Below are 112850 nucleotides of genomic sequence, written 5' to 3'. Positions count from 1 at the left end.
CTTCCCGCCGTCCGCCACGACGCGGCGGATGAGGTCCCAGATCATCAGGGTCTCCTCGTAGGCGTTCGCGGCGTAGAAGTCCGCGGGCGCGCCGTACGCCTTCTCGTAGGCGTCGGCGAACAGCTTGGCCAGCGGATTGGACGGTTTGGACGCGTCGAAGTAGTCCATCGCGAACTTGAACCCGTCCGAGTCGAGGACGCCCTTGGACGCCTTGACCGCCTCCTGCGTGAACTCGATGCCGAGCATCTCGCCGTCGATTCCGGCGCTCTTGGCCTGGGCCGTGAAGGCGCCGGGGGCCGCCCCGCCGAAGGCCACCCAGAGCAGGTCCGGCTGGTTCTTCCGGACCTTCGCGATCATGCTCGCGTAGTCCTGGGAGCTCGGCGAGACGGTCTCCCACAGCCCGTTGAAGGTGAGGCCCGCGGCCTCGATCTTCGCCTTCATGTCGGCCTGGATGGCCGCGTTCAGCGGGCCGAGGTCGACGCCGACCAGCCCGACCGTCCGCCCCTCGGGGTGAGTCTTCTTGAACCACTCCAGGGCGCCGGGGACCGCGTCGGACGGCGCGACCTCGCGGGTGCCGTAGAAGTACTGGGTGCCCTTGGTGAAGACCTGGGCGCCGCCGACGCCGTCCAGGCTGAGGATCTTGTTCTTGTCGGTGTCGGCGAGCATCGCGCCGAGCCCGTCCCCCATCGAGGTGATCTTGGCGGGGACGCCCTCGGACGCCAGCTCGGACGCGGCCTGCTTGGCGGCGACGGGGTCGGGGCCCTTGATGTCCTTGACGCTCAGCTCGATCGCCGGCCCGCCGGCCGCCTTAATCTGCTTGGTCGCGAGATCGATGGCGTTGCGCATCGACTCGCCGTTGCTGGCGGACGGCCCGGAGAGCGTGAGCGCGGCCCCGAGCTTGAAGGCGACGTCGCCGCCGAGGTCGGCGCCGTCCTTGATGTCGAGGACCTTGACGAGGTCGGCGGCCTGGGTCTTGGCGTCCGCGGCGCTGACGCCGGCGTCGCCGGAGCCGCAGGCCGTGAGGGTCGCCGCCGCCGTCAGGGTGGCCAGGACGGGGGCGAGCAGCCGCCGGCGGCGGCGATCGCTGCGAAGGGTGGGCATTGTCTTCTCCGTTTCGCTGACCAACGCCGCGGCGTTGCCAGGAACCATTCACGCCCGGATTGATCCGTATCGATCGCTACACTGATTGGAACGATCGCTACAGGGACGCGCTGTGACCGTACCCATGATGTGATGGTCGACACAACCCCCCGCCGGGGCCGGGTTTCCGAAGGCCAGAGGAGAGACGCACGGATGCGGAAGACGGCGCGACGCCATCAGCAGGGCGAGGAGTCGAGGCTGCGGATCCTGGAGGCGACCCTCGCGATCGCCGCCGAGCGCGGCTACGACGGCACCTCGATCGCGCTGGTCACCGAGGCCACCGGGCTGCCGGCCAGCTCCGTCTACTGGCACTTCCGTAACAAGGACGAACTGCTCGCCGAGACGCTGGAGTTCAGCTACCGGCGCTGGCGGGAGACCGCCCCCACCTGGCAGGAGCGGGTCGGCATCGCCGACCCCGCCGAGGAGATCCGCGACCGGCTGCAGCGCGCCTCGCACGCGATCACCACCCGGCCCGAGTTCTGGCGCCTCGGCCTCATGCTCGGCCTGGCGAACCGTCCTAAGGAGCCCGCCGCGCGGCGCCGCTACATCGAGGTCCGCGCCGAGACCCGCACCGCCATCCGCGACTGGTGGGAGCAGGTTCTCCCCGCCGACGACCGCGCGCGCGAGGTCGCCGACCGCCTGTCCCGGTTCCACCTCGCCGTCATGGACGGGCTCTACATCGGCGTCCACTCGGGCCGGAACTGGAACCTGGAGCGGCTGGTCGACCTGATCGCCGCCGGCGTGCACGCCCAGGCCGCGGCCTGGCTCCGCGAGGCGGGATGATGAGCACCATGTCGTCCACCTCCCGTCCCGCCGACGACCGGGAGATCTCCCGGGACCGCATCCTCAAGGCCGCCGCCGAGATCGCCTCGGAGTGCGGCTACGAGGGCACCACGATCTCGCGGGTCACCAAGCGGTCCGGCCTGCCGGCCAGCTCCGTCTACTGGTTCTTCCAGGACAAGGACCACCTGATCGCCGAGGTCGTCCGGCACAGCTTCGAGCAGTGGATCAGCGCCCAGCCGCGCTGGGAGCGCGACCCGCGCGACGAGCGCCCGCTGGCCGAGGGGCTGCGCGCGATCCTCTCCCGCTCGGTGCGCACCCTGCGCGGCGCGCCCGACTTCCTCCGCATCGGGCACATGCTGCTGCTGGAGTCCCGCGAGGTGGAGGCGGAGGCGCGCCAGTACTTCCTCGCCACCCGCGACGCGGTGTCCAACAGCATCGCGGCCTGGTTCACCTCGTACTTCGACACCGAACTGCAGGCCCGCCGTCCCGAGCTCGCGATGGACCTGGCCCGCATCGTCCTGGCCTCGACCGACGGGCTGTTCCTGGCCCACCAGATCCACGACGACGGGGACCCGGACGACTTCGTCGCCATCGTCGTGGCCATCGTCGAGCAGGCGATCGCCGACGCCGGCTGAGCGTCCCCGGAGAGCACCACGGTTGTCATATGGGGGTCGCGCATGGCAATCTCTGTAGCGATCGCTACAGGGAGGACGCCATGCGACTGACAGCCAGCGACGCCGGCATCATCGACCCCGCCCGTTTCCGGCAGGTGCTGGGGCACTACCCGACCGGCGTCGTCGTGATCACCGCGCTCGACGCGTCCGGCACGGCCATCGGCATGACGGTCGGCTCGTTCACCTCGGTGTCCCTCGACCCGCCGCTCGTGGCCTTCCTGCCCGACAAGGGCTCCAGCTCATGGCGCGCGCTGCGCGAGTCGGGCGAGCGCTTCTGCGTGAACGTCCTGTCCGCCGACCAGGAGGACGTCTGCCGCGCCGTTGCGATGCGCAAGACGGACAAGTTCCACGACATCGGCTGGCGGCCGTCCCCCGCCGGCAACCCGGTCATCAACGGCGCGGTCGCCTGGATCGACTGCGCCATCGAGCAACTGCACGACGCCGGAGACCACCACATCGTCGTCGCCCGCGTCCTGAACCTGCAACGGGGCGACGGCGAGACGCCCCTCCTCTTCCACCAGGGCGCCTACGGCACCTTCACCCCCACCGACCCGGCGGGCCGTTAGGAGATCCAGCCGCCGGCGCGCGCCTGGTGCAGGGCCTGCTCGGCCTCGCGGGTGTCGAGCATCTCCAGCCCGCGGACGGCCCAGAACTGCGACGACTCGTCCAGGCTCTCCAGCTGCCCGCGGAACACCTCCAGCGCCTTCGCGGACCGCGCCTCGGCCAGCAGCTCCAGCAGCCAGCAGCGCAGGCCCTGGTCCCGCTCGGCCGTGAACTCCTCGATCAGCTCGTCGACGTACGCGTCGGCATGCTCGCGCAGAAAGTCGAACGCGTCCTCCCGGCCCCGGGGTTCCGTCCCCCGCATGGCCTCCATGGCTTGATCAAAACGCCGCCGCGACATGCCCCGACCCTACGACCCGCCACCGACACGCGCGGACGCGGTCAGGCGGGCCAGGCGCGGTCGGCGGTGCGCTGGATCAGGCGCACCGAGTCCGCCGGGGTGAGGCTCCGCCGCGCGAGCCAGTCGAAGACGCGGCGGTGCTCGTGCGTGACCGTCTCGTCCTGGACGAGGCTCAGCGGATGGCTTTCGCTGTGCACGACGGCGGGAAAGGTGACCTCGAAGGAGGGCGCGAACTCCAGGAGCGTGAACGCTTGGAGGGCGGCGCTGTGGTCGGCGTCCAGCGGCAGTATCCGCAATTCCATATTGGGCAGATCCGCGAGTTCCACCAGCCGCTCCAGTTGCCGCCGCATGATCCCGGCGTCGCCGATACGGTGCAGCAGCACGGCCTCGTCCAAGATCACTGACAAGCGCAGGGAACGCGGCGCCCGCAGGAGTTCCTGGCGCTTCAGACGTACCTGAAGATCGCGTTCGATGAGCGCCGCCGGTGCGGAGACGATCTGCGCCCAGCCGAGGATCAGGCAACGCGCGTAACTCTCCGTCTGCAGCAGCCCGGGCACCCATTGCGGGTCATAGGCGAGCGCGACGTCGGCCTCGTCCTCCAGCGCGCAGTAGGCGGCCTGATCCTGCGGCAAGCCCGGATAGCGGGCCCACCAACCGGGGCTCGCCGCCTCCCGGGCCAGGGCGAGCAGCTCGGTCAGCGCGTGCTCTTCGGCCTGGTAGAGCCGCAGCATGCGCTTGATGTCGGACTCCCGCACCCCGATGCGGGCCGTTTCGATACGCGAGACCTTGCTGGCCGACCAGCGCAGACGCCGTCCGACCATCTCGGTGCTGAGACCGCTGTCCTCACGCATGCGGCGCAGCGCGACACCCAGGCGTCGCCGGCGCACGGACGGAGCTTGCGTTGTCGGCACGGCCCACTCTTCCCAAGGGCGGCCAGGAATGGCGACGACCACCTGGCGTCACGGATCTTGAACTGCTGGATAACGGACGACTGTCCCGATACGAAACCCTCGGTGCATGTTGCACTGCAGATATTACATTAGAACTCGTCCGAACAGAGTGAGAATTTCAAAACGGCGTGTCACCACATGGATAGATTTGCATGAACGACCAGGTGCATCAAGCCGTGCATGATGCACGGGCGACACGGGTCGGGCATATTGGGGGCAAGGGGAGTAAGTCGCCGCGGGCGCAACGGCCCGAGGCGAAGCATTGTGTCGCTGCCCGTGATCGCGATGGCGCGGTGTCGGGACATGCCACCTCCGCGGTGGCGGCCTCTGCGTCGTGGACGACTCGTCCGCCGACTGGGGATGGGAGGACCGAACCTTGCCCCTCTGCGGCCCCCTTCACCGGAGCATCCTCGCGCTCGACCTGGAGAGCTCGTCGACCCGCACCGACCTCATCAAGGTCGAGCTGCGGAACCAGCTCTATCTGCTCCTGCATCGCGCGATGCGGGCGGCGGGCATCGAGGACCGATGCTGCGAACCCATCGAGGACCGCGGCGACGGCGTGCTCCTCCTCGTCCAGCCCACGGACGAGGTGCCCAGGTCACGCCTACTCGACCCGCTCATCCCGGTGCTCGCGCGCCTCCTGGACGATTACAACGCCGCTCTGCCGCCCGCCGAGCGTCCCACGCACCGGCTGCGCATGCGCGCGGTCGTCCACGCCGGCGACCTGCTCCGGGACGACCACGGCCCGTTCGGCGCCGAGATCGACGCGGCGATCCGGCTCCTCGACGCCGACGCGGTGCGCTCGGCCCTCCGGGACACCAGCGCGCCCCTCGCCCTGGTCGTGTCCCAGCAGATCTACGAGGCCATCGTCATCCACGGATACTCCGGCCTGTGCCCGCAGTCGTACGAGCGCGCGGTCGAGGTCAACGTCTGCGGGCTGACCCGTTACGGGTGGATTCACATCCCCGATGTCAGCGAATCGGACGCGCTCGACTCTCTCCCCGTGCTTACGGAGTTCACGTAACAATTTTGCCCCCAGTTCGCCGATTAGACCACAAGCGCCTTGCGTGGACCCCCCATCCTTAGTACTAGATGCGGCCGCGCTCTCCCCATGAGAGCGCGGCCGCATTTGTCCACTCCAGATCAGGTAGTCCCCGCAGAGGAATTCTCATGCACATGGCAGCCGCAGACGGCGAACCACCCAGAGCACGCACTAGCCCAGCAGGTCAGGGCCCAGAGCAGAACAAGTGGCGCAAGAGCCGGTTCTGCGGGGCGACCAGCGGCTGCCTCGAAGTGAGTCCCATGGGCGCCGGGCTGACCGGCATCCGCGACAGCGTCCTCGACGAGTCGAGCCCGGTCATCATTCTCGGCCGGGACGTGCTGACCGGCTTCCTCGGACGCGTCAAAGCGGGGCAGCTCGACCTGAAATAGAAAACCAGACGAACGCCCTTCGCTCTGAGAATTGCAGAGGCCCGGAAGCCCGCATCGTGCGGCTTCCGGGCCTCCGCGTGGGAGCAGGCCGGCGGGTCGGCGGGTCAGCGGAAGTTGACGTCGCTGCAGATGTAGTACGACTGGTCCATGTGGGACGCCTGCCAGATCGTGAAGACGACGTGGCGGCCGGTGCGGCCGGGGGCGCTCACGTTGTCGATCGCGTAGTTGTTGCTCGGGGCGTAGCTGCCGGTCTGGCGGACGAGTTCCAGGTCGCTCCAGCGCAGCGGCTGGGTGAGGGCGTCGTAGCCCTGCCGGGTGACGTAGACGAGGAAGTAGTCGGCGCCGTGGCTGGCCTGGTCGTACAGGTTGACCGAGAAGGTGGTGCCGATGTCGGTGGTCTTCCACGCGCCGACGGCGTCCATGGAGCGGTAGCGTCCGCCCTCGGTCTGGCCTCCGCTGCACAACTGGCCGTCGGGCAGCGCGGCCTGGTGGTCGCCGCCGACGCCGTTGCGGTAGAGGCCGTTCCAGTTCCACATGGCGTTGGGGTTGTCCTGCCATGCCTGCCAGCACATCGGGTCTTCCTCCGCCATCGCGGGGTTCTGGAAGTCGTCGCCCCAGCGGTCCCAGCAGCCGTAGTTGCGGGAGGCGGGGTCGATCACCGAGCCGTGGGCGGACGCGGTGTCCACCCACAGGATCGGCAGGAGCAGCGCCGTGAGGAGCAGTGTGAGGGCACGGCGTATCCGGTTGTGACGCATCGCGCGTTCTCCGTTCCGGTGGCGGGGTTGCCGGACTGGAAGCGCTTCCACGGGAAGGCTAACCCGGCGCGCGACCATGCGTCATGCCGCCCGTGAAAGCTTTCACGGCAAGGCCGCGGTCGTCGTGACCCAGGTCGAGACGTGGAGCAGGCCGCGCCGGGTCAGCCGCCGGCGCGCAGGCCGAGTGCGGGGGCTATCACGTGGTCGATGTAGCCGTTCAGGAAGTCGGCATCGAGGTCTTCGCCGAGGAGGCTCTCGCCGCCCAGCGCCCCCATCAGCATGTGGTTGACGTAGGGCAGCGCCTTGCAGTCGGCCGCCACCTCGCCGCGGGCGACGGCACGCGACAGCATGGTGTTCAGGGCGGCGACGCCCGGTTCCACGACGGTCTGGCGGACGGCGGCCATCAGCCGGGGATCGCGGTGGACGGCATGGGTCAGCGCCCGGTTCGTCCCGCGGTCGAAGGCGGCGATCTCGTGGAACCGGGCGATGTAGGACTTCAGATCGCCGAGCAGGCTGCCGGTGTCGATGGTGTCGACGTTCCGCGTGCCGAGCGACCGCACCGCCGCGACGATCAGTTCGGGTTTGCCGCCCCACTGCCGGTAGATGGTGGCCTTGCTCATCCGGGCGCGCGCGGCGACCGCCTCCACGCTGAGGGCGTCGTAGCCGACCTCGGCGAGCTGGTCGAGCACGAGGGCGAACAGTTCGGCCGCGCGGTCGGGGGAGACGCGGCTGCGCCGCCTGGCCGCGGGGCTAGCGTCCGAACCCACATTTCCTCCGGCGATTTGCTCAGCGGGCTTCGTCAACACCGCGCGAACGGGCCCTTACAGTGAGCCCACCTTAAAGAAACGCCAGCGTTTCGATAAGGAGCGCCACCGCGCACTCCGCCGCCCCCTGAGGAGCCGTCATGAGACCTGCGATGCGCCGTCCGGTCACCGCCGCCTCAGCCGCGAACGAGCGTACCCCGGCGCCCGCGCGGCCGGCCCGGGGACGAGCCCGGAAGGCGGGCGCCGCGCTGGCGGTGGCGGCCCTCACCGCCTCGCTGGGCACGGTCGTCGCGGGAGACGCCGGACGGGCCGCCGCGGACGCCGAGGCCGGCTCGGCGGTGCCGCGGGCGGAGTGCGGTCCCGGTTCCTCGCCGGAGACCGGGTTGCAGGGACAGGTTCCGCTCGCCGACCGCACCAGTGGCCGGAGCAAGCTCGGATACCGGTGCAACCTGGAGCTGCTCAGCCGGTACCAGGGACAGGGGCAGGGGACGGTCGGGGCGTCCTACGGCCGCTGCCAGTACCTGGGGACGATCCTGCCGAGCGTCCTGACCGCCAAGCACAAGGGCGTCAACGTCGTCGACATGTCCGATCCGCGCCGGCCGAGGCTGAGCGATTCGCTGGTCAGCCCCGCGACGGTCGGCGGCACCTGGGAGACGCTCAAGGTGCACCAGGGGCGGGGGCTGCTCGCGGCCGTGTCGGTCGGCGCCGTCACCGGCGGGTTCTTCGTCTCGGTGTACGACGTCAAGACCGACTGCGCCCACCCCCGGCTGCTCAACGGCGTCCACGGCACGGCCCTGACCATGCCGGGGGCGTTCCCCGGCCACGAGGCGAGCTGGTCGCCCGACGGCCGCACCTACTGGACGACCGGGCTGCTCGGCGGCGCCATCGCGGCCCTGGACATGACCGATCCGCGCTCGCCCGAGGTGGTCTACAACGGGCTCACCGGCATGATCAACCACGGGGTGAACGTCAGCGCGGACGGCAACCGGATCTACGTCGCCAGCTCCAGCATCCCCGCCGGGGTCACAATCTTCGACTCCAGCGACGTGCAGCGCCGCGACCCGCACCCCCAGCTCCGCCGGGTGTCGGAGACGACCTGGAGCGACGGCATCGTGACCCAGTTCGCCCAGCCGTTCACCGACCGAGGCAGGCCCTACCTGCTGGCGGTCGACGAACTGGGCTCGGGCGGGGCGCGGATCTTCGACATCTCCGACGACCGCCGCCCCCGGCTCGTCCGCAGGCTCAAACTGGAGATCAACCGGCCGGAGAACCTCAGGGTGCGCGGCGCCGACACCGCCAAGAACGGCATCTTCGGGTACGACTCCCACTACTGCACCCTGGACCGGCCCGCCGATCCGACCGCGCTGGCCTGCGGCTGGGTGCAGTCGGGCATCCGGGTGTTCGACATACGCGACCTGACCCGTCCGCGCGAGATCGCCTACTTCAACCCGCCCGCGCAGGTGGGGCGGCGCGGCCGGCTCGTCAACTCCGCGCACGCGTTCGTCCCGTTCGGCGCCTACTTCTCCGACATCGTCAGCGACTACCCCGGCAAGCCCGCGCCCTACACGGGCGAGACCGACATGACCGCCGACTGGTGCATGTCCCCGCCGCGCTTCGACGGCGACCGGCTGTGGGTGTCGTGCGACGACAACGGGGCGCTGCTGCTGCGCTTCACCAACCGCGCGTACCCGCTGCGATGAACTGGCGGCGGGGTGCGGGACGGTTCTTCCCGGCGGCCGGGTTCATGGTGATCGGGGCCGCGGCGGCGATGCTGCTGTCCGGCACCGGCCGCGCCCCGGACGAGGCGCGGGCGGCGACCCCCGGCTCGGCCGACATCGGCTTCGGCCAGGACATGATCGTCCACCACCAGCAGGCGGTCACGATGGTCCAGACGGCCGGCGGCCGGCTGAGCCCGCCGGTGGCGCAACTGGCGACGGGGATCGAGCTCAACCAGCTCAAGGAGATCGGCCAGATGCAGGGCTGGCTGTCGCTGTGGAACGCGCCGCAGGTCTCCTCGGGGCCGCCGATGACCTGGATGACCGGCGATCCGCACCACGGGCACCACGGCCACGGCGCCGCGAAGGGCAGTGCGGTGATGCCCGGCATGGCCTCGGTCGGAGAGATACGGCGCCTGGGAGAGGTCAAGGGGGCCGACGCCGACGCCTGGTTCCTCAAGCTCATGATCCGCCACCACGAGGGCGGGCTGCTCATGACCACCGCCGCCGTCCAGCGGACGACGCTCCCCCAGGTCCGGTCGGCGGCCACGCTCATGACGGCCGCGCAGCGCCGCGAGACCGCCACCATGCTCGGCCTGCTGTCGGCCATGGGGGAGCGCCCGCTGCCGTCGCCCGCGTCCGGCTGACCGGCGACCGCTCATCGAGGTTCGCCGGGCCCCGGCGCGTCCCGGCGGGCCGGGACGCGCACGGCCAGGCGGCCGTCGGTCATCTCGTGGACGCTGTCCACGGCGGCCAGCTGGGCCTTGTCGTGGGTGACCATGACGGTCGCCACGCGCTCGTCCCGGGTCAGGCCGGCGAGGAGCGCCACGATCTGCTCGCCCCGGTGGTGGTCCAGGGCGCTCGTGGGCTCGTCCACCAGGAGGACCTGCGGGTCGTTCATCAGCGCGCGGGCGATGTTCACGCGCTGGCGTTCGCCGCCGGAGAGCTGGTGCGGGCGCTTGTGCTCCATGCCGGTCAGGCCCACGGCGGCGAGCAGGTCGCGGGCGCGGCCGGCGGCGTTCCGGTGGCCGGACATGTGCGCCATGACCGTCAGCTGGTCGAGGGCGGTGAGGGACGGCAGGAGGTTCGGCTGCTGGAAGACGATGCCGATGTGGTCGCGGCGCAGGCGGGTGCGCTGGGCGGGGCCGAGGCCGGTCACGTCCCGTCCCCCGAGGGAGACGGCGCCCGAGGCCGGGAGGATCAGGGTCGCCGCCACGGCGAGCAGGCTCGACTTCCCCGAGCCGGACGGCCCGACGACGGCGGCGAACTCGCCCGGCCCCACGGCCAGGGACACGCGGTCGAGCGCGGTCAGCGTCCGGTCGCCGTCGGGGTAGGTCAGGACGACGTCGGTCAGGCGGAGGCTCATCGTGCCGCTCCCAGCGCGGTCAGCGGGTCGACGGAGGTGATCTTGCGGATGGCGAGCGCGGCCCCGGCGGCGCCGAGCGCGATCATCGCGGTGACGGGGACGAGCGTGGTGCCGGCCGACACGACGAACGGCACCGCGCCGCCGAGGGCGAGGCCGGCCGCCGCGCCGACCGCGCCGCCGAGGCCGGCCCCGGCGAGCAGCACCAGGACGGCCTGGGCGAGCGCGTCGCGCAGCAGGTAGCCGGTGCTCGCGCCGAGCGCCTTGAGCACGGCGACGTCCCCCCGGCGCTGGATCGTCCAGACGGTGAAGAACGCGCCGATGACCAGCGCCGAGATCGCGAACAGGAAGCCGCGCATGAGCTGCAGCGACCCGTTCTCCGCGGAGTAGGACGGGATCTTGGACACGGCGTCGCCCGGGGCGAGGGCGGTGGTGCCGAGCCGCCGGTCGGCGGCGCCGAGGTCCGGGTCGCCGGTCGTGTGCAGCAGCAGGACGGTGGAGCCCTGCGGGTCGGCGGCCCGCCAGTCGTCCATCCGCAGCCAGGCGACCGGGTTGTGGCTGTACGACGCGGCGTCGCCGATGCCCGCGACGGTGAGGGTCCGGCCCGCGACCTCGACCTGGGCGCCCGGCCTGAGTCCGGTGGCCTCGGCGAGGTCCCGGGAGAGGGTGACCTGCCCCGGGGGCGGCGCGGCCTTGCCCGAGTCGACGCCGAACAGGGCGACCGGCGTGCCCTCCCCCAGCCGGTTCATGCCGATGCCGAGCGGTTCGGCCCGTACGCCCGGGACGTCCTGCCAGCCGCGCAGGGTCCGCTCGTCGATGCGGCTGGTCGCGAACGAGTCGCCGCTCAGCACCACCCGGTCGGCGGGCAGTCCGGCGACGGCCGAGCCGCTGTCGCGGGCCAGCCCCTCGGTGAGGCCGGACAGCATCGTCACGAGCAGCGTGATGAGCAGCACGACCGACCCCATCAGCGCGAACCGCCCCTTGGCGAAGCGCAGGTCACGCAATGCCACGAACACCGTGGATCCCCCCGTCCCTTCGACGTCCCATGCCTCCAGCCTCGCGGGACGGGACGCGCGGCACATCGTGCGGCGGCACCGCCGCTCCGCCTCCTTCCGGACGGCCCGGATCAACCTTTCGATCGATGTGACCTGGGGGTTCCTCGCTTACGCTGGGTGAGAAATGAGGAACGATCCGTTCTCCCCGGCGATGCGCCTGCTCGCCTGGGCCATGCACGGCACCTTCCTGGTCCTGCTCGCCATCGCCCTGGCCCGCAGCCTGCGGGACGGCCCGGTCCTGGCGGGCGGGCTCCTGCTGGGGACGCTGTACGCCGCCGGGGTCGTCCAGGGCACGCGGCGCCGCCCTCGGCCCGGGCCGGCGCGGGCGTGGCTCGCGCTGCTCACCGCCGGATGGGCGGCGCTGGCGCTCGCGTCCCCCGCGTTCGTGTGGCTGGCCTTTCCGCTCTTCTTCCTGTACGTGCACCTGCTGCGGCTCGCCTGGGCGCTGCCGGGCGTCGCGCTACTGACGGCGGCCGCGGTCGGCGCCGTCGCCTGGCACGGCGACGGGCCCACGCTCGCGGAGGTCCTCGGCCCGAGCGTCGGCGCGGCCGTCGCGACCCTCATGGCCCTCGCCTACCAGGCGCTCTACCGGGAGAGCGAGGAGCGCCGGCTGCTGATCGGCGACCTGGTGCGCACCCGGGAGCGGCTCGTCCGGGCGGAGGGGGACGCGGCGCGGCTCACCGAGCGGGAGCGGCTGGCCAGGGAGATCCACGACACGCTCGCGCAGGGCATGTCGAGCATCATCCTGCTGCTGCGCGCCGCGCAGCGCGACCTGGACGCCGACCGCGACGCCGCGCGGGGGCGGCTCGCGGAGGCCGAGGAGGCGGCGGCGGAGAACCTCGCGGAGGCGCGCAACTTCGTCCGGGAGCTGGCGCCGCCCGTCCTGGAGCGGTCGTCGCTCACCGACGCGCTCCGCCGGATCACCGAGTCGGCGGCGGCGCGGTCCGCGTCCCGGATGCGGTTCGAGACGTCGGGCGTGCCGCTGGACCTGCCCACCGAGTACGAGGTGGCGCTCCTCCGCATCGCGCAGGGCGCGCTCGGCAACGCCGCGCAGCACTCCGGCGCCGGCAACGTCGGGGTCACGCTGACCTACCTCGACGACATGGTCGTCCTGGACGTCTTCGACGACGGGCGCGGCTTCGACCCGGCGGCGCCGGCGGGCGGCTACGGCCTGCGGGCCATGCGGGAGCGGGCCCGCGCGCTCGGCGGGACGCTGGACGTCGAGTCCGCGGCGGGCGAGGGGACGGCCGTCGTGGCGGCCCTCCCCCTGCCCGGCGGCGACGGGGGCGGCCGATGACCCCGATCCGGATCCTGCTCGTCGACGACCACCCGGTGGTGCGCTCCGGCCTCCGCGCCATGCTCGCCGACCAGCCCGACTTCGAGCTGGTCGGCGAGGCGGCGACGGGCGAGGAGGGCGTCGCCGAGGCGCGGCGGCTGCGGCCCGCGGTCGTCCTGATGGACCTGCGGCTCGGCGCGGGCATCCACGGCGGCGAGGCCACCCGCCGCATCACCGCCGGGCCGGACGCCCCGCGCGTCCTCGTGCTGACCACGTTCGACACCGACTCCGACATCCTCGCCGCGATCGAGGCGGGCGCCACCGGCTACCTGCTGAAGGACGCGCCGCCGGACCGGTTGTTCGCCGCGATCCGGTCGGCCGCCGCCGGGGACAGCGCGCTCGCGCCGAGCGTCGCGTCCCGCCTCCTCGGCCGCATGCGGACCCCGGCCGCCACCCTGACCGCGCGGGAGCTGGACGTCCTCGGCCTGGTCGCCGAGGGGCTGTCGAACCGGCGGATCAGCAAGCGGCTGTTCCTCAGCGAGACCACGGTCAAGACGCATCTGGTGCACATCTACGCCAAGCTCGGCGTCGACTCCCGCACCGCCGCCGTCGCCGCGGCGACCCGCCGGGGGCTGATCCGCCCGTCCTGACTACCCGCGCACCGGCGCCACGCCGGGCTCCACTCCCGGCTCGGGGACGACGGGCGCGGGACGGCGCGGCCAGAGCGCCCGGTCGCCGAGCAGCCGGACGATCGCCGGGACCAGCAGCGGCCGCACGATGAACGTGTCCAGCAGGATCCCGATCGCCATCGCCATGCCGAACTGGTACAGCTCGCGGATCGGCTGCGTCATCAGCACCGCGAACGTCCCCGCGAGGATCAGCCCGGCCGAGGAGACCACGCCGCCCGTCCGGGTGATCGCCGCGCGCAGCGCCTCCACCGGGGGCTTGCGCGCCGCCTCCTGCCGGTACCGGCTCATGATGAAGATGTTGTAGTCGACGCCCAGTGAGACCAGGAAGATGAACACGTAGGCGGTGACCCGGTTGCCGATGCCCAGGTCCCCGCCCAGCCAGACGGTGACGGCGACGGTCAGGCCGAGCGTCGCCAGGAACGACAGGACGAGCGTCGCGAGCAGGTACAGCGGCGCCAGCACCGACCGCAGCAGCCCGGCCAGCACCAGCCCGACGATCAGCAGCACCAGCGGGACGAGGACGAGCATGTCCCGGTCGAGCGCCGCCTTGATGTCGGCGGTCTCGGCGGTGGGCCCGGCGACGAGCACCCTGGCCCGCGCGATCCCCGCGTCCCGCGCGGCCGCGGCGGCCGCGTCCTGGAGCGGCTCGACGGCGTCCATCGCGGCGGGCGAGTAGGGGTTGTCCTTCAGCACGACCGTGATCCGCGCGGCCCCGCCGCCGGGTGCGATGTCGCGCCGCGGGTCGAACGCCGTCCGCGCCGCCCGCGGGGCGAGCTTCGCCCGGACGGCCTCCGCCTGGCCCGGGGTGATGCCCGTGCCGCGCACGAGCAGCGTGGACGGCGCGATCTCCCCCGCGCCGAGCTCCCGGTCGATCACGCGCTGCCCGGCCGCCGAGTCGGTGCCGACCCGGAAGCCGCTGACGAAGTCGAAGCTCTCCTTGTACCCGGTCATCCCGAGGCAGAGCACCGCCAGCAGGACGAGGGTGCCCGCGAGGACGCGGCGCGGCGCGGTGACGACCAGGTCGGCGGCGCGCCGCCACACGCCCCCGGCCGCCGCGCGGCGGGCCACCGCCGCCTCGGAGAACGGCCAGAACACCGCGCGTCCGAGGAGCAGGACGGCCGCCGGGATGAAGGTGAAGGCGACCACCGCCATCACCGCGACGCCGAGCGCCAGGTAGGGCCCGAACCCGCGCAGCGCCGGGGACACCAGGGCCAGCAGCGCGAACATGGCGAGCACGATGGTGGACGCGCTGGCCAGCACCGACTCGGCCGTCCCGCGCAGCGCGGCGCGCATCGCGGCGAACCGGTCGGGGGCGCCGGCCAGCGCCTCCCGGTACCGGCTGGTGATGATCAGCGCGTAGTCGGTGCCCACCCCGAACAGCAGCACGGTCATGATCGAGGCGGTCTGCGAGCTGACCGTGAGGGCGCCCGCGTCGGCGAGCAGCGCGCCGAGCGACTCGGTGACCCGCATGGCCACGCCGACCGCGAGCAGCGGCACGAGGGCCAGCAGCGGGGACCGGTACACCGCCAGCAGGATCACGAGGACGAGCAGCACGGTGCCGAGCAGCAGCACCTTGTCGCCGCTGGAGAAGACCTTGACGGTGTCGGCGATGATCCCGGCGGGGCCGGTCACCGCGACCGTCGCCGCCGGGGCGGCGTCCTTGACGGCCGTGCGCAGGCCGGCGACGGCGTCCTCGAAGGCGTCGCCCGCCGGGTCGCCGGTGACGGGGACGATCACGACCCGCGTCCGCCCGTCCGCCGAGGTCAGGCCGTCCCCGCCGGGGACGCAGTCGGTGCCGGGCTTCGTGCCGCCCTGACCGCACACCGGGGACACCGGCATGCCGAGCCCCGGCCGCGTCCCGGCGGCCCGGGTCACGGCCGCGGCGGCCGCCGGGCCGTCCTCGGCCCGCACGACCACGACCGCCGGGAGCGCGTCGCTGCCGGGGAAGGCCCGCTCCAGCTCCCGCTGCGCCACCGACGAGTCGCTCGCCGCCGGGGCGCTGTTCCCCGACGAGTCGTCCTGCACCGACTTGAGGTCGGGCGCCAGCCCGGCGAGCGCGCCGGTCAGGACGATCCAGAGGACGGCCGTGAGGGCCGCCGAGCGTTTCGAGGCGAGCATCGCCCGCAGCAGAGCCGACATGGGCACCTTCGTCAGAGGAACGGGGAGTTTTGGAAACAGGGTGTCGCTATAACTGCGGATACCATATCCCCATCCGCGTGCGGAGCGGTCAGGGGGCGGGGAAGCGGAGGGACCGGCGTGCCGAAGATCAACGCGCCGACCGTCCGGGAGCACCGCAGCCGGATGGAGGCCGCGCTGGTCGACGCGGCCGAGGAGATCCTCCTCGAAGGCGCCCGGCTCACCGTGGGCGCCGTCGCGCGCCGGGTCGGCATCGCCCGCTCCAGCGTCTACAAGTACGTCGACACGGTGGACGAGCTGACCGAGGCCGTGGCCGCCCGCGACTTCCCGCGCTGGACCGCGGCCGTCCGGCAGGCCGTCGACGCCGCGCCCACCCCGGTGGAGCGCGTCCTCGCCTACGCCCGCGCCAACATCGCCGAGGGCTCCCGCGGCGACCACGGGTGGCGCGTCGGCCTGGCCCGCGCGTCCCTGTCCCCCGAGGCCATGGGCCGCATCATGGCGCTGCACCGCGACCTGGAGGCACTGCTCAGCGGGTCCGTCGCGGAGCTGGACGTGCGGCACCCGGACCTGCTCCAGTCCGCCGTCCAGTCCCTCGTCGACACCGCCATCCGCGCCATCGACGCGGGCAAGGACCCCGCCGCCGTCACCGACTTCACCCTCGACGCGATCGCGGCCGTCGTCGGCGGGCCCGGCTAGGGCAGCAGGCGCCGGTCGTAGGCGGTGGCCACCGCCGCGGCCCGGTCGTTGGCGTCCAGCTTCGCGTAGATGTGCGTCAGGTGGGTCTTGACCGTGGCCTCGCTGATGAACAGCTCGGCGGCGATCTCCCGGTTGCCGGTGCCGCGCGCCACCAGCCGCAGGACCTCCAGCTCGCGGGCGCTCAGCGAGCCGCCGCGCGGGTCGCGCACGCGCGAGACCAGGCGGGACGCGATGGCCGGGGACAGGACGGTCCGGCCCTCGGCGGCGGCGCGGACGGCGTCGAACAGGTCGTCGCGCGGCGCGTCCTTCAGCAGGTAGCCGGTCGCGCCCGCCTCGATCGCCGGGATCGTGTCGGTGTCGGTGTCGTAGGTGGTGAGGACGAGCACCTTGCAGGGCAGCCCGCGCCGGGCGAGCTCGGTGATGGCCTCCACGCCGCCTCCGCCGGGCATCCGCAGGTCCATGAGGACGACGTCGGGGCGGAGCTGCTCGGCGAGCGCCACGGCCTCGCGTCCGTCGGCGGCCTCGGCCAGGACCTCGAACCCGGTGGTCGCGGCGAACATGCCGCGCAGCCCGTCCCGGACGACGGGGTGGTCGTCGACGATCAGCAGCGTGATGTCAGGCATGGCGGATCAACGGTACGCGGGCGGAGACGGCCGTGCCCCGGCCGGGCTCGGACTCGATCTCCAGGGTGCCGGCGACGCGCTCGGCGCGCTCGCGCATGGCGGTCAGCCCGAAGCCGCGCGCGGGGCGGGCCGCCGCGGTGAAGCCCCGGCCGTCGTCGCGGACGTCGAGGGTCACCTCGTCGTCCATGTAGGAAAGGGTCACGCCGACGCGGGCGGCGTGCGCGTGGCGGGCGGCGTTGGCGAGGGCCTCCTGGGCGATGCGCAGGAGCGCGGCCTCCAGCTCGTCGTGCAGGGGCTCCGCCGTCCCCGTGACGGTGAGCCGGGCCCTGCCCTCGGTGATCTTCTTGAGGGCCTCGGGGAGGGTGCCGTGCTCCAGGTCGGCGGGCGCGAGGTCCTGCACGGACCGGCGGGCCTCGCGCAGGCTCGCGCGGGCGAGGCCGGTGGCGCGGCGGACGTGCTCGCCGTCCTCGGCGGCCTGGAGCTGGGTGATGATTCCCGCGAGGCCCTGGGCGATGGTGTCGTGGATCTCGGCGGCCAGCCGCCGCCGCTCGTCGCTGACGCCGGCCTCGCGGGCCTGGACGAGGAGCTGGGCCTGGAGGCCGGCGTTCTCGGCGAGGGCCTGCTCCAGCCGGGCGTTGGCCCGTTCGAGTTCGGCGATGGTCTCGTCCTGGACGCGGGTGCGCTCGGCCTCCCGGTCGGCGAGCGCGCCGAAGATGAAGACGAGCCCGGTGTTCAGGCCGAGGAGCCCGGCGAACCCGGCCGCCTGGGCGAGGCCCGCCGGCGGCAGGCCGCCGGACTGGGCGCCCGCCATGGTGACCGCCGTGATGAACGCTCCGGGCAGAGCCCAGCGGCGGGTCAGGTAGTGCTGGGCGTCGAAGTACCCGAGGACGGCGTAGACGCAGAAGAACGGGTTCAGCCACGACATGGCGAAGGCGAGGACGGTCCGGGTCCAGAAGTAGACGTGCCCCGGGATCTTCCCTCCGGCGTGCAGGACCTGGAGGGCCACCGCGGTGACCAGGAGGGCCGCCGCCGCCCGCTCCTCCTCCGCCGACATGACCTCGTCCCGGATGAGCAGCGCCAGGAAGGTCGCGAGCGGGAGCAGGCCGAACGGCCCCCAGCGGTAGAACCGCTCCCATTGCTCCTGAATCGTTGCCACTGTGCCAGTTTGTCCTACTCCCACCGGAACCACCGCACGGCGGCGGCGATCAGGACGGCGGCCCACACCCCGGTGACGCCGAGGTGCGTCCAGTCGGGCCAGGCGCCCTCGGCGGCCTGGTTCAGGGCCTGCGACGCGGCCCCGAACGGGAAGTACTCCACGACGTCCCGCAGCAGGTCGGGCATGGCCTGGACGGGCACCCACACCCCCGCGAGGAACATCGCCGGGAAGAAGACGACCGAGCCGACCACGGTGGTGGCCTTGGTCGTCGGCGTGACCGCCGTGACCGCCGCGCCCAGCGCCAGCGCGGCGAACGCGCCGAGCAGGAGCGCCAGCAGGTAGCCGGCCGGCCGGCCGGGCAGCGCCACGCCGAAGGCGATCCGGCCGACGGCGATGACCAGCAGCGCCGACCCCAGCGCCGCGGCGGCGTGCAGGACGATCTGCGCGGCCAGCAGCGAGCCGGGCCGCACCGGCGTGGTCGACATGCGGCGCAGGATGCCGCGCTCGCGGTAGCCGGACAGGACGGGGGGCAGCGCCTGGATCCCCGCCATGATCAGCGCGAGCAGCACGTTGACCGGGACGTACAGGTCGATGACCCGGCTCCCGCCGAGGGAGGGGTCGGGGTCCCGGAACGACGGGATCAGGCCGAGGATCGTCAGCAGCACGGTGGGGAAGGCGACGATCCAGAACAGGGTGAACGGCTCGCGGGCGAAGAGCCGGAATTCCGCTCTGAGGACGGCGGTGGACGCGGACACGTCAGTTCTCCTGCTCTGCGGTGAGTTCGAGGAAGGCGTCGTCCAGCGTGGAGTCGCCGATCCGCAACTGGTGGGCGGCGACCTGCCGGCGGGCGAGCAGCGAGATGACCGCGTTGACGGTCGCGTCGCTGCCGTGGATGGTGAGGCGGCCGTCCCGGAGCTCGAAGGTCGTGGCCCCGGGCAGCCCCGTCAGCTCGGCGTCGTCGAGGGGCCGGGACGGGGTGAACGAGAGCACGGTGCCGCCCGCGCTGCGCCGGATCAGCCCGGCCGGGCTGTCGAGCGCGGCGACGCGGCCCTGCTTGAACACCGCGATCCGGTCGCAGAGGCGCTGGGCCTCCTCCATGAAGTGCGTGACGAGCAGCACGGTGACACCGGAGTCGCGGACGTCCTCGATCAGCTGCCAGGTGTCGCGGCGGGCGCGCGGATCGAGGCCGGTGGTCAGCTCGTCCAGGACGACGATCCTGGGGCGGCCGATGAGGGCGAGGGCGATGAACAGGCGCTGCTTCTGGCCGCCGGACAGCTTGCCGAACCGGGCGCCGAGCTTGTCCGTGATGCCGAGCCGCTCGGCGAGCCCGCGCCAGTCGGCGGGCTCCGGGTAGAAGGCGCTGTAGAGCTCCAGGGCCTCCCGCACCGTCAGCTTCTCCTGGAGTTCGCTCTCCTGGAGCTGGACGCCGAGGATCCCGGTCAGCCCCCCGCGTTCGGTGCGCGGGTCGAGCCCGGCGACGCGGACGACCCCCGCGTCGGGCTCGCGCAGCCCCTCCAGGCACTCGACGGTCGTCGTCTTCCCCGCACCGTTCGGGCCGAGGATTCCGAAGATCTCCCCCTCCTCGACGGCGAACGAGACGCCGTCCACCACGGGACGGCCGCCGTAGACCTTGCGCAGGCCGCTGACTTCGATGATCGGCATGCTTCGAGGATCGCGGGACCCGCCCCCGCCGCGCATCGGCCGAGCCGCTCGTCCCGCCATCAGCCGATCGGTTGACCGCGGCCTACGACTCCCCGGCGCCCGCCGGACGCGGCCAGACCAGGGTGCGGGCCAGGTGGACGAGCATCGCGGCGAAGGCGAGCGTCCAGGCGGCCAGCGCCACCCAGGTCTCGTGCGTGCCGATCGCCTCGACGATGGGGAGGCTGTCGGCCTGGCCGAGGTACTGCCCGGCGACGCCGTACATGCCGAGGGGGAACACGATGCTCCACAGCGTCGCCTCGTAGCGCAGCGGGACGCGGTGCTTCACGTGCCGCCACCATCCGGCGGCGACCAGCGGGATGATGAGCCAGCTGCCGAACGCCCAGAACACGACGGACGTGCCGGCGATCAGCCCGCGGGTGGCGTTCACCATCGGCGCGTCGGCCATCTCGACGATCCTGGCCCCGGCCACCACGGTGATGGCGGTGGCGCCCATGGCGACCCAGTACGGCGGCGTCAGGTCCGTCGGGCGCACCGGGTACAGCAGCATCCGGGCGGCGACGAAGACCCCGGCGGCGGCGTACAGGATCGCGCCGACCGACCAGGAGCAGACGGCCACGAGCGCCAGCGCGGAACGGGCCGTGCTCGCCGGTTCCAGCGCGGCGGCCAGCACCGCGACGGACTGGCTGGCGACCACCCAGATGAACCAGGTCCCGTTGGCCCCGGCGACGACGGGCCGGTCCTCGCGGCCGAGCACCGCCGTCCACGGCACCACGTAGCCGAGGACGAGCCAGCTGAGGCCGCCGACGACGAGCAGGCCGAGCGCGATGCCGTGCTCCCCCGTCCCGGCGATCCGGGTGCCGAGGATGTCGGTGCCCGCGACGAACGTGAAGAACCCGAAGCCCCGCCGCGGATCGGTGAAGTCGGACCGCAGCTCGGCGCGGAACGCGGCGGCCCGCCACAGGGTCGCCGCGACGAGCACCGCGTAGGCGGCGACGGCCAGCCACATCATCGCCTCGGACAGGGTGGCCAGCCCGTTGGTGTTCACCCCGATCGACACGATGCACGTGCCCATCACCAGCGCGAAGTACCCCGGATTGAGGGTCGCGACCGCCTGTCTCAGCGCTCCCCGGCGCACACCGCCCACATCAGTACGGTACGCCGATCTTGCGCCACTTCCGTCCGCCGGTGCCCGGTTCGGGGGGCGGCGCGGCGCGGCGGTTCCGGTAGACGACGTAGGGCCGCCACAGGTACCACAGCGGGAGGCTCCAGGCGTGGACGAGCCGGCTGAACGGCCACACCGCGAAGATCATCCAGGCGGCGGTGGCGTGCACCTGGTACATGATGGGCGCGGCGCCGATCGCGCGGTGGTCGGGGCTGCCGGCGAACAGGCTGCGGAACCACGGGGACACCGTGTCGCGGTAGTCGTAGCCGCTGCCGAACTGCTGCACGCCGAGCGTCAGGTAGATGCCGAGGACGCTGATGATTCCGAGCAGGACCAGGGCGAGGTAGTCGACCGCGCTGGTGGTGGCGCGGACGCGCGGCACCCTCATCCGGCGGAAGATCAGGATGCCGGCGCCGATGAGCACGCCGATCGCCGCGACCGACCCGGCGATGCCGGAGAACAGCGTGTAGGCGCGCTCGGGGACGCCGAGCCACTCGGTGAACGACTTCGGGATGAGGATGCCGATGACGTGCCCGGCGATGGCGGCGAACGTGGAGTAGTGGAACAGCGGCGCGCCCCACTTCAGGAGCCTGCGCTCCTGGAGCTGGGTGGAGCGGCTCGTCCAGCCGAACTGGTCGTAGCGCCACCGCCAGACGTGCCCCACCACGAACACGATCATCGCGGCGTAGGGCAGGATCACCCACCACCACAGGTCCCCGTCGGTCATCGCCGTGCCCCCGCTCCGGTTCCGTCCAGGTACTCCGGCGGGGCGAACGGTTCGAGCCCCACCTCCTCCTCGGGGGGACCCTTCTCCCACGCCCGGCGGACGAGCGCGAGGTCCCGCCGGCCGGGGCGCGGCAGCCGCGCGCACACCGCCTCGACGAGGGCGGCGTAGGGGGTGCCCGCGTCGTCCAGGGCCGTGCGCAGCAGTTCCAGGTCGGCGCGGTGCCGGCGGAGCAGCCGCTCGCCGTCCGGGGCGAGCGCCGCGAAGTCGAGGACGAGCGGCAGGTAGTCGGGCAGCTCGTCGTCGGACGGCGCGAACCCCGCGACGCGGTAGGCGGTCTTGAACGCCAGCAGCGCCATCCCGCGCTTGCGGGTGTCGCCGTGCCGCGGGTAGGTGAGGTACAGCGCGCAGCGGCGCCGCAGGTCGAACGTCTCGACGTAGTGCTGCGCGACCTCGGTGGGCGGGGTGGCGCGCAGCCAGCCGAGGAACCGCCCGAACGCCTCGCGGGACGCCTTCGGCCGGGTCCCGGACGCGGCGGCGTCGAGCCGGTCGAGGCCCTCGAACAGCGCCATCGTCGGGTACTGGAGCAGCACCGAGGCGAGCTTGTACGGCCGGTCCGCGCTGTCGTTCACCGGGCGTCGCCCTCGGGGAACAGGTTGGGCGCGTCGCCGCGCCCGTCCCAGCCGAGGAGGTTGAAGTGCGTCCGGCCGTCGCCCGCCCTGAACGTGCTCGCGCCGCCGCGCACCTCGCCCGGGTGGAAGCTCTCCACGTCGGACGGGGGCCCGTGCCCGCCCATGCCGGGGCCGCCGTCGCCGTCGAGGCTGCAGAACAGCTGCTCGTGCTGGGCCATGAGCCGTCCGGCGTCCTCGGCGTGCGCCTTCGGGATGACGTAGCGGTCCTCGTACTTGGCGATGGCGAGGAGGCGGTACAGGTCGTCCAGCTCGTCCGGGGTGGACCCGACGGACGCGGGCAGGTCCTCGGCGAGGTCGAGCCCGAGCTGCCCGGCGCGCTGCACGGCGCGGACGGCGGCGAGCTTGCGCAGCACGTCCCGGACGGTCTCCGCCTTCCCCGCCGTGAACAGGTTGGCGAGGTACTCGACGGGGATGCGCAGCTCGTCGATGGCGGCGAACACCCGGTCGGGGTCCGCGTCGCCGTATCCGGCGGAGTGCGCGACGTCGGCGACCGGGGACAGCGGCGGGATGTACCAGACCATCGGCAGCGTCCGGTACTCCGGGTGCAGCGGCAGCGCCACCCGGTGCCGGACGGCCAGCTCGTACACCGGGGACCGCTGCGCGGCCTCGATCCAGTCGAAGGGGATGCCGGCCCGCGCCGCCTCGTCCCGCACGTCCGGGTCGGACGGGTCGAGGAACACCGACAGCTGCGCCTCGTACAGGTCCTGCTCGTCGGGCGTCGCCGCCGCCTCGGTGACGCGGTCGGCGTCGTACAGGAACAGCCCGAGGTAGCGGAGCCGCCCCACGCACGTCTCGGAGCAGATGGTGGGCTGCCCGGCCTCGATGCGGGGGAAGCAGAGCGTGCACTTCTCGGCCTTGCCGGTGCGGTGGTTGAAGTAGACCTTCTTGTAGGGGCAGCCGGACACGCAGAACCGCCAGCCCCGGCACCGGTCCTGGTCGACGAGGACGATGCCGTCCTCCGACCGCTTGTACATCGCGCCGGACGGGCAGGACGCCACGCAGGACGGGTTGAGGCAGTGCTCGCAGATGCGCGGCAGGTAGAACATGAAGACCTGCTCGAACTCCATCTTGACCCGGTCCTCCAGGCCGGCGAGGTCGGGGTCGGCGTGGGCGTGCTCGGGGGCGCCGGCGAGGTCGTCGTCCCAGTTGCTGCCCCAGCGGAGGTCCATGTCGCGTCCGGTGAGGGCGGAGATGGAGTGCGCGCTCGGGTTCTGCGTGCCGAGCGGGGCGTCGATCAGCGTCTGGTAGTCGTACGTCCACGGGTCGCCGTAGTCGTCGATGGACGGCAGGTCCGGGTTGTAGAAGATGGACAGCAGCCTGCGCAGCCGCCCGCCCGCCTTGAGCTGGAGGCGGCCCTTGCCGTCGAGCGTCCAGCCGCCCTTGCCGTCGAGCGTCCAGCCGCCCTTCCACTGCTTCTGGTCCTCGTACCGGCGCGGGTAGCCGAGGCCCGGCTTGGTCTCCACGTTGTTGAAATAGACGTACTCGGTGCCGGGACGGTTGGTCCACGTCTGCTTGCAGGTGACCGAGCAGGTGTGGCACCCGATGCACTTGTCGAGGTTCATGACCATCGCCACCTGCGCCATGGGCCGCATCAGAACCGCACCTCCTGGGACCGCTTCCGGATGACGGCGAGCTCGTCGCGCTGGCTGCCGGTCGGGCCGTAGTAGTTGAACCCGTAGCTGAACTGGCCGTAGCCGCCGATCAGGTGCGTCGGCTTGATCACCAGGCGGGTGAGCGAGTTGTCGGAGCCGCCGTGCCAGCCGGAGAGCTCCGACTTCGGCGTCATCAGGTGCCGGTCCATCGCGTGGTACATGAAGACCGTGCCGCGCGGCATCCGGTGCGTGACCACGGCCCGGCAGGCGACCACGCCGTTGCGGTTGTACGCCTCGATCCACTCGTTGTCCCGGACGTCGATCTTCGCGGCGTCGGCGGGGCTCATCCAGATGACCGGGCCGCCGCGGAAGAGCCGCAGCATGTGCAGGTTGTCCTGGTACTCGGAGTGGATCGACCACTTCGAGTGCGGCGTCAGGTAGCGGACGGTGATCTCGGGCCGTCCCTCCTCCCGCATCCCCAGCTCGCCGGAGTAGTGGCGGGCGTAGGTCAGCGGCGGCCGGTACGTCGGGAGCGCCTCGCCGTACTCGTGGATCCACTCGTGGTCGAGGAAGAAGTGCATCCGCCCGGTCAGCGTGTGCCAGGGCTTCTTCCGCTCGACGTTGACGGTGAACGGCGAGTACCGCCGTCCGCCCGACTCGATGCCGGACCATTCGGGGCTGGCGAAGACGGCGCGCGGCTGCACCACGGTGTCGCCGAAGGTGATGCGCTCGCCCTCGCGCTCCTCGCCGAGGTCCGCGAGGGCGACGCCGGTCCGCTCCTCCAGGTTCCGCCAGCCCCGCATGGCGACGCGGCCGTTCGTGGTGCCCGACAGCGCGAGGACGGCCTCGGCCGTCTTCAGGTCGGTCGCGAGCGACGGGCGCCCGTCCGCCACCCCGCCGCGCACCACCCCGTTGGCCTCGCGCAGGTACTCGACCGCCTCGGACGGCACCAGCGAGACGCCCTTGGTGGACGTGCCGAGCGTGTCGACGAGCGGGCCGAGCGCGGCCATCTTCTCCGCCACCGCCGCGTAGTCGCGCTCGATGGTCACGAGGCGCGGCATGCTCACCCCGGGGACGGGCTCGCACTCGCCCGCCTTCCAGTCCAGGACCCGGCCGCCCGGCTGCGCCGTCTCGTCCGGGCTGTCGTGCATCAGCGGCACCGGGACCACGTCGGTGCGGGTGCCGAGGTGCCGGGCGGCGAGCCGGGAGAACTCCTCCGCGATGAGCCGGAACGCGTCGAAGTCGGTGCGCGACTCCCACGGCGGCGCGATCGCCGGGTTGAACGAGTGCACGAACGGGTGCATGTCGGTGCTGGAGAGGTCGTGCTTCTCGTACCAGGTGGCCGCAGGGAGCACGACGTCGGCGTACGTGCACGAACTCGTCATCCGGAAGTCGATGGTGGTGAGGAGGTCGAGCTTGCCGCGCGGCGCCTCGTCCCGCCACGTGACCTCGGCCGGGCGCAGGTCCGGCGGCGACTCCGCGGCCCGGACGGCGTCGTCGGTGCCGAGCAGGTGCCGCATGAAGTACTCCATGCCCTTGCCCGAGGAGCCGAGGACGTTGGCCCGCCAGATCGTCATCACCCGCGGCCAGTTCTGCGGGGCGTCCGGGTCGGCGCCGGCGAACCCGAGCCGGCCGGCCTTCAGCTCGTCCACCACGTGGTCGGCGACGGGCCGTCCCGCCGCGCGGGCCTCGTCGGCCAGGTCGAGCGGATTGCGGTCGAACCCCGGATGCGACGGCGTCCAGCCGAGGCGGGACGCCTGCGCCAGGCAGTCGGCGAACATCCGGCCGCGGAACAGGCCGCGGCTCAGCGGCCCGGCCATCTCGCCCGGCCCGAACGTCTCGTACCGCCACTGGTCGGTGTGCAGGTAGAAGAACGACGTGCCGGTCATGTGCCGGGTCGGGCGCTGCCAGTCCAGCGCGAACGCGGCCTGCTGCCAGCCGGTCAGCGGGCGCACCTTCTCCTGCCCCACGTAGTGCGCCCAGCCGCCGCCGTTCACGCCCTGGCAGCCGCACAGCATCGTCAGCGTGAAGAACGCCCGGTAGATCTGGTCGGAGTGGTACCAGTGGTTCGTCCCGCCGCCCATGCAGATCATCGACCGGCCGCGCGACAGCTCGGCGTTGCGGGCGAACTCCCGCGCCACCCGCACCGCGGCCGCCGCCGGGACGGACGTGACCTCCTCCTGCCAGGCGGGCGTGTACGGGTGCGCGGCGTCGCCGTACCCGTCCGGCCACTCGCCGGGGAGCCCGTCGCGCGGCACGGCGTACTGCGCCATCAGCAGGTCGAACACCGTCGTCACCAGCCGCCCGGCGATCCGGGTCACCGGCACCCCGCGCCGGACGACCGCGCCGCCCTCGGTCTCGCCGACGTCGAAGCGCGGCAGGTCCACCGGCCGCGCCTCCTCGTGCCGCCCGTACAGGGTCAGCAGCGGGTCGACGTCGCCGAGTTCGAGGTTCCAGCGGCCCTTGCCGGAGTCGGTGAAGCGGAAGCCGAGCGTCCCGTTCGGGGCCACCGGCCCGCCCGTCCGCGCGTCCAGCAGGACGGGCTTGTGCGCGGCGCCCTCACCGGCGTCCCCCAGTTCGGCGACGGTGAGGAAGCGCCCCGGGCGGACGGCGTCGCCGTGCTCCTCCAGCGTCACCAGGAACGGCAGGTCGGTGTAGGTCTTCACGTACTCGGTGAAGTACGGCACCTGCCGGTCGCGGAAGAACTCGCTGAGCACCACGTGGCCCATCGCCATCGCGAGCGCGCCGTCGGTGCCGGGCGCCGCCGCGAGCCAGTCGTCCGCGAACTTCGTGTGGTCGGAGAAGTCCGGGGAGACGACGACGACCTTCTGGCCCCGGTAGCGGGCCTCGGTCATGAAGTGGGCGTCCGGCGTCCGGGTGATCGGCAGGTTGGTGCCCCAGAGCACCAGGTAGGCCGCGTTCCACCAGTCGCCGGACTCCGGGACGTCGGTCTGGTCCCCGTACACCTGCGGCGACGCGATCGGCAGGTCGGCGTACCAGTCGTAGAACGACAGGACCGTCCCGCCGATCATGGACAGGAAGCGGGTGCCCGCGGCGTAGGACACCATCGACATCGCCGGGATCGGGGAGAACCCGACCACCCGGTCCGGCCCGTACTCCTTGATCGTGTGCACATGGGCGGCGGCGATCAGCTCGGTGACCTCCGGCCACGTCGACCGCACGAACCCGCCCTTGCCGCGCGCCCCCTTGTACGCGGCCGTCCGCTCCGGGTCGCCGGTGATCTCCGCCCAGGCCGCCACCGGGTCGCCCGTCCGCCCCCGCGCCTCCCGCCACAGCGCGAGCAGCGGCCCGCGCACGTACGGGTACCGCACCCGCGACGGCGAGTACGTGTACCAGGAGAACGACGCCCCGCGCGGGCAGCCGCGCGGCTCGTACTCCGGCGAGTCGGGCCCCACCGACGGGTAGTCGGTCTGCTGGGTCTCCCACGTGATGATGCCGTCCTTGACGTACACCTTCCACGAGCACGACCCGGTGCAGTTCACCCCGTGGGTGGACCGCACCTCCCTGTCGTGCCGCCACCGCTCCCGGTAGAACTCCTCGGCCCCGCGCCCGCCCTCCCTGCGCACCTCCCGGTAGTCGCCGGACGGCGTGCCCGGAACGAAGAACTGCGCACGCCGCAGCAGCCCTTCGACCGGCTCCCCCTTGGGCAGCAGCGGCGCCAGCAACCTGCGGTCCGATGACATGCGCCCCCCTCGCCTCCCGAACCGGGAGCGTGTGCGTGATCACGACTACCCGACCCGCACGACGCCGAATCGCCGGGCCGCCGTATGTACCAAACCTCGACGCAAACATGCCCTGGCCTAGCGGGACAGGGCGCTGGGCCACCAGGTGGGGGGGCCTGCGTCGCGGACGAGGGCGGGGACCAGGAGGGAGCGGACGAGGAGGGTGTCCATCAGGACGCCGAACGCCACGATGAAGGCGATCTGGACGAGGAACGCCAGCGGGATGACGACGAGGGAGGCGAAGGTCGCGGCGAGGACCACGCCCGCCGAGGTGATGACGCCGCCGGTCGCGGTGAGGCCGCGCAGGACGCCGTCGCGCGGCCCGTGCCGCAGTGACTCCTCGCGCGCACGGGTCATCAGGAAGATGTTGTAGTCGACGCCGAGGGCGACGAGGAACACGAACCCGTACAGCGGCACCGAGGGGTCGGTGGCCGTGAAGCCGAGCAGGTGCTGGAAGACGAGCGCGGCGACGCCGAGGGTCGCCAGGTAGTTGAGCGCGACGGTCGCGACCAGCAGCAGCGGCATGGCGAGGGAGCGCAGCAGCATCACGAGGATCACCACGATGATGCCGAGGACGACCGGAATGATGACGTCGCGGTCGTGCTGGGCGGCGGCCAGCGTGTCGGCCTGCTGGGCGGTGTAGCCGCCGACGAGGGCGTCGGCGCCGGGGACGGCGTGCAGGTTGTCGCGCAGGCGCCGCACGGTCTGCCGGGCGGCGCCGGTGTCGGCGGCGGCCGTCAGCGTGACGTCCACGAGGGCGCGGCCGTCCACGACGAGCGGCGCCCCGCCCTCGGTGCGGGGCAGGACGTTCGAGACACCCTGCGTCTGGCTCGCGGTACGGACGACCTGCGGCAGCGCACCGGCGTTGGTGAGCACCACCGCCGGGTTCCCCGAACCGCCGGGAAAGTGCGCGTTGAGGACGTCCTGCGCCGTCACCGACCGGGCCTCGCCCACGAACGTCTCGCTCAGCGGCACCCCCTCCGTGCGGAGCGTGGGCATGAACGCGGCGAGGGCGATCAGCACGACCAGGCAGCTCGCCCAGACGCGGCGCGGGTGGCGGTCCAGCAGGCCGGCGATCCGCTCCCAGATCCGGTGCCGGGACGCGCCGGGACGGTCGGGGTGCGGACGGGCGGGCCAGTAGACCGACCGTCCCAGCAGGAGCAGGACCGCGGGCAGGAAGGTCAGCGCGCTCAGCAGCGCGCAGGCGATGCCGATGGCGCCGACCGGTCCGAGCGCCCGGTTGTTGGACAGGTCGCTGAGCAGCAGGGCGATCAGCCCCATCGCCACGGTCCCGCCGCTGGCGGCGATGGCCCCGGCCGAGCGGCGCCACGCGGCCCAGAGCGCCGTGGAGCGGGCCTCGCCGTTGGTGAGCTCCTCGCGGAACCGGGCCGACAGCAGCAGCGCGTAGTCGGTGCAGGCGCCGATCACCAGGATCGACAGGATGCCCTGCACCTGCCCGTCCACCTTCACGGCGCCGCGTTTGGCCAGGTAGTAGGCGATCGCGCAGGCCAGCCCGAGCGCGAACACCGAGCCGAGGATGATCACGAACGGGAGCAGCAGGCTCCGGTAGACCAGCAGCAGGATCAGCAGGACGACGAGGACGGCCACGCCGACGAGCAGGGTGTCGATGCCGGAGAAGGCGTCGCTGAGGTCGGCCTGGGTGGCGGCGGGTCCGGCGACGTAGGCGCGGGTCCCGGGCACCCGCGCCGCGGCGTCGCGGACGCGGTCGACCGTCGCGACGCTGTGGTCGTCGACGTCGGACCTGACCCGCACGACACCGGTCAGCGCCGCCCCGTCCTGCGACGGCACGACGGGCGACGGCTCCCCCGTGATGTACGGGACGCCCTTCAGCGAGCCCAGGGCGCGCTGCGCCGCCGCCCGCTGCTCGGGCGTGACCTTGCCGTCACGGACCGTCCACACGACGATGGCGGGGATCGTCCGGGTCTGCTCGAACGCCGCCTCCTGGTGGAGCACCCGTGTCGACTCGGCGCTCCGCGGCAGGAAGGACGACTGCTCGTTGACGGCGACCTCGCCGAGCTTCCCCGCGTACGGGCCGAGCGTCCCGCCGATGACGAGCCAGGCCAGCAGCAGCACGACAGGCAGGCCCCAGCGGACGGCGCGCGATGCTGACATGACATTTCCCGGCTACGTAGAGTGAGGGTCTCGCTCCCGCACGCATTCCCCAGCCGAGACGGCGAAACACGATCATCGCCGGTCAGGCGCAGCCGAGGGGGGCGGGAAGGGTCGGCCACACGAAGGCGTGCGTGTACCACCCTGCCGGGCCGCCGCGGGCGCCCCGCCGACCGTAGGTGACGGCGATCGCGGCGATGTGGGAGCCGGGGCCGGGACGGTCGTCGGCCGTGTCGTGGATCTCGCCGAGCAGCAGCCGGGCGGGCTGGTGGAGTTCCAGCCGCAGGACGAGGGGTCCGCGGCAGCGGGCGGCGGTCCGCACGACGAGATCCTGGATCAGCGGCGCCACGCGGTCGGTGATGCTCCCCGTGGCCGGGCCCATCCCCCACGAGTGGAGGGCGCCGCGAATGATCCCGCGTACGTTGCCCACCGCGATCCGCCCGCCGGGAAGCTGCCAGCGGCCGGTGTGCGGAGGCCCGCCCGGGGTGGCGGGCGCGGGAACGGTGCTCATGTGCCTTCTCCGATCACGAACATGCTCCGGGGCCGGCTGGGCCCTCCGCCGGCGGGCTCCAGGGCCGGAACGCGGTCGTTGCCTCGCCGAACTTGTGCCCCGTCTGCCCGAGCTCATGCGCGAGGGCGCATACTGGGATTGATGAAACCACGGCGGCGACCTTTGCCTACAAGTCCCTTCAAACCACCACCACCGCCTCCGCCCGCCAAGCACTTCGGCGTCGCGGACCGGGTGACCCACGACAAATACGGCCTCGGGCAGGTGATCGAAGTCGAGGCGAATGCCGTCCTCGTAGACTTCGGCACCCAGAAAGTTCGGATCATGGCCCCGTACACGAAGCTCTTCCCGCTCTAGCACGCGCCGCGGGCACGCCACGGGCGACGTCCCGGCGCCGCCCCGGCACTGCCTCGCGCCGTACGGCCGCAGGCCGGGCGGCCGAGTGTCACACCTCAGCGACCTCGGCCGGCCCTTTGGCCTGTCCGGCGTACGGCGTCTGGGGCGCCGCGTCAGGACGTCCCGGTGATCTCCTTGCCGGCCGGGTGAGCCCGCGCCGGCTCAGGTGGCGGGCTTGTCGCGCAGCCGCTGGACGGGGTGCGGGCCCTCGGTCTCCAGGCGGTACTCGTCGCCGAACTTGTCCCGGTGGTCGTCGATGACGGTCTCCTGGGCCCCCCGCTCGGCGTTGATCTTGTCCTGGTACTCCTCGAACCGCTGGTGCGCCTCCTGGACGTACCCGGTGCCCAGCGTCGTCCAGTCGATCTGGGTGGCGAGCAGCTCGCGGACCAGCTGCTTGTTGGGCTCGAACGTGACCGGCTCGGGCAGCGCGGGCGCCAGCACCGACTCGGGGTCGCGGCCGTCGTGGCGGCGCATCAGGTCGCACGCGATCCGCAGGTGCTCCAGCTCCATGTTCAGGTGCAGCTCCCAGATGCCCTTGACGCGCGGGTCGGTCTCGGTCTGCATGAACGAGTAGTACAGGTAGCACTCGTTGTACTCGTGGTTGACGAGGCGCTCCCACCAGGTCTCGCCCGGGTCGACCAGCGACTCGTAGTGCGTGACGTGCTCCTCCTCCACCAGCCCGATCTCCTGGTAGAGCTGGCGGGCGATCGGCTCCATGTACATGGGGCCGACGTTCATGTAGAAGTTCATCGTCTGCTGCTCGGCCGACATGATGGTCAGCGCGTGCAGCTTGGAGATCGGCGCGGCCGCCTCGCGGTCGTAGGGCTCGCGGACGTTGTCGACCGGGTCGCGGTGCTGCTGGTAGCCGGGCCGTCCCGGCATGACCTCGGTGAGCTGGTCGACGATCTTCTCCGCCTTGCGGTGCTCGATCAGCTCGTACAGGTTGGCGTACCGGTACAGGTGGTCGAAGTCCTCCAGCAGCCCGAAGTTGTACGCCTGCTTGAGGTACGGGTCGGGCTCCATGCGGGCCACCCACCCGGTCAGGTCCACCGCGACCTGCTCGTAGGCGAGCGTCGTCTCCAGCACCGACGCCTGGCCGGGCAGCAGCCAGTTGACCACCTTCTGCTGCTGCGCCTCGATGTAGCGGACGCTCGCGAGCTGCTGCTTGACCTCGGTGTCGGGGCAGACCCGGTTGAAGTGGTGGCTGAACATGATCGCCTCCACCTCGATGCCGTTCATCGTGATGATCCGGCAGCGGGTGTAGGGATCGGAATGGTCGGGATCGACCGGCGCGACGTCCAGTTGCGCCCAGTTGCGGAGCTGGTCGTCCAGCGGGATGCCGCGGTGTTCGAGCGGGTTGAAGGCCACCAGGCTCACCCTTCCTGTCGGTCCTGGCACGGTTGCAGGATGCGCCCCTACCCCGGCGGCCCGGTTACGCACGGGAATTCCGCAGGCCGGGCGACTTCTTTGCCCCGCGCTCTCCGTCCGTTCGCTTACCGGGCCCGGCTCCGGGTACCCACCCGTCCGGTCGCCGTCCGGGCGGCCGTTCGCCGAGGAGACCGGGGAAGCGCCGATGCAGACCACACCCGCCAACGCCGAGACCACCGAGGACGTCGTCGACCTGCTGCGCGCCCAGCACGGCCGCATCCGGGACCTGTTCGACGAGGTCATGAACTCCGAGGGCGCCGAGCGCACCCGCGCCTTCCGGCAGCTGGTGAAGCTGCTCGCCATCCACGAGACCGCCGAGGAGGAGATCATCCACCCGATGGCGCGGCGGCTCCCCGGCGGCGACGGCATCGTGGACGACCGGCTGGCAGAGGAGCGCGAGGCCAAGGAACTGCTGGCGGAGCTGGACGGGATGGACACGGACGACCCGCGGTTCCTGAAGTCGCTCGACAAGCTGCGCATGGACGTCCTCACCCACGCCCGAGCCGAGGAGCGCTACGAGTTCGACCGGCTCAAGGACCAGTTCAACCCGGCCCAGCTCAAGGGCTTCGCCGCCGCCGTCCGCGCCGCCGAGGCCACCGCGCCCACCCGCCCGCACCCCGGCACGGAGTCCGCGAAGAAGAACATGCTCGCCGGGCCGATGGCGGCGGTGGTCGACCGCGTCCGGGACATGATCCGCGACGCCCGCGACAAGGGCTGACCGCGCGGGCGGGCACGCGGGTGGGCACGCGGGTGGGCAGGGCGCTCAGCAGCGCTTGGTCCAGGAGCATTCCAGCCGCGGGGCCGTCCGCGCCGTGCGCGGCGCGGCGGACGGCGTCCCGCCGGCGAGGCGGATCGCGATGGCGTCCTCGATGTCCTTGGGGGCGCCGCCCCGGTAGCCGTTGAGGATCACCGAGAAGACCAGCGGGCGCCCGGACGGGTCCGTCACGTAGCCGGACAGGGCCGTGGCGCCGGTGAGCGTGCCCGTCTTCGCGTGGACGTTGCCGGCCGCGGGCGTGCCGCGCATCCGCGAGGCCAGCGTGCCCCCGGCCATGCGGTCGGGGTCGCCGGCGACGGGCAGCGCCCGGTACCAGGCCGGGAACCACCGTTGCCGCCGCACGCTCGCGAGGACGGCGCCCACGTCCCCCGCGGTCGTGCGGTCGAGCCGCGACAGCCCCGATCCGTCGGCCATCTCCAGCCGCCCGGCCGGGACGCCCAGGGAGCGGACGTACCGTTCGATCACCGGCAGCCCGGCGTCCCAGCTGCCGCGGCCCCGGGCCTTCCGCCCGATCGACTTCACCAGGATCTCGGCGATCATGTTGTTGCTCAGCTTGAGGAACGGGACCGTCAGCCGGGACAGCGGCATGGACGCGCGGGACGCGAGCCGGGCGGCGCGGGCGGGCGTCCGGCCGCGCTCGGTCGTGCCCCCGACCCGGACGCCGTGCGCCCGCAGCGCCCTCCGGAACACGTCCGCCGCGTACATCGTCGGCTTCCTGACCGTGCGCAGGACGGTCAGGGGCGCGGCCCCGGCCGGGTACGAGCCGCTCACCACGATCGTGTCGCCGCCCTCGGCCCGGTTCACCGCCACCGTGGACGGCGAGCCGGGCGGCCCGGTGACCGCGCGGTCATCGATCTTGACGACGTCCGTCGCGGGCGCCAGGGCGACCTTGGCGGGCTCCCCCTCGGCGCCCGGCGTGATCGTCACGTTGACCGAGCCCGCGTCGAAGTCGTCGTTCGGCGAGACCGTCAGCGCGGAGATCGGCGCGGCGTAGTAGTACTGCAGGTCGGACGGGTCCCAGTGGGACGGCGTCCGGACGGCGTCGAACCACGTGTCGTCCGCGACGAGATCGCCCTCGACGCGCTCGACGCCCTTCGCGGCGACCTGGGCGGCCAGCCGGTCGTACTCGGCGGCCCGCATCGTCGGGTCGCCGGTGCCCTTGAGGTACAGGTCCCCCTTCACCGTCGCGCCCGACACCGACCGGGCGTGCACGCTGGTGCCGAACCGGTACCCGGCGCCGAGCAGCGACAGCGCCGCGCCGGAGGTGTAGATCTTCAGGTTCGAGGCGGGCAGCACTCGCGCGGCGGCGCCGCGCGAGTAGCGGACGGCGCCGGTCCGGGCGTCGCGCACGACGGCGCCGACGGTCGCGCCGTCCAGGCGGGGGTCGGCGAGGATGGCGTCGAGGTCGGTGCGCAGGTCCCCCGGCGCGGCCGCCCGCGCGGGTACGGCCGGCGCGGTGAGCGCCACGGCTCCGGCGAGCACGACGGACGAGATCCGCACCAGTCGACCATGCATGAGGGCGAGCGTAGGCCCCCGGCGGCCGCCGTCAAGGACCCCGGCGCGACGGGTATGCCGGGTCGTCCGGGTGGCCGGTGATTTCGCCGATGACGTCCCCGGACGGAACGAAGGTCCGCGACGAGCTCGGGCCGGCGAAGGGCGGCATCCGGCTCTCGCAGGTGCGGGCGCCCACGGCCCTCGACACGGGCGACAACTCCGGCGAGACCCTCCGCAGCGCGGCTAGCGGGCGGCGAGGCGTCGGAGGAGCCCGACGAGCTGGTCGCGCTCGTCCGGGCCGAGGCGGCCGAAGACGCGCTCGCCGACCGCCACGCCGGCGCGCCGCGCGCTCTCCAGGGTCCGCGCGCCGTCGCCGGTCAGCCGGATCGCGTGGGCCCGCCGGTCCTGCGGGGACCGCTCCCGCCGCACGAGGCCGCCGTCCTCCAGGTCGTCGACGATGCGCACCATCGTGGACTTGTCGATGCCGGTGAAGTCGATGAGGCGCCGCTGGCTGGACGGCCCGTACACGTCCAGGGCGAGCAGCATGCTGAACCCGCGCACGTCGATGCCGAGCGGGCGGAGCTCGTCGTTCATGCCCTCCCGGGCCCGGCCGTGCGCGGCGGCCAGCAGCATGCCGAGCCCCGCGTGCCGGGCGGCGGGGTCGCCTTCCGCGGCCAGGATCCGTTCGAGCAGGTCGTCGAGCATGGCCCCATGGTAGGACGCTCTGATATCGTCTCATCTGAGACTTTCTCAGCAGAGAAATAGGTGGGCGGCGCAGGAACGATCGAGGGAGACACGCATGCCCGACATGACCCGCCGACGCGCGCTGCAGGTGTCCGGCCTGACCGCGGCGATGGCCGCCGTCCCGGCGAGCGCGGCCGCCGCGGCCGCCCCCGGGACGTCACGCGGCAGGATCGACACCCACCACCACGCCGTCCCGCCGAAGATGCGGCAGTGGGCGGTCGAGCAGGGGATCCTCCCGCCGGAGGGCGGCCCGGCCTGGGCCCAGTGGACGCTGCGGAGCACGCTGCGGACCATGAACGCCAACGGCATCGCCGCCGGCGTCGCGTCCGCGCCCGTCCCGGCCGAGATCTTCCAGGACCGCGCGACCGCCGTCGCGGGCGTCCGGGTGTGCAACGAGTCGCTCGCCGAGCTGGTGCGCGACCATCCCACCCGGTTCGGCTTCTTCGCCAACGCGGCGATGCTCCATCCCGAGCTGGCCGTCGAGCAGATCGCCCACGCGCTGGACGACCTCGGCGCGGACGGGATCCTCCTCAACACCTCGGCCGACGGCCACTACCTCGGCGACCCGATGTTCGAGCCGCTGTGGGCCGAACTCGACCGGCGCCGCGCGGTCGTGTTCGCCCACCCGGTCGCGCCCAAGGGCATCGTCGAGCTGCCCGAGGTCGGCGACTGGCTCGCCGACTTCCTGCTCGACACCACCCGCACCGCGCTCAGCCTCATCGCCGCCGGCACCCTCGACCGGCATCCCCGCGTCTCGGTCGTCCTGTCCCACGGAGGCGGGTTCCTGCCGTACATGGCCGGCCGCGCCGAGCGCTCGCACCGGGAGGACGGCGGCCCCTTCCCCGCGAAGATGCGTCCCGCCCTCCGGCGGTTCCACTACGACACGGCCCTGCCGGCGTCCCCGTACGCCACCCCGACCCTGCTCGGCGCCGTCGGCGCCGACCGCGTCCTGTTCGGCACCGACTGGCCCGCCAACTCCGCCCGCGAGGTCACCCTCAACACCCGCGACCTCGACCGCGACCCGGCCCTCGACGCCCGCGCGCACCGCGCCATAACCCGGACCAACGCCCTCCGCCTCCTCCCCCGCCTCGCCGCAAGACTCACCTGACACCCAAGTGGACGGGGAGGGTGCGGGGGCCGCGCACCTGGCCGGCGGCCCACGTCACGGCGGACGGGTCCGCCAAGGCGAAGGACGGGATCCGTTCCAGCCACACCTCCAGCGCCACGCGCAGTTCCATGCGGGCCAGGTGCGAGCCCACGCAGCGGTGGATGCCGAGGCCGAAGGCGGCGTGCCGGTTGACCTCGCGGTCGATGGCGACCTCGTCCGCGCGGTCGAACTGCGCCGGGTCGCGGTTGGCGGCCGGGAACGACAGCAGCACCCAGTCGTCGGCCTTCATGTCGACGCCGCGCCAGTGCATGTCCTCCTTCACCAGCCGCGCCATCGTGACGGGCGCGTAGACGCGGAGGAACTCCTCCATCGCGGTCGGCAGCAGCGACGGGTCGGCGACGAGGCGCTCCCGGTCGGACGGCGTCTTCGCCAGATGCCACAGCGACGCCCCGATCGCGCTCCACGTGGTGTCGATGCCCGCGATGAGGAGGAGCGCCATCGTCCCGGACACGTGGGACGGGTCGAGCTTCCGCCCGTGCAGTTCCGCCTCGATCAGGTGTGTGGTGAGGTCGTCGCGGGGTTCGGCGACGTGGTCGCGGATCTGTTCGAGGAGGTAGCCGAACAGCTTGTCCATGCGGGCGATGCGCTCGTCCGGCGGCAGGTTGACGCCTTCGAGGGTGTTCTCGACGAACTCGCGGAAGCGCGGCCCGTCCTCGGGCGGAAAGCCCAGCATGTCGGCGATGACCCGGATCGGGATGTGCTGCGCGTAGTCCTGCGCGGCGTCCACGACGTCGCGGCCCTCGAAGGAGTCGATGAGCGCGTGGCAGAACGCCCGCGTCCCCGCCTCCAGCTTCTGGACGGCCGACTTCTTGAACGCCGGCAGCAGCAGCCTGCGCGCGTCGTGGTGGAACGGCGGGTCGGACGAGATCGGCGGTGTGACGCCCACCGGCGCGACCTCGCGCGGCGGCCGGAAGTTGCTCATGACGACCGCGCGGGACGTGAAGCGGTCGGTGTCGTAGGCGATGGCCGCGACGTCGTCGTAGCGGGTCGGGAGCCAGCCGCCGCCGAACCGCTCGGTCCGCGCGACCGGGCAGCGCCGCCGCAGGTCGTCCTGGATCGGGTACGGGTCGGCGGCCCACTCCGGTTCCAGGTGGGAGAAGTCGCTCGCCCAGTCGGAGACCGGGCCGGTGACGACCTCGCTGCGCGTGCCGAGGGGGCGGCTCTCCCGCTCCTCCCGCACATGGTCCTCGTCGAAGCGGTCGTCGGCGGCCATGTCATGCCTCCCTGGAGACGTCGATCGCCCGTTCCGGGCAGTTCGCCACCGCGAGGCGGGCGTCGTGCTCCCCGCCCTCGGGCACGACGCCGTCGCCGAGGACCGTCCCGTAGCCCTCGTCGTCCTCGCCGAACAGGGCGGGCGCCAGGTCGTAGCAGCGGCCGTGCCCCTGGCAGCGTTCCGAGTCGATCCGCACCTTCGTCTTCATGGCTTTCCTCCCGTGTCGGCCGTGGGGCCGGGCGGTGCGAGCGCGCTGCCCATGCTCAGCAGGAGGCACAGGTGCGCGAGCGCGTTCGCGGACATGGCCGGGTCGATCTCGTCCCCGGCCTGGGCGAGGCGGACGAGTCCGGCGAGCCGGCCGGCGCGCTCGTCCACGTAGTCGCGCATCGGGCGGGCGACGCCGGCGTCGCGGCGGGCCGCGGCCAGCGCCTCCACGATCAGGCGGCCGCCCGCGTCGCGGCGGTGCGCGAGGGCGCGGCCGATGACCAGCAGCGGTCCGGTGATCGGACGGTCCGGGTCTCGGCCGCGGTGACGCCCGCGATGCGTCCCATAACCGAATTAAACGACTGTTCATTTGATGGGGCAAGACCCGCCGCACGCGGAGGTCAGACGCGGAAGGCGCGCATCTGGAGGGCGAGGGTCGAGTAGTAGCCGACGAGGGTGGTCAGCTCGAAGACGGTCTCGCGGTCCAGCGGGGGGACGCAGGCCGCCCAGGTCTCGTCGTCCACGTCGCCGGCGGCGAGCGCGCGGGTGAGGCGCAGGACGGCGGCCTCGTGCGGGTCGCGGAGGTCGAGGGGCGCCTGCGCGGCGATGGCGGCGAGTTCCGCCTCGGTGAGGCCGGCCGCCCGGCCGACGGCCTCGTGGGAGGTGCGCTCGAACTCGCTGTCCCAGGCGGCGGCCACGACGAGGATCGCCATCTCGCGGGCCCGCCCGCTGAGCGAGCCCTCGTAGCGGACGGCCGCGCCGAGCCGCTGCAGGGCGTCCCCGAGCGCGGGCCGCAGCAGGAACTCGTTGAAGGGGCCGAGCAGGGCGCCCGACTCCGCGACCAGGTCGAACAGGCGCGGGCCCTTCGCCCGCGGGCCCTCGGTGATCGACTTGTAGACGGCCAGGCGGTCGCCGTCGAGCTCGCCGGGCGTGAACGCGTGCTGCCGGGTCATCGGTTCCTCACTGTCCGTTCTGCACGGGTCGGTTTCTCAAGATCAGCGTGTCGGCGTGCGGGCGTCAGCGCGTCCGCAACCGCGTGCTGATGTCGTCGGCGGTCGCGCGGAGCCGGTCGAGGATCTCGCCGTGCAGGTCGTCCTCCGACCGGCGCATCGCGGACACGGCGACGTTGACCGCGGCGGCCGGGGCGTCGTCCGTCCCGAAAACCGGGACCGAGACAGAGCGCAGGCCCTGCGCGAGTTCCTGGTCCTGGACGGCGTAGCCGTCGCGGCGGATCCCGTCCAACTGGGCGCGTAGCTCGGTGAGGTCGGCGACAGCGTTGGGCCCGGCGCCTGGGGTGAAGGACGCTTCGGTGATGCGCCGGTCCAGATCGTCCTGCGGCAGGTAGGCGAGCAGGAGCTTGCCCATGGACGTGTAGGGCGCGGGCAGTGTCGAACCCACGTGGACGTTGGCCGTGACCAGGTCGGCGTTGCGCAGCCGCGCGAGGTAGAGGACGCGGTCCTCGACCAGGACCCCGAGGTTGACCGTCTCCCCCGTCGCCTCCGCGAGCAGCCGCAGCGGACGGTCGCTGAGCTGCACCAGGCTCGACCCCCGCATCGCCGCCGAGCCGAGCGTCAGCACCTTCACCCCGGGCTGGACCGACCCGTCGTGCCGCCGCTCCAGGTAGCCGAGGTCCTCCAGGGTGGCGACGATCCTGAACGCCGTGGGCATCGGGATGCCGGTCAGTGCGGCGATGTCGCTGGTGCGCAGGGACAGCGTGGGCCCGTCGAACAGGCTCAGCACCTGCAGGCCCTTCGCGAGCGCCGCGATGTGGTACCGCGACCGGCCGCTTGACGTCATGTTCCCCCGTCACCAATACTCTTGTTTAGTAAAAGTAACTTTCACTCAATGAAAGCTCAGGGTGAAAGTACATCGGGAAGGCGAGGAACCGCAAGTGGCTGACGGGTCACCGACGACTCAGGCGTCACCGGACACGGCGACCGACTGGCTGGGCCTGCGCGGCGCCCGGGTGCTCGTCCTCGGCGCGGGCGGGATCGGCGCGGAATGCGTCCGCGGCTATCTCGGCGCCGGCGCCGCCGTCACGGTGGTCGACCGCGACGCCGCCCGGCTGGACGCCCTGCCCCCGGCCCCGGACGGGACGAGGCCGCGCACGCTCGCGACCGACCTGACCGAGCCGGGCGCCGGCGCCGCCGCCGTCCGGTACGCGCTGGACGGGATGGGCGGCCTCGACGTCCTCCTGCACTGCGTCGGCGTCAACGACCGCCGCCCGATCCTGGAGTTCACCGAGGCCGAGTGGGACGCGGTGCTCCGCACCAACCTGTCCACCGCGTTCGGCGCGGCGCAGGCGGCGGGGCGGCACATGGTGGCGGCGGGCGGCGGGCGCATCGTCCTCCTGTCGTCGGTGTCCGGGCATCTGGCGCACAAGAAGCACGGCCCCTACGCCGCGTCCAAGGGCGGCATGAACCAGATGATGCGGGTCATGGCCGCCGAGTGGGCCTGCCACGGCGTCACGGTGAACGCGGTCGCGCCCGGCTACGTCGAGACGCCGCTGACCGCCGAGTACCTCGCGCGGCCCGGAGTCCGGGATGATCTGGTTCGCCTGGTCCCGGCCGGGCGGCTGGGCACGGCGGACGAGGTCGTCGGCCCGATCCTGTTCCTTTCCTCGCCGCACGCGTCGTTCATGACCGGGCACGTCATGTACGTCGACGGCGGCCGCACGCTGGTCTAGGAGAGACTCACATGAGCACGGAGCAGAAGATATTCCCGCGGTTCGCCGGGAAGACGGTGCTGGTCACGGGGGCCGGCACCGGGTTCGGCGCCGAGATCGCCGTCCGCGCGGCGCAGGAGGGCGCGCGGGTCGGGGTCCACTACAACAGCTCGAAGCAGGGCGCGGAGCGGACGGCCGAGCGCGTCCGCGAGGCGGGCGGCGAGGCGTTCGTCGTACAGGCCGACATCTCGTCCTGGGACGCGATCCGCGGCCTCGCCGACGAGGCGTTCGCGCAGGCGGGCACGCTGGACGTCCTGGTCAACAACGTCGGGGACGTGGCGACCGAGCAGATGTCGTGGCGTGAGCTGACGCAGGAGTCCCTGGACCGCGTCATCGACGTGGACGTCAAGGGCACCCTCCTGATGACCCACGAGTTCGGCTCCCGGATGCTGGACCAGGGCCACGGCGCGATCGTGAACATCGGCTCCACCGTGGTCGTGCGGGGCAGCGCGCGGGCCCCGCAGTACGCCGCCGCGAAGTACGGGCTGCTCGGCATCACCAAGTCGTACGCGGCGGCGTTCGCGCCGTCCGTCCGCGTCAACACGTTCGCGCCGGGCTTCATGGAGACCGGCGCCACGCTGGAGCGCGAGGACTGGAAGTCGGGGCGGCGCGAGAAGCTCATCGCGCAGACCCCGATGGGCACGATCCCGCCGCCCGAGGTGGTCGCGGGCACCGCCCTGTTCCTCGCCACCGAGGACGCGTCCCACATCACCGGCGCCTACATGCTCGCCGACGGCGGCTTCAACATGGTGGGCGCCTGATGAAGCTGATCACCTTCGACGCGGGCCGGGTCGGGCGGCTGGACGGCGACGACGTCATCGAGCTGGACGTCCCGTCCACGCGGGCGTTCTTCGAGCGCGGCGGGACGGCCGCCGAGACCGGGGAGCGGCTGAAGCTCGCGGACGTGCGGCTCCGCGCGCCCATCCAGCCGAAGAAGTTCTTCCACACGGCCGGCAACTTCGCCGACCACCACGAGGAGCTCCAGGCCGTCAACTGGTCGCATCCGGTGCACAAGGGCATCGTGTTCTTCCAGAACGTGGACGCGATCATCGGCCCGGACGACCCGATCGTCTATCCGGAGCACCTCACCCGGGAACTGGACTACGAGCTGGAGCTGGCCGTCGTCATCGGCAAGCCCGGCAAGTTCTTCGGGCCCGACGAGGCGCTGGAGCACATCGCCGGGTTCACGGTCTTCAACGACATCACGGCCCGCGACATCCAGCGCCGCGAGATGGAGTCGGGGGTGTTCTCGTTCAGCAAGGCGATCGAGACGTTCTGCCCGATCGGGCCGTGGATCGTCACCGCGGACGAGATCGACGACATGCAGGACCTCGCGATGCAGCTGCGGGTGAACGGGGACGTGCGGCAGACGGGGCACACCAAGCAGATGCGGGTGTCGATCCCGCACCTGGTGGCCTACCACTCGCCGCAGACCTACAGCGCGGGCGACATCCTCACGACGGGCACCGTCTCCGGCGTCGCGGCCGTCCAGCCGAACCCGTTCGACTTCTACCTCCGTCCGGGGGACGTCGTGGAGGCCGAGATCGAGGGCGTCGGCACCCTGCGGAACCCGGTGGTGTCCTGGCAGGACGCGCACGGCGAGCCCGCGCCGGACAAGGTCGACTGGTGAGGCTCGCCAACCTGCGCGGACGCCTCGCCGTCGTCACCGGCGACACGGCGGTCGACGTCGCCGAGGCCAGCGGGGGCCGGTTCGCCGCCGACCCGCAGGCCGTGTTCGCCGAGTGGGACGCGTTCCGCGACTGGGCCGCGTCGCTCGACCCGTCGCGGGGCGCGGCGTTCGCGGTCGAGGAGCTGGGGCCGCCCGTGCCCCGTCCGCCGCAGGTGTTCGCGATCGGGATCAACTACGCGGCGCACGCGAGCGAGGCCGGCTACCCGCCCGACTCGGCGCCCGTGACGTTCACGAAGTTCCCCGGCTGCCTGGCCGGGCCCGTCTGCGAGGTCGAACTGCCGTCCGGCACCGTGGACTGGGAGGTCGAGATGGTCGTGGCGGTGTCCCGCGACACCGTCCGCGTCCGCCGCGAGGACGCGTGGCAGCACGTCGCCGGCATCACCCTCGGCCAGGACCTCTCCGAGCGGACGTCGCAGCTCGCCGGGGCCAAGCCGCAGTTCAGCCTGGCCAAGTCGTTCCCGAACTTCGGCCCGACCGGCCCCTGGCTGGTCACGCCGGACGAGTTCGGCGACCCGTCCGACCTCGCCATCTCGTGCAGCCTGTCCGGCGAGACGGTGCAGAGCGCCCGCACCTCCGCGATGATCTACGACGTGCCGGAGCTGCTCGTCCGGCTGTCGCGGGTCTGCCGCCTGTTCCCCGGGGACCTCGTCTTCACCGGGACGCCGTCCGGGGTCGGCAACGCCCGCACGCCGAAGCGCTTCATCCGGCCGGGCGAGGAGCTGGTCAGCGAGCTGGAGGGGGTCGGCCGCCTCACGCAGCGATTCGTCGCCGCACGGGAGGACGCGGCCCCCGCCCCGGCCGGCTGAGCCGGGCCTCAGTCCACGGAGGCGCCGGTGGAACGCCGTTCCGCCGGCTCCCTCCGGCCGACGGTGAAGAACCCGGCGAGCGCCGCGAGCGCGGCGACCAGCTCCCCGGCGAGGCTGATCGTCTTGTCGGCGTACCACGACGGGTCGTACATGCGCGGGATCGGCCCGAGCTGCCCGAAGTCGACGAAGTAGTACAGCAGGACGGCGCCGGCGGCGCTCGCCGCGACGAGGAAGGCGAGCGCGTAGGTCCACTTCCGCGCCCACACCAGCACCAGGACGGCGGCGACCGCCGCAGCGATCGCCTGCGCGTAGAAGAGGTCGTCCCCGGGGATGACGTTGTCGGGGGTGTTCGGCCCGGGGGCCATGTCCGGCGCGAACCGCCAGTGCACGATGGCGTCGGCCGCGAGTCCGGCGGCCACGAGAATCCGAAGAACAATGCCCATACCCATTGCACGGTGATACCCCCGCCGCGGATCAAAGCGAGCGCACCTTTCCTGAAGGATTTCGGCAGCGCTCAGCCCGCGCCCTTGACCCGCCGGTAGCTCCAGTACAGCAGGCCGAAGAGGATGAACCCGGACAGGATGAGCCCCGACCCGGTGCTCCACCCCGACAGCGGCAGCCTCTCCACCAGCCCCCACGCGACCCCGGCCCCGATCAGCGCCAGCCCCGTCAGGACCGACCCCGTCAGCCGCCACCACGACCGCACGCTCTCCTCGGCCGCCTGGATCGCCCGCTCCCGGACCGGCTCGACGTAGCGGTCCACGGCCGGGAACTCGCGCGCGAGGATGAGCAGCCCGGCCAGCACGAGCAGCAGCCCCGGACCGGGCAGCACGAGCAGCGCCACACCCGCCACCAGCACCAGCCCCCCGGCGACCAGCACCACGCCGCGCTTGGCGGACTTCCCGTACCCCATCGCGCCTCCCGCCCGGACGGGGCCCGGACCGTCCCCCCGCCAACTCTCCATGCGTTACAACGCTAGATCTTGCGCAGGCGGTTCCCGTCAAACCTCGTCCCCCGCAAGGGAAAGACTCCCCACCGGCCGCGCCGGTGGGGAGTCCGACGGCCGAGCGCATGGCCACCGCGGACACCGCGCGCCGGATTGGCCGGGAATGGGGGCGGCCCCGTCCCGGGGGCGTGGGACGGGGCCGCAGACCGCGCGAGACCGGGCGACGGTCGCCCGCGCGGCGGATCCGCTAGTCCTTCACGGCCGCCTCGGCGCCCGCTCCGGTGAGGGAGCGGACCTCGATCTCGGCGTACTTGGCCGCGTTGAACTCCTTGCTGAGGACGGTCCCGAGGAATCCGCACAGGAAGCCGATCGGGATGGACAGGAGGCCCGGGTTGCTGAGCGGGAACCAGCTCCAGTCGTGGTCGGTGAACAGCGCCTTCTCGTCGCCCGACACGACCGGGGAGAACGCCACGAAGAAGATCGCGGCGCCGAGCCCGCCGTAGATGGCGGAGGTGGCTCCGGCGGTGTTGAACCTCTTCCAGAACAGGCTGTAGAGGATCGCGGGCAGGTTGCCGGACGCGGCGACCGCGAACGCCAGGGCGACGAGGAACGCGACGTTGAGGCGCTGCGCGTAGATGCCGAGGACGATCGAGACGGCCCCGATGACCAGCGCGGAGATGCGGGCGACGCGGACCTCGTCCCGCTCGGTGGCCTTGCCCCGGCGGAACACGTGGGCGTACAGGTCGTGGGAGAAGGACGAGGACGAGGCGAGGGTGAGGCCCGCCACGACCGCGAGGATGGTCGCGAACGCGACGGCCGCGATGACCGCGAGGAGGATCGTGCCGCCCGCCTCGCCGAACACGATCTCGCCGATGCGTTCGGCGAGCTGCGGCGCCGCGGTGTTGCCCGCCGGGTTGACCTTGGAGATCTCCTCCGAGCCGACGAGGGCGGCGGCGCCGAAGCCGAGCACCAGGGTGAACAGGTAGAAGACCCCGATGAGGCCGATGCCCCACATGACCGACTTGCGGGCGTCGCGGGCGGTGGGGACGGTGTAGAAGCGGATCAGGATGTGCGGCAGCCCGGCGGTGCCGAGGACGAGCGCGAGGCCGAGGCTGATCAGGTCGAGCTTGCCGGTGAGGCCGCTCTCCTCGGTGGCGTAGCGCTGGCCTGGCTCCAGGAACTTGTCGCCCTTGCCGCTCTGCTCGGCGGCGTCCTTCAGCAGCGAGGACAGGTTGAAGCCGAACTTGCCGAGCACCAGCACCGTGATCAGGGCCGCGCCCGTCATCAGCAGGACGGCCTTGACGATCTGCACCCAGGTGGTGCCCTTCATCCCGCCGAACACCACGTAGATGATCATCAGGACGCCGACCAGCGCGATCGTGGCGCCCTTCGCGAAGTCACCGGTGAAGCCGAACAGCAGCGAGACCAGCGCGCCCGCGCCGACCATCTGCGCCAGCAGGTAGAAGATCGACACGACGATGGTGGAGACGCCGGCGGCGGTCCGGACGGGACGCGGGCTCATCCGGAACGCCAGCACGTCCGCCATCGTGAACCGGCCGGAGTTCCGCAGCAGCTCGGCGACCAGCAGCAGCGCGACGAGCCAGGCGACGAGGAACCCGATGGAGTACAGGAAGCCGTCGTAGCCGTAGAGGGCGATCAGCCCGGCGATGCCGAGGAACGACGCGGCGGACATGTAGTCGCCGCCGATCGCGAGGCCGTTCTGCGCGCCGGTGAACGACCGTCCGCCGGCGTAGAAGTCCGTGGCGTTCTTGGTGTTCCGGCTGGCCCACACGGTGATCGCGAGGGTGGCGGCCACGAACACGATGAACAGGGCGATCGACAGGTTCTCGTTGCTCATCGGGCGTCCTCCGCGGTCTCCGCGGTCCCCGTGGTCTCCGCGGTCCCCGTGGTCTTCGTGGTCTTCGTGGTCTCCACGGTCTTCGCGGTCTCCACGGTCTCGGCGGCCGGCGCGCCCTCGGCGAGGATCTCGGCGCGGAGCTTGTCCGCCATCGGGTCGAGGCGGCGCTCGGCGTGCCGCGAGTACAGGTACGCGATGCCGAACGTCGACACGAACTGGAGCAGCCCGAAGACGAGGGCGACGTTGATGGAGCCGACCAGCTCGGTGCCCATGAACTCGCGCGCCCACCCGGACAGCACGACGTAGAGCAGGTACCAGCTGAGGAACGCGGCGGTCATGGGGAATGCGAATCGGCGGAACCTGCGGCGGAGTTCCTGGAACTCCGCGGTGCCCTGGAACCGTTCGTAGACGGTGCCGGTGGCGCTCTTATCGACGGACACGACCGCCCTCCTCTGTTGTGACGCCAATCACGCGCAACCGTAAAGAGCCAGCTCGGAGGGTACGAGGGGTCGGCGGCGAGGCTGCGGTCAGGTGCCGCTCATCATCGGCGGAACGCTGCACCCGTCGATGAGCGGTCGATCTGGCGCGACGAACGGTCACACCCGGCGGGGCCGCCAGGTGCCCCGGTCGACGTCGAGCGACTCCGGAGTGTGCAGCCGCACCATCATGCGGGCGACGCCCGGCGGCACCCGGCGCTGCGTGCACAGCGACACGAGGATCATGACGGTGAACGCGATCGGGACCGTCCAGGCGGCGGGCTGGGCGAGCAGCGCCCCCGCGAGCCCGGACGGCGGCCCGGCCGCGATCGTCACGACGACGGCGGCGCCGGCGAGCACGCCGCCGGTGACGAGCCCGGCGAGCGCGCCCGGGACGGTCAGCCGCCGCCACCAGACGCCGAGGACGAGCAGCGGGCAGAACGTGGACGCGGCGACGGCGAACGCGAGCCCCACCACGTCCGCGACGGCGAGGGACCGGGCCGCGATCGCCAGCGCCAGCGGCACGACGAGGGCGATCAGCGTCCCCACGCGGAACGAGCGGACGCCGCCGCGCAGGATGTCCTGCGCGAGCACCCCGGCGACGGACACGGTGATGCCGGACGACGTCGACAGGAACGCCGCCACCGCGCCGCCGGTCACCAGCGCGCCGAGGAGGTCGCCGCCGAGCCCGCCGATCAGCCGTCCGGGCAGGGTGAGGACGACGGCGTCGGCGCGCCCCGTCATCAGCAGCTCGGGCGTGTACAGGCGTCCGAGCACCCCGTACAGCGCGGGGAGCAGGTAGAACGCGCCGAGCAGCGACAGCACCAGCACGGTCGTGCGGCGCGCCGCCCGCCCGTCGGGGTTGGTGTAGAAGCGGACGAGGACGTGCGGCAGCCCCATCGTCCCGAGGAACGTGGCGAGGATCAGCGAGTACGTCGCGTACAGGGAGTGGTCGCGCCCGTCGAGCGGCATCGCCCATTCCCGGTCGGTGGTGACGGGGCGCCCGCCGACGTGCGGGACGTCGGCGCCGGCCGGGAAGGTGACGGACGTGTCCTCGTCGATGCGGTGCTGCCCCGGGGCCAGGGTCAGCGGGGCGCCCGCGTAGTGGCGGCCGTCGACGCGGCCGTCCACGACGATCTGGACGGGCGCGGTGACGTTCACCGTGACGGCGACGCCGACCGCGACGGAGGTGCGGTCGGCGAAGCGCGGCGGGGCGTCCGACGACAGGCCGGGCGCGCCGTCGCCCCGCCACGCCAGCAGCAGGAACACCAGCGGGACGGCGAGGGCGGTCAGCTTCATCCAGTACTGGAACGCCTGGACGAGGGTGACGCTGCGCATGCCGCCGCCCAGCACGTTGACGGCGACGACGACCGCGACGAGCACGCCGCCCGTCCACACCGGGACGCCCGCCACCGTCCGCAGCACGAGCCCGGCGCTCTGGAACTGGGGCAGCAGGTAGAGCCAGCTGATCAGCACGACGAGGACGCTGGCGACGCGCCGCACCGCCATGGACTCCAGCCGCGCCTCGGCGAAGTCCGGCAGCGTGTACGCGCCGGAGCGGCGCAGCGGCGCCGAGACCAGGACGAGCAGGACCAGGTATCCGCCCGTCCAGCCGACGGGGAGCCACAGCATGTCGGCGCCGTACGCCAGGATGAGCCCGGCGATGCCGAGGAACGAGGCCGCCGACAGGTACTCGCCGCCGATCGCGGACGCGTTCCGCAGCGGCGTCACCGCCCGGGACGCCACGTAGAAGTCGGACGTCGTGCGGGAGATGCGCACCCCGAGCACGCCGATGAGGACGGTGGCGACGACCACCAGCAGGACGCCCGCCAGCCCGTAGGCGGCGTTCACCGCCGCTCCTCGCCCCGGTCCCCGGGCGGCCGGTCGGCGCGGTCGACGAGGTCGGCGAAGTCGTCCTCGTTGCGCTCGGCCTGCCGGACGTACCACCAGCCGCACACGACGAACCACGGGTAGATCAGCCCGCCGAGCACCACCCACGGCAGCGGCAGGCCGAGCACCTGCTGCTCGCGCACCTCGGGGACGAGCGCGAACAGCAGCGGCAGCCCGATCACCACGACGGCGAGCACCAGGCACAGCCGGGCGGCGAGCCGCAGCTGGGTGCGCAGCAGCGAGCGCATGTACGCCTCGCCGAGCCCGGTCTGCTCGTCGATCTCCCGGGTCACCGGGTAGCGGGGCCGCCGGACGGTCCGGGTCCGCGGCCCGGTGACCAGCGTCCTGCCGGGCGCGACGCCGCGCGGCCGCTCCGCCGGGCTCAGGACGACCTCCTCGCCCGGCGCACCAGCAGGTCGCGCAGCTCGCGCACGTGCCTGCGGGCGACCGGCAGCTCGGCGCCGCCGACGACGATCGTGCAGCGTCCCGAGTCGAGCCGCAGCTCCTCGATCGCCGACAGCGCGACCAGGTGGCTGCGGTGCACCCGGACGAACCCGGCGCCGCTCCACCGCTCGCTCAGCGAGTTCAGCGGGATGCGCACCAGGTGGCTGCCGCCGGAGGTGTGCAGCCGCGCGTAGTCGCCCTGCGCCTCGACGTACAGCACCTCGGCGGGCGTGACGAACCGGGTCACCCCGCCCAGCTCGACGGGCATCGGCTCCGGCTCCGCCGGCGCGGTCCCGGCGCCGGCGTCCGCCCAGCCGGCCTCCTCCGCCGCCTCCGTCACCCGCGTGATCGCGAGGCCGAGCCGCTCCGGCCGCACCGGCTTGAGGAGGTAGTCGGTCGCCTTGATCTCGAACGCGTCGACGGCGTGCCCCTCGTACGCGGTGACGAAGACGATCTGCGGCGCGCGGGCGAACTGGGCGAGGACGCGGCCGAGAACGGTGCCGTCCAGGCCGGGCATCCGGATGTCGAGGAAGACCGCGGCGATGGGGCGCCCGTCGGCGAGGGCCCGGTCGAGTTTGCGCAGCGCTGCGGCGCCGTCCCGGGCCGTGTGGATCTCGCCGATGCGCGGGTCGGCGCTCAGCAGGTGGACGAGGTCGTCCAGCGCGGGCGGCTCGTCGTCCACCGCGAGGACACGCAGGCCCACCCCGCACCGTCCTTTCCCGTACCGTCCGCACATTCCAGTCGCCGGACGGCACGGCAGTCAAGAGGCCGTGACCCCGGGGCGGTACTTCGGCACGCGGACGATCACCTTCGTCCCGGCGCCGGGCCCGGTCTCCACGGCGAGGCCGTACTCGTCGCCGTACACCTGGCGGAGCCGGTCGTCGACGTTGGCGAGCCCGATGCCGGCCTCGTCCGTCCCGCCGCCGGGGGTGCGCCGCTCCCCGGCGAGCAGCCGCCGGACCTCCTCGGGGTCCATGCCGATCCCGTCGTCCTCCACGCTGATCACGCAGTCGGACCCGGCGTCCTCCGCCACGATCGTGATGAGGCCGGGCTCGGACCTGTCCTGGAGCCCGTGCCGGACGGCGTTCTCCACCAGCGGCTGAAGGCACAGGAACGGGACGGCGACCGGGAGCACCTCCGGCGCGATCCGCAGCGTGACCCGCAGCTCCTCGCCGAACCGCGCCCGCTGGAGCAGCAGGTACCGGTCGATCGAGCGCAGCTCCTCGGCGAGCGTCGTGAAGTCCCCGTGCCGCCGGAACGAGTAGCGCGTGAAGCCGGCGAACTCCAGCAGCAGCTCCCGCGCGCGCTCCGGATCGGACCGGACGAACGAGGCGATCGTCGTCAGCGAGTTGTAGATGAAGTGCGGCGAGATCTGCGCCCGCAGCGCCCGCATCTCCGCCTCCATCAGCAGCGCCCGCGAATGGTCGAGCTCGGCGAGCTCCAGCTGGGCGTCCACCCACTGCGCGACCTCCTCGGCCGCGCGGATCAGCCCGGCGGGGACGTCCTCCCCGTACGCGGCGAGCGCTCCGACCACCCGGTCGTCGGTCGCGAGCGGGACGACCACGACCCGCCGGATCGGGCAGTCGAGCCGGTCGCAGAGCACGTCGTGCACCTGGGTGCGCCCGTTCCCGAGCGTGACGCCGGCGTGCGCGAGGCCCTCCGCCGCGTGGTGGTCGTAGGCGCCGTCCCAGGCCAGCAGCCGCTCCCCGTCGGTGATCGCGAGCGCAGGGCAGTCGAGCAGCGCCCGCAGGTGCCGGGCGGCCTTCTGCGCGCCCTGCTCGGTCAGCCCGGCGCGGAACGCGGGCGCTGCCCGGGACGCGGTGTGCAGCATCTCGAACGTCGCCCGCCGCGCGGGCCCGCCGAGATCGCCGCCCCGCCCCTGCCGCCGCCACCACAGCAGCGCCGGAACCCACGTCACCAGGAGCGCCGCGGCGACGGCGACGACCACGTCCATTCCGCAAACCTATGCCGCGTCCGCCGGGGTAAGGGAAGCTGATCACTTTCTTCCCTTTCCCGGTATGGCACAAATGCGACATTCATGGCATCTTGCTCACGCCGACATAGTCGATCCTGGCCGGAGTTCGCGCCCCTCCCCCCAGCTTCACGGCCGAGCCCGGCCGTGAGGAGTGCGCATGCGCCACCGCCGAAGCCTGGCCGCACTGACCACCCTGTTCCTCGCCGTCCCGCTGGCCGCCGCGTTACAGGCCCCGGCCGCCGCGGACGAACTCTCGCTGTCCAACTTCCAGCTCCGCCCGAACGCCTACGGCACCGACCTCCAGGACCGCACCGACGCGCTCCCCCTGGAGGACAAGGGCACCGTCACCGAGATCATGAACGACCTCAACCGGCAGAACGACACGACGCCCGTCGGCGTCGGCTTCAACTGCAACAGCGGCGCCTTCGAGCCGGGGACCTTCGTCGACGTCGAACGGAGCATCTGCTTCAACAGCGGCGACAACGGCACCGACGAGTGGTACCCGCAGGGCGTCACCACGGTCGCCGACATGCAGGGCGACCGGGTGTGGGGCGACGGCTACCAGCCGGTCATCGTCAGCTGGTACGACCACAACGACAACGACGACGGGATGGTCAAGGGCGTCCGCATCAGCTTCATCAACCCCTACACCGGCGCCTACCGGCACGTCCTGCTGGTGTACCCGAAGGCCGACGGCGACTACGACACGATCCGGGTGTCGCAGGACGCGGCCGACGGCGACTACAACAAGGCGCTGCACGGCGGCGGCATCCTCTGGTACGGCAACTACCTGTTCGTCGCCGACACCGCGCGCGGGTTCCGCATGTTCGACATGCGCCGCATCTACGACCTGGGCAATTCCGCGAGCGGCACGACCAGCCAGCCCGAACTGGTCGGGCTCCACGGCGACACCTACTACGGCTACGGCTACCGCTACGTCATGCCGCAGGTCGGCTCCTGGACGCGGACCAGCGCGACCGGCACGGCGTGCAGCTACTCCGACCAGTCGCCGAACTTCTCCTACGTCTCCCTCGACCGCAGCGGCACCGACCACCTCACCGCGGGCGAATGGTGCGACGGCCCCGAGGAGGCCAACGGACGGGTCGCCGCCTGGCCGATCGCGGGCGCGTTCGACGGGAACAGCAACCTGATCATGGACACCGCCTACCGCTGGAACGCCGACGTCGCGCACAAGCTGCCGGACAGCAACATCCAGGGCGCGATGCGCTTCAACGGCCGGTGGTACCTCAGCCGCAGCCACGGCACGGACAACGCCGGAACCCTTTACACGACCGCCCCGGCGACCTCGTCCACCGTCACTCTGCAGATCGCCGACCAGCAGGACCTGGGCATCGGCCCGGAGGACCTGTCGCACTGGCAGGGCGGCTCCGACCCGTCCAGCCCCACGCTCGGCACCATCTGGACCGTCGGAGAGCACCCCCACCTCCGAATGGTGTACTCGGTCCACCCAAAGTGAAGCCCTGAGAAACGCCCGGCCACAACCACCCCGGCCGGGCGTTTCCCCAGATCAGACGCGGTCACCCCAGCCCACACCGGCATGCACAAGCACCCACCCGCCAGACGGCAGGCGGCGGCGCGGCCGGGGTGGGGGCGTCCTTCAGGTGCGCCGCCTGGTTCTAGGGGTCGGAGGGCTCGGGGGGAGCGAGGGCGCCGAGAGCCGCCGCGATCGAGTCGGCGGCCCGTTCGGCGTCGGCGGGCAGCGGCAACCCCGAGGCCGGGCCCGAGCGCCACTCGTAGGCGGTGCCGCCCCAGCCGACGATGTAGGGCCCGGCGTCACGGTAGGTGACGCGGAGCCGGCGCACCCCCGACTCCTCGTCCAGCACGATCGCGGCGGCGACCTGCGGTGCGCGCCGCCGCACCGCCGCGTGCGACTTCTCGGCGGGCCCGAACATGTCTCGCATCAGCGCGGCCCCCGCATCAGCGGTACCACGCCGCCGTACGCGCCGAGTTCGGCCAGGCGGCGGACGAGGCCGTCGTGGGAAGCGGCCTCGATCAGGCGCCACCGTCCGGCTCCGTCCCGGGTCAGCGCCCACCAACTGCCCGTGGCTCTTCCGTACCAGCAGGTCACCCGGTCCAGCCTCACGACAACCCCGGCCCGCGGTGCCCGAAGCTGAGTGAGGGTGTCGGCGGTGCGCGTTTTGTTCGCGGGCGGACGGGCGTCGCGCTTAACATCCTTCATGGGTCCGACCTCCATCGGGCCAAGGCCCCGGAACCACCGGCGTTGGCCCGCCGGCCGGGGCCGTCTTCGTGTCCAGCGACACCTTTCGCACTCCACCCGACCGCAGTCGGCGTTAGCGTGGAAGGCACTGCGTGCTGCCCTCCCGGCGGGCAGTGTCGGGCAGCGGGGCAACCCGGGGCGAAACGGGTGAGGAGATGGCCACCTTCGGCGAGAAGCTCCGTCAGCTCATGGCGGAGCGCGGGATCAGCCAGCGCGGGCTCGCGCGTCTCGTCCCCTGTGATGACGGGTTCCTGTCGCGCGTCGCCAACGACCGCAGACGGCCCTCGCCCGAACTGGCCGCGCGGTTGGACGCATTGCTCGACGCGGGCGGCGAACTCGCCGCGCTGCGTCCTGCGGCGCCGCTGTCGCCGTCCGCGCCCGGGGGCGGGGCCGAGGAGGAGATCGAGGCACTGGAACTGGCGCGCCGCGTCACCGCCAGCGAGGTCGGGGACGACACGCTCGCGGCGCTGGAACTGGCCGTGGACGAGCTGGCGTCCGCGTACGCGCTCACCCCACCCGCCGAGCTGCTGCCCCGGATCCGGCGGCACCTCGGCTACGTGTCAGCGCTCATGGACGTGCGGATGACGCTGGCCGAGCGCCGCCGCCTCACCGTGATCGGCGGCTGGCTGTCGCTGCTGGCCGCGACCTGTGACATCGACCTGGGCGCGGATCTCGTCGCCGCCGCGCGGCTGCGCACCGCCGCGCAGCTCGCCGAGCACGCCGAACACCCCGAGATCCTCGCCTGGGCGCTGGAGACCCGGGCGTGGCAGCGGCTCACGGACGGAGATTGCCGGGCAGCGATCCGGCTGGCGCGAGGAGCGCAGGAGGTCGCGCCCCGCACGTCGTCGGCGTTCATCCAGGCGACCGCGCAGGAGGGCCGCGCGTGGGCGCGGCTCGGCGCCGGCCCGGAGACGCGTGACGCGCTCGCGCGGGTGGATCGTCTCGTCGAGCCTCTCGCGCAGCCCGACAGGCCCGAGCATCACTACCGGTACGACCCGACGAAGCGGGAGGCGTACGCGGCGACCACGCTCGCGTGGGTCGGGGACCCGGCGGCCGAATCGTACGCGCGGGGGGTTCTGGCACGGTTGGAGCGGCCGTCCGGTGGCCCGGCGCGGCCGCGCCGGGCGGCGTCCGCGCGGCTCGACCTGGCGTTCGCGCTGCTCGCGGGCGACCAGCCCGCGCAGGCGGCGCAGAGCGCGCTGGAGGCGGTGGAGAGCGGCCGGCTGGTGCCCTCGCACCACTGGCGCGTGACGCGGGTGATCTCGGCTGCGGACGCGCGAGGGGTGCGCGAGGCGGCCGAACTGCACGAGGCCTACCTTGAGCTGTGCATCCCCGTCGGGGCGGGGCGGTGAGGTCGCGCGCAGTTCGCACCGCGTCTCGGTGCGGGCGGTCGGGTCAGGTTGTCGGGGACCAGTTCGGGTCGCGGCCGAGGAGGGCGGCGATGTTGTCGATCGGGGGGCGGGCCGGGTCCACGGTGAGGGGCGGGCGGTAGACGCCGCCGGGTCCGCTGAGAGGGCTTCCGGGCGCGGTGTTGGCGCGGGCGAGGGGCAGCGCGACGCAGGTCAGCCGGGACGGCACGGCGGGGTCGGTCCGGAGGGCGCGGGCCAGGTCCCAGCGGTGGACCAGCATGTCGACCGCGTGGAAGCCGAGTACCAGCTCGGTCGCGGTCGGGCCTCGCCGCGGCAGGTTCACGAGCCCGCCGGACCGTTCGAGGACGGCGAGGCAGCGGGCGGCGGTGCGGGCGAACGCGTCGCGCGGGTCGCCGGTCGTTTCGAGGGGCGGCAGCGCCGTCCGGGCGATGGCCTCGTGCCGTTCGTTCATGTGGTGGAGCAGATCGGCGACCGTCCACCCGTCGCAGGGTGTCGGGTCCGCCATCGCGGCGTCGGGGATCAGGGCCACGTCGTGGCCGAGCAGCGCGAGTGCGGTGGCGTCCAACATCAGCAGGTCGGTCATGTCAGGGCCCCTTTCTCATTTGGCGAACGATCGTACGCCAAAATAGCGTACACCTGTTCGCTATCGTGGGGGCATGTCTCCTCGTCACTCGACGGCCGAAGCGGCCCGGACGCGCGACCGGATCGTCCAGGCCGCGGTCCTGGACGGTTCCCGGCTGGGCCTGGAGGGCCTGACGGTCGGCACGCTCGCGCAGCGGCTCGGCATGAGCAAGGCGGGCGTCGTCGGCCCCTTCGGGTCGCGCGACCAGCTGCTCAGGGCCGCGCTCGAACAGGCGTGCCGGATCTTCGCCGCGGCGGTCACCGAACCGCTCAAGGACCTGCCGCCCGGCCCGGACCGCCTGGGACGGCTGATCGACGGGTGGGTCGGCTACCTGGCCGACTGCCCGTTCCCGGGCGGCTGCTTCGTCACGGCCGCCTCGTCCGAGCTGGACGGGCGCCCCGGGCCGCTGCGGGAGCGGCTCAGCGAGATCGTCGCGTCCCAGCGCCGGGCGCTGGCCGCGGAGGTCGCCGCCGCCCAGGCCGGGCTGCCGGGCCCGCACCGGCCCGCCGAGGAGGTCGCCACGACCCTGGTCGGCCTGTCCATGGCGGCCAACCAGGAGATCCAGCTTCTGGGCGACCCCTCGGCCCCGGCCCGCGCGCGCGCCGCGATGCGCCACGCCGCCGGGCTGCAACCCTGATCACGGCAGGGTGGCTCAGTGCAGGTCCAGGTCGTCGGCCAGGTTGTCGTAGTGGAGGTCCGCGTCGCCGAAGGACAGCGATGCCGTTGTCGCGTGTTCGGAGAACAGGTGCAGGTCGTGTTCCTGGGTGAAGCCGATGGCGCCGTGCACCTGGTGCCCTAGGGCGCACACCCGTTCGTACGCTTCGCTCACCCATGCCTTGGCCATGGCCACCTCTTGCGCGGCGTCCCGGTTCGCCGACAGGAGCCAGATGGCCTCGTAGGCGATGAACCGGGAGCCGAGCACGTCGATCGCCATGTTCGCGCAGTGGTGCTGGACGGCCTGGAACGACCCGATGGCGCGCCCGAACTGCTCGCGTTCCGTCGCGTACCCGACCGTCATGTCCAGGACGCGTTGTGCAGCGCCCACCATCTCCGCGCAGGTCGCGGCTGCCCCGAACAAGGTGATCGCGTTGACGGCGTCCGGTCCGAGAGCGTCCTCGGCGCGGACGGCGTCCAGGTCGACGTGGCACGGACGGTCCGCGCCGATCGTGCCGAGGGGCTGGAGCGTGACGTCCGAGGCGTCCACCCAGAAGGCGTGCGGCTCACCGTCGAGTCGCGCCGCCACCAGGATGTGCTCGGCCGAGGCCGCGTACGGGACGAACGTCGCCGTCCCGTTGAGGACGAACCCATCGCCGTTCCGGGTGGCGACCGGGCCCTCGTTGGGACGGTCCCAGGGCAGCGGTGCGGCGGTCACCACACGGCCGTCCGCGATGGGGTTCAGCCAACGGTCCTTCTGGGCGGACGTCCCGAAGCGGGCCACCGGCATGCCGCAGGCGGCCGCCGACGCCAGCAGCGGGCTCGGCACCTGCACGTACCCCAGTTGCTCGAACAGCAGGCACACGTCCAGGAAGTCGCCGCCCACGCCGCCGTGCTCCTCGGGGAAGGCGAGGCCCGTCCAGCCGAGTTCGACCATCTCCTTCCACAGCGCGACCGAGTAGCCGGCCGGGTCGCCGTCCATGGCCCGCGCCCCGGCGGTCGCGGCCCGGGACGCCAGGACCTCCCGGGCCGTGGACGCGATCAGCTCCTGGTCCTCGGTCAGGCTCAGGTCCATCGCGGCGGCACCTTGTCGGAGCGGACCCACACGCCGGGCCGTTCCTCCCAGAACAGCTGCACGAGGACGCCGCCGGTGTGCTTCGGATGGACGAACGTGTGCTTCCAGGCCGCGCCGTCCGTGACGCCCTCCTCGTCGTCGAAGGTGGGCGTGCCGTGGTGCTCGCAGGCGGCCATCGCCGCGTCCCAGTCGGACACCTCGAACGTGACGTGGTGGGCGCCGGGCCCGCCCTTGTCGAGGAAGCGCTCGATGAACGAGTCCTCGCCGCGCGGCATGATGACCTCCCAGCAGATGGCCGAGCCGGGGATGTTCAGCACCAGGTCGGCCATGTCGGGGTGCTCGTCGTCGGCCGTCCGCCACACCTGCACGAAGCCCGCCAGGTCGCGGTACCAGCGGGCGAGTTCGTCGCGGTCGTGGAACGCCTGGCAGATGTGGTCGAGCGCCACGACGCCGAGGGACGGCCCGTCCGAGACCGGAGACTCCGCCGAGGCGGCGGACGAGTCGCCGCACATGTCCAGGCTGCCGGGGCCGCGCAGCCGCCACAGGACGCCGGGGCCCTGCTCGGGCGGGCTCAGCGACGCCTCCAGCCAGCGTCCCCGCGCGCCGTCGGTCGCCTTGATGCCGCGCACTTCGAGGTCCGCCTGGACGGCCTCGATGTCGGGCACTTCGGCGCCGACGTGGTGGAGCCCGGGACGTCCGCCGTGCTCGTCCAGCCATGTCTGCAACGACGAGCCGTCACCGGAGGGCGCGACCACCTCCCACGCCTGCCCCCGGCTGCCGGGGATCTCCAGCCGCGCGCCGCGCACGCCTTCGCCCGGGTTGTCCCAGCTCCGGACGCGCCGGAATCCGAACAGCCCCTCCAGCAGCGCGACCTGCGCGTCGAGGTCCGGGGTCACCTGCGCGACGTGATCGATGCGATAGATCTGCACGGGGTCCTCCTAGCTCGGATTCGGCTCGATGCGGTAGATCTGCACGGGTCCTCCTAGCTCGGATGCGGCTCGATCCAGTCGTAGCCGTAGGTGACGAGTTCCTTGACGAGACGCAGGTTGTAGCGGTTCATCGCGGCGATGCGCTCGGCCAGCTCGCCGATCCGCTTGTCGAACTCGTCCGCCGGGTAGACGTCGTTGACCAGGCCGAGCCGCAGCGCGCGGTCGGCGTCGATGCGGGCGCCGGTGAACAGCAGCTCCTTCGCGCGGGCCTTGCCGATGCGCTCCGGGAGCCGTTTCACCCCGCCCCAGCCGGGCGCCGACCCGCCGAACTCGGGCTGGTCGGGGTCGCCGTCCTCGGTCATCTTCGGCCGGTACGGCGGGCGCGCCGACAGCGTGATCTCGACGAGGCCCATCTTGGCGTTGTCGGAGGCGATGATGAAGTCGGCCGCGAGCGCCAGTTCCAGCCCGCCGCCGACCGCGTACCCGTGCACGGCCGCGATCACCGGCACCGAGGTCCGCTCCATCATCGCGAACGTCTTCTCGCCGAGCCGCCCCTGCTCGACGCGTTCGCGCGGGGTCAGCTTCTCCGACCAGGCGAGGTCCATCCCGGCGCAGAACGCGCGCTCGCCGGCGCCGCGCAGCACCACGACGCAGACGTCCTCGTCGTCGTCGACGCGGGTGAAGATGTCGCGCAGCTCCGTCATCGTCGTGGGCGTCAGGGCGTTGAGCTTGTCCGGCCGGTTCAGCGTCAGCCATGCGACCCGCTCCTCGATCCGCAGGTCGACGGTCTCGTAGGCGTTCTCGTCGGGCATGAGGCGCTCTCCTCCTGGTGGTCGGGTGCGGCCGGTGTTCAGCCGCGGGGCAGGTTCAGCCCCCGAGTGGCGATGACGTTGCGCTGGATCTCGGTGGTGCCGCCCAGGAAGGTGGACGCCACCGCGTCGCGGCGCATGTGGGTGAACGCGGCGCCGAGGGGAGCGCCCTCCCGCTCCCAGAGCGCGGCGGACCGGCCGAACGCGCGGGCGCCGGTGCGGGCGAGCCGCTGGTGCAGCTCCGCGCCGAACAGCTGGTTGATGGACGCCTCGAAGTCGGGTTCGTCCCCCGCCGCCTGCCGGGACACGGTGTAGCGGGCCAGGTTGTACAGGACGCGGATCTCCGTCCGGCGGCGGGCGATCTCCTGCCGCAGCGCCGGGGTGGTGCGCGCGAAGCGCCGGCCGTCCGGCGAGCGGAGGTAGGCGACGAGTTCGGCGAGCGCCTGCTCGTACTTGATCGTGGCGCCGATCCCGGCGCGTTCGAAGCCGAGCGCGGACATCGCGACGTACCAGCCGCGGTTCTCCTCGCCGACCCGGTTCGCCGCCGGCACCCGGACGCCCTCGAAGAAGATCTCGCAGAACGGTGCGGCGCCTCTGATGTCCGTGATGGGACGGATGGTGACGCCGGGCGCGTCCGCATCGACGAGCAGGAACGTGATGCCGCGGTGCGGCTTCTCGGCGTCGGGGTCGGTGCGGACCAGCACGAACAGCCAGTCGGCGTACTGGCCGAGGGACGTCCACACCTTCTGGCCGTCCACCACGTAGTCGTCGCCGTCGCGGACGGCCCGCGTGCGCAGCGACGCCAGGTCGGAGCCCGAGCCCGGTTCGGAGAACCCCTGCGCCCAGGCGGCCCGGCCCGCCGCGATCGGCGGCAGGTGCCGGGCCTTCTGCTCCTCGGTGCCGTGCACCAGCAGCGTCGGGCCGAGGAGGAACGCGCCGATGCCGTTCACGACCGGCACCCGCGCCCGCATCATCTCCTCGTGCAGGACGAACTCCTCCAGCGGCGACAGCCCGGCGCCGCCGTACTCCGCGGGCCAGTGCGGCGCGATCCAGCCGCGCTCGGCCAGCGCCGCCGCCCACGCCCGCGCGCCCTCGCGCCGGCCCGGATCGTCCGCGACCCGGTCGACGGGCCAGTTGTAGCCGGCGACGTCCTCGGGTTCGAGGCTCTGCTCCTCGTCCCCCGCCGGACGGTACGACGCGGGGAACCGCTCGGCGACGAAGGCGCGCACCTCCTCGCGGAAGGCGGCCTGCTCCGGCGTGTCGTCCCAGTTCACCGTGCGTCAGCCTCCCGGTCCCAGGTCGCGGCGGTGATGCCGGACTCGCCCTGGGCGCGCAGCCTGTACTTGGCGACCTTGTCGGTCGGGGTGCGCGGCAGGGCGTCCACGAACTCGACGTAGCGCGGGATCATCGAGCGCGGCAGGCGCTCCTCGCAGTACGCGACGAGCTCCTCCGGGTCGAGCCCGGTGTCGGGTTGCACGACGATCGACACCTTGATGTCCTCGTCCTCCAGCTCCGAGGGCACGCCGATCGCGGCGCACTCCAGCACCGCCGGATGCCGGTTGATCTCGGTCTCCAGGTCGAAGGCCGAGATGTTCTCCCCGCGCCGGCGGATGGCGTCCTTCATCCGATCGAGGAAGTAGAAATACCCGTCGTCGTCCTGCCATACCCGGTCCCCGGTGTGGAACCACATGTTCCGGAAGCAGTGGGTCGTCGCCTCCCAGTTCCCGTAGTACCCGGTCGTGAGGACGAACGGCTGCTTCGGCCGCAGCACCAGCTCGCCCGGCTCCCCCGGCCCGAGCACCCGGTCGTGCTCGTCCACGACGGCGACGTGGAACCGCTCCTCGTGCGCCCGCCCGCACGAGCCGACCCGCCACTCCCCGTACGGGCTGCCGGTCGCGATGCCCGCCTCGGTGCTGGTGTAGGTCTCCACCGACCGGACGCCGAACCGCTCCCGCATGGGCTCGTCGAGGTTCGACTTGCCCATGTAGAAGGTCTCGAGGCGGTGGTCGCGGTCCCGCGACGTCGGCGGGCGGTTCAGCAGGATCGGGATCATCGAGAACACGCTCATGCAGACCTGCGCGTCGAAGCGGCGCACGTCGTCCCAGAACCTGGACGCGCTGAACCGCTCGACGAGCGCGATCGAGCCGCCGCCGAGGAGGGCGGACAGCATGCCGTCCCAGAGCGCGGCGGCGTGGAAGAGCGGCAGCGGGCAGTAGATCGTCTTGCCCCACCGGTCGAGGAAGTCGAGCGAGTCGTACGCGCAGGTCAGCGCCAGCGCGTGCGGGACCATGGCGCCCTTGGACGGCCCGGTCGTCCCGGACGTGTACATGATCGCCTGCAGGTCGCCGAAGCCGACCCGCACCTCGACCGCGCCGCCCTCGTCCGGCAGGGCGGTCAGCTCCCGCGCGGGTTTGCCGAGCCGGTCGAGCAGCACCCCGGCCGCGGCGGCGTCGCGCACGAGGACGCCCCTGAGCTTGGGCAGCCGTTCCGCGACGTCGGCGACCCGCTCCGCGTACGGCCCGTCGGTGATCAGCCAGCCGGAGTCGGAGCTGTCCAGGACGTGCCGGAGCAGTTCGCCCTTGTACGCGATGTTGATCGGCACGGCGACCGCGCCCAGCCGCGCCAGCGCGAACACGAGATGGACGAAGTCGGCGCAGTTGGGCAGCATCACGCCCACGTGGTCGCCTCGTCCGACGCCCGCGCCGGACAGGGCGCGCGCGAACCGGTCGGCGGCGGCGTCCACCTCGCCGTAGGTGACCTCGCCGTCGCGGAACTTGAGAAACGTCTGCCTTCGGTGAACCTGCGCCTGCGACCGGAGGACGTCCCCGAGGACGAAGCTCTCCAGCGTCTCCTTGCGCATCCGGACCCTCCGCTTTCGCTGCGTTGGCGTGCGTCGTCGGTGGCTGGGCGGTTGGCTGGTGGGCGGCTGAACGATGGGCGGCTGGCTGGCGGGCGGCTGAACGGTGAGCGGCCCGGCGGTGGGCGGCTGAACGGCGGGCCGCGGAATCGGCCGGGAGCGATCCGCAACCGGACAGCGTCGTAAATAGAGGAACACGAAACCTGATACCCGGCAATAGGGGCGGAACAGGAAGAAGATGGTTTAGAAGTGATTTATTGGGACAGTGGATGCCTGCTGTGACCCGGACCACACCGGTCCGTCCAATGGTTTCGGACAGGCCCGGCATTGTCGGGGAGTGCCAACGAATGTCCCCCAGGATCGGAAGATCTCACCGAACATCCGCCCCCCGCGGCGGGCCTATCGTTCTGCCGTCCCCTGCGGAAGGAACGGGTGCGCCATGGAGAATCCACAGCCCCGCTGGTGCTCGTGCCGGGTCCCGGACGAGATCGGCCGCAGGCAGGTTCTCGGCGGCCTGACCGCGGCGGGCGCCCTCGCCCTGGCGGGCTGGCCCGGCCCGGCCTCCGCCGCGACCCGCGAAGCCCAGGCGCGCGAAGCCCAGGCCCGCGGGGGGTCGGTGACGATCACCGTGATGGGCACGTCCGACATCCACAGCCACGCGCTCGACTGGGACTACTACAAGGACGCCGAATACAGCGACCGGGACGGCAACGTCGTCGGTCTGGCCCGCGTGTCGAGCCTGGTCAACGAGATCCGCGCCTCCCGCGGGCGCGACCGCACCCTGCTCTTCGACGCGGGCGACACCATCCAGGGCACGCCCCTCGGCTTCTACTACGCCACCGTCGAGCCGATCACCGAGACCGGCAGGACGCACCCGATCGCCCGCCAGATGAACGCCATCGGCTACGACGCCGTGGCGCTCGGCAACCACGAGTTCAACTACGGCCTCCCGTTCCTGGACGAGTGGATCGGCCAGATGGACGCCCCGGTGCTGGCCGCCAACGCCGTCCACACGGGGACCCGCCGCCCCGCCTACCGCCCGTACATCATCAAGAGGATGCACGTCCGGGGCCGCCCGCCGATCCGGGTCGGCCTGCTGGGCCTGACGAACCCGGGCATCGCGATCTGGGACCGGGGGAACGTCTCCGGCAGGCTCGACTTCCTCGACCTCGTCGAGACGGCGCGGCGCTGGGTCCCGGTCGTCCGCGCCCGGGGCGCCGATGTGGTGATCGTCAGCGCCCACTCGGGCGACAGCGGCACGTCCTCCTACGGGGACGCCCTCCCGATCGAGAACGCGTCCGCGCTGGTGGCCGAGCAGGTCCCGGGCATCGACGCGATCCTCTTCGGGCACGCGCACCTGGAGATCCCGGAACGCTTCGTCACCAACAAGGCCACCGGCCGGACCGTCGTGATGAGCGAACCCAAGTGCTGGGGCGAGCGCCTCTCGGTCTTCGACCTGACCCTGCGCCACGAGCGGGGACGCTGGAAGGTGACCGGCAGATCCGCGACGACGGTGAACACCAACACCGTCCAGGAGGACCCCGAACTCGTCACCCTGGTGAAGAAGCAGCACGACGCGGTGGTCGCCTACGTGAACAAGGAGGTGGCCACGTCGACCGAGGAGATGTCCGCGGCCGAATCCTGCTGGAAGGACACCGCGATCCTCGACTACATCCACCTCGTCCAGACCGCGAAGGTGAAGGACGCGCTCGCGGGCACCGGGCACGCGTCGCTGCCCGCGGTGTCGATCGCGGCGCCGTTCAGCCGGGCCGCCACCTTCCCCGCCGGAAAGGTGACCATCAAGGACATCGCCGGCCTCTACATCTACGACAACACCCTCCTGGCCAGCGTCCTCACCGGCGCCCAGATCAAGGACTACCTGGAGTACTCCGCGCAGTACTTCAAGCAGACGGCGGCGGACGCCCCCGTGGACCCCGCCTCCTGGACGAATTCCGGCAGCCGTCCCGACTACAACTACGACCAGTTCTCGGGCATCGCCTACGAGGTGGACATAGCCAAGCCGGAAGGCTCCCGCATCGCGAACATGACGCTCGACGGGACGCCGGTCGCGCCCGATCAGCGGTTCGTGGTGGCGGTCAACAACTACCGCCAGTCGGGCGGCGGCGGATTCCCGCACATCACCGCGGCCGAGGTCGTCTACAACGCCCAGGTCGCGATCCGCGAAGCGATCGTCGAGTACGCGTCCGCCGCCGGCACCATCGACCCGGCGGCGTTCCACGCGGCGAACTGGCGCCTGACCCGGGACGGCGCGCCCGTCTTCTGACCGGACCGCCTCCTAGCGGGTCGCGGCCGCGACGAACATCGGCAGCGCCAGGAACAGGCGGTCGGCCTCGGCCCGCGCGTGCTGCTCGGCGATCCAGCCGTCCGCCTGCTCGCGCGTGACGGCTCCGGTGGAGCACGCCTTCTCGGCCATCTCGTCGAGCACGGGCACCATCGTCGGTCCGGTGAACACGCCGGTGCGCACCTCGACCGTCACGTCGCGGAAGCCGGCGTCGAGGAGCAGGCCGCGCTGGCGGCGGACGGAACGCGGCTCGACGACGAGGTCCGCGCGGGCGTGCACGATGGCGCGGGTGAGGGCCGGGTCGCCGGAGTCGACGACGATGGTGTCCCAGTCCTGGCCGACCAGCAGGATCCGCCCGCCGGGCGCCAGCACCCTGCGGGCCTCCGCCAGCGCGCGCTCCGGCTCGGCCAGGATGTGGAACACCTTGTCGGCGCGGTATCCGTCCACGGACGCGTCCGGGAGCGGCAGCTCGTACGCCCCCGCGAGCCGGAAGTCCGCCTCCGGCCACCGGGCCCGCGCGACTCCGATCATCTGCTCGCTGGGGTCGACGCCGACCGCGTCCGCGCCCCGCTCGGCGAGTTCCGCCACGGCCCGTCCGGCGCCGCAGCCCACGTCCACCACGGACGTCCCGGGCCCGGCGCCGAGCAGTTCGTAGGAGCGGGCGCGCAGGTCCGCGACGCCCGGCATGCGGTCGGCCGCGTCGAGCAGCGCGATGAGGGTCTCCGTCGCCTGGCGCGTCCGGTCCGCCGGGTCCGGCCGGTTCGTTTCCTTGGTCATGAGCGCCAGGATGCGACTTAATGTCGACATGAAGTCAAGCGAGATGAGCATCGGGGCCCTCGCCGGACGCTTCGGCCTGGCCGCGCACGTCCTGCGGCACTGGGAGTCGCTGGGCCTCCTCAGCCCCGCCCGCGACGCCGCCGGACGCCGCCGCTACACCGCCGCCGACCTCACCCGCGTCGCGGTCATCCTGCGCGCCAAGGAGGCGGGGCTCTCCCTCCGGACCATCGGCTACCTCGCACCCGGCACCGATCCCGCGCGGCGGCGGGACGTCCTCCGCGACGAGGCCGACGCGCTCCGCCGCCGCATCGCCGCGGCGGAGGCGTCCCTCGACCTCATCGAGGGCGCCCTCGGCTGCGACCACGACGACATCACCCGGTGCCCGAACTTCAGGCGGCTGGTGGCGGAGCGCGTCGCCGCGGGCGCGGACGCTCCCGCCGCGGGCGCGGACGGTCCGGCCGCGGGCGCGGACGCGCCGGAGCGGCGGCGGGCCGGGCGGCCGCGTGGTCAAGGAGGCCCCCGGCGACAGGCTCCTTGACCACGCGGACGGGCCCGCCGGGTCAGGAGTGCGCGAGCAGCGGCGCGGCGTCCCCGCTGTCCTCGGCGGCGGACTGCTCCTCGGGCCGCGCGGCGTTCATCAGGGCGGCGACGATCAGCGCGCCGACCGTGAGGATCCCCGCGGCCCAGGCGCTGGCCGTCCCGAAACCCTCCACGAGCGCCTGCTTGGCGATGGCGGGGCTCCCGCCGTGCGAGGCCAGGTAGTCCACGGTCGCGCTGGTGGCGATGGTGTTGAGCAGCGCGAGGCCGATCGAGCTGCCGACCTGCTGCGCGGCGTTGACGCTCGCCGAGGCGACCCCCGAGTCGCCCGGGTCGACGCCGTGGGTGGCGTAGTTGATGGCCACCGGCATGATCATGCCCGCGCCGAGACCGAACAGCAGCCCGGTGACCAGCACGCCCCCGGCGTAGCCGGTGCCGGGGTCGAGGGTCGTCATCCACAGCAGGCCCGCCGCGCTGATGAGCATGCCGGGGACGATCAGCGTCCGCGGCGGGACCCTCGGCATCAGCCGGGCGGTGAGCCCGGCCGCCGACACCAGGACCATCATGACCATCGGGAGGAACGCGACGCCGGTCCTGATCGGCGAGTACCCCTTCGCGACCTGCATGTAGTAGGTCATGAACAGGAACGCGCCGAACATGCCGAGCCCCGTCAGCCCCACGGAGAGGTAGGCGGCGCCGCGGGTGCGGTGGGCGAGGACGCGCAGCGGCAGCAGCGGCTGCGGCACCCGGCTCTCGACGAGGACGAACGCGGCGAGCAGCACGACGCCGGCGGCGAGCAGGCCGACGACCGTCGCCGAGCGCCAGCCGTCCGCCTCGGCGCGGCCGGTGGCGTACACGACCGCGACCAGCCCGGCGGAGACCAGCAGCACGCCGGGGATGTCGAGCCGGGCCCGGCCCTCGCGCCGCGACTCGGTCAGCATCACGTATCCGCCGACCACCGCGATCACGGCGATCGGGATGTTGACGTACAGGCACCAGCGCCAGTCCAGGTAGTCGGTCAGCGCGCCGCCGGCCAGCAGCCCGACCGCGCCGCCCGCGGCGGAGATGGCGCCCCAGATCCCGAACGCCTTGGCGCGGTCCTTCGGCAGGGTGAACATCACCGTGAGCAGCGACAGCGCGGACGGTCCGAGCAGCGCGCCGAACGCGCCCTGCAGCGCGCGGGCGACCAGCAGCGTCTCGAAGCCGGACGCCGCGCCGCCCAGCGCGGACGCGGCGGTGAAGCCGAGCAGCGCGATCAGGAACGTCCGCTTGCGGCCGGTGTAGTCGGCGATGCGGCCGCCGAGCAGCAGCAGGCCGCCGAACGCCAGCGTGTACGCGGTGATGATCCACTGCCGGTCGCCGTCGGAGATGCCGAGATCCCGCTGGAGCGACGGCAGCGCGATGTTCACGACCGTGCCGTCCAGCACGATCATGAGTTGGGCCAGCCCGATGAAGAACAGCGCGGCCCAGCGGCGCGAAGCGACCGCCGGGGCCTCCTTTGTTGCCATGACCTCGTCCTCATTCAGTGGGGTGCGTGCCGCGCGGACCGTCCGGGCGGCGTCCCTGACGAACACGAGATGCCGGGGACCGCCGACCTGTGACGGTGATGTACGCCACCCGTCCCGGATGTCACATAACGCGCGGCGGCGGCGTCCTGTGCATGCACGCGGAATCGTCGAGACCGAACGGGCAGGACCCATGAGCGCGCACACCGACCAGGCGACCGGGGCGGCCGAGCCGTCCGTCCGAGACCACCGCGTGGACCCCGCGACCGAGGTGTTCGTCACCCACCGCAACCTGCTCTTCACCGTCGCCTACGAGATGCTCGGATCGGCCGCGGACGCCGAGGACGTCCTCCAGGAGACCTGGCTGCGGTGGGCGGGCGTCGACCTGGACACCGTCCGGGACCGGCGCGCGTACCTGGTGCGCATCGCCACCCGCCAGGCGCTGACGCGGCTGCGCACGCTCGGCCGCCGCCGGGAGTCCTACGTCGGCCCCTGGCTGCCCGAGCCGCTGCTGACCACGCCGGACGTGGCGGAGGACGTCGAGCTGGCCGACAACGTCTCGATGGCGATGATGCTGGTGCTGGAGACGCTGACGCCGACCGAGCGGGCGGTGTTCGTGCTGCGCGAGGTGTTCGACCTGCCGTACGGCGAGATCGCCGAGGCGGTCGGCAAGACGCCGGCCGCGGTCCGGCAGATCGCCCACCGGGCGCGCTCGCACGTCGCCGCGCGCCGCCCCCGCGACGTGGTGTCCCCGGGCGAGACACGGGCCGCGCTCCACGCCTTCCAGCGGGCGGTCGAGACCGGCGACCTGCAGAACCTCCTGGACATCCTCGCGCCGGACGTCGTGGTCCTGTCCGACGGCGGCGGGCTCAAGCGCGCCGTGCCGCGCCCCATCGTGGGGGCGGGCAAGGTGGGCCGCCTGCTGAGCTTCGGCCTGCGCAGGTTCGGCGCCGGGATCACGGTCGAACCCGTCCAGGTCAACGGCGGCCCGGGGCTCATCCTGCGTCTCCACGGAGAGGTCGAGGGCGTCGTCGCGGTGCGGGTCGAGGACGGCCTCATCACCGGCCTCTACCTGGTCCGCAACCCCGAGAAGCTGTCCCGCGTGGGCCGGGAGACCGCGCTGACGCGCTAGGCCGCCCGCGAAGCACGCGGGCGCGGCTCAGGTGCGGTGGCGGCCCCGGACGAAGTAGTCGACCACCAGGGCGATCGCGCCGAGGCCGGTGACGGCGTTGGCGACGACCGACTGCCACGTGTCGGGGAGGGCGACGCTCACCAGCACGTTGATCGCGACGAGGAGGGCGACGACGGTCCAGCGGGTGCGGTTCGACATGGGAACGCCTTTCAGTGGAGGGACGGGGAGGTGCGGCGGCGCAGCATCGCCCGCGCCGGGAGGAGGATCGCGGCGGCGCCGGAACCGGCGACGCCGAGGAGGACGGCCGCGGCCGTGACCGGGGAGACCGCGGGCAGCGGGACCCCGGTGACGGCCATGGCGAAGGCCATGAGCGTCACGGCCGCGATGGCGGCGCCGACCGCGGCGCCGGTGCCGAGGACGATGGCGGCCTCCAGCCGCAGCATCCGCAGCACCTGGCGGCGGGTCGCCCCGACCAGGCGCAGCAGCCCGAACTCGCGGCGGCGCGCCGCCGTGGCCAGGGCGAGCGTGGTGACGAGGCCGATCGCGACGAACCCGCCGATGGCGGCGACGACGACCAGGTTGAAGAAGCCCTGGAGCCGGATCTCCTCGGACAGGGCCTCGGCGTAGGCGTCGCGGTCGATCGCCCGGACGCCCGCGTAGGCGGACGTGGCGGCGCTCAGGTCGGCCGTGCCGCGCACGAGGACGTGGTCGTCCAGTCCGGTGGCGGTGTGGGCGGCGACGAGGTCGTGCGGGAGCAGGACGTCCCCGAACCCGAGGCCGCGCTCGTAGACGGCGACGACGCGGGCGTCGATCCGGGCGCCGTCGCCCATCCACAGCGGCGCGGTGGAGCCGACGCGCAGGCCGCCCGCCACGTCGCGGCTGAGCGCGACGGCGGTGCCGCGCAGGTCGCGGAGCCGCCCCGACTCCACCTTCGGGTCCATCGTGGCCCCGGCGTCGGCGCCGACGCCGCGCGCGGGCAGTGAGGTGAGCTCCTCGTCGCCCATCTCCTTGACCTTCATGACCACGGTGGTGCGGTTGACGGGGGTCGCGGCGGCGACGCCGGGGACGCGGCGGACGGCCTCGGCGGCGCCCGGCGGGAGGCCCGGCCCGGCCGACACCACGACCTGGTCGGCGCGGCTCCCCGCCGCCGCCTGCCCGGCCGTCGCGTGGACGATGGTGGTCTGCGCGAACAGCTGGGTGCCGGCGAACGCGACGGCCAGCGCGACCGGGGTGAGGACGGAGCCGGCGCGCAGCGCGGCGGCGGCGCTGCCGTGCCGGGCGAGGCGTCCGGTGACCGGGGCGACGGCCTGGGCGGCGCCGCCCAGCAGCCGGGCGCCGTGCCGGGCGAGCAGCGGCCCGAGGAACGCGGTGGCGACGATCAGCGACATGACCAGCCCGCCGACCGCGGCGACCGCCGCCGAGCCGGAGGTGGCGCCGGAGAAGCCCAGCGCGCCCAGTCCGGCGATCAGGAAGACGACGCCGGCGCAGACCCGCCAACCGGGCAGGTCGGCGGGCTCGACGGCCGCCTCGCCCAGCGCCTCGACGGGCCGGATCCGGGTGACCCGCAGCGACGCGATCAGTGCCGTCACCACCGCCGCGAGCAAGGTGATGGCGACCGCGGCCAGGGCGGGCAGCGGGCTGAGCGACGGCCCGAACCCGTCCGGCAGGACGTCCTCGCGCCGCATCACGGTGAGCATCGCCGCGCCGAGCCCGACCGACAGGGCCCCGCCGATCAGCGCGGCGGGCACCCCGGCCCGCAGCGTCTCCCGGACGAGCCGCCCCCGCACCTGCCACGGGGTCGCGCCGATCGCGCGGAGCAGCGCGAACTCGCGGGCCCGCTCCCGCACCGACAGGACGATCAGCCCGCCGACGACGACGAGCATGGTCAGCACGGCGAGGCCGCCGAACGACGCGCCCATCTCCAGGATGTCGGGACGCGCGGCGGCCACGGCCGGGGACTCGATGTCCCCGCGCGCCTTCCCGGTGGACACGGTGAGGCCCGGCGCGGCCTCGCGGAGGTCGCCCGCGTCGGCGTCCCCGAGGACGGCGAGGGCGTCGGCCCGGCCGGGATGCCCGGAGAGGGCCGCCGCCGTCGCCGGGGTGAAGAACGCCGCGCCGGGGCCGTCGTCCACGAGGCCGGAGACCCGGTAGGTACGCGGTGTCCCGTTCGTCTGCGCCTGGACGGTCGTGCCCGGCGCGGCACGGGCGGAGCGGCTCAGCACGACCTCGTCCGCGGCCTGCGGGGCGCGTCCGGCGCTCAATTCGTAGGGGCGGAGGGCCGCCGCGTCCCAGCCGTGGCCGGTCACCGTCCGGCCCGAGGCCAGCAGGACGGGGAACGACACGTCCGCGACGACGGCCCGGACGCCGGGCACGGCCCGCAGCCGGTCCGCCGCGCCGACCGCGACCCGGGACGGCTCGGTCACCGGCCGGGACGCCTCCGCCGGCGGGTCGCCGAGCTTCTTCACCGTGGCGGTGACGGTGCGCGGGCCGGTCACGACGGCCGCGGCGGCGCCGTACCGCTCGACCGGGCCGTGCGCCCGCCACGCCGACTCGACCAGCACCCCGCACACCCCGATCAGCGCGGCGGCGAACAGCAGCGCAGCGAAGATCCCGGCGAACGCCCCCCGGCTCCTCACAGCGACTCCCAGCGGCGCGCGACGGCGGCGGCGGACGGGTCGGTGACCTCGTCGACGATCCGGCCGCGGTCGAGGAACAGCACCGAGTCGGCCCACGCGGCCGCCATCGGGTCGTGCGTGACCAGCACCAGCGTCTGGCCGGTCCGGTCGACCGCCTCGCGCAGCAGCCGCAGCACCTCGCGGCCGGTGCGCGGGTCGAGCGCGCCGGTCGGCTCGTCGGCGAACACGACCTCCGGACGGGTGATCAGCGCGCGGGCGATCGCGGCGCGCTGCTGCTGCCCGCCCGACAGCTCGGACGGCCGGTGCGCCAGCCGGTCGGCGAGCCCGACGCGCCCGACGACCTCGCGCAGCCAGCCGGGGTCGGCGGCGGCGCCCGCGAGCCGGAGCGGCAGCGTGACGTTCTGCTCGACGTCCATCGACGGGATCAGGTTGAACGACTGGAACACGAACCCGATCCGCTCCCGGCGCATCCTGGTCCGCTTGGTCTCGCTGAGCCGGCCGATGTCCTCGCCGCCGATCCGGACCGTCCCCTCGGTGGGCCGGTCGAGCCCCGACGCGCAGTGCAGGAACGTGCTCTTCCCCGAACCCGACGGGCCCATCAGGGCGGTGAACCCGCCGCGCGGGAACGTCCAGGTGACCCCGTCCAGCGCCCGGACGGGGCCGTACGTCTTGGCGACCGCCTCCAGTCCCACGGCGTCCGCGGTGGCCTCCGCCGTCATCGTCGTCATGATCCCCTCCGCCTGGAAAACCCCGTTCACCTGGACGAATCTAGGTTCGCGAGGGGGTCCGGCACATGGGCCCGCCCTCCCGAATCGGGGGTGTAGCGGGCTACACCACCCGGGCGAACGAATTGCTTCCCCGGATCACTGAGAAGCGACTATCTGGGCAAGAGTCCTGATCATGAGCAGCTCCAAGGGCGAGGGCGAAGCCGAGGATTCCTTCCCGGGCACCGGGCCGGCGCCCTCCGGCGGCCACGGACGCGCGCGCACCGACTGGATCGTCTACGGCGTCACCGCCGTCCTGTCGGTGGCGTTCGTGATCTGGGGCGGGGCGTCGACCGGCAGCCTCAGCTCCGCCGCGCAGGCGGCGCTGGACTGGCTCCTGAAGAACGTCGGCTGGCTGTTCGTCCTCGCCGCGACCGGGTTCGTGGTGTTCTCGCTGTGGCTGGCCCTCAGCAAGTACGGGCGGATCCCGCTCGGCCAGGAGGGCGACGAGCCGGAGTTCCACACCGTCTCGTGGATCGCCATGATGTTCAGCGCGGGCATGGGCATCGGGCTGATGTTCTTCGGCGCCGCCGAACCCCTCACGCACTACGTGATGCCGCCCCCGGCCACCGACGCCCCGCACAGCGAGCCGGCGATCGAGACGGCCATGGCCACCACGATGTTCCACTGGACGCTGCACCCGTGGTCGATCTACGCCGTCCTCGGCCTCGCGATCGGGTACGGGCACTACCGGCGGGGCCGCGACCAGCTGATCAGCTCGGCGTTCGCGCCGCTGCTCGGCCACCGGCGCAGCACCGGCCCGCTGAGCAAGCTCATCGACATCCTGGCGCTGTTCGCGACGCTGTTCGGCTCGGCGGCCTCGCTCGGCATCGGCGCGCTGCAGATCCGCACCGGGATGCAGGAGGCCGGCTGGATCCACGGCCTCGGCACCACCGTCCTCGTGCTGATCATCGTGGTGCTGACGATCTGCTTCGTCCTGTCGGCCGTGTCCGGCATCGCGCGCGGCATCCAGTGGCTGTCCAACATCAACATGGTGCTGGCGGCCGTCCTCGCCGTGTTCGTGTTCGTGGTCGGGCCGACCGTGTTCATCCTGGAGCTGGTGCCCACCTCGATCGGCGTCTACATCCAGGACTTCGGCGAGATGGCGTCCCGCTCCGGCGCGACGGGCGGCAAGGCGATGGAGACGTTCCTCGCCAACTGGACGATCTTCTACTGGGCGTGGTGGATCTCCTGGGCCCCGTTCGTCGGCATGTTCCTGGCCCGGATCAGCCGCGGCCGCACCATCCGCCAGTTCGTCGCGGGCGTCATCCTCGTGCCGAGCGCGGTCAGCCTGGTCTGGTTCGCGATCTTCGGCGGGACGGCGATCCACCAGCAGCGCGACGGCCTGAACCCTTACGGGAACGGCTCGGAGGAGCAGATCACCTTCAACGTCCTCGGCCACCTGCCGTGGGAGGCCGTCACCGGCGTCATCGTGATGGTGCTGGTCGCGATCTTCTTCGTGTCCGGCGCGGACGCGGCGTCGATCGTCATGGGCACGCTGTCGCAGCGCGGCTCGACCAGCCCCGCCCGCTGGATCGTGATCTTCTGGGGCGCGCTGACCGGCGGCGTCGCCGCGATCATGCTGGTGATCGGCGGCGACGAGGCGCTCAACGGCATCCAGAACGTCACGTTCATCGGCGCGCTGCCGTTCGCGATCGTCCTGATCCTGCTGTGCTTCTCCCTGGCCAAGGACGTCCGCGACGACCCCATGATGCGCCGCCAGAACAAGGGCGCCGAAGTCCTGGAGGACGCCGTCGTCGCCGGCGTCGCACGCCACCGGGGCGAATTCGAACTGCAGATCCGCCCCTCCGCCGACAAGCCCGGCCCCGGCCTCACCGACCCCCCTGGACGATCTCGTCCAACCGACTGACCACCGCCGCCAACAACACCGCCAACTGCGCGGTCGCCACCGCGGGCTCGGCGGACGCCCCGCGCGCGGGCGAGGGCGGCACCCACACCCAGCCCCGGTCATGGGTCTCCTTCACCTTGACCGGCACGCAGGCGAACGCGGACGGCTCGACCACTCCGACGCTGTAGGCGACGACTTCCTCGAAGAGGTGGTGCGACACGATGAGCGCGAAATCGCCGGCGGCCTCGGCGAGCCGGTACTTCAGCGGCGCCGCGTCCAGCAGCCGGAAGAGGTGGTTGAGCGCCACCCCCGTGGCGCCGTGCTCGTCGAGGTGCAGGTATCCGGCGTGGACCGCCACCCTCAGCTGTATCCGCGCCTCCCCGCCGGCCAGCTTGTTGTGCCGCCGCACGCCCCCCAGCAACCGCACCACGAGCGGCTCCAGCAGGACGTCGATGCCGGCGCCGGGCTCGGCGATGACGAACAGGCCGTCGCCGCGGTCCTCGTGATGGCAGGAGTCCCAGCTGAGCCCTGCCGCCCGGCACGACTCCCGCACGATCTGGTGGATGGACGACCGCAGGTACCGCTGGACGTCCGGGTCGCGGCGCGAGCCGAACGACGCGATGTCCACGGCGAACATCCCCCGGTGCAGCGTCCGTGTCTCCGGTATGGGAATTCTGAGCCACCTGCCTCATGACGGGGCGGGTCGGCTCCGCCCCAGGTGGACGCCTGAACGGCTATCCGACGATGGAGATCTGCCCCGTGGCCATGGGCCGCTCGGGGACGTCTCCGATGTCGTAGGACGGCCGGTTGCGATCCGCCGCGTACGCGGTGACGGTCAGGCGGATCGGCGTGGAGTCGCCGGAATAGGCGACCCGGTACACCACCACGACGGGGATACCGGGCCCGATCTTGAAGAACCTCTTCTCCTCGGGCGTCGGCATGCGAGCGACGATCTCGTCCCGGTACCCGGTCTGCTCGTGCCCCAGCTCGGCGAGCACCCGGATCGTCCCCCGCGGGATCTTCTCCTTGCTCTCGATCTCGGTCCCCCGCACGAGGTCCATCGAGTAGTACGACTTCTGCAGCGAGTACGGCGTGTCGTCGATGAACCGCTGCGAGCCGCGCACGACGACCTGGGTGTCCTCGTCGACCTCCAGCCAACCGGCGATCTCCCGGTCCGGATACTCGATCCGCGTCTCGAAGCCGCGAACGCTCGGCTTGCGCCCCGCCGCGCGGACGCCGGCGCTGTAGGAGTCCAGGGACGAACTGGTGCCGTCCCCGCCCTCCTCCCGGGAAAGGATCACAAAGAACGGGATCGGCCCTTTCGCGACGAACGTTCCGCGCCCCGGCTGAATCTGGATCAGGCCCTCGTGCACGAGATTGGTCACGGCGATCCTGATCGTGTTTCTGGACGCGCCGAAAATTCGCTCCAGTTCAGGCTCCGTGGGCAGCCGCTCCCCTGCCGCGAACCCGCCCGACTTGATCTTCTCCCGAATCTCGTCGGCGATCTCCTTGTGCAGCGCATTGGCCATCGGAAATCCTTTCCAGCCCGGCTACGCCCATTGTCACCGCCAATGCCCGCGACGGCGCTCCCCGGCAAGACATAGGTACCTCACCTACCAGTCGACCCGGGCAACCCCCACCGGACAGGCGGCCGTGAACTCCGCCTGCATCACCGGCGTTGCGGTGGCGCACCGGAACGCATGGCGCGCCCCCAGTTGCGGATGCGGCGGATATGACTATTCGGACGAGCCTCAAATACGAGAACTTCGGGACCCGCTGACGACGGACACCGGGAGATGAAAAGCTCTGGCTCCCTCTTACTCGCACCGGCGGACCCTGGAACATGAGACCCACATACTGGTCATTCACCATCAAAGATCGGGCAAGGAGATCGGCGCCCAGGCCCGTATTCCGCATGACTCCTGCTCGGTACCGCCGGCACGGGTATGGACCGCCGCATACCTACCGGACGGCCTTCGAGGGGGAACGGTGACCTTTGCCAACCAGGCTGGCATCCAGCACGAGGCGATCGGCGAAATCGGCGACGAGGCCTTTATTGTGGAAGGCCGGAAACTCGCCGTGTTCACGTCCGCTCGGCTGGACGGGCGGCAGCCGAGGCTGACCGAAGCGGTCATCGTCGTGCACGGCGCGCTGCGGAACGCCGGGGACTACTTCCGCTCGATCAAGAAGGCGCCGCACCGGCTGGTCGTCGCGCCCCAGTTCCTCACCGAGGACGACGTGCGCGGCGCCGAGGACCGCGCCGGATATCTGCACTGGGGCACCGAAGACTGGAAGGGCGGCCTCGGCGAGGTCAGCTCGTTCACGGTCATGGACGAACTGCTGCGCGGGCTGAAGGCGTTCCCCGGCCTCCGGCGGGTGACCCTCGTCGGCAACTCGGCCGGCGGCCAGTTCGTCAACCGCTACGCGGCCGTCGGCCGGGGCCCCGACGAGCTCGCGGTGCCCGTAAGGTTCGTCGTCGCCAATCCGTCCACCTATCTGTACTTCGACACCGACAGGCGCACGGGCGACTCCTTCGTCCCCCACGACGCGGCAGAGGTCGATCAGTGGCGGTACGGCTTCAGCGGCGTCCTGCCCGACTACCTCGGTGCGGCGAGGTCGGGAGACGACCACTTCGAGCGCTACGCCGGCCGCGACGTCGTCTACCTGCTGGGCGCGCAGGACGCGGACCGCGGCGCGGCGCTGCTGGAGATCCATCCGGCCGCCGAGGCGCAGGGCCGCACCCGTGTCGAACGCGGCGAGATCTACCACGCCTACCTTCGCCACAAGGCGGGGCGCGACGTCCACAGGCTGGTGCGCGTACCCGGTGTCGGCCACGACGCCGCGGAGATGTTCGGCTCCCGGCAAGGGCGCGCGTGCATCTACGGGCCGCGGCGCTGGATCCGGCGCCGGTGAGGTCCGGGGTCAGACGACGGGGCGGCCGGATTTGATGCGGCGGCGGAAGTCGTGCAGGTAGAGGTTGAAGGGGAACTCGCGGGCGGGGCGGGGCATGAGGCGGTTGGTCCGGGCGAGGGCGCGCATGACGCGGTCGAAGCGGCGCTGGTCGCGGGGCGTCCAGTCGTAGCCGAGCTCGTCGCGGAAGGGCTGCGGCAGGAAGCCGAGGGTCAGGAAGGTGTGGGTGCGGCCCAGGGCGAGGCGCACCGGGGCGTGCAGGAAGCGCAGTTCGACCAGGTCGCGCAGGTACCCGCGGGTGAGGTCGTCCATCTGGATCTTCTTCAGGCCGTCCTGCCAGTACGCCTCGAAGGCGGCGCGGTCGGCGGGCCACAGTTCCGGCTTCATCTGCAGGGTGGTGCCGAAACGGGCGCCGTAGCGGTACATCACCTCGGCCTCGGCGGGGGTCGGGTTCCCGTAGAGGACGTCGTAGATCATCTCGACGCCGACGTAGAGGCAGGCGGCGACCCAGAGCTGGAGTTCGGGGTCGAAGGCGTTGTACGGGACGGGCTCCTTGGCGCGGACCTGGCGGTGGGCGCGGTTGACCTCCTGGCGCATCGCCTTGCGCTCGTCCTCGGTGCCGAGCATCGCGACGGCGATGTAGCTGAGCGTGGTGCGGGCCCGCTTGACGGGATGCTTGTCGACCCGGCCGCTGTCGACGGTGCTCTTCGCGACGCCGTGTCCGACGGGGAGGCGGGCGAGCTGCATGACGACGTTCGCGGCGGCGGCGGCGAGAGCGATGCCGCTGATCGAGTCGAGGACGACTTTCGGGGGCGTCTCCTCCGCGGTCATGGTCATCCCGGCCTCACTTCCTGAGACATAGAGGCGATTTCCGTCTCACTGTGCCAGTGTAAGTGTGCGCTTGCAAGGGCGCCCGGGAGTGGGCGCCCTCACAACCGTCAGGCGTAGGGGTCCTCCCTGGCGAGGACGCGGGCCGCGAACTCCTTCAGCGTGTCGAGAGTGCGCAGGTAGGGCATCGGGCCGTAGGACACGCGGGCGACCCCGGCGGCGGCCAGGTCGGCGAGCGGCGCCCCCGGGAAGTTGTTCGCGTTGACCGGCCCCGGCAGCCCCTTGACCAGCGCGGGGACGGCGTCCATCGGCGCGGTGATCGGGTAGACGCAGTCGGCGCCGGCCGCGAGGTACAGGCGCCCGCGCTCGATCGCGGCCTCCACCGGGTCGGGCACCCCGGCGACGAACGTGTCGACCCGGGCGTTGATCACCAGGGCGTCGCCGGCGGCGTCCCGGACGGCGGCGAGGTATCCGGCCTGCACCTCCGGCACGGCCAGCTCGCCCGCGTAGGTGTCCTCCAGGTTGCAGCCCGCGGCGCCGATGGCGAGCAGCCGCTCGACCAGTTCGGCGGGCCGCAGCCCGTATCCGGCCTCGGCGTCCACGGTGACGGGGACGGTCGCGGCACGGATCACCCGTCCGGCGGCGGCGAGCATCTCCTCCACCGGCGCGCCCTCGTGGTCGGGGTAGCCGAGCATGGCGGACACCGCGGCGCTGGCGGTGGCGAGCGCCGGGAACCCCGCCTCCTGGACGATCGCGGCGCTTCCGGCGTCCCAGACGTTCGGCAGCAGCAGCGGATCACCGGGCCGGTGCAGCTCCCGCAGCAGTGCGGCTTTTTCGGTCATGGCAGTCTCCTTCCCTCGCGGAGGTGGACTCAGACGACCCGCCGGATTGTGACATCGGCGGCGGGAGCGGCACTGGGTTAGCGTCAGAGCGATCATTGACCCGCGATGAGGGAGTCCCCATGCTGCCATGGTCCGCCGAGCTCGCCGGGCGTCTGGAAGAGCACATCGTCGGCAGCGAGCTGCTGCGCGGCAACCCGCTGAAGGACCCGCACGAGCGGCCCGTCCTCGTGTACCTCCCGCCAGGCTACGACGACGAGCCGGAGCGCCGCTATCCCAGCGTGTACGTGATCACCGGGTTCACCGGGCACGTCGGGATCTGGCGCAACCGGATGCCCTACCGGCAGCCGTTCCCCGAGACGGCGGACGCGGTGTTCGCGTCCGGCGAGGCCCCGCCCGCGATCGTCGTGTTCGTGGACGCCTGGACCGCGCACGGCGGCAGCCAGTTCGTCGACTCGCCCGGCACCGGCCGCTACCACTCCTACATCTGCGACGAGATCGTCCCCTGGGTGGACGCCCGGTACCGGACGCTGGACGCGCCCGGCCACCGCGCGATCAGCGGCAAGTCCAGCGGCGGCTACGGCGCGATGATCACGCCGATGCTCCGCCCCGACCTGTTCGGCGCGCTCGCGACGCACGCCGGCGACGCGCTGTTCGAGTACTGCTACCTGCCCGAGTTCCCGAAGTGCGTCCGGCACCTGCGCAAGTACGAGGGCGACATCTGGCGCTGGTGGAGCGACTTCACCTCGCGCACGGCGTTCACCAAGCCCGAGGACATGGAGCTGCTCAACATCCTCGGCATGGCGCTCTGCTACTCCGCGCGCGAGGACGGCGCGCCGGACCTGCCGTTCGACCCGGTCACCGGGGTGATCAGGCAGGACGTGTGGGAGCGCTGGCTGACGTTCGACCCGGTCCGGATGGTGCCGGGGCACGCGGAGGCGATGCGGTCGCAGCGGGCGATCTGGATCGACGGCGGGACGCGCGACGAGTGGTTCCTGGACGTCGGCGCGCAGGCGTTCCACCAGGCCCTCCTGGACGCCGGCGTCCGGGAGGACGTGATCCGCTTCGAGCTGTTCGACGCCGGCCACGGCGGCATCGACTACCGCTACCCGCTGGCGCTCGCCTGGCTCTGCCGGCGCATCGCGCCGTAGGCGCGGTGTAGCGGCGCGCGCGCGACGAATCCCGACCGTGAACGGGCCGGGCCGGCATGACCGGCCCGGCCCGTTCGCGCTGCCCACGGCGGCTTTATCCGCGATTTCATTCACAGTCGCAGAACAATTGAAAATCCAGTAACAAATGGATTCATTGACACTTTTCACAATTCGGGATGCACTTCGGGGCAGCTCATCCGGATGAGTCCCCCATCCATACCCCCGCCGGGCGGGCGGCGGCCCCGCGGAGCGCTCCCACAAGGACCTCCACGTGTCCCCCCGCACGTCCGGCACGTGGAAGGAGCACCCCCGTGAGACACCAGACCGCGATCGGGGCGACGGTGCTGTCCGTCGGCCTCGCCGTGGCGATGTCCTCCCCCGCCACAGGTGCGACCACTCGCACCGCCCCCGCGGCCCCGGCCAAGCCGGACCCCCGCACCGTCGCCGCCGCCTCGGCCGACCGCCTGGTCGCGGCGAAGCCCGCCGAGTTCAAGAAGGCCCCAGAGGACCGGATCGTCCGGCGCGGCGTCACCTCCGGGCTGCGCGGCCTCCAGCACGTGCAGTACGAGCGCACCTACGACGGACTCCCCGTCTACGGCGGCGACTTCGTCGTCACGACGAACGCCGGCGGCGGCGTGCTCAGCACGTCGGTCGACCAGACGAAGAAGCTGGACGTGTCGACCAAGGCGACGGTCAGCGCGGCGAGCGCCGCGGCGACGTCCCGCGCCCGGGTCGGCAAGGTCGACAGCGCGTCCGCGCCCCGCCTGACGGTGCTGGCGGAGGGCGCCGGACGGCTCGTCTACGAGACCGTCGTCAGCGGCACTCGGCGGAACGCTCCGACGAAGCTGCATGTGCTCGTCGACGCGAAGACCGGCAAGGTCGTCAAGACCTGGGACGAGGTCCGGGACGCGGCCGACGACCAGAGCTACTACCACGGCACGGTCGACCTCAGCACCGCCGCGACGTCCATGACGGACCCGCAGCGGTCCGGTGTCCGGTGCGGCGGCCAGAACGGCTCGACCTACACCGGCACCGACAGCGCATGGGGCAACGGCGGCGGCACCGACCTGGAGACCGCCTGCGTGGACGCCATGTACGCCGTCCAGAAGGAATGGAACATGCTGGGCGACTGGCTCGGTCGCAGCGGCATCAACGGCAGCGGCGGCGGCTTCCCGCTCCGCGTCGGCCTCAACCAGGCGAACGCCTACTGGAACGGCAGCTACACCAGCTTCGGCCACAACCAGGCCGGCACCAAGCAGGCCACGTCCGTGGACGTCGTCGGCCACGAGAACGGCCACGCGGTCTTCACCACCACGCCCGGCGGTGACAGCGGCGGCAGCGGCAACGAGAAGGGCGGCATGAACGAGTCGGCCGGCGACATCTTCGGCGCGCTGACCGAGCACTACATGAACGAGCCGGCGAACCTCGACCCGCCGGACTACCTGGTCGGCGAGGAGGTCGACCTGGTCGGCTCCGGACCGATCCGGAACATGTACGACCCGTCCGCGCTGGGCGACCCGAACTGCTACTCGTCGTCGATCCCGAGCACCGAGGTGCACGCGGCGGCCGGCCCGCAGAACCACTGGTTCTACCTGCTGGCGGAAGGGTCGAACCCGTCCAACGGCAGCCCGGCCAGCCCCACCTGCAACGGCTCGACCGTGACGGGCATCGGGGTCCAGAAGGCCGGCCAGATCTTCATGGGCGGGCTGAACCGCAAGGTCACGAGCTGGAGCCACGCCCGCGCCCGCACCGAGACGATCAACGCGGCGGTGGAGCTGTTCCCCGGCTCGCCCACCGAGTGCAACGCGGTGAAGGCGGCCTGGAGCGCGATCAACGTCCCGGCGCAGAGCGGCGAGGCGTCCTGCGGCACCCAGCAGCAGAACGACTTCTCGCTGTCGCTGAGCCCCGGTTCCGGCCGCGCCCAGTCCGGCGGGACGGCCACGATCACCGTGAGCACGGCCGTCACGGCAGGCAGCGCCCAGCAGGTGTCGCTGTCGGCGACGAGCAGCCCGGCCGGCCCGGCGGTGTCGTTCTCGCCGAGCACGGTCACCGCGGGCCAGTCGTCCACGATGACCGTGAGCGTCCCGGCGGGCACGGCCGACGGGACGTACCGGATCACGGTCGCCGGTGACGGCGCGTCCGTCGACCGCACCGCCGCCTACACGCTCACGGTCGGGACCGGCTCGCCCGGCGGGACGGTCTTCTCCGACGAGTTCGAGAGCGGCCAGGGCTGGACCACCGACCCGGCCGGCTCCGACTCCGCCACCGCGGGCGCGTGGGATCGCGGCGCCCCGCAGCCGACGAGCTGGTCCGGCACGCCCCTGCAGCTCGCCGCCGCCGGCGGCGGCGGCGCGCTGACGACCGGCGCGGCGGCCGGCGCCGACGCGGGCGCCTATGACGTCGACGGCGGTGTCACCAGCGTCCAGTCCCCGGCGATCAGCCTGCCGAGCGGCGCCCTGTCGCTGAGCTTCAGCTGGTACCTCGCCCACCTCGACAACAGCTCCACGGACGACTACCTGCGCGTCCGCGTCGTCGGGCCGAACGGCACGGGCACCGCGCTGAGCCAGAGCGGCGCCATGGCCGCCAAGGCCGGGGCGTGGCAGACGGCGACCTACGACCTGTCCGCCTACGCCGGCCAGTCCGTCCGCATCGTGGTCGAGGCGGCCGACAACGGCACCGGCAGCCTGGTCGAGGCCGGCCTCGACAACATCAAGATCACCCAGTCCTGACCGCCCCCCCGCTCGCGGCCCGTGACGGGGCCCGCTCCCCCGTCACGGGCCGTGCCTTCCCTCCGGAGGAATGATGAGATCCCGCACCATGGCGGTGCTCGGGGCGGCGGCCCTGACGGTGTCCGCCCTCCTGCCCGGCGCGGCCGCCTCGGCGGCGCCCGCGGCGCTCGCCGCGCCCGACATCCCGCTCGCCAACGTCAAGGCGCACCTGTCGCAGTTGCAGAGCATCGCGACCGGCAACGGCGGCAACCGCGCCCACGGACGCCCCGGCTACCGCGCCTCGCTCGACTACGTGAAGGGCAAGCTGGACGCGGCCGGCTACCAGACCAGCGTCCAGTCGTTCACCAGCGGTGGCGCGACCGGCTACAACCTGATCGCCGACTGGCCGGGCGGCGACACCGCCGACACGCTGATGACGGGCGCGCACCTCGACAGCGTGTCCGCCGGCCCCGGCATCAACGACAACGGCTCCGGGTCGGCGTCGATCCTGGAGACCGCGCTCGCCGTCGCCCGCGCGGGCCACCAGCCGAACCGGCACCTGCGGTTCGCCTGGTGGGGCGCCGAGGAGCTCGGCCTCGTCGGGTCGACGTACTACGTCAACAACCTGCCGTCGGCCGAGCGGTCGAAGATCACCGGCTATCTGAACTTCGACATGGTCGGCTCCCCGAACCCGGGCTACTTCGCCTACGACGGGGACGGCTCGTCGGGCAGCGGCGGCCCGGCCGGGTCCGCCGAGATCGAGCAGGTGCTCCGGTCGTACTTCTCGTCGATCGGCGTGCCCGTGCAGGACACCGCGTTCGACGGACGCTCCGACTACGGCCCGTTCATCCGCGTCGGCATCCCCGCCGGCGGGATGTTCACCGGCGCCGAGGGACGCAAGACGTCCCAGCAGGCGCAGCTGTGGGGCGGCCAGGCCGGCGTCGCGTTCGACCGGTGCTACCACTCGTCCTGCGACACCACGTCCAACATCGACGACACCGCGCTGGACCGCAACGCCGACGCCATCGCGCACGCCGTCTGGACGCTCGGCGGGGACGGCGGGTCGCAGGAGCCGCCCGGCGACACCGTCTACGCCGACGACCTGGAGACCGACGCGGGCTGGACGGTGAACCCGGGCGGCGCCGACACCGCCACCGCGGGCGCCTGGCAGCGCGCCGCCCCGCAGCCGACGAACTGGTCCGGCACGCCCCTGCAACTCGCCGCCGCCGGCGGCAGCGGCGCCCTGGTGACCGGCGCGGCGGCCGGCGCCGACGCCGGGACCTACGACCTCGACGGCGGCGCCAGCAGCGTCCAGTCGCCGCCGATCGCGCTGCCGGCCGGGGCGAAGACCGTGTCGTTCTCCTGGTTCTTCGCCCACCTCGACAACAGCTCGTCCGCCGACTACCTCCGGGTGCGGATCGTGGGGCCGGACGGGTCCGCGACCATGCTGGACCAGCCGGGCGCGGCGGCGAACCGCGCCGGGGCCTGGCGGACGCAGACCGCGGACGTCTCCGGGTACGCCGGGCAGACCGTCCGCATCCTGGTGGAGGCCGCCGACGCGGGTTCCGGCAGCCTCGTCGAGGCCGGCCTCGACGACCTCAAGATCACCACATAGCCGCAGGCCGGCGGCCGGTTTCAGTGTTTTCCACGAGGGCGTTCACACAATTGAAAATCCAGTGCCGGATGGATTCGTTGACACCCGACCGGCCGCCGCGATGCACTGCTGAACAGCCCGCCCCCCGCTTTCAGGGCTGACAGTAGGCGGGACGCACGGGACGAATCTCGGCCCGGACCGTGCGCCCGCCGCCGGGGTCCCCGCCCCCCGCCGGACCCCCGGGCGTCCTGCCGAACGTTCCCAGGCAGGACGCCCGGGGGCCCACCGCTGTCGGAGGCGCGAGCAACAATGGACGTATGTGCCGCAGCATCAAGACGCTTCGCCCGCCGTACGCCGACGACGTCACCGATGAGGACGTCCGGGCGGCGGCGCTCCAGTACGTCCGCAAGATCTCCGGGTTCCGCTCGCCCGCGTCCCACAACGCCGAGGCGTTCGAGCGGGCCGTCGCGGAGATCGCCCAGAGCACGGCCGCCCTCCTCGAAACCCTGGAGGTCCGAGGAGGGCGCGCACGGTAGACCCCTACTCGGCGGCGACGAGCTCGGCGATCTGGACGGTGTTCAGGGCGGCGCCCTTGCGCAGGTTGTCGCCCGCGCAGAACAGGGCGAGGCCGTTCTCCACGGTCTCGTCGCGGCGGACGCGGCCCACGTAGGTCGGGTCCTGGCCGGCGGCCTGCAGCGGGTTCGGCACGTCCGCCAGGACGACGCCGGGCGCCCCGGAGAGCAGCTCGCTCGCGCGCTCCGGGCTGATCGGGCGCGCGAACCGCGCGTTGACCTGCAGCGAGTGGCCGGTGAACACCGGGACGCGGACGCAGGTGCCCGACACCTTCAGATCCGGGATCTCCAGGATCTTGCGGCTCTCGTTGCGGAGCTTCTGCTCCTCGTCGGTCTCGGCGAGGCCGTCCTCCACGATCGAGCCCGCCATCGGCAGGACGTTGAACGCGATCGGGCGCACGTAGACCGACGGCTCGGGGAAGTCGACGGCGGTGCCCGAGTGGGTGAGCCTGTCGGCGCCCTGCACGACCTTGGACGCCTGGTCGTGCAGCTCCGCGACGCCCGCGAGGCCGCTGCCCGACACGGCCTGGTAGGTGGAGACGACGAGGGCGGTCAGCCCCGCCTCGCCGTGCAGCGGGCGCAGCACCGGCATCGCGGCCATCGTGGTGCAGTTCGGGTTGGCGATGATGCCCTTGGGGCGGTTCACCGCGGCGTGCGGGTTGACCTCGGCGACGACCAGCGGGACGTCCGGGTCCATCCGCCAGCCGGAGGAGTTGTCGATCACGACGGCGCCCGCGGCGGCGACCTTCGGCGCCAGCGCCTTGGACGTGGTCTTCCCCGCGGAGAACAGCACGATGTCGAGGCCGGTGTAGTCGGCGGTCTCCGCGTCCTCGACGGTGATCTCGGCGCCGTCCCACGGGAGCCTGCGCCCCGCGGAGCGCGCCGAGGCGAACAGCCGCAGCTCGTCGACGGGGAATCCGCGCTCGGCCAGGATTTCGAGCATCTTGGCCCCGACCTGTCCGGTGGCCCCGACGATGCCGACTCTCATGCCGCTCCCTCTGGTAGATCGCTTGGCCTGGGCGAGTCTGCCCAGGTCGGATGCAGGACGTCCAGTCAGTAACCCTACGCGGACGGTTCAAGCGCTCCTTAACGGAACGCGTCCAGCCCGGTGACGGCCTTCCCGAGCGTGAGCAGGTGCACCTCCTGCGTCCCCTCGTAGGTGAGGACGCTCTCCAGGTTGTTCATGTGCCTGATCACCGGGTATTCGAGCGTGATCCCGTTCGCGCCGAGGACGGTGCGGGCCTCCCGGGCGACGTCCAGCGCCGCGCGGACGTTGGCGAGCTTGCCGAACGACACCTGCTGCGGCGTGGCCTCGCCCGCGTCCTTGAGGCGGCCGATGTGCAGCGCGACGAGCCCCGCCTGGCCGAGCGCGACCTCCATCCAGGCGAGCTTCTCCTGGGTGAGCTGGAACGACCCGATGGGCTTGCCGAACTGCTCGCGGGTCTTGGCGTAGCCGACGGCCGCCTCGTAGCAGGCCCGCCCGGCGCCGACCGCGCCCCACAGGATCCCGTAGCGGGCCTCCGCCAGGCAGCCGAGCGGCCCCTTCAGGCCCCGCACGCCCGGCAGCACCGCGCCGGCGGGCAGGCGCACGTCGTCCAGGGCCAGCTCGGAGGTGACGGACGCGCGCAGCGACATCTTGCGGTGGATGTCGCGCGCCGTGAACCCCGGGGTGCCCGCCGGGACGAGGAAGCCGCGGATGCCGTCGTCCGTCCGGGCCCAGACGACCGCGATGTCGGCGACCGACCCGTTCGTGATCCACATCTTGGCGCCGTTCAGGACCCAGTCCGTGCCGTCGCGGCGGGCGCGGGTCAGCATGTCGCCAGGGTCGGAGCCGCGGTCCGGCTCGGTCAGGCCGAAGCAGCCGATCGCCTCGCCCGCCGCCATCCGCGGCAGCCACTCGTTCTTCTGCTCCGCCGACCCGTACTTGTGGATCGCCGCCATCGCCAGCGACCCCTGCACGGACACGAAGCTGCGCAGCCCCGAGTCGGCCGCCTCCAGCTCCCGGCACGCCACCCCGTAGGCGACGGCGCTCGTCCCGGCGCAGCCGTAGCCCTGGAGATGCATCCCGAGGAGGCCGAGCGCGCCCAGCTCGGGGGCCAGTTCGCGGGCCGGGAACGTCCCGTCCTCGAACCAGCCGGCGAGGTGCGGGACGATCTTCTCCGCCGCGAACGCGCGCACGGTGTCGCGGACCATGCGCTCCTCGTCCGTGAGGCGGTCGTCCACGCGCAGCACGTCCATGCGGGTCTCCTCCGTTCCGGGGCCGTCCGCCCACGAGGGTACGTCGGGGGCCGCCCCTGAGCCGCCGCGGGTGCGCTCAGGGGCGAATCAGGGCGAATCCCGATGTCGGATCTCCGTTCGACTGGGCATGATCGAGGCATGGACATGGAGAAGAAGAGCACCGGCAAGCAGCTCCGCCGCATCCGCGAGGGCCGGATGGTCTCGGGGGTGAGCGCCGGAGCCGCCCGCTACCTCGACATCGACGTCAACATCGTGCGGCTCGGTTTCGCCGTCCTCGCGGTGTTCGGCCCCGGCATCCCGATCTACATCCTCGCCTGGATCCTCATCCCGGAGGAGGGCGAGCCGACGTCGATCGCGGAGGACCTGTTCAAGAAGGCGAGCGACTCGCCGAAAGTCCAGGACGCCGTCCAGAAGACGAAGGACGCGGTGGCCAAGAACCGCACCAGCGCCTAGGACGCCGGGCGGCCGACGCCGGACAGCTCCTCACCGCCCGCGCCGGACGACGGGGCGGCGAAGGGCCCCGCGCGCGTCCCGGCGATGACGCCGCCGCGGACCTGGTTCCAGCCGAGCGTCAGCATCGCCGCGGCCGACAGGCCGAGGACGCCCGCGAGCGCCACCACGGTCTCCGGCCCGAGGACCTGCGCGGCGGCGCCGCCGACGAGGATCCCGACGCCCTGCCCGGCGAGGATGCCGGACTGGGCGAGCCCGAACGCCTGCCCCCGCCCGGACGCCGGCACCGCCGCGACGAACGCGGTGTTGGCCACCAGCTGGTAGGCGCTGCCGACGCCCGACAGCGCCCACAGCGCGACCACCCACCACAGCGGCGGATGGACGCCCGCGCCGACCAGCGGGAGGCAGGCGAGCATCGACATCCACCCCATGGCGTGCAGCCGGTTCGCCGGACGGACGAACCGGCTGAACAGCAGCGAGCCGACCACCATCCCGGTCGGCATCGCCGCGAGCAGCAGCCCGGCGGTCACCGCGCCGCCGCCGAACGTCGCCGCGTACGGGACGGCCAGGCCCTCCGGGATCACGTAGAACGCGCACAGCCACGCGAACAGCACCAGCGACCGCAGCACCGGGTCGCCGAACACGAGCCGCGCGCCGTCCCGCGTCCCGCGCAGCAGGTTCAGCGACTCGCGCTCCCCGCGGTGCGGCGCCGCCCGGCGCCGGAGCCCGCCGATCAGGATGACGGCGGACGCGCCGAAGGTCAGCGCGTCCAGCGCGAGGGCCTCGTACGTCCCGACGACCGCGACGACCGCGCCGCCCGCCAGGAAGCCGACCACCTGCGTGACCTGGTGGGTGATGTTGGCGATCGCCGAACCCGCCACATATCTGTCACCCTCCAGGACGTCCGGCATGACGGCGGCGCGCGCGGCGGAGAACGGCGTCCCCAGCAGGACGACGAGGAACACCAGCGCCGACAGCGCCCCCACCGGCATCGCCACGACCGCCATCACCGCCACCAGCGCGGCCCGCAGCACATCGCAGATGATCATGACCGTGCGGCGCGGGAACAGGTCGGCCAGCCCGGACAGCACCGGGCCGCCCACGATCGGCGGGATGTAGGTCAGCGCGTACACCAGCGCCGTCAGCAGCGTCGACCGCGTGTGGTCGTACACGAGGACGGCCAGCGCGACCTGCGCCAACTGGTCCCCGATGTACGACAGCGCCTGCGCCGACCAGAGGGCGCGGAACTCCCCGATCGCGAAGACCTCGCGATAGGTCGCCTGCTCCTCCGCCGGACGACGATGCCGACCGGTCTGCCTAACCGCCACGCCCGCTCCAGTTCAGCCCGCCCGGTGCCGGGCGCCCTCCCCTATTAACTCACGCTGCGTGGCAGTCGCGTGACCTACAGTGCGCAATTCTTTGCGTCAGTATCCGAGTTCGTGCAACTTCCCGTCGTCGATCCCGAAGTGGTGCGCGATCTCGTGGACGACCGTGATCCGGACTTCTTCCACCACGTCCTCCCTGGTGTCACATATCCGGAGAATCTCCGTGCGGTAGATCGAAATGTGATCGGGCAGGACGGCTCCGTACCAGTCACCGCGCTCGGTGAGGGGTACGCCCTGATACAGGCCGAGAAGCCCGCGTTCAGGCGCGTCGTCCTCCACGACGATGACGACATTGCGCATGTGGGCGGTCAGCTCGGGTGGGATGGTGTCGAGGGCCTCGGCCACGAGGTCCTCGAACTCATCGCGCGACAACTCCATCACGACATCGATTCTGCTCGATAGAAGGGGAACACGTGCCCCAGGTCCGCGCCCCGTTGACCAAGGCCCTCACGAAGCTCCGCGCCCTCGGCGCCGCCACCGCCGACCGCGCGCGCCGGTTCGGTTCCCACGCCACCCCGTTCCTCACCCACCGATGGACGCGCCTCGCCCTCGTCGTCGCCATCGGCCTGGCCGGCGGCTACGTCGGCCTCCTCGGCGGCGGACGCTACGTCACCCCCGTCGGGCCCACCGACGTCCAGCTCACCCTCCAGCCGTCCCTGCACGGCGGGACGACCCTGAAGCTGCCCCCGCTCGGCTCCCTCCAGCTCGACACCCACGAGGGCCCCGTCTCCCTTGAGGCCCGCATCACCGACCTGCGCCCCGAGCAGGCCAAGAAGCTGATCGAGGACGACACCGAACTCGACCGCCTCACCGACCGGATCGCCGGCCAGATCCGGCACGGCCTCGTCGAACTGCTCGTCCGCGCCGTCCTGATCGCCCTCGCCGCGAGCTTCGCGGCCTCCCTCGTCCTCTTCCGCTCCTGGCGCCGCGCCCTGCTCGGCCTGTCGTCCGCCGCCGCCGGCCTCGTCGCCGTCACCCTGCTGACCTGGGCGACGTTCAACCCCCAGTCGATCGCCGAGCCCCGCTACACCGGCGTCCTCGCCAACGCGCCGCAGATCGTCGGCGACGCCCGCAGCATCGTCGAACGCTTCTCCGCCTACCGCGCCCAGCTCGCCCGCCTCGTCGGCAACGTCTCCGAGCTGTACGCCACGACCTCGACCCTCCCGACCTACGAACCGGACCCGTCCACCATCCGCGTCCTGGCCGTCTCCGACATCCACCTCAACCCCGCCGCCTGGAACGTCATCAAGTCCGTCTCCACCCAGTTCAAGGTCGACCTCGTCATCGACAGCGGCGACCTCATGGACCACGGCAGCAAGGCAGAGGACAAGTTCGCCGACTCCATCTCCGACCTGAAGATCCCCTACGTCTACATCCGCGGGAACCACGACTCCAAGGAAACGCAGAAGGCCGTCGAGCGGCAGAAGAACGCCATCGTCCTGGACGACGACACCCGCGAGGTCGAGGGCCTGCGCATCTACGGCGTCGGCGACCCCCGCTTCACCCCCGACAAGAGCACCCGCGACGACTTCGTCGGCGCCGACCAGCTCCGCGCCGAGGGCCTGCGCTACGCCGACAGGCTCCGCGCGTCCGGCACGACCCCCGACGTCGTCGTCACCCACGACCCGGCCGAGGGCGAGGCGTTCGCCGGCGTCACCCCCCTCGTCCTCGCGGGCCACACCCACACCCGCTCCACCAAGCTCCTCCCCACCGGCACCCGCCTGTTCGTCCAGGGCTCCACCGGCGGCGCCGGCCTCCGCGGCCTCGAACACGAGCAGCCCACCCCGATCGAGCTGTCCGTCCTCTACTTCAGCCGCGCCACCCACCGCCTCCAAGGCTGGGACGACCTGCGCCTAGGCGGCCTCGGCCTCACCTCCGCCCAGATCGAGCGCCACCTGGAGCCCGCCCCCGACCGCACCGTCACACCCCGCCCCCCGGCCCCCTCACCCCCCGCGTCCCCGACCTCCCCGTTCCCGTCCGAGTTCCCGTCCGACTGGCCGTCCCGCAGCCCGTCCCCCACCGAGAGCGCACCCGGCGCCCGCCTCCCGTCCCCCACCCGCACCACCGAACCGGGGTAACCGTTTGCACGCCGCCCGGCGGCGTCCTCTAGACTGACGGGGTCGAGTGGCGACCATCTCCGCCACCACCGGGCCCCCTTCGTCTAGCGGCCTAGGACGCCGCCCTTTCAAGGCGGTAGCGCCGGTTCGAATCCGGTAGGGGGTACCACGCGCATGGCTGCAAGTTCACTATCCGGCCCGCCGTCGTCCCCCATGATCGCCGCGTTCGCGGCCCGTAGTTGCGTGTCCGCCGTTTCGGACGTGATTGTGACCTGAATGTCGACCTGATGGCCTTCCTTGTCGTGACGCATCTGGACGGCGAAGGCGTCCAGCAGGCGCCGCAGGGTGGGCTCAGGTAGCAGATCAAGGTCGACCGTGCCGGTCGGGCAGTGGTCCAGCAACTCGGGACACGGTGCCACCGGAGTCGCTTCCCGCAGTTCGCGTAGCGCGGTTTGCTTGGCCTCCAGGTCCGCGCCGATGCGCGTGGTGCGTTCGTTGATGGAGTTGACGAACGCGGGTGTGGGGTCGTCGGCGGTCTCCAAGGAGTCGAGGACGCGTTCCTTGCGACGTTTCAACTCCGCGATTTGTCGCTCGACTGCCGCCAGGCGTTCACGGTGTTCCCGCAGATGGCTGTCATAGACCCGGGCGAGCAATACGCGCAGGCGTTCACGTCGATGGGAACTGAAGATCTCACGGTTGAAGAACTCGGTCAGGCCCGCCATGAGCGGTTCCTCGCGAACCCAGATGCTCGCCGGGTGCCCTTCGGGACGGTAGGCACGGGCCGGACGGCAGATGTAGTAGATCCGCCCCCGGCTCTCCTTGCCGAACATCCGGCGTCCGCACAGCCCGCAGGTCATGTAGGAGCGAAGCGCGTAGAAGCGATGGGTGTCGGTGTGCGCGGTGTTGGGCCCCGGGCGGCTACGGGAGCCCTCTCGATCACGGGCGACCTTCTGGGCGTCAGTGAAGGCTTCGACGCTCACCAGAGCGGGATGAGTGGGTGCGCTCGACCAGATCCACGCCTCGGGAGGATTGTTCCGACCTCCGGCCGATGTGGTCGCCTTACGGTTCCACACCATGTAGCCGGTGTACTTGGGATTGGTCAGCACCTCCCGGACCGAGGAGTAGGTCCACTTGCCCACGCTGCGGTGCTTCGCGGTGGCGACAGGCGGCGAGTAGCGATCCAAATCACGGTTGAGTCGGTCGGCGATGGCCTGGTAGCCGAGTCGCTCACTGACGCGGATCTCGAAAATGGTCTGCACGGCCGGGCTGCGCACCGGGTCGACGGCCAGGACATGCTTCGTGGCCCCCTGTTCGCGGCGAGCGGCGACCGGGTGAGGAACCTTGTCCGCCAGGTACCCGTACGGAGGCCGCCCGACGTTGAAGCCCTGTTCGGTGTGGGCCTCGAAGCCGCCCCAGGCTTTCTCCAGCATCTCCAGGACGTACCACTCGGCCACGCCCTGCTTCACCCGCCGCGTGAGGACCTGGGAGGAGCGTTTCCCGTTCAGGGCGATCGGTTCGTCGGACGCCCATAGCGGGATTCCGAGCTTCTCCAGGGTGTTCTCGATATGGGTACCGATGTAGGTCCGACGCGCGATCCGGTCGACCGACTCGCAGATCACCGCATCGAACCGGCGATCGGCCTGGGTCGCTTCCGACAGCAGGTCTTGGATGCCGCCGTCACGCGGAACCGGGATGTTGAACCGCTCGTGCCCGCGTCCGAATCCGCGCGCGGCGAGGTCCTTGCGTCCGGACTCGATGTCGTAGAAGTGCGCGACGATCACCGCACGCCCTGGGAGGGCCGTGTGCAGGGCGCTCTGGCTGTTGGCGAGCTGGCGTGGGAGCGACAGCGTCGGGTCCTGCTTGTCCTCGGTCGAGGTCCGCCCCGCGAAGGCCACCCGTAGCGGCCCGTCCAGCCGAAACCCTCCACCAGGGCCGGTCAGTCCTGCGGATCGGCTGCTGTGGGTCCCTCTGGTGAACACGTCGAGCGGGATCGGGCTGCGTGCCTGGTCCACCACGTGAGTACCTCCTTGATCGCATGTGCCTGCACCCGGGTGAGCTGCGCCTGAACGGACGGGTCCGCCGGGACCATTCGCCAGGTCATCGTCAACTCCTCGCTGTCACGCCGGGTTCGGTTGTCCGGCCTGGTCACCGCGCCCTCGTCCGCCGGGTGTGGGCGGCGGCGGTCCCGATGTCAAGCCGGTCCGGGGATGACGCCACACCTCCGCCGTCAAGATCAAGGCGGGCCGCGCGGCGGCCCTTCTCCACAGGAACGAAAACCAGGAGGTCTTCGTGGGCTGTGGCCATGGCGGGGATGCCGTGTTCGCGGAGGCGGCGGGATTCGATCATCTGGAAGAACGACGCGCGGGTGACGATCTGCCCGTCGCGCAGGCCGCACAGCAGGGCGGCGAACCGGTCGGACAGGACCAGGCCGTTGTCTTCAGCAACGGTGATGACCTGGCCCGGAAGGTCGACGAGTTCGCTGGCGACGCGGAAGGGGCGGACGGTGACGGCTATGACTCCGCCGGGGCGGAGCAGGGCCGCGCATCCGGTGAGGATCTGCCCGAACCCGGCGACGAGTTCGGCGGTCGGGCGGTGGGCGAGGTTGCGGCGGTCGGTGGAGTAGCGGTTGTGGGATTTGTCGATCTTTCCGCCGCCGTTGTCTCGGCCGGTGCATACCTGCCCGTGGGTGGTCGGCCCGTAGGGCGGCGACGTCAGCACCAGCGCGGCGGTGCCGGCCTGCGTGGCGAGCGCGGTGGCGATGTTGCGGGCGTCGCCGTGGACGACATGCCCGCTGCCGATGGCACCTTGGGAGCGGGCGTGGCAGAGGTTGCCGGCGGCCATCTCCGCGAAGTGCGCCTCGTACTCCATCCCGATGGCGTGGCGTCCCTGGTGAACGGCTTCGACGAGAGTCGTGCCGATGCCGCACATGGGGTCGATGACCAGGTCGTTGGGCTCGGTGTAGGCGGCGACGACGTGGGCGGCGATCGCGGGCAGCATCTTGGCCGGGTGGGTCATCGACTCGGGCGTGTAGCGACCCTTGCGCTGGATGCGTGAGGGTTGCTGCCCGGTGAGCAGCACGGATGCGAGCCTGTGGGTCTCGGTGTGGGGGCTGGTGTTCATCGGTCACCTTCCTGGCCGCTGTTGCCCGGTCGCGTGAGGATGCAGACGTCGGCGTGGACGCGGGCCGCGGGTGGCAGGGCCCGGGAGCGGATGTCGCGGAGTTGGCCGAGGCTGCTGGGGCCGGCCTGGATGAGCAGGGTGTCGCCCTCGACGGGGACGCGGACGGCGATGATGTGCTGGCTGTAGCGGAACCCGGCCTTGCGGGCCTCGCGGATGATCGCCGGTGCGGGGTCGATGAGGTGTCCGTTGTGGTGCCTGGCGGTGGTCACGACCGCGAGGTGACCTCCCGGACGCAGGACTCGGTAGGCGGCCGGCAGGAACGACTGGGCGCGAAAGGCACTGTCGGTCAGCACGTCCGACAAGCAGGCCGGGCACGCTCCCCGCGCTCGCCTCGGCTTTTGTTCGGCGGTGCGGCTCCCGGCCGTGGGCGGTGCCGCGATCACCAGCGCGACCTTTCCGGCGTGGTCGGCGATACCGCGGTGCATCTGGTCGGCGCGACACGGCCGCATCGCCACTCGTCCGAGGTATTCATGCGGCAGGTGTTCACGCAACTGCGCGCCGATGTGCTGGGCGAGCGGGAAGTGCGGCACGCATCCGACGGCGCGCCGGTCGAGTTCGGCCGCCGCGCGCAGGACGGCGGAGTTGGTGGTGAAACCCTCGGCGATCACCTCGTGTTCGTCGGTGGTGGTGTTGATGAGGTGGCGCGCGAGCCCGGAGCTGATAGTGCCCAGGTGCCGTTCGCAGGTTCGGGTTTGGGGTGCCCGGTGGGCGGGGCCCTGGCAGGGCTGCGCGTGGTGGGCGGGCTGGTCGGTGGTGTCGTCCGGGCAAAGCCAGACGGTGAGCGGCAGCAGTTGCCGCGCGCCGCTGGCGGGTGTCGGGTTCGACTTGTTGGTGCTGGTCATATCGGGTGACCCGTGATGGTCGCCCGGTCCCCTGTCTCACCAAGTAACTGACCGCGCCCTGCCCGATCCTGGACACGTACGACGCGGGTTTCTGGGTAGCACAGCAGGGTGTCGACGATGGAGAGAACTGGATCTGGCCCACATTCCGTGACGTACTCGGCGTCGGGTTGGCAGGATGCTCTTCGTGGATCACTTGAGCCCTGGATCGCTAAGGAGCGTCCGGGGACTTCCGCTGCCGCCCCTGTTGCTGGAGATGCTGGGCGATGGACGTTGGCGCGATCCCGGCGAGCAGGCGCTTGACAGGGTCATGCCCTGGGCGGACGAGCCCTGCAAGTTCCTTATGCTCACGATCGACCAGATGCGGAAGGAAACGGGCGACCTTGATCGCGCCACCGAGGAAGAGGAACTGGCGCGGATTTTCCATGTGGCCCGGGGAAGCACTCACGCCAGGTCTGTCGAGTTGCCCTGGCTCGACCTCGACCTGGCCTTCCTTATCGGCGGCGCCCACTACACCGACACCTTCAGCATCGCGCTGGACTACCGCACCGGCGTCGAAGACCCTCAGGTGGTCGCTGACGGGGGCGGCGAGGGAGCCGATCTTCACCAAGGCGACCGATGGCCCTTGGGCTGGCGCGTGGTCACGCCGACCTTCTCCGCATTCGTTGCGGCACTGACTCTGACGGTTCCGCCAGGCTGAACCACCCCACCCAGTTCAACGCACTGCGACGTCCCCATCTCCGTGTCGGCGTACTTACTCCTCGGTATGCAGAGCGGAGTACGGGTAGACGTTTACCTGTACATGGGTCTGCACTTGGCTCCGTACACCCGACACTCTGCCAGCTGGCTATGCCGTCGAGAAGCGGCCCCGCTTGTCGACGGGTTCGGGCACCGGTTGGTGATCGAAGGGCTGAGGATGTCGGTGAGTTTGGGCACCACTTCTGGCCTGGGGGCTGCCGCCCGTATGGCGCGAAGACGAGGTTCCGTTCGGCGTTGAGCGTCTCGGGTGGACAGCCCGGGGATCAGGGGTAGAGCGTGCCGAGCAGTGCACCTTGCCCCGACTGGAGGATGTGAGCCGCCTTCAGCGGAATCCAGAAGCACTCGAAGCTCGTGGGGTCCTGCTCGCCGTCATGGAGCTCCTGGCTGACCCATCGCTCTGGAGTCGGCTCGGTCAGCTCCATAGAGAAGACGTGCCGTCGCTGGATCTCGAAACGGTACGGGCTGATGTCGTAAGTGGTTTCCCCCAGCTTCCGGACAATCTTGAAGTGGATGAAGCCGGTCTCCTCCCGAGCCTCCCGAAGGGCGGCCACCTCCGGCGTCTCGTCCGGCCGAATGCTGCCGGCCGGTACCTGGATGCCGACCTCCTCATAGCTGTAGTCGATGTGCCGGAAGACCAGGAGCCTCCCGTCGCGGACGATGTAGCAGAGCACCTTGTCCTTGACAACCTTGTCTGTCATCGGTTCCTCTCCTGGCGCGAAACACCGAAACAATGGGCGGGAGCATGGTGCTGCGAGGCCAGATCTCGAACTCGGCGGCCGTCGACACTGGGCCGCAACAGTTCGCCTGGGAGTTTTGATCTCTCTTGACGTGGTTCTCTGCGTGCACGTGTTCATGCTGGTCAGCGGCGATCTAAACACTTGTGCGCGCTTGACCTCAGGCACCTGGCAGCCTGTGCACACGATCAGTAGATCGTGTTTTCGCTGGTCACAGCGATTATGAGCAGATCATGAGCAGATCCGGTCGCGAGCGCTTGCCGGCGATCTGCTCATGATCTGCACACGGCCTCTGCCGAGATGTCGGTGACCGATTCACCGATTGACCTCTCGGGGGTACCCATGACCAGCACCATCACCGCCGTCCGTCCGGCGGACCGCTCCGACCAGCCGACCCGCCGCACCGACGCCGAGACCGGGCACGTGCTGGACGTCGCGGAGACGACGTTCGATCTGCTGACGCGCGGCCCGGCTCCGCTGTCGGTGGACGGTGCGGCGCTCGGGCACGGGCTGCCCGCCCGCAAGATCGCGCTGGACGAGGTCCGGGCCATCCTGCTGCACCCCTCCACCGGACACGACGCGCGCGACGCCGTGTGGAAGGCGTTGGTGCGGCGCGCCCGCCACCAGGGTCCGTCCTGGGTGATCGGATGCGTCGGGGTCGCGCTTCCCGGTCTGAAGGCGATCGTGCGGGACAGGCTGCGCGGCCTGGACAGTGAGCCGGGGGCCGGCACCTCGCGTGTGGCCGGTGATTTGCTGTCGGCGTTCCTCGAGGCGTTGCACCAGGTCGACTTGGAGCAGCCGCGGATCGCGCAGCGGCTGGTGTGGCGGTCGGCCAAGGCTGTGGAGCGTGCCTACCGCGCGCACGTGCAGGTGATCCCGGTGGACCCTTGCGAACTGGCGAAGGTCGACCCGGCGGCCGTCTCGTCGGACGACCACGTGGACCTGCTCTTGGGCTCGGCCGTCCGGCAGGGCGTCATCACCGCGGTTGACGCCGAGATCATCACCATGACGCGGTTGGAGGGCATGGCCCCTGCCTGCCTCGCCGAGCGGCTGGGGATGTCCTATGCGGCGTTGATGAAGCGCCGCAGCCGCGCCGAGAAGCGGCTGGTCACCGCGATGCGCGACGAAGGTCTGCGCGACGACTACGCCACGCTGATGTCCAAGCCCGGGGTGTGAGCTGTCCAGTTACTAGGTGAAAGCAACCCGGGGTTGAAGACGGACTCGGGCCGGATGGTCACCCGGTCCCCATCCGTCAGACCGTCCGCCGAGTGCCCTTGCCGAAGGAGGACACCCGCAAGGCCCGGCCCGTCTTCACTCCGTGGTTTCCAACCTTCCGACCGGTACCTACCGACGCCATTTCCACTCGCCGTCTCGTCACATACATGGAGGGCTGCCCGTTGAGCATCCGTCCGTCGTCAGAGCTTCTTCCATCTCGTCGGCCAGAGGTGAGCCGTGGCCGCCTCGCCGCTGCAATTGCGCTGTGGTGCGTTGGCGTTCTGGTGTGCGGAATGGTGATCGCCGCAACATTGGCTGTGGCAGCCGAGGCGCACATCATTACCGCCACGCCCGGAGCTGCTCCTGCGGACAACGCGCGTCTTCAGGAGGTCATCTCCAACCTGCGCAATGTCATTGTCGGTCTGCTGGTAGCGCTGGCCACGCTGTTCGCCACGATCGGCGGAGTCCGGTATCTGCTGGCCGGTGGTGACCCCGGCGAGGCCGAGGCGGGGAAACGCACACTGCGCAATGCCGCCATCGGTTACGGCATCGCCGCGCTCGCCCCGATCCTGGTGCAGATCCTCCAGTACATCGTCGGGTCCTGAAGATGCGAGCCTGGATTCGCAGGGTTCGGCGGAGACGCGCCTTGATCGCGCTCGCTCTCTTGGCGGGCACGTCGGTATTGAGCCTGTTCTTGCACGTCACCGCTGACGCGCCTTCCTCCGTTCAGCACGCGAGCACCGCGTCCGCCGTGGCCCCGTTGGATCCGGAGGACGACGGCGACTCCGGCGAGGGCCAGGAGGAGGATGACTGCGGCTGGGTGGACATGGGTTGCCACACCAAGTAGGCGATCACCGGCTGGTTCCGGTCGCTGGCCAAGAGCGCCCTGACGCCGGTGCTGGGGTTCTTGGCCAGTACCCAGCTCGGTACGCCGGAGATCGGGTCGTCGCCGATGAATCAGGCCGAGGAGATCTGGGCGACGTCCCGTGTGATCGCCAATACCTGCTTCGTGCTCCTGGTGCTGGTCGCCGGCGTGCTGTTGATGGCTGGTCAGACCTTCTCCGGCGTCGCCAACCCCGGGCAGGCGATCGTGCGGCTGGTGGCGGCGTTCACCTCGATGAACCTCAGCCCGGTCGTGATCGGGTACGGGATTCAGCTCGCCAACGGGCTCGCCCGCTCGATCCTCATGAGCGGCGCCGACCAGATCGATCCCGATGAAGCCGGGCGGATCTTCGCCGAAGGCATCGGCGTGTCCGTCAACACCGCGGGGATCTTCTTCGTCCTCGTCACCCTCGTGGTCGTCGTCCTCGCCTGCATCCTGGCGTTCATCTACGTGATGCGGCTGGCGATCATCATGATCCTGATCGGCGTCGCGCCGATCGCGTTGATGTTCCACACGCTGCCGCTGACTGACGGGCTCGCCCGGCTGTGGTGGCGCGGGATCACCGGCACCCTGGCGATCCAGGTTTGCCAGTCGTTCGTGTTCATCAACGCGCTGCGGCTGCTGCTGTCACAGCACAGCGACAACAACCATGCCTTCTTCGGGGTCCCGACCGAGCAAGCCGAGCTGATCGACCTGCTGCTGGTGATCGCGCTGCTGTACATCCTGATCTGTATCCCGCGTTGGGTCGCGCGCACCGTCTGGCAACCCGCCCAGCCGCGCATACTCAGCCAACTCGTGCGGACGTTCGTGGTCTACAAGGGCGTCGGCGCCGTCCTGGGAGCCGTCGGGAAGGCGACCCGAGGCGCGCGTGGCGCACGCGCGGCCCGGACCACGTCCGCCGGGGCTGCCCGGCCCGGACCCGGCGGCGGGTCCCGGCGGCGCGGCGGGCCGAACGGGCCCCGTGGCGGGCCGTCCGGTGGCCCGCACGGCGGGCGCCCCAATCGCGGGCCCGGTCACGGTCCCCAATGCCACCAACCGCGCGGCGCTGACCGGCGGCACCGTCCCCGCCTCGGTCCGGCGAACGGGGCCCGTAGCGGCGCGCACGGCGGCGCCGGGACCCATCACCGGGCCGGACACGGCGCGGCTCCCAGGGGGACGCCGCACCGTCCGCACGTCCCGCCCGTTCCTGGGCGGACGGGTGCGGGCGGCCCGGCCCGGCCGCACCCGCGCATCCCGACGCAGCCGCCGACACGCCCCTACCGGCGTGCCGAGGTCCCGCGTCGTCCGGCACCGCGCAGGTTCGTGCGGCTTGATCCGCCCCGCTACCGGCGCCATGGCAGGAGGAACCGTTGAACGACGATCACGAGCCCTTGTCCGCGCGTATCCCGGCCGACGTGGAGCAGCCAGACAAGATCATGTACGGGCTCACCACGCGTCAACTCGCCATCCTCGCCACGACCGCGGTGATCGCGACGTCGGTCTTCGTCGGCGTCTCGCCGTTGCTGCCGGCCGCGGTCACAGCGGGACTGTGCTTCCCGCTGGTGACGGCCGGGTGCGCGTTGGCGCTCGGCCGCCGGGACGGCATGGGCCTGGACCGGTTCGTCCTGGCCGCCCTGGACCACCTTCGCCGGCGACGCACGCTCGTCGCAGCGTCCGAGCCGATTCCCCAGGCTCCTGCCTGGTGCAGGGTGCGGGGGCAGTTGCCTGGGGCCTTGCGGTTTCCGGTCCGTGCCGTTCGCCAAGACGGCGTCATGGACCTGGGCGGCGAGGGGACGGCCGCGCTGGTGCGGACGGGGACGATCTCGTTCGGGTTGCGCACGTCCGCCGAGCAGGCCGCGCTGGTGGGGTTCTTCGGCCGGTGGCTGAACTCGCTTGAGGCTCCGGTGCAGATCTTGATCCGGGCCCGTCCGGTCGATCTGTCCGACCTCGCCGCACGAGTGGCGGAGGCCGCGCCCGATCTTCCGCACCCGGCGTTGCGGCGCGCGGCCGAGGACCACGCCGCCTATCTCGACGAACTCGGCGACTCGCGGACGCTGCTGGTGCGCGAGGTGCTCATCGTCGCGCGGGATCAGCCCGTCCCCGGTTCGGGACGTCGCGGACGCGCACGGCAGGCAAGCGCCGTCGTCGTCTCCCGCCGCGCCGTCGAAGCCGTCCGGACGCTGGCCGGGTTCGGTGTCACGGCCGAAGTCCTGGACGCCGATGCCTGCGTGCGCGTGCTGTCGGACGCGTTCTCGCCCGGTTACCAGCGGCCCGCGCCGCCCGCCGACCTAGACCAGCCCATCACTGCCCACAGCGTCGAAGGAGCCTCGGAATGACGCACATCTATCGGCGTTCGCAGCGACCGGCCGTCAACGAGTTGGCCGAGGGGCTTCGCCGCTACGCGCGCGGCGCCTGCGGTGAGTCCGCGGCGGTCGAGCTGCTGATCATTCACCGGTTCTGGCTGACCCGTGCCGATTTCCGTTCGCAGTTCATCGAGCGCGACGTCGCCCCGGACGCCGGCGATGACGTGCTCGCCTGGGTGAAGTGGGACCGGGCCGCCGCGGCGCTGGCCGGTGGGCGTCTGGTGTGCTCGGCGGGCGAGGCCGCCGTCCTCCAGATCGCCGCCGCGCTGGCCACCGGCGGAGCGTTCCCCACCGCATCGCTGAGCAGCCTCGACCGCGAGAACTTCGCCCACGTCCTGACCGCGACCGTGCAGGCCAGCGGCCACCAGGCCGTCCAGGTGGTGGTCCGGTGAAACTGTCCGCACTCGCCCGCGCCGCCGTCGCGTCTGCCGCGTCCGCCGGGGACGATGACCGGGACCAAAGGGTCGGGCTGGGCGATCTGCTCGCGCCCGCCGCGCTCCGCGTGAACGCATCGTCGCTGGAAATGCCGGACGGCTGCTGCGCGTCGTTCGCCGTCGCCGGATATCCGCGCGAGGTCGGCGCGGGCTGGCTGGAGCCGCTGCTCACCTATCCCGGGCGCCTGGACGTCTCCCTGCACGTCGAGCCGATCCCGCCGATGGTCGCCGCGCAGCGGCTCCGGCGCCAGCTCGCCCGCCTGGAGTCCAGCGCCCGAGCCAACACCGAGGCGGGCCGGCTGGCCGACTTCAGCGTTGAGGCCGCCGCCGACGATGCGGCCGATCTGGCTTCGTCGCTGGCGCGCGGAGACGGCCGCTTGTTCCGCGTCGGCCTCTACCTCACCGTGCACGCCTGGGGCGCCGAGGAACTGGACGGCGAGGTTCAGCAGGTGCGGGCCTTGGCCGCATCTCTTCTGCTGGACGCGCAGCCGACGACCTTCCGCGCCATGGCGGGCTGGGTCTCGACGCTTCCGCTCGGGACGGACGCGATCCGACAGCGCCGCACCTTCGACACCAGCGCCCTGGCCGCGTCATTCCCGTTCGCGTCCCCGGACCTGAACGCGCCGACCGGCTCCAACGAGGTGCTGTACGGGGTCAACGTCGCCAGCTCCGGCATCGTCGCGTGGGACCGGTTCGCCCAGGACAACCACAACTCCGTTGTCCTGGCCCGATCCGGCGCGGGCAAGAGCTACTTCACCAAGCTCGAAGCCCTGCGGCTGCTGTATCACGGCGTCGAGGTGTCGGTGATCGATCCGGAGGACGAGTACCGGGCCCTGGCCGAAACGACCGGCGGCACCCACCTGGGCCTCGGAGCGAAGGGCGTGGCGTTCAACCCGTTCGACCTGCCCACCGACCAGGGCGACGACACCCTGATCCGCCGCGCCCTGTTCACACAGACACTCGTCGCCGCAATGCTCGGCGAGCCCCTGACGCCCGCAGCGCGGCCCGTCCTGGACCGCGCTGTCCTGGCCGCTTACGCCGCCAGGGGCATCAACTCCGCGCCCGCCACCTGGACGCGTCCGGCCCCGCTGCTGGCGGACCTGGTCGAGCAACTCGCCATCAGCTCCCACCCCGAGGGCGAGGCGATCGCCGAACGGCTCACGCCGTACGTAGCCGGGTCCTACAGGGAGCTGTTCGCGCGGGCCACGACGACCCGTCCGGACGGGCATCTGGTGGTGTTCTCGCTACGGGATCTGCCCGAGGAGGTCAAGTCCGTCGGGGTGCTGCTCGCGCTGGACGCCATCTGGCGCAAGGTCGCCAACCCCGCCGACCGGCGCCCACGCCTCGTGATCGTCGACGAGGCGTGGATGCTGATGAAGGAGGCCGAGGGCGCCCGATTCCTCTATCGGCTCGCCAAGTCCGCCCGCAAGCACTGGACCGGGCTGACCGTTGTCACCCAGGACGCCGCCGACCTGCTGGCGTCCGACCTCGGCCGCGCCGTCGTCGCCAACTCCGCGACCCAGATCCTGCTCCGCCAGGCACCCCAAGCCATCACCGTTGTCGGCGACGCGTTCGCCCTGTCCGAGGGCGAACGTGCGTTCCTGCTGTCGGCCGAACGCGGCGAGGGGCTCCTGTGCGGCGGGAACGCCGGCGACCGGGCGGCCTTCGCCGCCATCTCATCACCCGCCGAACACAGGGTGATCACCACCGATCCCGCCGAACTGCTGGACAACGACGGCCAGGAGACCGACCCGCTATGACCTCGACCAGCGATGTCCCCGAGTGGACCCGCATCTTCGACCAGGCCGAACGCATCCCCGTGCTGGTCGCCCACTATGGGCCGACAACCGCTCTCGCGACCGGCCTCGCCGTCCTCGCCTTCAAGATCGCGCGGGCAACCGTGCAGCGCTGGCAGAGGCAACGGTTCGCGCGCGACGCCCGCCTGATCACCGTGTCGGTACCGCCCCAGGTCGATCCGGCCAGTGCGCCCGCCTGGTGGGCGCACCAGACCGGCCTGCTCGCCCCGGCGTGGAAGCGCTGGATCTTCGGGCAGCCGTACGTGGCGTTTGAGTACATCGCCAGCGCCGCCGGGGTGCGGGTTCAGATTTGGGTGCCCGGGCAGGTGCCGCCCGGCATGGTCGAGGAGACCATCCGGGCTGCCTGGCCGGGCGCCACCACCACGACCCGCGCCTCCGCGCCGCCCATCCCGCCGTCCATCCCGGCGGCCGGAGGCCGTCTCGTGCTGTCGCGCGAGGACTCCTATCCGCTAAAGACCGATCACCACGCCGACCCGATCCGCTCCCTCCTCGGCGCGGTTTCCGGACTCGACCAGGGCCAATGCGCCGCCGTCCAAATCCTCGCCCGCCCCGTGACGGGCCGCCGTCTGACGCGCGCCCACCGCGTCGCGTCCAGGCTCAAGGGCGGAAACCCGGCCACGTCACGAGGCTTCTTCTTCGACCTGCTCACACCCGGGACACGCACCGGTCACCCCAGCTACCCAACCGGTGCCGCTCATGCCAGCGTGCACCCGGAACGGGCTGAGCAGGTCCGCGCGATCCTGGCCAAGGCGACGCAACCACGGTTCGAGGCCGACATCCGTTACGCCGTCGCCACACCCGACACCACCAACGCAGACAAGTGGCTGCGCGGACGGGCCCACGCCCTGGCATCGGTAGCCGCGCTGTTCGCGTCCGGCCACCAGCACCTACGCCGCCGCAGGCTCCGGGACCCGGCCCTCTCCTTGGCCGAGCGCCGTTTGGGGCGCGGCTACCTGCTGGGTGCCGCCGAGCTGGCGGCCCTCGCCCACCTGCCGCTCGATGCGGACGCGCCCGCGATCACGCGCGCCGGAGCCCGACCGGTCGCCCCGTCCCCGGACGTGCCCACCGGCCCCGACACCGAGCACGGGGCCGCGCGGGTGCTGGGCGACGCCGACGCGGGGCACCCCCGCCCCGTAGCGATGCCGGTCGTCGGGGCACGACAACACGTCCACGTCCTCGGACAGACCGGCGTCGGCAAATCCACCCTGCTCGCCTCGCTCATCCTTGGCGACGCCCGCGAGGGCCGCGGCGCGCTGGTCATCGACCCTAAGGGCGACTTGATCGCCGACGTCCTGAACCGGCTCCCGAGCCGCATGGCTGGCCGGACAGTGGTGTTCGACCCGTCCGACCCAGCACCGCCGCCCTCGGTCGGCATCCTGTCCGGCCCCGACCCGGCGTTCGCCGTGGACTCGGTCGTGTCGATCTTCCACCGCTGCTTCCGCTCTTCCTGGGGGCCGCGCCTGGACGATCTGTTGCGGTCGGCCTGCCTAAGCCTCATGCGGGCTCACGGCGCCCGCGCGACCCTCGCCCAGGTCCCGCAGCTCCTCACCGACTCGGCGTTCCGTGCCCGCGTGGTCGGACGGCTCTCCGACGATCTTCTACGCGGCTTCTGGGCCGGTTACGACGAACTGTCACCGGCCGGAAGAGCGGCCGCGATCGGGCCCGTGATGAACAAGCTCCGCGCCGTCCTACTCCGCCCGTTCGTCCATCAAGCCCTGTCGGCGACCGGATCCACCGTCGACCTGGCCCGGCACCTCGACCACGGCGGCCTCGTCCTGGCCCGCCTCCCCAAGGGCGTACTCGGCGAAGACGCCGCCCGCCTCATGGGATCGCTCCTGCTCGCGCACACCTGGCAAGGCGTCACCCGCCGCACCGACCTTCCTGAGCACGAGCGCCCCGACTCGGCCGCCTACATCGACGAGTGCCACAACTTCCTCAACCTGCCCGGATCAGTGTCCGACATCTTGGCCGAGGCCCGCGGGTACCGGCTCTCGCTCGTCCTGGCCCACCAGCACCTGTCCCAACTGCCCAAGGACCTGCGCGACGCGGTCTCAGCCGACGCCCGCAACAAGATCTACTTCGCCGCCTCACCTGAAGACGCGAGCGACCTCGCCCGGCACGCCGGCCCCGTCCTGTCCGCGCACGACCTCGCGCACCTGGGCGCCTACCAAGCCGCCGGACGCCTCGTCACCGCCGGCCAGCCGACCCAGGCATTCACCTTCCGTACCCGCCCACTCCGCGACCCGATCCCCGGCCGCGCCGACCACATCCGCGCAGCTTCTCGCCAACGCTTCGCACCACGCATGACGACAACCAAACCCACCACCAGAAAGGGCGGGCCGCCGTCCGACCCGCGCGCAGAGAGCCCAACCACCGAGGGGAACCAGCCGCAGTGAAGAAAGTCATCCGCCAGCGCCGGACGGCCAGTACGCCCACACGAGCGACACCCGAACTCTTCCTCGAACTCCGCGCACGTCTCACCGACCGCGACCAGGCAATCCTGGAGCTGGTCTGGGAACACCGCGTCCTCACCACGCACCAAATCGCCGCCATCTTCTTCACCACGCCCGGCAAGGCCCGCGACCGGCTCCTGCAACTGTTCCGCCTCAAAGCCCTCGAACGCTTCCAACCCTGGCTCCCCGTCGGAGCAGCGCCCTATCACTGGGTCCTCGGCCCCCTTGGTGCCCAGCACCTGGCCGCCCACCGCGACACCACCCTGTCCGGACTCGGCTACCGCCGCACCACCGCACTCCAGATCAGCCATTCCCGGCACCTGGCCCACCAGGTCGGCGTCAACGAGTTCTTCACCCAACTCCACACCCACGCCCGCCACACGCCCGCCGCCCACCTCGACAAATGGTGGCCCGAACGCCGCTGCACCCAACTCTGGGGAGACCTCGCCCGCCCCGACGCCTACGGCCGATGGACCGAAACCACCCCCGGAGCCCAGGGGCCGGCGACGACCGACTTCTTCCTCGAACACGACACCGGCAGCGTCACCCTCGCCAAAGTCGCCGCCAAACTCAACGGCTACGAGGCCCTCGCCGAGTCCACCGGGATCAACACCCCTGTCCTGTTCTGGCTGCCCAACGCCCGCCGCGAAACCCACCTCCGCACCCTGCTAGGAACACCACCCGTCCCGGTCGCCACGGCCGTCCACACACCCGCCGACACCACCACCGGCGGCCCCGCCGGACCCATATGGCTACCCGCCGGACAGGACGGCCCCCGCCACCGATTGACCGACCTAGCCACCGCATCACGGGCAACGTCCGCCACCGGCCCCCACAGGACCGAGGACACCGGTTGCCGGTAATCGCGCTCCTGGTCGCCCTCGTGGTCCTGGCGGTCGTCCTCATCGGTGCCGTCACCGGCTCAACGCCCCCACCCGACGCATGCCGACAGCAGGCAACCGGACCGCCAGTCGCCGGAATCCCCGCCACCTACCTCGTCCTCTACCGCAAAGCCGCCGCCGAGTACGGCATGCCCTGGGAGATCCTCGCCGCCGTCGGATCCATCGAGTCCGACCACGGACGCTCCAAGGCTCCAGGCGTTCAGTCCGGCGAAAACCGCGCCGGGGCCGGCGGCCCCATGCAGTTCCTATCCGCCACCTGGGCCAGCTACGGCGTCGACGGCAACCACGACGGCAAGAAAGACCGCTACGACCCGGCCGACGCCATCCCCGCCGCCGCCAACTACCTCCGCCACAACGGCGCACCACCCAAGATGCGCGCCGCGCTCTTCGCCTACAACCACAGCAACACCTACGTCGACGACGTCCTCAACCGCGCCCGCAACTACAAGAAGACGCCTACCACCCCGAGCGCACCGACAGAGACCACACCTCCAGCCGAGTGCGCCGAAGCCGCCGCCCTCACCGCACCCAACGAGATCATCGCCTTCGCCATGGCCCAACGCGGCAAGCCCTACGTCTTCGGCGCCACCGGCCCCGACGCCTGGGACTGCTCAAGCCTCGTCCAAGCCGCCTACGCAGCCGCCGGCCTCACCATCCCACGCACCACCTTCACCCAATGGCCCTTCGGCGTCCGCGTACCCAACAACCAAGCCCAACCCGGCGACCTCGTCTTCTTCAACTCCGGCCCAGGCACCTCCACCAACAACCCCGGCCACGTCGGCCTGGTCATCGGCCACGGCCAAATGATCGCCGCCCGCTGCTCCACCTGTCACCCAGCCATCGGCGTAGAGACCTACCACCGCCCCGACTGGCTCGGCACCACCCGCCCCCTCCTCCGCCTGACAAACACTTCCAACCGAGACCAGCCGCTCCTCGGGGATGACCATCTGCCCTGATACATCCAAGTCTTCGGGTAGACGGCTAGCAAGAGCTCGAGTTCAGGCGGGACGGCAGTCACCTTCCCACCCGGCCTCCTTATGAGCAGGGCCGTTGCCCAGGGCGAGCTCGCCGCCGCACGGAGAAGGTTCCCCCGCCGCGGGGAGACAGCGGCGAGCTCACGCCGGCCTTGCCCTTGACACGCGAGGTGGCGGTCAATGACGCCCGGTTCCGTCCGGAACCGGACCCACCGGTACGCGGGGACACCGCGTCCCGCACCGCTTAGCCGAAGGAGCACAACGCCATGGCGCGCACCGACCGCTCTCACGACATCCAGAAGACACCAACAGCGCCCGACCGCCTCGCCCGGGAGGTCGCACGAATGGTCGAACCGCTGGCCCAGGCCAGCCTGATCAGCCCCGAGGACGCCGAGGTCACCCTCGATCTGCACCTCGGACAGGTCGGCGTCCTGCCCTTCCGCCCCGGCCTGACGCCCGACCACCGGGCCTGGGCCGGAAGCCTCGCCTGGGCCGCGCTCATCCTCTACCCCCACACCCCGCCCGCCGTGGGGTTCCCGGTTACTGAGGAGCGCCTCGCCCGCGACGCCGCCGACGCAAAGGCGTACACCTTCCACGCGACGCTCTTCACCACCCAGGCATGGCGCGAAGGCGGCACGTTCCAACTCGTCGACCATGTCAGCGCAGACGAACCGGGCGTCTTCTGGATCAACCTCGCTGACGCGTCCGTGCACGAAGACCTCGAGCTCTACCGCGTCCCTCTTACCGACATGACCAGCTGAACAAGAAGGGCACAGCACCCGGAACACGGGCGGGGACCTACCAGGTCCCCGCCCCCTTGCTCTTCGCGCGGTATGACAGCGCTCTGCGCCTCGCCAGGTGCCTCGACCGTCCAAGCCATGCCCGCACGCCCGGCGGCGCGCAGCTTCGCGGTTGGACGTGACACCGGTCGGCGGGGCTCATGGTGACACCTGTGGCGACTCCTTGGGCAGTCGATCAACACAAGAGTACTTTTCGATCAATTTCACATCCGGCTTATAAGGATCCCTTTTCAGGTCTTTAAAATTCTCCTTGAAGACCCGGTTCCACTCGTCGTTCTCGATATATTTTATGAGCGCCGATTTTATTTGCATGCACTCTTTTCGATGTCCCTGAGGCAGCGCAATCCCCCACCTTTGCTCCTTGTCTGGAAAACCCTTCACTGAAGCGCTCGGGACGACGACCAGATTCGAGCCGGGCTGACGGGCGAATCCCTGCAGGATCAGTTCGTCTGAAAAGACCGCATCGACTTTGCCGTTATTGAGCCGATCCACACACTCGTCGGCACTCTCCGGCGGGTTGGGGAGTACTAGGTCCTGTCTCGACTTTTCCAGGATCTCTGCTGCTGCCTCTTCGAGGATCTCCTTTGAAGTGGTGCCGCCCCACGTGCATACCCTCATTCCCCCGAGATCGGAGATGCTCTGCGGACGCGGGCGGGGATCGTCCGATTTCAGCAGGAACCCGGTGCCTGTCACGGCGTATGGACCGATGAAGTCTTTTCTCTCATCGTCCATCCGTCCTTGGGTGATCGAGTACGTGGAGACGATGAAGTCTACCTTGCCCCCATTTTTCCCGATGAACGCAGTCTTGCGCTGTTCGGAACTCAGAGGCTCGAACTTGACTTCCTTGCCGAGCGCGCTAGCGGCCATACCCACGATGGCAATGTCCAACCCGGAGAGTTTCGAGTAAGAACCGAAGCCTGTACCGGGTTGGTCATTTTTTATGCCGAAGCGCGCGGTTTTATTGGGCGGCCAGAATGACTCCTGCCTCAGCAGGAAGCCTGCCGCCAGGGCAAATAATACGAGAGCAGATACAGTGACCAGGGCATTCCGGCGACCGTACCGAACGACCCGTGAGCCGATCTCACTGGCGAGCGACGGGGCTGCTTTCGCATGTTTCGGTGCACGCGGTCCCGCCTTCTCCCGACGGCTTCCTGATGCGCCGCCGGACGGTGCCTCCGCTGGAGAGCCGGGGGGGCCGTCCTCGGGCGGGCGCGCGCCCGTCGCCGCGGGGGATGGCTCGGAAAGCCAATGACGGCGGAAGAGTTCGGTGGTCGCCTCGCGCGGAGTCGATTCGCCCACAAGCTGGACGAGCAGGTTCTTGGCAGTCGGTCGCCGAGCCGGGTCGGGATCCAGCGCCGACTCGACGATGGGCACAAACTCGTGCGGCACACCTGTCAGATCGTATTGGGCCTGTTTCGCCCGGACGGCCAGTTCCTGCAGCGTGCCGGAACCGAACGGGTTGTGCCCGGACGCAGCGTAAGCGACGAGGGCCCCCCAGGCGAAGATGTCACCGGCGGCACCGACCCGCCCCTCGAACGCGAACTCGGGCGCGACATAGCCGGCGGTGCCCATGACGTTGCCCGGCTGGGTGATGGGGATGTGCGCATCCAAGGCCCGCGTGATACCGAAGTCGATCACGCGTGGTCCGTCGACCGCGAGCAGGACGTTGCCCGGCTTGAGGTCTCGGTGGACCAGGCTGACCGCGTGGATCTCGACCAAGGCGGCAGCCACTCCCGCCGCGAGACTGCGGAGCGCATGCGACGGGAACACGCCGTGCGCTTTGATGTACCCGGACAGGGACGGCCCCTCGATATACTCGGTGACCAGGTAGGCGAGCCCGCCGGTATTTCCGTGATCGAGCACCCGCGCGGTGCAGAAGGACGCGACGCGCCCCGCGTAGGCCACCTCCGAGTCGAAACGCACAGAATAACCCGGGTCATTGGTCAGTTGCGGGTTGATCACCTTGACAGCGCCTCGCTGCCCGTCCGGGTCCCGCCCCAGATAGACCACGCCCATGCCGCCCTGGCCAAGCCGGCCGAGGAGTTCCCAACTGCCGATGGAGGTGGGGTCGAGCGGGTCGAGCGGGTTCGAGAAAGGGGCGGCGTCCGACCACTCGTGAGGGCCCAATGAGCTCACCAAGCCGACCTCCTCCAGATGAAGTATCCACGGCTTCCATTCGAATCACCGTGATCACTGCCTGTGACAAGCCGTCCGTGCCCCCCTGCCCCACGCGCCGACCTCGGACCGGCCGCACCGACATGGCCGCGGCCGAGGCAGCCAATTCCGTCCGATCTCCGGGTAAAGACATCGTACGGTCGGCACCCCTTCCGCGAGTCGCGAGGTCTTCCTGTGAGACGCCATGCGCTTGCCCATAGTTCCCAACGCTGAGGAAGTCGTGGAGTGAAGTTTTCCCGGACTGGGCGATTCGGACATTCGGCTTTCCTACCCGCACACCAAGACCATGACGTTGAGTGTTGCCGATCACCGCACTGATGATGGTGTGGCGGGCAAGAAGAAGGGTCCTCGAGCCGACCGGCCGAAGCGAGGGGTGTTCAGCCCGGAGTGCAAGCTGGCGATCGTGCAGGAGTAGGAGCAGCTGACCGAGTCGGGCGCCTGCGGTGCGCTGCTGCGCCGTGAGGGGCTGCACCACTCCCACATCCAGGACTGGAAGCGGCTACGCGATGCCGGGTCGCTGGACGCCCTGGCGGCCAGGCCCACCGGCCCCAAGCCCGCAGAAGCGAGGCCGACAAGGCCCACGACAAGCTCGCCGCCGAGAACGCCCGGCTGGCCGACGAGATCGCCAGGACCAAGAAGGCCCCACAGCCTGAGCTGTCTCAGCGAGTTTGACAGGCTCCGGAAGAGGATTAGCCACTGCGTCGTCTCGGGGAGAGGGATGGGTCTGACAGCCGCAGGCACGCCGTCCATCGTTCGATCTCACCAGGCGTTGCCCGGATACATCTTGTGCTTGAGAAGGCTGTCGGTCTGGTCCGCTGCTGCCTTCACGTCCCCGCACGGGGAGAGGTAGCCGAACCTTCCGCGCTGGGCCTCGTGGTAGGCCCACAACCCACCTGCAACGGCTCGGGCGCTCACGACGATGCCCACGTGGCTGTCAGGACCGGCGGCATACACCCAGAGCAGGGGCAGCGAGACCGGGAACTCTTCGGGCCGATAGAGCCGGACGAAGCGGTACCCCTTGGGCTTGAGTGCGACGGCGAGGAGATCCAGGTACCGCACGGCCCTCTCGCGGCCGAAGTGCGTGCGCAACCTCAACATGTGCCGCTCCGCCCGTACGGTCAGCGGGCGAACTTGCTCCATATAACTTTTCCTCCTTCGCTGGTCGGTCGCGTGCCCCAGTCGCGAACGAGCTGGGTCATCAGCAGCAGGCCGCGCCCGTTGCACGCATTGAAGTCCTCGCCCTTGACGACCGGCATTCCTTCGCCTTCGTCCCAGACTTCAACGACCACCAGACCGTCGCGGCTGTCAGAAGCCCAGACTGAGCCACCGGACCCAAACCAAGGCGCACTTTGGTAGTCTCGTATAGTTGGTTGATCGTCCGAGTGTCGACATGAGTCAATGGATATCCACCCAAAAGGGCAGCCACCTACGGGCTCGTCGAACCCGAGACACTGCACCTGAGATAGCCCTCCGGAGAGCGGTGCACGCGCTGGGGCTCCGGTTCCGGCTACACGTCTCCGTGCTTCCACGCTGCACCCCGGATTTCGTCCTTCCCCGCTGGCGTGTGGCCGTGTTCGTGGATGGCTGCTACTGGCATGGTTGCCCGATGCACTCACCTCGCGAATTCAAGGGTCCCAACGCCGACCGCTGGAAGCAGAAGATCGATACCAACCGCACCAGAGACCGCCGACACGACGCCGAACTGGCCGCCGCCGGATGGCGGGTCGTCCGCATCTGGGAGTGCGAGATAAAACAGAATGTCGGAGCTGCTGCAGACCGGGTCAAGTCGACAACAGAATCACCGGACTAGAAGAGAGTGGCGTCTCTCTCTGTGGATTTCGCGTAACTACACCAGTCACTAAGGGGGCACGTCGCACATTTGGGCGAGTCTCCGACAATGCAGTGAGAGGAAGCCAGGCGTCGGATCGCAGCCATCCGAAGCGGCGCGTGTTTTCCACCGCCCACCAGTCGGGCCAACTCCACGCGCCCGTCGGTCAGCCGGTTTTTCTGGTCGGACTCGCTGCCGAAAAACCGAGCAGTCACCCTGAGAACAGGGGCGGTCGCGAGCATGATGTCTTTACCCAGAAGGTGACGGAATACATTTCGTTCACCCGGCTTCAACCGCAACTCGTCGACGAGCTCGTCGGGCTCCTCCCAAAGCTTCTGCTTCTTCACCAGATCAAGAAGTACGGTGAGGCTAGCAGCTGTGCGCTTCGAACCCGAGGCGATGGAGACCATGTTGATCTCCCGGGTCAGCGGCTTCGTGCGACCGCGTAGCGGTTCGAACGCGTGGCTGATCTCCCAGCTGTCGAGCCGACTGGTGCCGATCAATGCAACGATTGCGGCCACCGCCTGTTTGGTGTCAGGCCCGGGGAACAAGAACCACCGCTTAGAGCGTCGCTGTTCGTCTCCCCACTTCACCAGCGCGCCGTGGAGATCCTTCCAATGGTTGGGCTCGCGGGGCGCCCCTTCTGGTACCGGGTGCAGCCCCCGTGCCGCAGCTTCGCCGAGGCTAGGGGGGACGGCATTGCCGATCTGGCGAAACGCGTCACTCCTTGTTCCCGCGAAGCGAAACCGGTCCGGGAATGTCTGGATTCGAGCGGCCTCCCGGACAGTGAGTGTCCGGTGTTGCTTTGGATGGATATACCAGTAGCCGTCCTTGGCGATGTGGGCGGTGATCGAGCGGCTAAGGTCCGTCCCATCCAAACGCTTGTACTTGTCGTCGAACGTGTCGGCTTTGTAACGGCGAAGGTTTTCCGGGATAGCCGAATAGAGCGTTTTGGCTTTCATCATTTTGAAGACCACGAGATCATCCGGGCGCACGGGCCGGGTCATGTGATCCCAGACAACATCATTGTTGTCCTCCATGCCCTCACGCATGAGTTCCAGGAAGCCGGACTTGTCGCGGGACTCCCTATAGGGCAACTGTCGGGCACCAACCGGATCGTCCTCGGGCAGTTTTGGAAGATCCCCGATGGCTTCGCTCAGGATCACACGTTCCCCGGGATCAGGCCACGTGAAGACGTGAGAGTCCTTCCGCGCCAAGACGATCAGGCGCTTCCGATGTTGAGGAACGCCGTACTGCCAAGCATCGACCAGCCGGGCTTCGGTGTAGTAGCCGTCGTTCTCCAGCTTGTCGACGATGGTCCGGACGATGCAGAAATCATCACCCAACGCCATGTCGGGAACGTTCTCCATCAGCACGGCACGGGGAGAGACCTCGCGCACAACCTCCAGGTACGCCCTCCACAGCTCCCGGCGAAGGTCCAGCGGGTCTCGTCGGCCTTCGTCAACGAGGCTTCTGATCTTGCTTCGGCCGGCCCTGCTGAACGGCTGGCACGGCGGCCCGCCGGCGATCAGGTCGATCTCGGCTCTCCGAAGGAGGCTGATCAACTCGGCACGGCCTTCGGGATCACCCAGGTCAATGTTCAGGGCCAAGCCGGGGAAGTACGCGCGGTGCGTCTCCAGAGCCCGGGGATCGTTGTCGACGGACAGGGCTACCGTCCAGCCCGCCCGTTCAACGCCAAGGCTGAGCCCTCCGGCTCCGGAGAACAAGTCGACGGCTAGCCGTTGCCCGGAAGCGACCTGCTGGTCGCACCAGGCGACGAAGCCTTCCTCGGTGCACGCCTCTGCATGCGCGTCCAAGCGGAGGGTATCACTGCGATGCAGCTTGACACCGTAGTACGACACCTGGCTCCCTCGTCCCTTACCACCCCTCGACGGCCTCCAGGACAACACATACTCCCGGCGCCCGGCAAGTATTCTGGCCTATCTTGGCACGTGCTCGCACCCCAACCCGCCAGGCACCCCGTAGGTTCGGGTCTGGCGCCCACCTTCGGAATCGGCGCTCCACGCAGCTTTGGCTATCAGTCACCACCGACATTTCCGACCCGACGGCCGTGTGAATAGGCCCGATGGATGACCCAGAACGCAGATCACGCCACGTTACGCGACAATTTCCATCGGAGAGGGCTGGCAGAACTGTGACGGACGGATTCGACA

At 71.5% G+C, this 112850-nt stretch carries 109 protein-coding genes, 1 tRNA gene and 1 pseudogene (2 of these 111 cut by a window edge); 47 read left to right on the top strand and 64 right to left on the bottom strand.

Annotated elements, in window-relative coordinates; all coding sequences use genetic code 11:
* Positions 1-1101 carry the 5' portion of an ABC transporter substrate-binding protein gene (locus ACA511_RS20490; RefSeq protein ID WP_375026024.1) on the bottom strand. 219 nt of this gene lie to the left of the window's left edge, so only the first 1101 of its 1320 coding nucleotides appear in the window; its start codon is at positions 1099-1101; its stop codon lies off the left edge, out of view.
* 192 nt (positions 1102-1293) lie between these two features.
* Here ACA511_RS20490 and ACA511_RS20485 point away from each other — a divergent pair, with 192 nt between their 5' ends.
* The 3 genes from ACA511_RS20485 to ACA511_RS20475 all read left to right on the top strand — a co-directional run bounded on the left by ACA511_RS20485 (position 1294) and on the right by ACA511_RS20475 (position 3163).
* Positions 1294-1923 carry a TetR/AcrR family transcriptional regulator gene (locus tag ACA511_RS20485; protein ID WP_375026023.1) on the top strand — a complete coding sequence of 210 codons (630 nt, stop codon included), beginning with the start codon at positions 1294-1296 and terminating at the stop codon, positions 1921-1923.
* 8 nt (positions 1924-1931) lie between these two features.
* Complete coding sequence (locus ACA511_RS20480; protein WP_375026022.1) at positions 1932-2558, top strand: TetR/AcrR family transcriptional regulator; 627 nt, start codon at positions 1932-1934, stop codon at positions 2556-2558.
* Positions 2559-2638: 80 nt separating this feature from the next.
* Positions 2639-3163, top strand: a complete 525-nt coding sequence (locus ACA511_RS20475; RefSeq protein ID WP_375026021.1) for a flavin reductase family protein — start codon at positions 2639-2641, stop codon at positions 3161-3163.
* On the opposite strand, the gene ACA511_RS20470 is transcribed toward ACA511_RS20475, so the two are convergent.
* A complete protein-coding gene (locus ACA511_RS20470; protein WP_375026020.1) occupies positions 3160-3471 on the bottom strand; it encodes a hypothetical protein in 312 nt (103 codons plus the stop codon). The two genes, ACA511_RS20475 and ACA511_RS20470, sit on opposite strands and share 4 nt — an antisense overlap.
* A gap of 68 nt (positions 3472-3539) precedes the next feature.
* Entirely contained in the window at positions 3540-4385 is an 846-nt protein-coding gene (locus ACA511_RS20465; RefSeq protein ID WP_375026019.1) for a helix-turn-helix domain-containing protein, read from the bottom strand.
* Between the two features lie 397 nt (positions 4386-4782).
* Between ACA511_RS20465 and ACA511_RS20460 the strand changes: the two genes are divergently transcribed.
* Both ACA511_RS20460 and ACA511_RS20455 read left to right on the top strand, forming a co-directional pair.
* On the top strand, positions 4783-5472 hold the full coding sequence (locus tag ACA511_RS20460) for a hypothetical protein (protein ID WP_375026018.1): 690 nt from the start codon (positions 4783-4785) through the stop codon (positions 5470-5472).
* A gap of 152 nt (positions 5473-5624) precedes the next feature.
* Positions 5625-5879 (top strand): DUF397 domain-containing protein, encoded by a 255-nt coding sequence (locus ACA511_RS20455; protein WP_375026017.1) that lies wholly within the window; start codon positions 5625-5627, stop codon positions 5877-5879.
* A 104-nt stretch (positions 5880-5983) separates the two neighbouring features.
* On the opposite strand, the gene ACA511_RS20450 is transcribed toward ACA511_RS20455, so the two are convergent.
* Together ACA511_RS20450 and ACA511_RS20445 are read right to left on the bottom strand one after the other, a co-directional pair.
* The gene (locus ACA511_RS20450; protein ID WP_375026016.1) at positions 5984-6634 is read right to left on the bottom strand and encodes a lytic polysaccharide monooxygenase; all 651 of its coding nucleotides are present in this window, start codon (positions 6632-6634) and stop codon (positions 5984-5986) included.
* A 161-nt stretch (positions 6635-6795) separates the two neighbouring features.
* The gene (locus ACA511_RS20445) at positions 6796-7401 is read right to left on the bottom strand and encodes a TetR/AcrR family transcriptional regulator (RefSeq protein ID WP_375026015.1); all 606 of its coding nucleotides are present in this window, start codon (positions 7399-7401) and stop codon (positions 6796-6798) included.
* 137 nt (positions 7402-7538) lie between these two features.
* On the opposite strand from ACA511_RS20445, the gene ACA511_RS20440 reads away from it, so the two are divergent.
* Positions 7539-9098, top strand: coding sequence for an LVIVD repeat-containing protein (locus ACA511_RS20440; RefSeq protein WP_375026014.1), 1560 nt, complete (start codon positions 7539-7541; stop codon positions 9096-9098).
* Complete coding sequence (locus ACA511_RS20435; protein WP_375026013.1) at positions 9095-9760, top strand: DUF305 domain-containing protein; 666 nt, start codon at positions 9095-9097, stop codon at positions 9758-9760. The genes ACA511_RS20440 and ACA511_RS20435 overlap by 4 nt, the downstream gene beginning before the upstream one ends.
* A gap of 11 nt (positions 9761-9771) precedes the next feature.
* Here ACA511_RS20435 and ACA511_RS20430 read toward each other — a convergent pair whose 3' ends face one another.
* Together ACA511_RS20430 and ACA511_RS20425 are read right to left on the bottom strand one after the other, a co-directional pair.
* Positions 9772-10479, bottom strand: a complete 708-nt coding sequence (locus ACA511_RS20430; protein WP_375026012.1) for an ABC transporter ATP-binding protein — start codon at positions 10477-10479, stop codon at positions 9772-9774.
* Positions 10476-11486, bottom strand: coding sequence for an FtsX-like permease family protein (locus ACA511_RS20425; RefSeq protein ID WP_375026011.1), 1011 nt, complete (start codon positions 11484-11486; stop codon positions 10476-10478). The genes ACA511_RS20430 and ACA511_RS20425 overlap by 4 nt, the downstream gene beginning before the upstream one ends.
* Before the next feature lie 169 nt (positions 11487-11655).
* On the opposite strand from ACA511_RS20425, the gene ACA511_RS20420 reads away from it, so the two are divergent.
* Together ACA511_RS20420 and ACA511_RS20415 are read left to right on the top strand one after the other, a co-directional pair.
* Positions 11656-12828 (top strand): sensor histidine kinase, encoded by a 1173-nt coding sequence (locus tag ACA511_RS20420; RefSeq protein ID WP_375026010.1) that lies wholly within the window; start codon positions 11656-11658, stop codon positions 12826-12828.
* A complete protein-coding gene (locus ACA511_RS20415; protein ID WP_375026009.1) occupies positions 12825-13457 on the top strand; it encodes a response regulator in 633 nt (210 codons plus the stop codon). Before ACA511_RS20420 ends, ACA511_RS20415 begins: the two co-directional genes overlap by 4 nt.
* Here the strand turns inward: ACA511_RS20415 and ACA511_RS20410 are convergent, their stop codons facing one another.
* Complete coding sequence (locus ACA511_RS20410; protein ID WP_375026007.1) at positions 13458-15635, bottom strand: MMPL family transporter; 2178 nt, start codon at positions 15633-15635, stop codon at positions 13458-13460. It abuts the gene before it with no gap.
* 117 nt (positions 15636-15752) lie between these two features.
* Between ACA511_RS20410 and ACA511_RS20405 the strand changes: the two genes are divergently transcribed.
* Positions 15753-16328 carry a TetR/AcrR family transcriptional regulator gene (locus ACA511_RS20405; RefSeq protein WP_375026006.1) on the top strand — a complete coding sequence of 192 codons (576 nt, stop codon included), beginning with the start codon at positions 15753-15755 and terminating at the stop codon, positions 16326-16328.
* Here ACA511_RS20405 and ACA511_RS20400 read toward each other — a convergent pair.
* The 11 genes from ACA511_RS20400 to ACA511_RS20350 form a co-directional block, all read right to left on the bottom strand.
* On the bottom strand, positions 16325-16951 hold the full coding sequence (locus ACA511_RS20400) for a response regulator (protein ID WP_375026005.1): 627 nt from the start codon (positions 16949-16951) through the stop codon (positions 16325-16327). The genes ACA511_RS20405 and ACA511_RS20400 overlap by 4 nt on opposite strands.
* On the bottom strand, positions 16944-18107 hold the full coding sequence (locus tag ACA511_RS20395) for a sensor histidine kinase (protein ID WP_375026004.1): 1164 nt from the start codon (positions 18105-18107) through the stop codon (positions 16944-16946). Before ACA511_RS20395 ends, ACA511_RS20400 begins: the two co-directional genes overlap by 8 nt.
* A 14-nt stretch (positions 18108-18121) precedes the next feature.
* Positions 18122-18862 (bottom strand): ABC transporter permease, encoded by a 741-nt coding sequence (locus ACA511_RS20390; RefSeq protein ID WP_375026003.1) that lies wholly within the window; start codon positions 18860-18862, stop codon positions 18122-18124.
* A gap of 1 nt (position 18863) precedes the next feature.
* Positions 18864-19769 carry an ABC transporter ATP-binding protein gene (locus tag ACA511_RS20385; protein WP_375026002.1) on the bottom strand — a complete coding sequence of 302 codons (906 nt, stop codon included), beginning with the start codon at positions 19767-19769 and terminating at the stop codon, positions 18864-18866.
* 82 nt (positions 19770-19851) lie between these two features.
* Positions 19852-20913, bottom strand: coding sequence for a tellurite resistance/C4-dicarboxylate transporter family protein (locus ACA511_RS20380; RefSeq protein WP_375026001.1), 1062 nt, complete (start codon positions 20911-20913; stop codon positions 19852-19854).
* 1 nt (position 20914) lies between these two features.
* Positions 20915-21658 carry a respiratory nitrate reductase subunit gamma gene (gene narI / locus ACA511_RS20375; RefSeq protein WP_375026000.1) on the bottom strand — a complete coding sequence of 248 codons (744 nt, stop codon included), beginning with the start codon at positions 21656-21658 and terminating at the stop codon, positions 20915-20917.
* Positions 21655-22287 carry a nitrate reductase molybdenum cofactor assembly chaperone gene (gene narJ / locus ACA511_RS20370; RefSeq protein ID WP_375025999.1) on the bottom strand — a complete coding sequence of 211 codons (633 nt, stop codon included), beginning with the start codon at positions 22285-22287 and terminating at the stop codon, positions 21655-21657. Before narJ ends, narI begins: the two co-directional genes overlap by 4 nt.
* A complete protein-coding gene (gene narH / locus ACA511_RS20365; protein WP_375025998.1) occupies positions 22284-23939 on the bottom strand; it encodes a nitrate reductase subunit beta in 1656 nt (551 codons plus the stop codon). The genes narJ and narH overlap by 4 nt, the downstream gene beginning before the upstream one ends.
* A complete protein-coding gene (locus tag ACA511_RS20360) occupies positions 23939-27643 on the bottom strand; it encodes a nitrate reductase subunit alpha (protein WP_375025997.1) in 3705 nt (1234 codons plus the stop codon). The genes narH and ACA511_RS20360 overlap by 1 nt, the downstream gene beginning before the upstream one ends.
* 117 nt (positions 27644-27760) lie before the next feature.
* Positions 27761-29815, bottom strand: coding sequence for an MMPL family transporter (locus tag ACA511_RS20355; protein WP_375025996.1), 2055 nt, complete (start codon positions 29813-29815; stop codon positions 27761-27763).
* An 82-nt stretch (positions 29816-29897) separates the two neighbouring features.
* The gene (locus tag ACA511_RS20350; RefSeq protein WP_375025995.1) at positions 29898-30323 is read right to left on the bottom strand and encodes a hypothetical protein; all 426 of its coding nucleotides are present in this window, start codon (positions 30321-30323) and stop codon (positions 29898-29900) included.
* 231 nt (positions 30324-30554) lie between these two features.
* On the opposite strand from ACA511_RS20350, the gene ACA511_RS20345 reads away from it, so the two are divergent.
* Complete coding sequence (locus tag ACA511_RS20345; RefSeq protein WP_375025994.1) at positions 30555-30677, top strand: hypothetical protein; 123 nt, start codon at positions 30555-30557, stop codon at positions 30675-30677.
* 201 nt (positions 30678-30878) lie between these two features.
* Here ACA511_RS20345 and ACA511_RS20340 read toward each other — a convergent pair whose 3' ends face one another.
* Positions 30879-32093 (bottom strand): hypothetical protein, encoded by a 1215-nt coding sequence (locus tag ACA511_RS20340; protein ID WP_375025992.1) that lies wholly within the window; start codon positions 32091-32093, stop codon positions 30879-30881.
* Positions 32094-32289: 196 nt separating this feature from the next.
* Here ACA511_RS20340 and ACA511_RS20335 point away from each other — a divergent pair, with 196 nt between their 5' ends.
* Positions 32290-32862 (top strand): hemerythrin domain-containing protein, encoded by a 573-nt coding sequence (locus tag ACA511_RS20335; RefSeq protein ID WP_375025991.1) that lies wholly within the window; start codon positions 32290-32292, stop codon positions 32860-32862.
* A 45-nt stretch (positions 32863-32907) separates the two neighbouring features.
* On the opposite strand, the gene dacB is transcribed toward ACA511_RS20335, so the two are convergent.
* Positions 32908-34434, bottom strand: coding sequence for a D-alanyl-D-alanine carboxypeptidase/D-alanyl-D-alanine-endopeptidase (gene dacB / locus ACA511_RS20330; protein ID WP_375025990.1), 1527 nt, complete (start codon positions 34432-34434; stop codon positions 32908-32910).
* Positions 34435-34523: 89 nt separating this feature from the next.
* On the opposite strand from dacB, the pseudogene ACA511_RS20325 reads away from it, so the two are divergent.
* Positions 34524-34631: pseudogene (locus ACA511_RS20325) on the top strand (alpha/beta hydrolase domain-containing protein); the annotation flags it as partial.
* 25 nt (positions 34632-34656) lie between these two features.
* Here the strand turns inward: ACA511_RS20325 and ACA511_RS20320 are convergent.
* Positions 34657-35118 carry a MarR family winged helix-turn-helix transcriptional regulator gene (locus ACA511_RS20320; RefSeq protein WP_375025989.1) on the bottom strand — a complete coding sequence of 154 codons (462 nt, stop codon included), beginning with the start codon at positions 35116-35118 and terminating at the stop codon, positions 34657-34659.
* Positions 35119-35212: 94 nt separating this feature from the next.
* Here ACA511_RS20320 and ACA511_RS20315 point away from each other — a divergent pair, with 94 nt between their 5' ends.
* A complete protein-coding gene (locus ACA511_RS20315) occupies positions 35213-36265 on the top strand; it encodes an amidohydrolase family protein (protein WP_375025988.1) in 1053 nt (350 codons plus the stop codon).
* Here ACA511_RS20315 and ACA511_RS20310 read toward each other — a convergent pair.
* From ACA511_RS20310 to ACA511_RS20290, 5 genes are all read right to left on the bottom strand, one after another.
* The gene (locus ACA511_RS20310; protein ID WP_375025987.1) at positions 36258-37538 is read right to left on the bottom strand and encodes a cytochrome P450; all 1281 of its coding nucleotides are present in this window, start codon (positions 37536-37538) and stop codon (positions 36258-36260) included. The genes ACA511_RS20315 and ACA511_RS20310 overlap by 8 nt on opposite strands.
* A gap of 1 nt (position 37539) precedes the next feature.
* A complete protein-coding gene (locus ACA511_RS20305) occupies positions 37540-37746 on the bottom strand; it encodes a ferredoxin (RefSeq protein ID WP_375025986.1) in 207 nt (68 codons plus the stop codon).
* Positions 37743-37973, bottom strand: a complete 231-nt coding sequence (locus ACA511_RS20300) for a hypothetical protein (protein ID WP_375025985.1) — start codon at positions 37971-37973, stop codon at positions 37743-37745. The genes ACA511_RS20305 and ACA511_RS20300 overlap by 4 nt, the downstream gene beginning before the upstream one ends.
* 170 nt (positions 37974-38143) lie before the next feature.
* The gene (locus ACA511_RS20295) at positions 38144-38695 is read right to left on the bottom strand and encodes a carboxymuconolactone decarboxylase family protein (RefSeq protein WP_375025984.1); all 552 of its coding nucleotides are present in this window, start codon (positions 38693-38695) and stop codon (positions 38144-38146) included.
* Positions 38696-38759: 64 nt separating this feature from the next.
* On the bottom strand, positions 38760-39539 hold the full coding sequence (locus ACA511_RS20290) for an IclR family transcriptional regulator (RefSeq protein ID WP_375025983.1): 780 nt from the start codon (positions 39537-39539) through the stop codon (positions 38760-38762).
* A gap of 94 nt (positions 39540-39633) precedes the next feature.
* On the opposite strand from ACA511_RS20290, the gene ACA511_RS20285 reads away from it, so the two are divergent.
* Genes ACA511_RS20285 through ACA511_RS20270 form a run of 4 tightly spaced genes read left to right on the top strand, consistent with a single transcriptional unit; the run spans position 39634 to position 42963 of the window.
* Entirely contained in the window at positions 39634-40428 is a 795-nt protein-coding gene (locus ACA511_RS20285; RefSeq protein WP_375025982.1) for an SDR family NAD(P)-dependent oxidoreductase, read from the top strand.
* Positions 40429-40439: 11 nt separating this feature from the next.
* Positions 40440-41228, top strand: a complete 789-nt coding sequence (locus ACA511_RS20280; RefSeq protein ID WP_375025981.1) for an SDR family NAD(P)-dependent oxidoreductase — start codon at positions 40440-40442, stop codon at positions 41226-41228.
* A complete protein-coding gene (locus ACA511_RS20275) occupies positions 41228-42097 on the top strand; it encodes a fumarylacetoacetate hydrolase family protein (RefSeq protein WP_375025979.1) in 870 nt (289 codons plus the stop codon). Before ACA511_RS20280 ends, ACA511_RS20275 begins: the two co-directional genes overlap by 1 nt.
* A complete protein-coding gene (locus tag ACA511_RS20270) occupies positions 42094-42963 on the top strand; it encodes a fumarylacetoacetate hydrolase family protein (protein ID WP_375025978.1) in 870 nt (289 codons plus the stop codon). Before ACA511_RS20275 ends, ACA511_RS20270 begins: the two co-directional genes overlap by 4 nt.
* Before the next feature lie 8 nt (positions 42964-42971).
* On the opposite strand, the gene ACA511_RS20265 is transcribed toward ACA511_RS20270, so the two are convergent.
* From ACA511_RS20265 to ACA511_RS20230, 8 genes are all read right to left on the bottom strand, one after another.
* Positions 42972-43406, bottom strand: a complete 435-nt coding sequence (locus ACA511_RS20265) for a hypothetical protein (RefSeq protein ID WP_375025976.1) — start codon at positions 43404-43406, stop codon at positions 42972-42974.
* Positions 43407-43477: 71 nt separating this feature from the next.
* Complete coding sequence (locus ACA511_RS20260; RefSeq protein WP_375025975.1) at positions 43478-43927, bottom strand: PGPGW domain-containing protein; 450 nt, start codon at positions 43925-43927, stop codon at positions 43478-43480.
* Positions 43928-44156: 229 nt separating this feature from the next.
* Complete coding sequence (locus ACA511_RS20255) at positions 44157-45767, bottom strand: cation acetate symporter (RefSeq protein WP_375025974.1); 1611 nt, start codon at positions 45765-45767, stop codon at positions 44157-44159.
* The gene (locus ACA511_RS20250; protein WP_375025973.1) at positions 45764-46207 is read right to left on the bottom strand and encodes a DUF485 domain-containing protein; all 444 of its coding nucleotides are present in this window, start codon (positions 46205-46207) and stop codon (positions 45764-45766) included. Before ACA511_RS20250 ends, ACA511_RS20255 begins: the two co-directional genes overlap by 4 nt.
* A 156-nt stretch (positions 46208-46363) precedes the next feature.
* Positions 46364-48094 (bottom strand): cation acetate symporter, encoded by a 1731-nt coding sequence (locus tag ACA511_RS20245; protein WP_375025972.1) that lies wholly within the window; start codon positions 48092-48094, stop codon positions 46364-46366.
* Positions 48091-48426 (bottom strand): hypothetical protein, encoded by a 336-nt coding sequence (locus tag ACA511_RS20240; protein WP_375025971.1) that lies wholly within the window; start codon positions 48424-48426, stop codon positions 48091-48093. Before ACA511_RS20240 ends, ACA511_RS20245 begins: the two co-directional genes overlap by 4 nt.
* An 89-nt stretch (positions 48427-48515) precedes the next feature.
* Positions 48516-49280: a LytR/AlgR family response regulator transcription factor gene (locus tag ACA511_RS20235; protein ID WP_375025970.1), complete on the bottom strand. Its 765-nt coding sequence runs from the start codon at positions 49278-49280 to the stop codon at positions 48516-48518.
* A gap of 57 nt (positions 49281-49337) precedes the next feature.
* Positions 49338-50531 carry a sensor histidine kinase gene (locus tag ACA511_RS20230; RefSeq protein ID WP_375025969.1) on the bottom strand — a complete coding sequence of 398 codons (1194 nt, stop codon included), beginning with the start codon at positions 50529-50531 and terminating at the stop codon, positions 49338-49340.
* Between the two features lie 178 nt (positions 50532-50709).
* On the opposite strand from ACA511_RS20230, the gene ACA511_RS20225 reads away from it, so the two are divergent.
* The gene (locus ACA511_RS20225; RefSeq protein WP_375025968.1) at positions 50710-52029 is read left to right on the top strand and encodes a hypothetical protein; all 1320 of its coding nucleotides are present in this window, start codon (positions 50710-50712) and stop codon (positions 52027-52029) included.
* Between the two features lie 160 nt (positions 52030-52189).
* Here the strand turns inward: ACA511_RS20225 and ACA511_RS20220 are convergent, their stop codons facing one another.
* Entirely contained in the window at positions 52190-52474 is a 285-nt protein-coding gene (locus tag ACA511_RS20220) for a hypothetical protein (protein WP_375025967.1), read from the bottom strand.
* The gene (locus ACA511_RS20215; RefSeq protein ID WP_375025965.1) at positions 52474-52656 is read right to left on the bottom strand and encodes a hypothetical protein; all 183 of its coding nucleotides are present in this window, start codon (positions 52654-52656) and stop codon (positions 52474-52476) included. Before ACA511_RS20215 ends, ACA511_RS20220 begins: the two co-directional genes overlap by 1 nt.
* A 290-nt stretch (positions 52657-52946) precedes the next feature.
* Here ACA511_RS20215 and ACA511_RS20210 point away from each other — a divergent pair, with 290 nt between their 5' ends.
* The gene (locus ACA511_RS20210; RefSeq protein WP_375025964.1) at positions 52947-54143 is read left to right on the top strand and encodes a helix-turn-helix domain-containing protein; all 1197 of its coding nucleotides are present in this window, start codon (positions 52947-52949) and stop codon (positions 54141-54143) included.
* A 43-nt stretch (positions 54144-54186) separates the two neighbouring features.
* Here ACA511_RS20210 and ACA511_RS20205 read toward each other — a convergent pair whose 3' ends face one another.
* Positions 54187-54744, bottom strand: coding sequence for a maleylpyruvate isomerase family mycothiol-dependent enzyme (locus tag ACA511_RS20205; protein WP_375025963.1), 558 nt, complete (start codon positions 54742-54744; stop codon positions 54187-54189).
* A 73-nt stretch (positions 54745-54817) separates the two neighbouring features.
* Between ACA511_RS20205 and ACA511_RS20200 the strand changes: the two genes are divergently transcribed.
* Entirely contained in the window at positions 54818-55420 is a 603-nt protein-coding gene (locus ACA511_RS20200; RefSeq protein WP_375025962.1) for a TetR/AcrR family transcriptional regulator, read from the top strand.
* Positions 55421-55435: 15 nt separating this feature from the next.
* Here the strand turns inward: ACA511_RS20200 and ACA511_RS20195 are convergent, their stop codons facing one another.
* From ACA511_RS20195 to ACA511_RS20175, 5 genes are read right to left on the bottom strand one after another with little or no spacing between them, the layout of a single operon-like run.
* Positions 55436-56512, bottom strand: coding sequence for an acyl-CoA dehydrogenase family protein (locus ACA511_RS20195; RefSeq protein ID WP_375025961.1), 1077 nt, complete (start codon positions 56510-56512; stop codon positions 55436-55438).
* On the bottom strand, positions 56503-57441 hold the full coding sequence (locus ACA511_RS20190; RefSeq protein ID WP_375025959.1) for a VOC family protein: 939 nt from the start codon (positions 57439-57441) through the stop codon (positions 56503-56505). The genes ACA511_RS20195 and ACA511_RS20190 overlap by 10 nt, the downstream gene beginning before the upstream one ends.
* Positions 57442-57494: 53 nt before the next feature.
* Positions 57495-58253: an enoyl-CoA hydratase/isomerase family protein gene (locus ACA511_RS20185; RefSeq protein WP_375025958.1), complete on the bottom strand. Its 759-nt coding sequence runs from the start codon at positions 58251-58253 to the stop codon at positions 57495-57497.
* Between the two features lie 38 nt (positions 58254-58291).
* Complete coding sequence (locus tag ACA511_RS20180; protein WP_375025957.1) at positions 58292-59524, bottom strand: acyl-CoA dehydrogenase family protein; 1233 nt, start codon at positions 59522-59524, stop codon at positions 58292-58294.
* Positions 59521-61110, bottom strand: a complete 1590-nt coding sequence (locus ACA511_RS20175; RefSeq protein ID WP_375025955.1) for an AMP-binding protein — start codon at positions 61108-61110, stop codon at positions 59521-59523. The genes ACA511_RS20180 and ACA511_RS20175 overlap by 4 nt, the downstream gene beginning before the upstream one ends.
* A gap of 436 nt (positions 61111-61546) precedes the next feature.
* Between ACA511_RS20175 and ACA511_RS20170 the strand changes: the two genes are divergently transcribed.
* On the top strand, positions 61547-63391 hold the full coding sequence (locus ACA511_RS20170) for a bifunctional metallophosphatase/5'-nucleotidase (protein WP_375025953.1): 1845 nt from the start codon (positions 61547-61549) through the stop codon (positions 63389-63391).
* 12 nt (positions 63392-63403) lie between these two features.
* Here the strand turns inward: ACA511_RS20170 and ACA511_RS20165 are convergent, their stop codons facing one another.
* The gene (locus tag ACA511_RS20165; RefSeq protein ID WP_375025952.1) at positions 63404-64186 is read right to left on the bottom strand and encodes a methyltransferase domain-containing protein; all 783 of its coding nucleotides are present in this window, start codon (positions 64184-64186) and stop codon (positions 63404-63406) included.
* Positions 64187-64214: 28 nt separating this feature from the next.
* Between ACA511_RS20165 and ACA511_RS20160 the strand changes: the two genes are divergently transcribed.
* Positions 64215-64724, top strand: coding sequence for a MerR family transcriptional regulator (locus ACA511_RS20160; protein WP_375025951.1), 510 nt, complete (start codon positions 64215-64217; stop codon positions 64722-64724).
* Between the two features lie 22 nt (positions 64725-64746).
* Here ACA511_RS20160 and ACA511_RS20155 read toward each other — a convergent pair whose 3' ends face one another.
* Positions 64747-66231, bottom strand: coding sequence for an MFS transporter (locus ACA511_RS20155; protein ID WP_375025950.1), 1485 nt, complete (start codon positions 66229-66231; stop codon positions 64747-64749).
* A 190-nt stretch (positions 66232-66421) separates the two neighbouring features.
* Between ACA511_RS20155 and ACA511_RS20150 the strand changes: the two genes are divergently transcribed.
* Positions 66422-67360, top strand: a complete 939-nt coding sequence (locus ACA511_RS20150; RefSeq protein ID WP_375025949.1) for an RNA polymerase sigma-70 factor — start codon at positions 66422-66424, stop codon at positions 67358-67360.
* 27 nt (positions 67361-67387) lie between these two features.
* Here the strand turns inward: ACA511_RS20150 and ACA511_RS20145 are convergent, their stop codons facing one another.
* The 3 genes from ACA511_RS20145 to ACA511_RS20135 are packed head-to-tail and all read right to left on the bottom strand — an operon-like array spanning position 67388 to position 70724.
* On the bottom strand, positions 67388-67558 hold the full coding sequence (locus tag ACA511_RS20145; protein ID WP_375025948.1) for a hypothetical protein: 171 nt from the start codon (positions 67556-67558) through the stop codon (positions 67388-67390).
* 11 nt (positions 67559-67569) lie between these two features.
* On the bottom strand, positions 67570-69996 hold the full coding sequence (locus tag ACA511_RS20140; RefSeq protein WP_375025947.1) for an FtsX-like permease family protein: 2427 nt from the start codon (positions 69994-69996) through the stop codon (positions 67570-67572).
* Positions 69993-70724 carry an ABC transporter ATP-binding protein gene (locus ACA511_RS20135; protein ID WP_375026290.1) on the bottom strand — a complete coding sequence of 244 codons (732 nt, stop codon included), beginning with the start codon at positions 70722-70724 and terminating at the stop codon, positions 69993-69995. The genes ACA511_RS20140 and ACA511_RS20135 overlap by 4 nt, the downstream gene beginning before the upstream one ends.
* Before the next feature lie 172 nt (positions 70725-70896).
* Between ACA511_RS20135 and ACA511_RS20130 the strand changes: the two genes are divergently transcribed.
* On the top strand, positions 70897-72630 hold the full coding sequence (locus tag ACA511_RS20130; RefSeq protein ID WP_375025946.1) for a BCCT family transporter: 1734 nt from the start codon (positions 70897-70899) through the stop codon (positions 72628-72630).
* Here ACA511_RS20130 and ACA511_RS20125 read toward each other — a convergent pair.
* Positions 72593-73237 carry a hypothetical protein gene (locus tag ACA511_RS20125; protein ID WP_375025945.1) on the bottom strand — a complete coding sequence of 215 codons (645 nt, stop codon included), beginning with the start codon at positions 73235-73237 and terminating at the stop codon, positions 72593-72595. The two genes, ACA511_RS20130 and ACA511_RS20125, sit on opposite strands and share 38 nt — an antisense overlap.
* A gap of 106 nt (positions 73238-73343) precedes the next feature.
* Complete coding sequence (locus tag ACA511_RS20120; RefSeq protein WP_375025944.1) at positions 73344-74138, bottom strand: GntR family transcriptional regulator; 795 nt, start codon at positions 74136-74138, stop codon at positions 73344-73346.
* A gap of 460 nt (positions 74139-74598) precedes the next feature.
* Here ACA511_RS20120 and ACA511_RS20115 point away from each other — a divergent pair, with 460 nt between their 5' ends.
* Positions 74599-75522, top strand: coding sequence for a hypothetical protein (locus ACA511_RS20115; RefSeq protein WP_375025943.1), 924 nt, complete (start codon positions 74599-74601; stop codon positions 75520-75522).
* Positions 75523-75531: 9 nt separating this feature from the next.
* On the opposite strand, the gene ACA511_RS20110 is transcribed toward ACA511_RS20115, so the two are convergent.
* Together ACA511_RS20110 and ACA511_RS20105 are read right to left on the bottom strand one after the other, a co-directional pair.
* Positions 75532-76356 (bottom strand): oxygenase MpaB family protein, encoded by an 825-nt coding sequence (locus ACA511_RS20110; protein ID WP_375025942.1) that lies wholly within the window; start codon positions 76354-76356, stop codon positions 75532-75534.
* 101 nt (positions 76357-76457) lie between these two features.
* Positions 76458-77189, bottom strand: a complete 732-nt coding sequence (locus ACA511_RS20105) for an isocitrate lyase/phosphoenolpyruvate mutase family protein (RefSeq protein ID WP_375025941.1) — start codon at positions 77187-77189, stop codon at positions 76458-76460.
* Between the two features lie 119 nt (positions 77190-77308).
* On the opposite strand from ACA511_RS20105, the gene ACA511_RS20100 reads away from it, so the two are divergent.
* The 4 genes from ACA511_RS20100 (at position 77309) to ACA511_RS20085 (ending at position 83175) form a co-directional block, all read left to right on the top strand.
* The gene (locus ACA511_RS20100; RefSeq protein WP_375025940.1) at positions 77309-78337 is read left to right on the top strand and encodes an alpha/beta hydrolase; all 1029 of its coding nucleotides are present in this window, start codon (positions 77309-77311) and stop codon (positions 78335-78337) included.
* A 311-nt stretch (positions 78338-78648) separates the two neighbouring features.
* Positions 78649-81066 carry a M4 family metallopeptidase gene (locus ACA511_RS20095; RefSeq protein ID WP_375025939.1) on the top strand — a complete coding sequence of 806 codons (2418 nt, stop codon included), beginning with the start codon at positions 78649-78651 and terminating at the stop codon, positions 81064-81066.
* A gap of 73 nt (positions 81067-81139) precedes the next feature.
* Positions 81140-82660, top strand: coding sequence for a M28 family metallopeptidase (locus ACA511_RS20090; protein WP_375025937.1), 1521 nt, complete (start codon positions 81140-81142; stop codon positions 82658-82660).
* A 296-nt stretch (positions 82661-82956) separates the two neighbouring features.
* A complete protein-coding gene (locus ACA511_RS20085; protein WP_375025936.1) occupies positions 82957-83175 on the top strand; it encodes a DUF2277 domain-containing protein in 219 nt (72 codons plus the stop codon).
* 4 nt (positions 83176-83179) lie between these two features.
* Here the strand turns inward: ACA511_RS20085 and ACA511_RS20080 are convergent, their stop codons facing one another.
* Positions 83180-84199, bottom strand: a complete 1020-nt coding sequence (locus ACA511_RS20080; protein ID WP_375025935.1) for an aspartate-semialdehyde dehydrogenase — start codon at positions 84197-84199, stop codon at positions 83180-83182.
* A gap of 98 nt (positions 84200-84297) precedes the next feature.
* Positions 84298-85449, bottom strand: coding sequence for an acyl-CoA dehydrogenase family protein (locus tag ACA511_RS20075; RefSeq protein ID WP_375025934.1), 1152 nt, complete (start codon positions 85447-85449; stop codon positions 84298-84300).
* Between the two features lie 138 nt (positions 85450-85587).
* Between ACA511_RS20075 and ACA511_RS20070 the strand changes: the two genes are divergently transcribed.
* A complete protein-coding gene (locus ACA511_RS20070; RefSeq protein WP_375025933.1) occupies positions 85588-85902 on the top strand; it encodes a PspC domain-containing protein in 315 nt (104 codons plus the stop codon).
* Here the strand turns inward: ACA511_RS20070 and ACA511_RS20065 are convergent.
* Positions 85899-87227 carry an MFS transporter gene (locus ACA511_RS20065; protein ID WP_375025932.1) on the bottom strand — a complete coding sequence of 443 codons (1329 nt, stop codon included), beginning with the start codon at positions 87225-87227 and terminating at the stop codon, positions 85899-85901. The two genes, ACA511_RS20070 and ACA511_RS20065, sit on opposite strands and share 4 nt — an antisense overlap.
* A gap of 96 nt (positions 87228-87323) precedes the next feature.
* Positions 87324-87665 (bottom strand): metallopeptidase family protein, encoded by a 342-nt coding sequence (locus ACA511_RS20060; protein ID WP_375025931.1) that lies wholly within the window; start codon positions 87663-87665, stop codon positions 87324-87326.
* Between the two features lie 32 nt (positions 87666-87697).
* Here ACA511_RS20060 and ACA511_RS20055 point away from each other — a divergent pair, with 32 nt between their 5' ends.
* Both ACA511_RS20055 and ACA511_RS20050 read left to right on the top strand, forming a co-directional pair.
* On the top strand, positions 87698-89362 hold the full coding sequence (locus ACA511_RS20055; RefSeq protein WP_375025930.1) for a metallophosphoesterase: 1665 nt from the start codon (positions 87698-87700) through the stop codon (positions 89360-89362).
* Positions 89363-89434: 72 nt separating this feature from the next.
* Positions 89435-89510, top strand: a tRNA-Glu gene (locus tag ACA511_RS20050).
* On the opposite strand, the gene ACA511_RS20045 is transcribed toward ACA511_RS20050, so the two are convergent.
* The 3 genes from ACA511_RS20045 to ACA511_RS20035 all read right to left on the bottom strand — a co-directional run bounded on the left by ACA511_RS20045 (position 89470) and on the right by ACA511_RS20035 (position 93363).
* On the bottom strand, positions 89470-90771 hold the full coding sequence (locus ACA511_RS20045) for a recombinase family protein (protein ID WP_375026289.1): 1302 nt from the start codon (positions 90769-90771) through the stop codon (positions 89470-89472). The genes ACA511_RS20050 and ACA511_RS20045 overlap by 41 nt on opposite strands.
* Positions 90772-91486: 715 nt before the next feature.
* Positions 91487-92461 (bottom strand): TRM11 family SAM-dependent methyltransferase, encoded by a 975-nt coding sequence (locus ACA511_RS20040; protein ID WP_375025929.1) that lies wholly within the window; start codon positions 92459-92461, stop codon positions 91487-91489.
* The gene (locus ACA511_RS20035; protein WP_375025928.1) at positions 92458-93363 is read right to left on the bottom strand and encodes a hypothetical protein; all 906 of its coding nucleotides are present in this window, start codon (positions 93361-93363) and stop codon (positions 92458-92460) included. Before ACA511_RS20035 ends, ACA511_RS20040 begins: the two co-directional genes overlap by 4 nt.
* A 244-nt stretch (positions 93364-93607) precedes the next feature.
* Between ACA511_RS20035 and ACA511_RS20030 the strand changes: the two genes are divergently transcribed.
* Positions 93608-94060, top strand: a complete 453-nt coding sequence (locus ACA511_RS20030) for a hypothetical protein (protein WP_375025926.1) — start codon at positions 93608-93610, stop codon at positions 94058-94060.
* A 322-nt stretch (positions 94061-94382) separates the two neighbouring features.
* Here the strand turns inward: ACA511_RS20030 and ACA511_RS20025 are convergent, their stop codons facing one another.
* Positions 94383-94817 (bottom strand): NUDIX domain-containing protein, encoded by a 435-nt coding sequence (locus ACA511_RS20025; RefSeq protein ID WP_375025925.1) that lies wholly within the window; start codon positions 94815-94817, stop codon positions 94383-94385.
* 378 nt (positions 94818-95195) lie between these two features.
* On the opposite strand from ACA511_RS20025, the gene ACA511_RS20020 reads away from it, so the two are divergent.
* From ACA511_RS20020 to ACA511_RS19970, 11 genes are all read left to right on the top strand, one after another.
* The gene (locus tag ACA511_RS20020) at positions 95196-96029 is read left to right on the top strand and encodes a hypothetical protein (protein ID WP_375025924.1); all 834 of its coding nucleotides are present in this window, start codon (positions 95196-95198) and stop codon (positions 96027-96029) included.
* A gap of 332 nt (positions 96030-96361) precedes the next feature.
* Entirely contained in the window at positions 96362-96673 is a 312-nt protein-coding gene (locus ACA511_RS20015; protein ID WP_375025923.1) for a pilin, read from the top strand.
* 41 nt (positions 96674-96714) lie between these two features.
* Positions 96715-96915 (top strand): hypothetical protein, encoded by a 201-nt coding sequence (locus ACA511_RS20010; protein WP_375025922.1) that lies wholly within the window; start codon positions 96715-96717, stop codon positions 96913-96915.
* Between the two features lie 60 nt (positions 96916-96975).
* Positions 96976-98304: a hypothetical protein gene (locus ACA511_RS20005; RefSeq protein WP_375025921.1), complete on the top strand. Its 1329-nt coding sequence runs from the start codon at positions 96976-96978 to the stop codon at positions 98302-98304.
* Positions 98301-99266, top strand: a complete 966-nt coding sequence (locus ACA511_RS20000; RefSeq protein WP_375025920.1) for a PrgI family protein — start codon at positions 98301-98303, stop codon at positions 99264-99266. The genes ACA511_RS20005 and ACA511_RS20000 overlap by 4 nt, the downstream gene beginning before the upstream one ends.
* Positions 99263-99685: a hypothetical protein gene (locus ACA511_RS19995; protein ID WP_375025919.1), complete on the top strand. Its 423-nt coding sequence runs from the start codon at positions 99263-99265 to the stop codon at positions 99683-99685. The genes ACA511_RS20000 and ACA511_RS19995 overlap by 4 nt, the downstream gene beginning before the upstream one ends.
* Positions 99682-101487: a VirB4 family type IV secretion system protein gene (locus ACA511_RS19990; protein ID WP_375025918.1), complete on the top strand. Its 1806-nt coding sequence runs from the start codon at positions 99682-99684 to the stop codon at positions 101485-101487. The genes ACA511_RS19995 and ACA511_RS19990 overlap by 4 nt, the downstream gene beginning before the upstream one ends.
* Entirely contained in the window at positions 101484-103940 is a 2457-nt protein-coding gene (locus ACA511_RS19985) for a type IV secretory system conjugative DNA transfer family protein (protein WP_375025917.1), read from the top strand. The genes ACA511_RS19990 and ACA511_RS19985 overlap by 4 nt, the downstream gene beginning before the upstream one ends.
* Complete coding sequence (locus tag ACA511_RS19980) at positions 103937-104860, top strand: replication-relaxation family protein (protein WP_375025916.1); 924 nt, start codon at positions 103937-103939, stop codon at positions 104858-104860. Before ACA511_RS19985 ends, ACA511_RS19980 begins: the two co-directional genes overlap by 4 nt.
* Positions 104851-105855, top strand: coding sequence for an NlpC/P60 family protein (locus ACA511_RS19975; RefSeq protein WP_375025915.1), 1005 nt, complete (start codon positions 104851-104853; stop codon positions 105853-105855). Before ACA511_RS19980 ends, ACA511_RS19975 begins: the two co-directional genes overlap by 10 nt.
* 284 nt (positions 105856-106139) lie before the next feature.
* Entirely contained in the window at positions 106140-106634 is a 495-nt protein-coding gene (locus tag ACA511_RS19970) for a hypothetical protein (RefSeq protein WP_375025914.1), read from the top strand.
* Between the two features lie 177 nt (positions 106635-106811).
* Here ACA511_RS19970 and ACA511_RS19965 read toward each other — a convergent pair whose 3' ends face one another.
* The 3 genes from ACA511_RS19965 to ACA511_RS19955 form a co-directional block, all read right to left on the bottom strand.
* On the bottom strand, positions 106812-108809 hold the full coding sequence (locus ACA511_RS19965; protein ID WP_375025913.1) for a serine/threonine-protein kinase: 1998 nt from the start codon (positions 108807-108809) through the stop codon (positions 106812-106814).
* A gap of 798 nt (positions 108810-109607) precedes the next feature.
* Entirely contained in the window at positions 109608-109946 is a 339-nt protein-coding gene (locus tag ACA511_RS19960; protein WP_375025912.1) for a hypothetical protein, read from the bottom strand.
* 20 nt (positions 109947-109966) lie between these two features.
* Positions 109967-110137 carry an ATP-binding protein gene (locus ACA511_RS19955; RefSeq protein WP_375025911.1) on the bottom strand — a complete coding sequence of 57 codons (171 nt, stop codon included), beginning with the start codon at positions 110135-110137 and terminating at the stop codon, positions 109967-109969.
* Between the two features lie 101 nt (positions 110138-110238).
* Between ACA511_RS19955 and ACA511_RS19950 the strand changes: the two genes are divergently transcribed.
* Positions 110239-110658, top strand: a complete 420-nt coding sequence (locus ACA511_RS19950) for a very short patch repair endonuclease (RefSeq protein ID WP_375026287.1) — start codon at positions 110239-110241, stop codon at positions 110656-110658.
* On the opposite strand, the gene ACA511_RS19945 is transcribed toward ACA511_RS19950, so the two are convergent.
* Complete coding sequence (locus ACA511_RS19945) at positions 110655-112538, bottom strand: DNA cytosine methyltransferase (protein WP_375025910.1); 1884 nt, start codon at positions 112536-112538, stop codon at positions 110655-110657. The genes ACA511_RS19950 and ACA511_RS19945 overlap by 4 nt on opposite strands.
* A 293-nt stretch (positions 112539-112831) precedes the next feature.
* Here ACA511_RS19945 and ACA511_RS19940 point away from each other — a divergent pair, with 293 nt between their 5' ends.
* On the top strand, positions 112832-112850 hold the 5' portion of the coding sequence (locus ACA511_RS19940; protein ID WP_375025909.1) for an ATP-binding protein. 1448 nt of this gene lie beyond the right edge of the window; 19 of the gene's 1467 nt are visible here — the first part of the coding sequence; the start codon lies at positions 112832-112834; its stop codon lies beyond the right edge, outside the window.

Origin of the sequence: Actinomadura sp. GTD37 (assembly GCF_041951365.1) — a bacterium.
Lineage (GTDB): Bacteria > Actinomycetota > Actinomycetes > Streptosporangiales > Streptosporangiaceae > Spirillospora.
This window is presented reverse-complemented; position numbering and strand designations above follow the sequence as displayed.

Bases quoted from the DNA above. Each gene is read 5' to 3' on its own strand.
- ACA511_RS20485 (WP_375026023.1), top strand. From the start codon at position 1,294: ATGCGGAAGACGGCGCGACGCCATCAGCAGGGCGAGGAGTCGAGGCTG.
- ACA511_RS20480 (WP_375026022.1), top strand. From the start codon at position 1,932: ATGTCGTCCACCTCCCGTCCCGCCGACGACCGGGAGATCTCCCGGGAC.
- ACA511_RS20475 (WP_375026021.1), top strand. From the start codon at position 2,639: ATGCGACTGACAGCCAGCGACGCCGGCATCATCGACCCCGCCCGTTTC.
- ACA511_RS20470 (WP_375026020.1), bottom strand. From the start codon at position 3,471: ATGGAGGCCATGCGGGGGACGGAACCCCGGGGCCGGGAGGACGCGTTC.
- ACA511_RS20455 (WP_375026017.1), top strand. From the start codon at position 5,625: ATGGCAGCCGCAGACGGCGAACCACCCAGAGCACGCACTAGCCCAGCA.
- ACA511_RS20450 (WP_375026016.1), bottom strand. From the start codon at position 6,634: ATGCGTCACAACCGGATACGCCGTGCCCTCACACTGCTCCTCACGGCG.
- ACA511_RS20440 (WP_375026014.1), top strand. From the start codon at position 7,539: ATGAGACCTGCGATGCGCCGTCCGGTCACCGCCGCCTCAGCCGCGAAC.
- ACA511_RS20435 (WP_375026013.1), top strand. From the start codon at position 9,095: ATGAACTGGCGGCGGGGTGCGGGACGGTTCTTCCCGGCGGCCGGGTTC.
- ACA511_RS20430 (WP_375026012.1), bottom strand. From the start codon at position 10,479: ATGAGCCTCCGCCTGACCGACGTCGTCCTGACCTACCCCGACGGCGAC.
- ACA511_RS20420 (WP_375026010.1), top strand. From the start codon at position 11,656: ATGAGGAACGATCCGTTCTCCCCGGCGATGCGCCTGCTCGCCTGGGCC.
- ACA511_RS20415 (WP_375026009.1), top strand. From the start codon at position 12,825: ATGACCCCGATCCGGATCCTGCTCGTCGACGACCACCCGGTGGTGCGC.
- ACA511_RS20410 (WP_375026007.1), bottom strand. From the start codon at position 15,635: ATGTCGGCTCTGCTGCGGGCGATGCTCGCCTCGAAACGCTCGGCGGCC.
- ACA511_RS20400 (WP_375026005.1), bottom strand. From the start codon at position 16,951: ATGCCTGACATCACGCTGCTGATCGTCGACGACCACCCCGTCGTCCGG.
- ACA511_RS20385 (WP_375026002.1), bottom strand. From the start codon at position 19,769: ATGCCGATCATCGAAGTCAGCGGCCTGCGCAAGGTCTACGGCGGCCGT.
- narI (WP_375026000.1), bottom strand. From the start codon at position 21,658: ATGACCGACGGGGACCTGTGGTGGTGGGTGATCCTGCCCTACGCCGCG.
- narH (WP_375025998.1), bottom strand. From the start codon at position 23,939: ATGCGGCCCATGGCGCAGGTGGCGATGGTCATGAACCTCGACAAGTGC.
- ACA511_RS20360 (WP_375025997.1), bottom strand. From the start codon at position 27,643: ATGTCATCGGACCGCAGGTTGCTGGCGCCGCTGCTGCCCAAGGGGGAG.
- ACA511_RS20355 (WP_375025996.1), bottom strand. From the start codon at position 29,815: ATGTCAGCATCGCGCGCCGTCCGCTGGGGCCTGCCTGTCGTGCTGCTG.
- ACA511_RS20350 (WP_375025995.1), bottom strand. From the start codon at position 30,323: ATGAGCACCGTTCCCGCGCCCGCCACCCCGGGCGGGCCTCCGCACACC.
- ACA511_RS20335 (WP_375025991.1), top strand. From the start codon at position 32,290: ATGCAGACCACACCCGCCAACGCCGAGACCACCGAGGACGTCGTCGAC.
- dacB (WP_375025990.1), bottom strand. From the start codon at position 34,434: ATGCATGGTCGACTGGTGCGGATCTCGTCCGTCGTGCTCGCCGGAGCC.
- ACA511_RS20320 (WP_375025989.1), bottom strand. From the start codon at position 35,118: ATGCTCGACGACCTGCTCGAACGGATCCTGGCCGCGGAAGGCGACCCC.
- ACA511_RS20315 (WP_375025988.1), top strand. From the start codon at position 35,213: ATGCCCGACATGACCCGCCGACGCGCGCTGCAGGTGTCCGGCCTGACC.
- ACA511_RS20310 (WP_375025987.1), bottom strand. From the start codon at position 37,538: ATGGCCGCCGACGACCGCTTCGACGAGGACCATGTGCGGGAGGAGCGG.
- ACA511_RS20305 (WP_375025986.1), bottom strand. From the start codon at position 37,746: ATGAAGACGAAGGTGCGGATCGACTCGGAACGCTGCCAGGGGCACGGC.
- ACA511_RS20295 (WP_375025984.1), bottom strand. From the start codon at position 38,695: ATGACCCGGCAGCACGCGTTCACGCCCGGCGAGCTCGACGGCGACCGC.
- ACA511_RS20290 (WP_375025983.1), bottom strand. From the start codon at position 39,539: ATGACGTCAAGCGGCCGGTCGCGGTACCACATCGCGGCGCTCGCGAAG.
- ACA511_RS20280 (WP_375025981.1), top strand. From the start codon at position 40,440: ATGAGCACGGAGCAGAAGATATTCCCGCGGTTCGCCGGGAAGACGGTG.
- ACA511_RS20275 (WP_375025979.1), top strand. From the start codon at position 41,228: ATGAAGCTGATCACCTTCGACGCGGGCCGGGTCGGGCGGCTGGACGGC.
- ACA511_RS20265 (WP_375025976.1), bottom strand. From the start codon at position 43,406: ATGGGCATTGTTCTTCGGATTCTCGTGGCCGCCGGACTCGCGGCCGAC.
- ACA511_RS20260 (WP_375025975.1), bottom strand. From the start codon at position 43,927: ATGGAGAGTTGGCGGGGGGACGGTCCGGGCCCCGTCCGGGCGGGAGGC.
- ACA511_RS20255 (WP_375025974.1), bottom strand. From the start codon at position 45,767: ATGAGCAACGAGAACCTGTCGATCGCCCTGTTCATCGTGTTCGTGGCC.
- ACA511_RS20230 (WP_375025969.1), bottom strand. From the start codon at position 50,531: ATGGACGTGGTCGTCGCCGTCGCCGCGGCGCTCCTGGTGACGTGGGTT.
- ACA511_RS20225 (WP_375025968.1), top strand. From the start codon at position 50,710: ATGCGCCACCGCCGAAGCCTGGCCGCACTGACCACCCTGTTCCTCGCC.
- ACA511_RS20220 (WP_375025967.1), bottom strand. From the start codon at position 52,474: ATGCGAGACATGTTCGGGCCCGCCGAGAAGTCGCACGCGGCGGTGCGG.
- ACA511_RS20210 (WP_375025964.1), top strand. From the start codon at position 52,947: ATGGCCACCTTCGGCGAGAAGCTCCGTCAGCTCATGGCGGAGCGCGGG.
- ACA511_RS20205 (WP_375025963.1), bottom strand. From the start codon at position 54,744: ATGACCGACCTGCTGATGTTGGACGCCACCGCACTCGCGCTGCTCGGC.
- ACA511_RS20200 (WP_375025962.1), top strand. From the start codon at position 54,818: ATGTCTCCTCGTCACTCGACGGCCGAAGCGGCCCGGACGCGCGACCGG.
- ACA511_RS20195 (WP_375025961.1), bottom strand. From the start codon at position 56,512: ATGGACCTGAGCCTGACCGAGGACCAGGAGCTGATCGCGTCCACGGCC.
- ACA511_RS20185 (WP_375025958.1), bottom strand. From the start codon at position 58,253: ATGCCCGACGAGAACGCCTACGAGACCGTCGACCTGCGGATCGAGGAG.
- ACA511_RS20175 (WP_375025955.1), bottom strand. From the start codon at position 61,110: ATGCGCAAGGAGACGCTGGAGAGCTTCGTCCTCGGGGACGTCCTCCGG.
- ACA511_RS20170 (WP_375025953.1), top strand. From the start codon at position 61,547: ATGGAGAATCCACAGCCCCGCTGGTGCTCGTGCCGGGTCCCGGACGAG.
- ACA511_RS20165 (WP_375025952.1), bottom strand. From the start codon at position 64,186: ATGACCAAGGAAACGAACCGGCCGGACCCGGCGGACCGGACGCGCCAG.
- ACA511_RS20160 (WP_375025951.1), top strand. From the start codon at position 64,215: ATGAAGTCAAGCGAGATGAGCATCGGGGCCCTCGCCGGACGCTTCGGC.
- ACA511_RS20155 (WP_375025950.1), bottom strand. From the start codon at position 66,231: ATGGCAACAAAGGAGGCCCCGGCGGTCGCTTCGCGCCGCTGGGCCGCG.
- ACA511_RS20150 (WP_375025949.1), top strand. From the start codon at position 66,422: ATGAGCGCGCACACCGACCAGGCGACCGGGGCGGCCGAGCCGTCCGTC.
- ACA511_RS20145 (WP_375025948.1), bottom strand. From the start codon at position 67,558: ATGTCGAACCGCACCCGCTGGACCGTCGTCGCCCTCCTCGTCGCGATC.
- ACA511_RS20135 (WP_375026290.1), bottom strand. From the start codon at position 70,724: ATGACGACGATGACGGCGGAGGCCACCGCGGACGCCGTGGGACTGGAG.
- ACA511_RS20130 (WP_375025946.1), top strand. From the start codon at position 70,897: ATGAGCAGCTCCAAGGGCGAGGGCGAAGCCGAGGATTCCTTCCCGGGC.
- ACA511_RS20120 (WP_375025944.1), bottom strand. From the start codon at position 74,138: ATGGCCAATGCGCTGCACAAGGAGATCGCCGACGAGATTCGGGAGAAG.
- ACA511_RS20110 (WP_375025942.1), bottom strand. From the start codon at position 76,356: ATGACCATGACCGCGGAGGAGACGCCCCCGAAAGTCGTCCTCGACTCG.
- ACA511_RS20105 (WP_375025941.1), bottom strand. From the start codon at position 77,189: ATGACCGAAAAAGCCGCACTGCTGCGGGAGCTGCACCGGCCCGGTGAT.
- ACA511_RS20100 (WP_375025940.1), top strand. From the start codon at position 77,309: ATGCTGCCATGGTCCGCCGAGCTCGCCGGGCGTCTGGAAGAGCACATC.
- ACA511_RS20090 (WP_375025937.1), top strand. From the start codon at position 81,140: ATGAGATCCCGCACCATGGCGGTGCTCGGGGCGGCGGCCCTGACGGTG.
- ACA511_RS20085 (WP_375025936.1), top strand. From the start codon at position 82,957: ATGTGCCGCAGCATCAAGACGCTTCGCCCGCCGTACGCCGACGACGTC.
- ACA511_RS20080 (WP_375025935.1), bottom strand. From the start codon at position 84,199: ATGAGAGTCGGCATCGTCGGGGCCACCGGACAGGTCGGGGCCAAGATG.
- ACA511_RS20075 (WP_375025934.1), bottom strand. From the start codon at position 85,449: ATGGACGTGCTGCGCGTGGACGACCGCCTCACGGACGAGGAGCGCATG.
- ACA511_RS20070 (WP_375025933.1), top strand. From the start codon at position 85,588: ATGGACATGGAGAAGAAGAGCACCGGCAAGCAGCTCCGCCGCATCCGC.
- ACA511_RS20045 (WP_375026289.1), bottom strand. From the start codon at position 90,771: ATGCTGGAGAAAGCCTGGGGCGGCTTCGAGGCCCACACCGAACAGGGC.
- ACA511_RS20040 (WP_375025929.1), bottom strand. From the start codon at position 92,461: ATGAACACCAGCCCCCACACCGAGACCCACAGGCTCGCATCCGTGCTG.
- ACA511_RS20035 (WP_375025928.1), bottom strand. From the start codon at position 93,363: ATGACCAGCACCAACAAGTCGAACCCGACACCCGCCAGCGGCGCGCGG.
- ACA511_RS20025 (WP_375025925.1), bottom strand. From the start codon at position 94,817: ATGACAGACAAGGTTGTCAAGGACAAGGTGCTCTGCTACATCGTCCGC.
- ACA511_RS20020 (WP_375025924.1), top strand. From the start codon at position 95,196: ATGACCAGCACCATCACCGCCGTCCGTCCGGCGGACCGCTCCGACCAG.
- ACA511_RS20015 (WP_375025923.1), top strand. From the start codon at position 96,362: ATGGTGATCGCCGCAACATTGGCTGTGGCAGCCGAGGCGCACATCATT.
- ACA511_RS19995 (WP_375025919.1), top strand. From the start codon at position 99,263: ATGACGCACATCTATCGGCGTTCGCAGCGACCGGCCGTCAACGAGTTG.
- ACA511_RS19985 (WP_375025917.1), top strand. From the start codon at position 101,484: ATGACCTCGACCAGCGATGTCCCCGAGTGGACCCGCATCTTCGACCAG.
- ACA511_RS19970 (WP_375025914.1), top strand. From the start codon at position 106,140: ATGGCGCGCACCGACCGCTCTCACGACATCCAGAAGACACCAACAGCG.
- ACA511_RS19960 (WP_375025912.1), bottom strand. From the start codon at position 109,946: ATGTTGAGGTTGCGCACGCACTTCGGCCGCGAGAGGGCCGTGCGGTAC.
- ACA511_RS19950 (WP_375026287.1), top strand. From the start codon at position 110,239: ATGAGTCAATGGATATCCACCCAAAAGGGCAGCCACCTACGGGCTCGT.